Here is a 115,343-nt window from a genome sequence, read left to right as displayed (position 1 = left end):
GGAGATGCTTCAAATACCAGAATGGTAGTAGACGAAACTACAACAACATTTAACCCTGTTTTGGTTGCAGGAAATACTTACGCTTTGTACCGAGTTCAAACTAAAATTAATTTGACTGTAAATAGTCAGAATTTGGCTAAGTCAAAAACGTATAATGGTACTAATCTAGCTTCGGTTTCTAATATTGATTTATTAGGGATTCAATCAGGCGATGACGTCACAGTTACTGGAGAAGCTACCTATGATAATAAAATTGCAGGTACCAGCAAAACAATTACGGTGGTTTACACTATTGGAGGTACTGATGCTTCTAAATATACCGCACCAGAAAGTTTGGTTGTAAATGATGGGATTATCTTGAAAAAAGAATTGAATGTTTCTGGGCTAATTGCAGTCGATAAAGTTTACGATGCAACTAAGATAGCGACAGTGAGTGGTACAGTTAACTTAACAGGTATTGAAAATGGAGATATCGCTTCCTTAAATGGTACACCAACTTATACTTTTGCAGATGCAAACGTAGGTACAGGAATTTCCATCACTACTGCGGGATATATGTTAAGTGGCACTGATGCAGTTAACTATACAATTTTACAACCAACATTCACCGCTAATGTTACTGCCAGAACCTTGACGGTAACAGCAACGGCAACAGATAAAACTTACGACGGCAGTACTATGGCTACAGTAGCATTATCAGATGATAGAGTAAACGGAGACATACTATCAGTATCGAACACAACGGCTACTTTTAATAACAAGAATGTTGGAGTAGATAAAACGGTAAGTATCTTTGGTATCACCATCAGTGGCGCAGATGCAGCAAACTATACAGTCAATACGACCGCAACAACCACAGCAGATATTTTAGCTAAGCCAATTACAGTTACGGCTACTGCTTCTCAGAATAAAGTTTATGGTGTTGTTGATCCTGTTTTTGCTTATTCAGTTTCTCCAAGTTTAGTTGGTAGCGATTCGTTCACTGGAACGCTAACCAGAAATACTGGAGAGAATGTAGGAACTTATGCTATTACAGAAGGAAGTTTGAGTGCTGGATCTAATTATACTATTAGCTATGTAAGTAAAGATTTTACGATTACAGCTCAGCCAATTACCGTTAAGGCTACTGCTTCTCAAACAAAAGTGTATGGAACAACAGATCCAATTTTTACTTATTCAGTTTCACCAAGTTTAGTAGGAAGCGATACTTTTTCAGGAGCTTTAACAAGAGCTACAGGAGAGAATATAGGAACTTATGCTATTACACAAGGAAGTTTGAGTGCCGGATCTAATTATACTATCAGCTATGTAAGTAAAGATTTTACGATTACAGCTCAGCCAATTACCGTTACGGCTACAGCTTCTCAAACAAAAGTGTATGGAACAACAGATCCAATTTTTACTTATTCAGTTTCACCAAGTTTAGTAGGAAGCGATACTTTTTCAGGAGCTTTAACAAGAGCTACAGGAGAGAATATAGGGACTTATGCTATTACACAAGGAAGTTTGAGTGCCGGATCTAATTATACTATTAGCTATGTTAGTAAAGATTTTACTATTATAGCTAAGCCAATTACAGTTATGGCTACTGCTTTTCAAACAAAAGTGTACGGAACAACAGATCCAACTTTTACTTATACAGTTTCGCCAAGTTTAGTAGGAAGTGATACTTTTTCAGGAGCTTTAACAAGAGCTACAGGAGAGAATATAGGGACTTATGCTATTACACAAGGAAGTTTGAGTGCCGGATCTAATTATACTATTAGCTATGTCAGTAAAGATTTTACTATTATAGCTAAGCCAATTACCGTTACGGCTACTGCTTCTCAAACGAAAGTTTATGGTATTGTTAATCCTGTTTATAGTTATTCAGTTTCTCCAAGTTTAGTTGGTAGCGATTCGTTCACTGGAGTGCTAACGAGAAATGCTGGAGAAAATATAGGAACTTATGCTATTACAGAAGGAAGTTTGAGTGCCGGTTCTAATTATACTATTAGCTATGTAAGTAATGATTTTACTATTACAGCTAAGCCAATTACAGTTACGGCTACTGCTTCTCAGAATAAAGTTTATGGTGTTGTTGATCCTGTTTTTGCTTATTCAGTTTCACCAAGTTTAGTAGGAAGCGATACTTTTTCAGGAGCTTTAACAAGAGCTACAGGAGAGAATATAGGGACTTATGCTATTACACAAGGAAGTTTGAGTGCTGGATCTAATTATACTATTAGCTATGTAAGTAAAGATTTTACGATTACAGCTAAGCCAATTACAGTCACGGCTACTGCCTCTCAATCTAAAGTGTATGGTGTTGTTGATCCTGTTTATATTTATTCAGTTTCGCCAAGTTTAGTAGGAAGCGATACTTTTTCAGGAGCTTTAACAAGAGCTACAGGAGAGAATATAGGAACTTATGCTATTACACAAGGAAGTTTGAGTGCTGGATCTAATTATACTATTAGCTATGTTAGTAAAGATTTTACGATTACAGCTCAGCCAATTACCGTTACGGCTACTGCTTCTCAAACAAAAGTGTACGGAACAACAGATCCAATTTTTACTTATTCAGTTTCACCAAGTTTAGTTGGTAGCGATTCATTCACTGGAACTCTAACCAGAAATGCTGGAGAGAATATAGGAACTTATGCTATTACAGAAGGAAGTTTGAGTGCCGGATCTAATTATACTATTAGCTATGTCAGTAAAGATTTTACTATTACAGCTAAGCCAATTACCGTTACGGCTACTGCTTCTCAAACAAAAGTGTATGGAACAACAGATCCAATTTTTGCTTACACCGTTTCACCAAGTTTAGTTGGTGTCGATTTGTTCACTGGAATGCTAAGCAGAAATGCGGGAGAGAATGTAGGGACTTATGCTATTACACTAGGAAGTTTGAGTGCTGGTTCAAATTATACTATTAGCTATGTAAGTAAAGATTTTGGTATTACTGCCAAGCCAATTACTGTTTCGGCTAATTTCTCTCAAACAAAAGTGTATGGAACAATAGATCCAATTTTTAGTTATTCCGTTTCACCAAGTTTAGTAAATGGTGATGTGTTTACAGGATCTTTAATAAGAACTGTTGGGAATGATGTAGGTGTTTATGCTATTAATCAAGGTACTTTGAGTGCAGGCTTGAATTATACTATTACTTATGTAGGAACTGATTTTAGTATTACTAAAGCTGATCAGCTGATTACTTGGAATCAAGCTATAACATTAGGTTGTGATGGTCAGAATTCAGTATTGTTAAATGCTACATCTAATAGTGGTTTAGTTGTCAATTACACTTCTTCTAATAGTGATGTTGTAGCAGTTGTAAATGGTTCAGTAATTTCTAAAGACTACGGTTCAGCTTCTATTACTGCCTCACAAACGGGAAATAATAATTATAATGCAGCTCCATTAGTGGTATTGCCAGTAGTAAATAGTCAGCCAAATTTAATTAGAAAACAGTTTGAAGATATTATATTCTTTGACAATAGTTCTAAGAGTTTTAAATCATATACTTGGTATAAAAATGGTGTTTTAGTTCCAAGCCAAACGAATCAATATTTTAAAGAAAGCGGTGCTCTTAATGGGACTTATTATGCAGTGGCTACAAAATTGGACGGAACATTAATTACTAGCTGTCCATTAATTTTATCTCCAACAGTAGAAGAGGAATACATAAAAATTGTACCTAACCCTGTTAAACCGGATGCAACTTATGAGCTACTTACTAATGTATCGTCTTCTAGATTACAGAATGCACATGTTGAGGTTTTTAATATGATTGGTGTCTTGATGGAGAATAAAATAACTAGTCAAAATTCAGTGACTTTAAAAGCGCCAACTGTTGAGGGGATTTATATAGTTAGAATGACTCTAGCAAATGGTAAAATTTTCACCAAAAATCTTCTAGTTAAAAATTAAATAATCAAGAGTATGAAGTCCTCATTTTTTGTAAATGAGGACGGATTATTCTAATAACAAAAAATATACATATGAAATTTAATATTAAAAACATAATAGGAGTTATAGTCTTCCTAATTTCTCAGGGAATGGCTGCTCAGTTTTATATAGGTGCCCAAGCAGGCATTGGGAATATTCAAAGTGATGTTAAAGGAACTACTGCTGGTTATGCACTTGGAGGTGCCATAAAAGCGGGTTATATTTATTCCCTAACCCACCATATCGGCATTGGGGGTGGTGTAGAATTTTCTCAATACAAGCAAGATGTTTCTTTAAGTAATTCGTCGGTAACCTTAACTAATTATGAGATCGATCCTTCTACTTCTGCTTTTGAATACAGGATTACAGCAAGTAATTACAAAGAAAAGCAAAGCTTACATGCCATTCAAATTCCACTTTTTGTGCAGTACAAAACAAACATTAATAAAGGTGTAGATTTTAATTTTAGAGTAGGAGCTAAGTACTTTTTGCCTGTAAAATATAAAATAGAAGCAACAGCAAATAATGTAAATGGCACAGCTTATTATCCAGATGTTAATTTGACTATTGATAATTTACCGGAGTATGGTTTTGGAGGTCAAAGTAACTATTCGGCAACTGGCGAATACCAAACTAAGGGCATTGTGATGAGCATGCTTGAGTTAGGATTTACATTTGATATGGGTACTAAAAATTCATTGTATGCAGCTATGTTTCTTGAAAGTGGGTATGGATCTATCCTTGATCAAGATAAAAATGAGTCTTATATAGGTTATAATCCAACATCAGTTACAGATAGAAAGGCTAATGGATTGTATGGTACAGATAAAAATGCTGAAATTAAACCTGTTGCTTTTGGGGTAACATTAGGATGGAATTTTAAATAAATATATTTTTGTTGTTCATAAATTCCCTTTTTTTAGCACTAATTGACTATCTAAATTAAAAAATAAGATAGTCTTTGGACATGCTAACTTAGCCATCATGTAAATTCCAATGGCGTTGACCACCCAATTCCAATTTGAAATGACAACTGAATTCTATTAGGTGCTGTTCGTGAAAATAAATGATAATTTGTTGATTTTTAATAAACTGTTTTGTGTTTGAAATCGATTTTTTTAATGTTTTTTATGGGGCAATTAAAATTGGAATTGGGTGGTCAATATCACTGGAATTTGCAGTATTGCATTCATTGTAAAAGTGCAATTTATTTGTTTCTAAAAAAAACAGATAGCTAGCTTCAATTAATAGTCAAGATAAAGCTTGTAGAAAAACAAGGATACAGTTTAGTTTTGGAGGACAAACCAAATGTCCCAAGCTATTCAGCCCGATTGTGTTGTGGATTATAAGTTTAAATACAATTTTGAAAGCAATTCACAACTATTAGATAAATTCACTTTCTTTAACTTAGGTTGTGGATTATTAGCTAAATTACAATTTTTAAACTAATTCTCAACATATGTTGTAAAAATTATAGATTTTTGCAGTTGATGATTATTAGCTAAGGCACAATTTTGAAAGCAAATTACAAGGATTTGCTCCTGCTGTTTCGCACCGTTCTGGTTGGGAACCAGAGAGAGTTCGACATTCCTCAATTTGATGTCTGCTGACCTCGGATTACTGGCAGTTGTACTGAGAAGCTATGAAATGGTTGTACTTAGCTTTAAAATCATTGTATTATAATATTTTTAGAAATATTTTATAGTAACTTAGATTTGCTTCTTTTTTGATGATTTGGGTTGAAAACCTAAGTTTGCTGTGGTATACCAGGGAAGACAAATAAAAAAATGCCCCAAATAGTGTCTAACTTTTTGGGGCATGTTCATAGAGGGCTTCAAAGCGGTCATTTATTCTTTAGTTGACGCTATAGATACTTTTCTAAACTCTTTTAATAGTTTCTCTAGCTCTAGGGTAGATTTACGGGCTCTTGGTCCGGCTGCTTTAATTCCTTTCTCTATTAAAGATCCAGATTCTGTTTTGAATGTTTCAAATTCGGCATTGATTTTTTGGATTAAATCAGTCATGATAATACGATATTAAGTTAGAGCGCAAAACTAATAATTTTCGTTATAGTTTAATTAAGCTAAAGAATAAAATTACAAAGTAATTCTTACATGCTAGTCGGTTGCCGTCTCTTCTTTTAGGAGCTGAGCTATAAAATAGGAAGCAGGCATTTCAGCTCTTGCCTGAAAAGCATGGGCAAAACGCTGGATAGAGCTAAAGCCTATTTCATCGGCCAAGGCTTTCTGCTTATACTGTCGTAACTGCTTATTTTCCTGAAGCGCCTGAATCAGATAATCTATTTTCAGATCGTTGACATAAGTTACAAATTTTTTCTGACGGTAGTGGTACACAATCAGAGAAAGGTATTTGGTATTGGAATTAAAAGCAGCGGCTAGTTTCACTAGGGAAATGTCTTGCTCTAGGAATTTCTTATCCTCTTCCCATTTTTCCAGTTGTTTGATTAGTTCAGCTGCTACTGTTGGATTGATGTCGGCAATACCAATAGGCGGTATTTTGTTGGTTTCTTTTTTAGCTTCACTGCTTTTACCCATAAGCGCTTCAAACTTCTTTTTATACACGCTATTTTTTTTGTAGTGGCGATAGCTTATAAAAACTAATAGTAAGAATAGAAAGCTGATAATAGCTATAGAAAGGATTCTATGGTATTTCTCTGTATCCACCTTACGTTCTAATTTTTCTTTTTCAATCAAATAGCTTTTACTGTCATACTCTTTGTGCACTTTGGAAGCGAGGTAACGGTTGGTTTCATGCAGTAAATGCTCTGCTTTGAAGAACTGGTCTATATAATACAGATGTAGTTTGGGATCATGTTTTGCTTTATAATAATGAATCAATAATACATAGCTTTCCAGTAAATCCCTCCGCGTAAACTGCCTGCTGTTAAGAATCTGGTCCACTTTAGAAAAATAGGGGATGGCAGTTTGCTGGTTTTTAAGGTTCCAATAACTTTTGCCAATGTAAAAGTTAGCGACTGCCTCATTGGCAAAATCGTCGTTATTTTCTAAGACAGCGACTGTATTTTTCAGATAATCAATCGCCTGTTGGTAATTTTTGAGGAAATACTGATTGACTCCCTCCGAATGCCTAAAATAAGTACTCATTTCCGGGACAGCTCGCTTTTCGCTTTCTCTGATTCCTTCGGCATTAGTTTGGGAACACAGCCCATAATTCCCCAGCTTATTATAGGAAAGTCCCAACGAATGCAAGGAATTGAGGTAGGCTCTGTCATGGTTTTTTTTATAGTAGTTGATGCATTCTCGCAATAGAGCGATGGCTTCATCGTAAAAACTCAGGTAGTTTTTGAGCTGTGCCATGTTGTATTTTACTTTATATATGAGGTAGTGATCGTCTGTTTTGGCAATGTATTCGTTGGCAGTCAGATAGTTGTCTAAGGCCTCTTTGTGCTTTTTTTGAGCGAAAAAAACGATTCCTTTAGTTAAGAAAGCAGCCCCTATAGCGGCATCCTCTTTTGTCTTTTTTGCCGCATACAGCATGCTGTCGGCATAAATTAAACGCAGGACTGGGGGAGACTGATGCAATAGGTTTTGGTATCCATTTTGAAGTTCCCGCCAGTTTTTCTCCACTTTTGCTTTTTTGACATAACTAAACAAGTATAGGGCAGCTTTGGTACTGTCATTTCTAAACTGATAAATCCGGTCTTCCAAATAACGAAAATCTTTGTGCTGGATCGAATCCGGAATTTGGAACGAGGCGTTTTGCGACTGTAGCCAAAAGGGAACGAGTAGCACTAATCTAAAAAGCTGTTTCATAGGCGCATCAATTAAATTCGGGGATTGTTCTTTGTCTGGAAACAATCCTGTTGTTGCAAGAGCTACGTACTGAATACTTTCAGCCAAACCAACTTCAAAAATAAGATAATCTGTTGATAAATAACAATTTATTAACAGGAGAATAGTGTTGGATTTCGTGAAAATCCATAGTTGAAATTCAGAAAACCCACCACCATGTTGTTGCAAAGGTGTTTTAGATCCTATAGATTTGTTTCGAATTCAAAAGCAAAAAGTTTGGCATCGTGCTAAATTAAAGTTCTGCTTACCCGGGTAAATGAACGGAGAAATTTTTTCTCAGTCACATTTAAAACCAGTTATTATGAAAAATTTATTTTTAAGTATGCTTGTTATTTTTTTAGTAGTTGGCTGCTCTTCGGACGGAGATGGGGTAGCAGTTGAAGTTGATAAGAATATAGCTGCGGAAGCTACCATATCAAAACAATCGGGACCAGCTAATGCAGCCAATCCTTTTGATGCTATTGGAAAAAGATATGGTATCTGGCTTTCGGAGTACTATCAAAGCAAAGGGTATCCTAAGGGCATAGATGAGCTAAGGGCGCTGGTCAATTATTCTGGAGCAAAGTGGAAAGCACCCAATTTTGCGGGTAAAAGCAGCATCGTTATTACGGCAGAGGATATTAGTGTGATTGTCAGCAATCCTGAGGCTAGCGTTGCATCAGCGTTTGCTATGGGGACATTGGGAGACGAAGCTAAAACCAGTTTGCTAGGCTTATTTTTATGGCTGATTCAGGAGAAAGAAGCCGAGTACAAGCTATTGTATGATTTCATTGTTGCTTATGAAGCTGGAGTAATTGATTCTAGTACTTTAACAAGGCAGGAAGTAGAAACTATTTTAGGAATTACCTCAGTTACCCGATATGCGCTTGATGCAGAAGGAGAGCATAAGGATAGAGATTGGGAAATTTCTGTTGGAAATAAAAAAGTCAAATCAGGAGTATATCCTTTTCGAGCATCGCTTATTTCTGTAATTGCCCATTTGCCTTACTACTTATAATTGATACCTCTTTGTGCCTATAACTTATCTTTTTAGTGATGAAACTACGCTTCTTCTTTTTTTTAGTGTTGGTCATTTTTAATCTTATTAGCCTCTATTTCATTATAGATCTATTAAGTTATGATGAAATAGTTGGCTATTGGATTAGCGGGCGCAGGAAAAACACGAGCCCAAGGACGATGGGCTATGTATTGTTTATTGTGACCCTCTCCAATTTGTATTTTTTATCGTTGATTGCATTAGAAAAATCATATAAGAATGATTAGAAACGATTTAGTCTATGGTCTTCTTTTTTATTAGAAACGATTGAATTATGTTAAGGACTTTACTACATATTGATTTAAATGAACTAGCTGTACGCGGTTTGAGTGTTCAAATAGTAAAGAATTGTATACTAAAGAAAGACGGTCATGAAGCTTTTATGATTCGCAATACGACAGTGCTGCTTATAAAATCAGGCAGTTTAAGAATTCGTTGTCAGGATGTTTTTATAGAACTGTTTGCTCATGACTTGGTAGTGTTTTCTAAGGAGGCAGCTTTAGCTATTGTATCTATAGACCCTCAGCTGCAACTTTTCTCCCTTTCGTTCAGCAATGAGTTTGCGATTGAAAATTGTAATAGGCAGAGTCTTTTAGATGCTTTTTACTTTATCAGTGGTCAAAGCATTGGAAAGCTTAGTTTGGATTTAAAATGTTTTTTAGTGTTATCACTAATTTACAAGTTATTATATCAAGTAAATAAAGATAGCGAAGTTCGACAGCTAGCAACAGATTTGCAACGCATTAGTTTTAATCTGTTTTTATATGAGCTTCGCTGTGTTTATGGGCATTTTGCTAGTGATTACCATTTGAACTTTACAAGAAATGAAGATTTAACCATTCAATTTTTAAACATTGTAGCCATTCATTTTAAAGAGCAGCATAGGGTACAATTTTACGCAGGTGTTTTATATGTATCGGCCGGACATTTAAATAAGGTGGTTAAGCAAACTATCGGAAAATCGGTAAAAAAAATCCTTAACGAAGCTCTTGTTATGGAAGCAAAAACGGCTCTTGAAGATGCCCAAATTACCATCACGTTGTTAGCGGAAGAATTGGGATTTAGCTGTTGTTCCACTTTTTGCACTTTTTTCAAAAAGCATGCTGGGATCTCACCTAGGGTCTACCGTAAGCGTTTGAGCTAGTCCATTTATTCTTCTCCTATTTATTGTTTTTCACAACCAATACAACAATTCTATGATGCATACAAAATATCCCTTAGAATGGTTCGATTGTTTAATAGTGCAGGAACTTAACCCTAAGAACGATGAGCTACAATCCATATCGATTGAAGAAAGCAAGGAACTCGTAGCTCATATTGTAAAGGAATCCCGAAGAATTCAAATTCAAATCAAAGAAGAAATTTTTTCTATCCGAAAAAAGAGGCAGTTTCGCCATTTGGTTCGAAAATACCATTCCAGCTTTATTTATCTGCTGGATTGCATGATAGAGAATCAACAACATAAGTGTTTTAAAGAGCCTCATCTGCGCCATATTAGTACTACTATAGTTACTGTTTTGGAGGATTTACTGACGTTTGTAGAAAATCGTTTTTACAAGTACCTCAGTTTGGATGTTCGGGTTCCAATTACTTATCAGATGGTCTCTAAAAGAGAGTTATTATCAAAGCTAGACGAATTTAAGAATAATGCTTGCCAGTCTATAGATGTTGAAGAAGCTTTGCAACTTGTTATATCAAAGCTTTATCAAAAAGTGTTGTCAGAGCATACTAATAAAAGTACTTACAGAGAGATTGTTTATCGAAAGGAATTATTGAATGCCTTAGCGCATGCTTCCGAATCAATGGCAAAAAGCACTATGTATTCTGCAACAGACGAAGTATTGATTGGTCTTAATTTTAATTGCCAAGAATACAGCACTTATTTGAAGAATAAGATTCTTAGTCGGCTTAATCATTGCGGAACAGCAGGGGTAAGGATGCGAACTATTTTATGTTATTTTAAAGAATTTGGACAACTTTATTGCAAGCCCAAAAGGATGTTTGATGCTCAAGAGCCCCATTTGAAAGCAGTTTTAGAAAGCTGGTTTCAACATGAAATTCGCTATTTGGAAAAGCAAATAACTGCCAATGAAGAAACAGCTGCAGAGCAAGTTTCTAATCAATCCATAGGGTTAATTAAGTCCGATTATAAAATGGAATGTGATCTGTCTTGCGATCAGATCGCACTTATTTTGAGGGCTGCTGATGAGTCCCGCATTGTTAAAGCTCGTTCGATGAGTCAGGTATTTAAAAGTATTGTTCCTTATTTGTCTACCCCTTTCAAAAAAGAGCTCTCCTATCAATCCGTTCGAAGCAAGTCTTATAATGCGGAGGACAGAGATAAGGTTGTTGCCATTCGGACGCTAGAGAAGATGATTACTAAGATAAATGGTTATTAATTTCGGATACCGCTACTTGTTTTTATTGCCTTATAATCAGGGGTACAAAAGGGTACAACATAAAGTTGTACTTGTAGTAATTTATATCATGTTGTTCCTTTGAAAAATAAAATGAATCCTTGGATATGATTAACGATTATAGAAAGCAATAGGAAGAATGTCTAACGAAAACGGAAGCAGTTATGTTTAGAAATATTTTATGGAACGATTACATTATTGTGGTTGTTTTCTTGATGGTATGTTGGTATGTATTTGTGGGGCTACGATACTATCTTGATGAAATAAAAGATGTCGTAGGAGGCAAAAAGAAACTTCAAGGCTGGGAGAAAAACGAAGAATTGAAGGTGGAGCCAGAAGCTGATTTGAGAATTCAGGATTCTCTTGAAGGGAGTTCGTCGGAAATGTATCCTGAGGAATCAAATACGATCTTCCACGAAGTAGAGGCGTTGATCAAACAATTAAAAAGTGTTCTCAATGTGGCCGCTCAAAAAGAACCTAGCAAACAGGAGCTCGAGGAGGAGCTCCGATTAATCTTAATTGAATATCCCTTACTAAGCAATTCTCCTTATCATAGTGCAGTTACTGAATTGATTGTTTCGGAATGCGAAAAGTACGGATTGCCAGTTTTGATCCAGCAGGAGGTTGCAGCCTTGTGGAATAAAAGAAACTAAAATAATAATACGGAGGAATTGCTCCTGTCTGTCCCAGTGCGGTAGGGCTTAATGTGACAAGAGAAAGAGGGTATTACGACAGCGGTGAATCCTCCGTTTTTCTAAAATGTTTTCACACTTTAAAATATTGTATTATGAAAAAGTCGAATGGGAATTTTGGCACGCTAATTTCAAAAAAAACATGCTCGTTTGTGGTTGTTTTGACGCTAATGTTGTTTCATTATCAAAGCTATGCTCAGGATGGAATAGCGGGAATCAATGAGGCCAATCAGCAAGTTCGCAGCTACTTTGATGCAGGTACCGAACTTATGTATGCCGTTGGTGCCATATTGGGTTTGATTGGTGCCGTGAAGGTATATCAAAAGTGGAATGCAGGTGACCCCGATACGGGGAAGGTTGCGGCAGCTTGGTTTGGCAGTTGTGTTTTTCTTGTTGTTGTGGCTACAGTGATCAAATCGTTCTTCGGTGTTTAGTTAAAGTCATGAGCAATAGTGTTTATAAAATAAATAAAGGGATTAATCAAAGCATTGAATTCAAGGGACTCAAGGCACAGTATATATGGTATTTAGGTGGAGGGGTTGTTATGCTTATGATTGTTTTTGCTGCTTTGTATATTATTGGGATTCCATCATTGATCTGCGTTGGAGTTATAGGAATCTCAGGAGCCATTTTGGTAATGAAAATATATCAGATGAGCCATAAGTATGGCGAGCACGGTATGATGAAAGCCTTATCTAAAAGACAGCTCCCTAAGGCCATAAAGATTTATAGTAGGAAAGTTTTCATGATGATACCCTAGTAAGGATTGAGGTTGAACAGTAGCTAAATACAGATGAAGATGGAAAAGAGGATGGATGCTATTTTGCCGATTATGGATGTGCAACACGATTGTATTTTATCCAAGCAAGGAGATATAACAGCAGTATTTAAAGTAGAATTACCGGAGCTATTTACTTTATCAGATCAGGAATACGAAACTTTTCACCAGACCTGGTTGAAAGCTATAAAGGTGCTTCCGAAATTTTGTATATTTCATAAGCAGGATTGGTTTATTGAAAGCAAGTACGAGCCGGATTTTAATAATTTGGACGATAGTTTTCTAAGTCGTAGCAGTGAGCACTTTTTTAACGAACGTCCATTTTTGGATCATTGTAGTTACATTTTGCTGACAAAGAAGCCTATGGGTAGGAAAGCGTCCAGTTCTTTGTTTTCCACTTTAGTTCGAAGTTCTGTTGTTCCCCAAGAAACGCTGAAAGGGCAAGTATTGGAGGATTTTATTGAAAGCTCGGAACAATTCAAGCGCATACTTGAAGATAGCGGTTTTGTTACACTAAGGCGTCTTCTTAATGACGAACTAAGGAGTCATAACCGAAAAGTGGGATTGATTGAGCGCTACTGCTTTTTGACAGAAAAGGAGAATTCTTTTGTTTTTAATGATATTTCCTTCGATGAGGGACTGAAGGTAGGAGATAAGCATTGCCAAACCTATACTTTAGCAGATGCTGCTGATCTTCCCGCGCTTTGTGGTTCGCGTATTAATTATGATCGATACTCTACCGATAGAACGAAATTCAGTATTGGTTTTGCCTCCAGCTTGGGACAGCTTTTGTCCTGTAATCATATCTATAACCAATACTTATTTGTTGAAGATGCACAGAAGACGCTGCAAAAACTGGAAAGCAAAAGATTGCGATTGCAATCGCTTTCAGCTTATAGCCGTGAAAACAGTATTGCTCGTGATGCGACCAATGATTTCCTCAATGAGGCGATTAGCGATCAGCGACTGCCAGTCAAGGCTCATTTTAATGTACTGGCATGGACAGCAGAGAAGGATGAAGTAAAAGACATTAAAAACAAGGTTTCCTCGGCATTGGCACAAATGGACGCTATGGCTAAACAAGAGACTGTTGGGGCAGCCCAGATATTTTGGGCAGGAATCCCCGGAAACGAAGCGGATTTTCCGATGAATGATACTTTTGACACCTTTGCGGAACAGGCAGTTTGCTTTCTGAATATGGAAACGGGCTACCGTTCTTCGCTAAGTCCGTTTGGAATCCGTTTGGGTGACCGTCTTACGGGTAAGCCTGTACATGTGGATATCAGTGATGAACCTGTGAAAAGAGGCATCTGTACCAATCGAAACAAATTTATATTGGGGCCTTCAGGAAGCGGAAAATCTTTTTTTACCAATCATATGGTTCGAAGTTATTATGAGCAGGGCACTCATATCGTCTTAGTAGATGTTGGGCACAGTTACAAAGGGCTTTGCGATATGGTGGGCGGCTATTATTTTACCTATGATGAAAAGAATCCCATTCGATTTAACCCTTTTTATATTGGAGCGGGTGACAGCTTGGATACGGAGAAAAAGGAAAGTATTAAAACACTTCTTTTGGCCTTATGGAAAAAGGACGATGAAACCTTTAATCGAAGCGAGTATGTCGCTTTATCCAATGCACTACAGCTGTACTATGAAAAGCTGGAGTCAAACCAAGAATTATTTCCCTGCTTTGACAGTTTTTACGATTTTTTGAAAGATGATTTTGTTAAGGTATTGGAAGGAGAGCAGGTGAAGGAAAAGGATTTTGACATCAATAATTTCATGTATGTATTGCGACCCTATTATAAGGGAGGAGAGTTTGACTATTTGCTCAATGCCACCGAAAATTTGGACCTATTAAAAGAACGTTTTATTGTATTCGAATTGGATAATATCAAAGATCATCCTATCCTTTTTCCAGTGGTCACCATCATCATTATGGAGGTTTTTATCAGTAAGATGCGCAAGCTCAAAGGCGTGCGCAAGATGATATTAATTGAGGAAGCTTGGAAAGCTATTGCTAAGGAAGGTATGGCGGAATACATAAAGTATTTATTTAAGACGGTTAGGAAGTTTTTTGGGGAAGCAATAGTAGTTACGCAGGAAGTAGAAGACATCATCTCATCCCCCGTGGTAAAACAGGCGATTATTAATAACAGTGATTGTAAAATATTACTGGACCAGAGTAAATACCAGAATAAGTTTGAGCAAATTCAGGAACTGTTGGGGCTGACCGAGAAAGAAAAAGCATTGGTACTTTCTGTTAACAAAGCCAATGACCCAGACAAGAAGTACAAAGAAGTATTTATTTCATTAGGCGGAGTGTTATCTAAAGTCTACCGAACTGAAGTATCCCTGGAGGAGTACCTGGCTTATACTACGGAGGAAACAGAAAAAATGAAAGTGCAGGAGTACTCTAAGAAATATGGAGGAGACATAAAAAAAGGGATTGCTGCCCTTGCAATAGCCCTTCGTAACGGAAATTAAATGATAGGATTATGAAAACAAGAAAGAAAGTCATGGTGGGCTTGATGTGCCTATTGCTTTTTACTACCCCAGTCAAGGGAGCGGAAAACGTTGCCGCTGTACCAATTGTCGGAATAATTTCTGTAGCTGTAAAAAAAGTAATTAAGGCAATTGACCTAAGAATTCAGCGACTCCAAAACAAAACGATATGGTTGCAGAACGCGCAGAAAAAAATAGAGAATGTGCTTTCAAAATTAAAATTGAATGAAATTTCAGATTGGACAGAGCGACAACGTGATCTTTATCGGGACTATTATGAAGAATTAGCAAAAGTTAAATCAATTATTAGTTATTACCAACGCATCAAGGAGATTAGTCAAAAGCAAGTGCGACTGGTAAATGAGTATGAAAGGGCATGGCGGTTGTTCCAACAAGACAGTCACTTTAACCGGGATGAATTGGGATATATGCAGCAAGTGTATTCCGGTATTTTGGAAGAGAGCATGAAAAATATAGATCAGATATTTTTAATACTGGATTCCTTTAGTACCCAGATGAGTGATGCTAAGAGACTTGATATTATTAATGCCGCTACTGATCAAATCGATTTCAACTACAATGATTTGATTCTTTTTAACAAGCAGAATATCCTCCTGAGTCTGCAACGAGCAAAAACAAAACAAGATGTGAGTGCAGTCAAGAAGTTTTATGGGCTTCCAAATTAATAGATGGAGAGCTATAAAAAGAGCAGAATCGCAGATTGTTAGGAAACAGTAATGAAGATATGCGAAACGCAGTGCTGTAAGACAAGTAAAAGAAGGTATGATATTTATCAATTAAGGACGGCTTATCAAACCATTATCGACTTATGAAAAAGTTATATTTATCGGTATTCTTTATGGCATGGGCAGTTACGACTCCCTATGCTCAAGAAAAGCAAAGAAAAGTGTTGCTCGAACAAATAGCAGGACTGAAAGTATATATCAATTATGCACAAGAAGGCTATTCAATAGCCAAGAAAGGACTGGGTATAGCAGCTGATTTGAAAAAGGGCGAGTTGCGGCTTCATACTGATTATCTCAGCTCATTAAAGAGCATAAACCCCGAAATAAAAAAGTATAGCAGGCTGGTTGAAATTATAGTATTACAATGGAAGCTTGTAGAGAATCATAAACGGGTATTAGGACAATTAGAACAAGCTGATTTATTTCATGGGAGTGAGTTAGCCTATATCAAAAGAGTGTTTGAACGTTTATTAGATGGTTGCAGTAAAACTATGGAAGAACTGATTGCAGTTACAACGGATGGTCAGTTTGTAATGAAGGATGATGAGCGGATAAAGCGAATTGACGCCCTTTATTTTACTATGAAGGAGAATTATATGTTTTCCCAAAGTTTCAATAAACAAGCTAAAATACTGCGTTTATCGCGGGCAAAGGATAATAAAGATGTACAAACGTCTCGTGGCCTACACGAGCTAATAAAGGAGTAATTATGAAGAAGCTATTCATTATCTGTGTGGTTCTTTTGAGTATGATTTTACCATGGAAGACAGCTGCCCAATCTCAAGAAATGCAACAATTGCTGTTGAATATAGAGAAATTGGCCCAGTTTAAGCAGATTTTGCAGGATATGAAAAAAGGCTATCAAATTCTCAATGGAGGTTACAACACTGTGAAGGATTTAACACAGGGTAATTTTAGTCTTCACAAGACTTTTATCGATGCATTAATGCAGGTCAGTCCGGCGGTAAGAAAATACCATCGTATTGGGGATATCATTCACTATCAGATGCTTTTGGTAAAAGAATACAAGAGTGCATTTCAGCGGTTTGGAAGCAATAGCCTTTTTGATGAAAAGGAAATAAAGTACATAGAAAAGGTTTATGGTAAGCTCTTTAAACAAAGCCTTCTCCATCTGGATGAACTCATGACAGTTATAACGGCGAATAAACTGCAGATGTCTGATGATGAGCGGCTGCAATCCATTGATGAAATCTATGCTGCTATGCAGGATAAACTGCTGTTTCTTCGAAGTTTTAATTCTAATACTGCTTTACTGGCAGTGCAACGTGCCAAAGAGCAGCAAGATGTAAAATCCCTTCGGGCCATTTATAAACTAGAGAAATAAAAAGTTAGCACTATGAAAAAAATATACAAGGTCATTTTAGTTACAAGTCTTAGTATTGCTTGTCCCTTTGCAACAAAAGCACAAAGTCTGGCAGCAGAAATGAATAGTCTTCATGGGGTACTTGATCAGCTGTATGATGAAATGATGCCTTTGTGTAGTAACTTATTGGGAGTGGGGCAAGGTATTGCCGGTTTTGCCGCTATTTGGTATATCGGTTCGCGTGTATGGAGGCATATTGCTAATGCGGAATCGATCGATTTCTATCCTCTTTTCCGACCGTTTGTGATTGGATTCTGTATTATGATTTTTCCTTCGGTGCTCTATTTGATAAATGGTATTATGAAGCCCACGGTTACAGCAACAGCTTCGATGGTGGATGGTTCGAATAAGGCAATTGAAGTTCTTTTGAAGAGAAAAGAGCAAGCTATAAAATCGACAGATGCCTGGCAGATGTATGTTGGCGAGTCGGGTAGTGGTGATCAGGACAGATGGTATAAATACACCCATGATGCTGCTGATCAGAATGGTTCGGGTTTATTTGAGGGAATTGGTAACGATATCAAGTTTGCGATGTCGAAAGCCTCCTTTAATTTTCGCAATTCGGTAAAAGAGTGGTTGAGTGAAGTATTGCGGATACTCTTTGAAGCCGCCTCCCTTTGTATTGATACGCTAAGAACCTTTCAGCTGGTCGTACTCTCCGTTTTAGGTCCTTTAGTTTTCGGTATTTCGGTGTTCGATGGCTTTCAACATACACTTACGGTCTGGCTGGCACGTTACATCAATATTTTTCTATGGCTTCCTGTGGCTAATATTTTTGGAAGCATTATCGGAAAGATACAAGAGAAGATGCTGGAACTAGATATATCACAGCTTAATGATTATGGAGACACTTTTTTTAGTCGCACAGATATGGCATATCTGGTATTTATGATTATCGGTATTGTGGGGTATTTCACGGTGCCATCAGTAGCTAATTACATTGTTCATGCAGGAGGTGGTGGGGCTTTGAGTCAAAAAGTGACCACTATTTTAAGTAGCTCGACAAATACAGTGGCTAACACGGCCTCGACAGGAGCTGGAATGGCTATGGATGCGATGGGCAACGCGGCAGGTCGCATGTCTCAAAGTATGTCAGGACATCAAACTTCTTCTCCTTATTTTGGAGAGAAGGCCAATTATATGGGAGATAAATTAAAAGGTAATTCCTGATAACCATTAAAAACAAGAATCATGTTTAGTAAAATGAAAAATATCGATACAGCTTTTAGACATATAAGAGGCTTTTCAATGTTAGTCATTGTCGGATGCATTATTATATGTTGTTTCACACTTTACAAAAGTTTTAAGCTTGTAGCACAAATGCAGTCCAAGGTGTATATTCTTGCAAATGGAAAAGCGCTGGAAGCCTTTGCTTCAGATCGAAAAGACAATATAGCGGTGGAAGCTAGAGATCATGTAAAAACATTTCATCAATTTTTCTTTACTCTTGATCCAGACGATAAGGTAATCAAAAGTAATGTTACCAAGGCATTGTATCTCTGCGATGACAGTGCCAAGCGGATCTACGATGATTTAAGAGAGAATGGATACTATGCAGGAATTATATCCGGTAATATCAGCCAAAGTATTGAAATAGACAGCATATCGGTAGATATTAATCAATACCCTTATCTTTTTCGATGTTATGCGGTACAACGTATTATCAGGGCTACCAGTATTGCTCACCGCAGCTTGATTACCGAAGGGAGTTTACGCAATGTATCTCGGAGTGATAATAATCCGCACGGTTTTTTAGTCGAACGATGGAAAACGATCGAGAATAAAGATCTCAAAATTGAAAATAGAAAATGATTCAATTGAAGAGCTATGGAATTCCTATACAAAAGAAGAAAAAAGCCTAGATCCGATGGTAGGCTAATAAGTGATACACTAATGAAACAGGTCAATAAAGTCTACTTGGTAGCCCAAACAAAATGGGCACAATGGATGGCAAAGAAAATGGCAAAGCTATCCCATAGCGCTTTGGTGGTTATTTGGAGTCTCTTTATCGGTATTTCGGGGGGCTATAGTATTTATATGATTGTTCAAGGTTTTTCAGGAGCTACAGTCAATAACATCAAAATAACACCGATTAATAAACCGCTACAGTTACTGCAACAGGATGATGAAATAAGCAAAGAGAATAGTTCCGCTGACAAGGACAAATTTGAAAAAATAATTCGTTTTCGTGCCTATATCGATAGTTTGGGTCGCTGTCCAACAGGGAAGTAAAGCTACGAAAGTATTGTAAACCACCTTGCCGGCTTACTAGATAGCCTTGCTATCCTAGAAAATTATTATCAATACAATTTTAAAGACAACGACTATGGAAAAACAAACTAAATCTATTCATTCACTCCGACAACGCAAGATGTTTTTGGTGTTACCCCTGCTAACACTACCATTTATTAGTCTATTATTTTGGTTACTTGGAGGAGGAGAAGTTGAAACCGCAGATGTAAATGCAGACGAAAAAGAAGGCTTTAATATTACGCTTCCTATTCCCAATTTTAAAAATGAGCCCTTGTTGGATAAAATGAGTTATTATGATAAGGCCATTTTGGATTCGACAAAAATAAGAGAACTGATTAAGAAAGACCCCAATTATTTGCAGCATTCTATTTTTGGTGATTCAGCTATAGTAGGAGCGAATGGTAATCAGGAGGATAATAGTTTTAGAAGGAGAGGCGGAGGCCTTACTAGCAACATCTACCGTGATCCCAATGAAGAAAAAATGCATAAGAAGCTGGAAGAGCTTCAAAAGCTTATAGACAAACCAGTACCAACACCTAAACAGCCCGTTTATAAAGTATATGAAGACCAGAGTAGCAGTAGTCTCCATTCGAAAGATGTTGACCGACTGGAACAGATGATGCAGTCGATGAGTCAATCGGAAAGCGAAGATCCGGAATTGCAAAAGCTAAGTGGAATGTTGGAAAATATACTTGATATCCAGCATCCAGACCGGGTACAGGAAAAAATGAGAAAAACTTCGGAAGCGAATAAAGGGCAGGTGTTTACCATCTCTACTATAGGGAATGATGATAGGATTACTTCTTTGGAGAATAGTAAAAAGTCAAACAATGCCGACATAGGAATACAGACAGCATATAATGCATTCTATTCTTTTGAAGAACCTATAAATGCTTCCGTTGTACACAATGCAGTTGAAGCGGTTATTCATGAAACGCAAACTTTGGTGAATGGTTCGACAGTCAAGCTAAGACTCAGTAATGCAATCTTTGTCAATGGGGTTATGATTCCAAAGGATCATTTCCTTTTTGGGATTGCTTCATTGAAAGGAGAGAGGTTGACTGTTAAGATCAATAGTCTCCGTTTTGGGAATTCTATTTTTCCGGTGGAGCTCTCTGTTTATGATATGGATGGTCTCGAAGGCATTTATATACCAGGTGCGATTAACCGGGATGTAGCAAAGACTACCGCAGATCGTTCAATGCAAAGCTTGGGGCTAAACACATTTGACGAGTCTTGGGGTGCCCAAGCGGCGGGAGCTGGTATTGAGGCGGCCAAAAATCTTTTAAGTAAAAAAGTGAAGCTAGTAAAAGTGATGGTAAAGGCTGGGTATCAGGTGCTGATCCGTGATGAAAACAGAAAAGAGTAAAAAACAAGAATTTAAAATTGCCATTAACAACAAGTTTATTTAGGTAATAGAAAAACCATCGAACCCCACTAGAAATAAAATACTGTGCGATAAAAAACCTTACATAAAAAAGACGAATCTAATGCCGATAGAATCAGGATGAGCTGTCTAAGCATTCTATGTATAACTGTTAACAAACAAATAAATAAAACACATATGAAAAACATGAGTCTATTGGTACTGCTCTATATAGGATGTAGTACCGGAAACGTATTTGGTCAACAACAATTGCCTAGAAGTGAGCGCTATCAGATTGAATCAGATTCCTTAGTTATAGGGCATTCGAAAACAACAACGATTGTGTTTCCGTATTCCGTTAAAAGTGTTGATAGGGGGAGTAATGCTGTATTAGTACAAAAAGGAAAAGATGTTGAAAACATACTTCAATTAAAGGCAGCCCATCCTAATTTTATTGAAACAAATCTTACGGTTGTTACTTCCGATGGGCAGCTCTATTCTTTTGTTTTGAATTACAATGAAGAAACACCAATATTAAATTGGATCATCAGTAAAGCAAAGGGGGAAAGACAAGAGCATTTAGTATCGCCTGACAATGAGAATGAAGTAGACTTACATGATTATTCAGCCTTAGCCTCTTATGAAAGAAAGAAACTGCGAGGTGTAAGGGATAAAAGGTTTGGTATCAAGTTTCAATTAAATGGCTTATTTATTTATGAGAATGTGATGTATTATAGGATAAGAATAGAAAATAATTCGAATATAAATTACGATATCAGCCAGTTGCGCTTTTTTATTCGAGACCAGAAGAAATCCAAGCGTACCGCATCACAGGAAATAGAGATCAAGCCCATCTATATTTACAATAATCCTTTAGTTATCGAGCAGCTGTCAGAAGCTTTTGCAGTATTTGCTTTGGAAAAATTCACTATACCTGATAAAAAATATCTTGCGATACAACTTATGGAAAACAGGGGAGGGAGGCATTTGGAGCTCCGCGTGAAAAATGGAAAGATGATGCAGCTGGCTGTGTTGCCTGCGCTATAAGTTATTTAATCATTTAAAATAGATAGTCATGAACGAGAAAAATTTTGAATACCTGCGTGATCAGGTAAAGTATACCGGTTTCGGTGAGGGATTAGAAGGGGAGTTAAAAGAAAAAATGCAAGAGCAAAAGCCCAGTTTCACCATGAATCATGAAGCTTATTATGGGAAGGATGTCGCTCGAGTGTCTTTGAATTTTAAGAAGTCAGAGCAAAGTGATATGTATTTCTTTAATTCGTACAAAGTCGATTTGTTAAAAGAGCATACGAAAGATTCCTTACAGCAGACTTTCTACATTAACAAAGGGAATAATATCACAATGAAAGAAGCTTATAATTTGATGGAAGGTAGGGCGGTCAATAAAGATCTCACTAACAAAGAAGGGCAACTTTACAATGCTTGGGTTCAAATGGATTTTAAAGAAATCGATACCAAAGGGAATTTTAAACTAAACCATTACCATGAAAATTACGGTTACGACCTTGAGAATACGCTTTCTAAGCATTCAATCAAGGAGTTGGCAAATCCTAAGTATAAAGAAGAGCTAATGGATTCTCTCAAGAAAGGAAATCTACAATCAGTTACTTTTTTAAGAGAAGGAAATGAGATTAAGCAGTTTGTTGAGGCGAATCCCCAATTTAAAACCATTACTATTTACGATGGGAATAGACAGCGTATTGATAACCGCCAATCAAAAGAGGAAAAGCAGTCTGAGGGAAGCAGTAAAGCGGTAAAACAGGATGCTAAAAAGCAAAGCCAGAATGCTGCTGATGATGGTTCAGAAGTGCCACAAGAAAAAAAAAGAAGAAAAAAACAGTCTAACTCAATGTAGATTATGATGGAGTCCTTAACACCCTTATCCAATTTTTTTTCAGCTATTGAAAAAGATTATCGTATCAGTATTACCCATATTGGTATCTATGCTGCTTTGTTGCAGTTTAGAATGGATAAGGGTTTAATTAATCCCATACAGGTTTTTAGTTTTGAAATTATGTATTTAGCCAAGATATCAGCCCCCACGACTTATCTGAAGTGTGTAAAAGAATTAAGCGAATATGGCTATATCAAGTACGAACCTTCTTTTAAAAGAAATAAAGGAAGCAAAGTCTATTTTATTGATCCGGAAAATTAAAGGAGTGTTCTTGTTTTTTCAAATAGTATTATTATGAAAAAGCCCACATTAGAAGAACTTCCCGAAGCTGTAGTAGCATTATACGGGAAGATCGAAGCTCTAGAGACAGTCTTGAAACAGAACAGCTATAGCAGTGGCTATAATGTGAAGTTTAAAAACGATTTGACTGGAGGTAAATGCAGTTCAAGTTTTAACAAAAGTGATTTAGCTCAGTTTTTCTACATTCTTATGGATGAAAATATTTTATTTTTTGATCGTGAAAGTGAACAGAATAATAGAAGCAAAATGCAGCAATTTATTCAAGACAATTTTACTTATGCAGGGGATTCAGGATCGCAGGTTGGCATACATACCATTAGCAAGCAATTTTCTGAGTCGAAAGGCTTTACTTATGGTGCAAAGCAACTAAAATTTCTCAATAAATTGATTAAAATACTCAAAAGGAGGAAAGGAATAGTCGCTTGCCGCTAGTACTTTAAGAAGTGCTCTTCTAGAATGAATTATTTTGAAACTTTATTTAAATTAAATTTTTTGATCATGTCTAAACAAAGTAAAGAAAATAAGTTCTCTTATATCGCTGCAATTAAGCAATTGCTGGATCCCTTACACAGTCGATTAGAAAAAATAGATTTTAAGATGAGGGAGGAGAGTAGAAAAAAGGCGGCACAGTATTACAGAAATGAGGATTTAAAGAAGCTATTTGGACTGTCAAATAATACCATTATTAAATACCGCCAGATTGGTATATTGCCTTATACGAAACTTGGGGACATCTATTTGTATGAGGCTGCTAAAATAGAAAAAATACTCCATGAGAATAAACAATAAATCACAGCTGTAGTGTACAAGCTGTAAAAACAGCTTAATTTTTGAGGAGTGATGCACTAACTTTTGGATTAAAACAATCAACTACAAATCTCCGTTGATTATTTTCTGGTGTTTTTCCGAAAATTCATCAAGTTCTACTATTTTTAAAACTACATTTTTAATGCTCAAACCGTCTTTGATAAATTCAAAACGGATCTCAGGACGGAAAATTAAATGCAAAATTCAGACAATTAAAATTAATAATTGTACAGAAACCCGTATTGGTAAATACAGTATTGCTTTTTACTTAAATGCTTTGTATCCCGTCCTGAAATAACGATACAAGTTATTAAAAATTAATCCTGTTTTTAATTGAACAGGGCAGTTGATTGAATAAAACTAATAAGAAAAAGGACATGATTATTTAGAGTGAAATAAAGTATGATACCTTTCTTCCAGGAGTGTTTTGTATTTGTCTTTGAATTCATCTGATAGGAATGAATTATTGATCCATTGGATGGCAATGGGCTTGTTTTTCTGGAAACGCTTTGCAATACCCTTTATTTGTTTTGTGTTTAAGTCAAGGTTGATGCCTAGTCTTTCAAAGTGTTCCCATTTTAGTTTTTTCTTCTTTCCTTCTAAGGTCAGCGCCAGTTCTTCGGTGTCGTCTGGATTTACTATGGCTACGTTTAACAGATCATAGGCTGGGGCCAGAGTCCAGATTTTACCGGAATAGATCATCGAAAAGTTTTTGAGATGCATGTCGTTGTTCCCCGTGAGGAAACTGAAAATAGCTAATTCGAGAAAATACAGTTTGTCGAGCAAGGTGTTATCTGAAAATTCGTCCAGTGCTTTACCTATTTTTTCCATGGAACTTTTGTATTTGTCAAAGGCTTCGGTGATTTGGAACATATCGAGCATGTGGATTTTTTCTCCTGTAGCAGTTCGGTCGATGCGTTTGGTGATATAGGAGAGCTCTCCTGACTGTAACCTTATCAAGCTTGACTTTACGGTAGTGATTCCGAAAGCTTCAGCTATGCGCATGGTTAAGTGTTCGTTTTCAGGCATTTCAGGAAACTGGTTGGAGGGTGGTTTGAATATATAATTACCGCCCAAGGCCCCGACTACCGTAAGGCGGCCTTTATTTCCGTCTTGAATGGCATCGCTTACAATTGATAAAGATAATTTGGGTTGTACACCGGGAACAGCCACACTTCTTTCGACTACATTTTTGGCCAATTCCGCCATTTGTTTTAGCGAATGTTCGAATAGCGGTTGTTGTTTTGTACCGAAAAATTCGAGGCTGCATTGTTCGTGAAAATCACCAACAATTGTATCTTCTAATGGTTTGTAACAATATAGACAGTTCTTACTCATTTTCGTTTGGTATTGGTTGGACACTTACTGCTCCGATACAATTTTGGCAACAGGCCAAAAGCAAGCCCATGCGGTCATTCTGGTTTATCTTCCAGTTTTTAGAAGCAATATCCAGTAACCATCCTTCGGGTATTAGACCTTCAAAAAACGGAAATAATCGTTTGTCTGTATAGATTTTTGTGCTGACCGGCATTGTGAGGGTGATGCTTTCTCGAGGATGTTCTTTGATGTAATTTTGCTCGTACTGAAAGGTATATTCTCCTTCATCCGTTTCTGTAAGTATTCCGGCCAGGAATTCTTTATAATATATGGCAGCTTTTCTCATGGTTCTTAGTCATTATTTTTGGATAATTCCCTTGCGTTAACCGGTGCCAAAGTATGCCCGAACATTTTGAGAACCTGATTTACTTTTTCAAGATTTAGATTTTCCTTGCCTTGTTCGATTTTACGGATAACGGTTAGTGCCACTCCCGCACGTTCAGCAAAGGCTTCCTGTGTGAGTTTTACTTCATTTCTTTTCTCTTTTACAAAATCTGCTAATGTTTTCATATTCCGAAACTTATTATTTTTCATCGGTTATCTGTTGCCACTACTTATGTTTTTTTTTTATGATGGCGACTATAGGATTATATGCTTTTACAACGATTCTAAACAAATATAGTTATTTATATGTAAAAGCATATAAAATATTAATATTAAATTAATTTATATGTAAAAGCATATAGCTTTAGTAGTTTACCCTAAAACCAGGTGGTCAGTTTGAACTGGAAAGTGGTGGTCAATTTGACCGGTTTTTCTAATAGTGTATTTACACCAGCTTTTTGTTTTGTCTAAGACAACACGATGGGCTTCTGTTTGGGAGATGATATTCCGAATGACAGTTATAAAAGACCAGGTCATTTATTTACTGATGAAAAACGTTCCATTTATATAGAAGATGAAAGCAATGTAAAAGGTGCTTATGATATATGGTGGGACGGTAGCGATAAAAAAATAGTTTAAGATTTTTTACGAGTTGTAGAACTAACTGGGCCAAGATTTATAAGTCAAGCTGAATTAATTCATAAAATTGAGCATATTTTACACAGTGCAACAGTGTAGTATTGCAATAAAAAATAATAATATGGCTACACCCAGTGAAAAAACTTGCAGAATCGCTGGAAGTTCTTAGTATTTTGGAAAAACAGTTTATTTTTATAAAATGATTGTTATTCTATATAAAATTGGTTGTTTTGATTGAAATAACAATCAATTTAAATTCAATTAAGTAATTACTGAATCCTTTGCTTAGTCGATTTTAAAAAATACTCAATCAGAATAAACAATAAACCACATACTTATTTTATTTTCAAGATGTAAGAATAGCTTATTTTTGAGGAGAGACGTACAAGAAATAAACATAAAAGGATTCCAGATAGGGATTCTTTTATGTTTATTTGATTTTGCACTAGATAAAACAGGAAAAAGATTAGGTGATTATGAACTAAATTTTTGCCTTAGTTTAGACATATCTTCCATTACATTTACATCAAGCACTTTAGCATAATGTTGTGTTTGCTTAATGTTGGTGTGACCCATCATTGATGAAACATTTTCAATCCTAATTCCGTTGCCTAAGGTTACTGTCGTTGCAAAAGTATGCCTGGCCACATACCAGGTAAGGTTTTTTTCTATTCCACAAAGATCAGCTATTTCCTTAAGATAGGCATTCATCTTTTGATTAGATATCTGCGGGAGTAGTCCAACTTGTAGGTTTTTGTATTTATTAATTATCTTCATAGTGGGAGGTAAGATGGGAACATTTGCTCGAATAGCTGTTTTTGCTCTATTAGTCATGATCCAAAAATCGTTATTGGAATCCTGAAAGATGTTCGTTGAGGTAAGATTTAAGGCATCTACAGGTGCGTATCCTGTATAACAACTAAAAAGAAAAATATCTTTTACTCTTTCCAGGCGTTCAACAGAAAATTTTTTGTTTTCTATACTGTCTAGTTCGCTTTGGGTAAGAAACACAGCATCTTTAATATTTAGTTTGCCATCATAAAGATTAAAGGGATTCTTTTCAATTAGTCCCATTTTTATGCTGTAATTAAAGGCTGTTTTATACATTCTCATATATTTTACCATCGAGTTGTTTTTAATGCCAACTCGTCCTTTAAAATCACTTTCATATTTAAGGAAGGATTCGAGATTGTATATAAATGCGCTGGAAATTTCGTTTGACGGAAGGTCGTTCACTTGATACTGCTTTTTCATAAAGTTTAGAAGCAATTCCTTAGAGCGCTCGTATTTTTGGAATGAAGCCTTGGAACGCTCGTCTGCTTTTACTTTTCTTTCAAAGAACTGATTGTGCTTTTCTAAGATTTCTATAACACTAATTTCCTTAGACGGTATTTTTGCCCTGCCAGTTACTTCATTCTTAAGCGATAGAAGTGAAATATCGGAACTTACTTTAGTCATTTCATTGTATTTCTTTTCAATATTCAGTTGAAATAAGTCAAGGCTATGTTTTAATACTTTTTCTTTTTCAAGTTTAAGTACATTTCTAAGGTTTTTGGTAAACTGCCATCTCTCTTTTGAAATTGATTTAGCGGTTGCCATAGTGATGGATTGTTGTTTGTAGGTGATGCGTGCAAAAATAGGAGATTCTCCACTTTTGTTGGCTTTTCCAGCTTTGAGATAAAAAATTACTTTTAACATAGCTTCTTGTTTTTAAATTAATAATCAAATTGATTTAAAAACTTTGAAAGTAGCTAGTATTGGCGGGGAATTCCCGGGGAATTCTCCCAATTTAGTGACCCTATTTTGCCTAAAAAGGCTGAAAAAAAAATAGGGTCACTAATAGGGTCACTGTTCTTTGATACTATATGTGTTTTTTGACAAGTGAGAAAAAACAAAAAAGCCTTTAAATACTAGTATTTAAAGGCTTTTGATTTTTAAAGTTTCTTTTGAAACTTCATCTGGCGGAGAAAGAGGGAGTTGTTTGTTTTTCTAAAGCGCCGTAAAATAAGGCTTCGCAAAGCTTTTATTTTAAGTGACTCCTCAACTGACACCTCTCAATATGTTAGCAAATTGTTCTAAATTTCAATTATCAAATATAAGTGTTTTTTTGCTGGAATTAATGATTAATTATCATAATTTGAACTGGTTAACCGTTTTTTTTTGAACAGGCATTGGTTCAAAATTTAGTTGCCTAAAGTATAATTTCTACCCAATTATCAAAGGTTCAACTTGTTCAATTTTTAAGCTGGTATATTGGCAAAACTCCTCGACAGATACAAACTCATTTTGGAGCTTGTTGAGCTCCTTTCTTATTTTTTGAAGTAGTCTAATACTTTGGCGATAACTCTTTCCGGTTATGCGTTGTATATCCTTAGGGTAGATACATAATCTCTTGTTATTCGTTCTCATACTCTATCTATGACTTTGATTGGGCTTTGCCTAATCTGGAACCTTTATGGTTCAAGTTCTGGCATTCCATAAAAATAGTAAATAATTCCTTTGGTTCAGAAGCGGAAATCTGCTCCCGTCAATGTTGGTTGTAAATGGGTATTTAGGTCATTTTATGCCATTTGTGTCACAAAGTGACATATGGTATAGGGGAGTCTTTTTTATGTGATTTAATTGACTAAAATTTGTTTCATAATCAATCCAAAAGTGTTGCAACAGGATGATGATTGAGAGTGTATTTAGCAAAATTATTCATTTAAAAATTTAGGAAGTATGGCAAGACAGAAAGGCATAATTAAATTGAAGGGTACTATCGGAGATATTACCTTTTACAAAACCAAGGACGGGCATTTAGCTCGTGAAAAGGGCGGTGTTGATGCCAGCCGAATCAAAAGTGATCCCGCATTCCAAAGAACTCGTGAGAACAATTCTGAGTTTGGTAGAGCAGGTAAAGCGGGAAAAACGCTAAGAACAGCGTTGAGAACTTTGCTTATCAATTCTGCTGATAGTAGAATGGTGAGCCGACTGACTCAATCTATGGTCAAAGTGATTCAAGCGGATTTAGTGAACGACAGAGGGTTACGCAATGTAATTGATGGCGAAGCGGAATTGCTTGTAGGTTTTGATTTCAATATCACTGGAAAATTAGGGACCACTTTGTTTGTTCCTTTTGTAGGAACAATAGATAGAGTGGCAGGCGAAATTTCGGTTGCGGTGGATCCTTTTGTACCTGCCAATATGATTGCTGCTCCAGGTGGAACAACTCACTATAAAATTATTTCAGCGGGAGCCGAAATTAATTTTGAGGCGGAAACTTTTGTGGTTTCTAGTTCTGAAACAGCGATCCAACCATGGGATTCCACTCCAGTAGTGGCTATCAATCAATTGAATGCAGTGACTCCAAACAGTGTAAGTCCGTTGTTTTTGGCTTTAGGGATTGAGTTTTTTCAGGAGGTAAATGGAAAAATGTATCCATTGAAAAATGGTGCATACAATCCATTGTCATTGGTACAGGTAAGCGGTCTGTAAGATGGTTTTAGTGTTAATTAGGACCTATTTTCCCGAGGGAACACAAGGATTTTTGGAATGGAACGGCACTCTAGTTTGTTATACCATCGAGTTGCCCTGGTTGGAAAACCAAAGGCGCATTTCTTGTATTCCTGAAGGAGAATACGTATTACAGAAGCGTTTTAGCCCAAAATTCAAATGGCATTTGTATTTACAAAATGTTCCAGGACGAGATTTTATATTAATCCATCCTGCCAATGACGCCAAAAAAGAACTGTTGGGCTGTATCGCACCCGTAACCAAACATACCGGAATAGGGAAGGGTAGTGCCTCTCGTATAGCATTACAAAAGCTTACGACATTGATCTATGCTGCTATGGGATGCAATGAAGAAGTGAAAATAAAGATCCAATCTAATCCTTCGACTCCGATCAGGATGACAAGGTAAAAAAGTAAAGTAATTATGAATATAGTTGAACGTGCGAAAGCACCAACCCCAAAGTTTTTTAAGGTTTTGAGAAGTATTGGAATGGCCCTATTGGCTATCAGCGGGAGTATAATTGCGGCTCCGGTAGTTTTACCTGTAGCCGTTGTCAGTATTGCCGGATATGCAGCCCTTGCGGGAGGTGTCATTTCGGTAATCAGTCAAATTACGGTTGATGATGAGGCAAACCGAGAGCGGTCCATAGTGAACCGGTTGAAAAAAGGCAATCAAAATTTACCGCGAGATGGAATCAAATAACAGCTTGCAAATCGGAACCGCATCCGGAACTTTATTAAGTGTGATGCCAAATATTGTTTCTGAAGATATTCTAAAAACGATTATCTTAGCGGTAATTGGAGCTATTATTAGTTTCATTATTTCGCTCCTTTTAAAAGGATTGACAAAATTTAAAAAGAAATAATTCGGGTTTCGCTTGGTAACCTTTTCCCGAATTTATAGGAGGGCCTGATCGAGAGATCAGGCTTTTTTTTGTGATTTACAATACCTCAACAATATCACTCTTCTCATTTCACTGATAAGGACAATATTCTTCTTTAATTGGTCCTCTTTTTGTGCCAATAACCTCAACGCCTGGATTTGTTTTTTATGCAGCTCGTGTTCTTGTAGCATTTCGTTAACTTTTGACATAAAATCCTTTTTAAAATCAGCAATTCTTAAAAATGGAATTACGGATCCAAATAATGAGTGGTGCCAGAATTTTGCTTTCCATAAACTATAAGCTAACCAATACACTGTTTCAGCATCTTCATCGTTTTGAAATAGGATTACAAAGCTATTAGTGAACGGTTCGTTTTGTGGTTTACCGGAATTCATTCCTTTGTTGAGGATGTAGATTTGGTTTCCTTTATAAATAGCATTTTTTTGGTGTGTTTTGATGATAAAATTCGGCATATCGCTTTGGTGTTAAAGATTCGACCTTAATTTTTCGGAAAAGAAAAAAGAGAAAAAAAGAAAGCCGTTATAACAGCAGAAATGACGAACGAAAATGGAGGGAAGAATGACCGACTGGAAGTGAGGAATGAATGCTATTCTTGCTGGATTTTTTTCTTTTTCTTTTCAGAAAAATGCACTATCGTACTTGTTGTAGTTTCTCAGGGGAGTCCTTGTGGAAACGGCAATTAACACCCCCAAGCACCGCAAGGAGCAAAAAAAGTGGTGCCCCCTTTTAAGGGCAAGGAACTTTTTTTTTGCGGATGAGGAGCGCCGTGGCGGGGTTGCGGCAATCGAACGGCCACCATAGACGCGAGAGTTGAGCGAAGGTACGAAGCGAAACGTAGCGGCTATGAGCGTGAAACGGCGGGTAAAAAATAGAAGGCAACCGCCTTTTCGGCGGTGTACCTTGATTTAGGGCAAAGCGACCGAACCAACTGATAATTAATAGGGAAATTGATAATTGAAAATGGATGCTTCTAAGATAACGTAAGTGAGGTGAGTGGAGCCAAACCCGATGGCTGTGCGAAGGAGCAACCGCTGAAAAAACGGAGGGCTGCAGACGCAATATGGCTGGAATGCAGTGAAGCGTAGCCTGCGAAGTGAAACGAAATGAAGCGGTATTGTGGATGCATAAGCCCGACCGAACGTAGGAAGAGAGCGTGTGAAGATGAGGAACGAAACAGTGCGAAAAAACAGTTGCTTATTTTTAAGCTGCTGTTTTTTTAGTGCTGTGAAGTGCCTGTGGAACGGAGGGAAATCTGAATATTAAATTGAAATAATAAATAGACTATTTACCGAAAATGTTCTTATTAAAATATAAGGTTGACCGACTGGAACAGCCGAACGGAACAAAGGGAACGACCGAAGAGAGACCGCTTGATTGCCCGTGATGTTAAATGGAAATGTTATCATAAACCATCTGTAAGCTTGAATAAGGCTGGGTAATTATATATCTCTTGGGGATATCATTTAGCCACTCTAAGTAATATCTCCCTCTAGAGAAAAACAAACTTATTTAAACGATTCAGGCTTTAGTAATTTGTTTTTATTGATAACAGCTAAAGCTTCAGGTGAATATCTTTTTAGTTTATCTGAAATATTCAATTCATTTTTGAAGCCAAAACCTACATGATATAAAAGGTCAAAGAACTGATGCACATCCGGACTAGAAACAAATAGGTCTTCGCTGTTGCAATACTTTAAAAAATTATCGCGATCAAAAAGAAAATAGGCACACAGTTCTAATTCGTCAGAACAAAACATTCTTCCATGTAATTTTTCTCTCTCCAATAGGAATACAGGAAATTCAAAGAGATGATTTTTTTTTCGTTTTAAAGTTATAAGAAAAGTTTCAAGGTCATCAATGAATACCGCCCAAGGAAAATTGTCGTTTTCATCTATTTCCAACAGATGATTAAGGTCACATTGAATTTGCCCAAATCGTTCTTGAGTGACCACAATAGTGAATACTTCCATGAACTCTGATGGATGTATTGTTTCAAGGATTTTACCGCGTTCATTTTTGATTTCAAAGGGTTCGTCACCGCTGAATAAATCTTCGATTTCTTTGGCCTGTTGGTATCCTTTACCTATTGATTTCTTAAAGTCATCATTAATTCTATCATAAGCTTTTATAGGGTCACGAAAAGGTATTCTGTATTTATTGGCCTTACATTCAATAATGTAGGCGTGTTTTCCTTTCAGTATAAGCAAATCCTTTTCAGGACCATTGACTTGGTAGTTGCTATAAATCTTTGCTTCCTCACCAAAAAAGTCACGAAATACTTCGTACGTTTTATCTTCGAGATAATCCTCTCTTCTCATTAGAACCTTTCTTCCATTTTTATCTGCTTCCTTGCACAGCTCAAAAAGATAATCATATATGGCGGTAATGAGCTGTTTTGAATATAGAAGAGCAATGTGATCGGGATCTGTCATTAACAATGGTTTAGATAGGTAATCACAGGTATCTGTATAGTAAAGATAATTTTCATTTTCATTTCGAATCATCATAAACATTACTAGTATCTTATCTACTTTTTCTGAAGGCATACTTTCCTTCAGTTTATTGATTGGTATACCTAGTCCGAGAACGCCATTTTCCGCTAAATAACTAACTTGTAACAGCTCATCATTTGTTAATGAAGTAGGATTGTCACGCATTTTAATGATTAACATATGTTCTTCTGGATTGTATTTATGATTGAAATGTTGATTATATATTTCGATTTCCAGATTTGTTATCAGGAAGAAAAAATCAATAAAATCCTGAATTTCCAATCCAGTTTCATCCCTAATGTGTGATTCAAAATGTTTGAATGTTTGTCTGATTCGTTCAACATCCTGCTCAAAATAGCTCAGTGATGCATTTAGGTAATAATTCAGAAAAGTACTGTTGCTTATAAACAGACGTTTTAAACTTTCCTCAGTATAATCAGGAGTTATGAGATTCTCTGGTGTACTGACGTAACAGTCTTCAATTGCGTTCAACAGACGGACTATATTTTCATACTCATCACCGTAGGCCTCAAATCGTTCATTTCCCTTGAAGGCTGTACTGTGATATAAACTTATGAGATACATTAATTGTCTTACAGGAGAATGGAGCTCTACGATATTACTCTGTGTTCGCCAATGAGCATTGCATATATAGCAACATTGTGCAACAAAGGTTTGATGATTGTACTTTCTAATATAATCTTTCAATTCTATGGATAATTTCTCTATATGATCGTTCATATTTTTGGCTAAATCGTAAAGTGGAAAAGCTATCCTTAGATGCTTTTTCTATTGTTATTGGTTTTTTAAAAGTTCCTGAGCTTTTTCTAATCCAACTAAAAAATTATCATTTTGTGAATTTGCCCGAAACAGACTATATAATGTTGATATATATTCTTCCTTTAAATTTTCTGATAGTTTTTTGCAAATAATAAATGCAAGGTTTTGTTCAAAAGAATTCCATAGTTCATTTAATACAATTTCATTTCTAGCTGAATTGAGATCTAAATCATTATTTCCATTTAAATCCAAAACTATTAGCATAGGAAAAGGCCAAAGCAACATAGTCTTTTTAGCATTAAAACTATATTCAGGAAATAGACCTCCAGAGTAGCTGATGCCATGTATTGAGAATGATGCATTTGATTTAGCCAGTGTTTGTGTACGAGGAGTCAATTTAATATCACCTGTATCGTTAATTTCAATTGAATCCCCTTTCTTTTTTATTTCATTGGTTTCCCAATGCATTTGCAAACTTAGACTGTATTTTTGTCCATTTACATTAGTTTCATTTGAATGCACATCAACTTTTTCAACAGGAATTCCATTTTGTTCTATAATTCCAACTATCGCATTTCCAATGTATCCAGATTCATCAAACTCTATTAATTCTTCGCGTATATTGGCATTTTCTGTCCAGTAATAGCTTTTTAATTCTGCTGCTTTTTTATTTTGAAAATCGTTTTTAGAAAAATTATTTTCTTCATTTTCAATTATTATTTTAATGGGGACTTGCGGATTAGGAACTGCAAGTTTTATTGCCTTTATCAATGCTTCATCTGTATAATGTTTCCACGGATGATTCTGCTTTAGTAATAATTTTGTACTTGTTCCTGGTTCATCTTTATCACTTTTTAAAACGGTAAATATACTGTCGTAGCCTTCAATAACTAATTTCAGAGGGTCATCATAACTATATTTACCTTTCAATCTTTTGGTTTGGACTTCAACACTTTCCGAAACCATAAATGTTGAAAGGATACCAATTCCAAATCTAGATATGGGTTTGTAGCTTAAATCAGTCTGTGCTTTTAGGTCAAAGAAATCTTTAGATTTGTAGAACGAAGAACCAACTTTTGAGTAATAGTTATTTATAATGTCCTTATTCATTCCGATACCATTATCTATAACTTCAAGATAATCTTCTGTACCAATGGTATAAAATTTTACTATAATGTTAGGGACATAAGGAGCATTCCATGAGTTATGCATAGCTTCACTAAGCAGGCAAGCATCAATTGAATTTTGAATAAGTTCTCTTAAAGCCACGTCTTTGGTACCATATAGTTGTGTCCCCATAAATAATTCAATGACTTGATTTTTATTCAGTTCAAAAGAGGTGTCCCAATATTCATACAATGGGTCTCCTGATTCTATATCTTTTACGGGACCAATTCGTTCCCTATTAACTTTAATTGGGAGATTCAATTTATATTGAGAAAAATCGAGGAAGCCACTTTGCTCTGAAATTTTTGAAAGGATTGCTGAACAATTTTTAAGCTCTGTATCAATGTAATCACAAAATTTTTTGATTCCGGATTCAATTACAGGATGATTACACTCTGCAAAAAAGGAAATTTCATTCTGATTAATTCTCCAGGCCTTTATAGATCTGTGTTTCTGCCATTCAAATAAAGAAACGGAATTTCTAACAGATAAATGCGAAAATAGTACAGATGGTGTTCTTTTTGCATCAAAATCAAGTAGGTCAGCCAAGCGAAGAATCACTGCAATATAGGGAATACAAATATTTACGTCTTCACCACTTAAGAAATTTGCATCCAAATTCATTAATGAAAGCGCATCCTCATTATGACTCTGGCATATATCGGCAAGGATTTTTGTTAATGGTGTATCATGATAAAAAATTTGATCTTTCCAATCGCGAGCAATGAGTTTTTTTACCCTTTGTGCGTGATTAAGTCTAATATATTCAGAGATTAAATATTGTTCTATCAATTCCGCTTTTGAAAATTCCTGATTTACTCGTAATCTATCTATATCGTCTAGCCGATCAGGATAAGTATTTTTAAACCTTTCGAAATTGGAATACTCTTTTTTCTCAATATCTGTAGGATCTTGTCCTAACCATTGTTGTTTCCAAGCCTTTATTTCATTTTCATCAGGAGACATTCCTAAATCATGAAAAAAGGCTGACAATATTAGAAGCATTAATTCAGGAACAGATAGATTTTCCAAATTTTCTTCCGGAATGAGTTTTTCCATCAAATACAAAACCCTAAATAAGTGTTCACTATCATGTAATGTATATTCAGGCATATATTTAATAATAAGTTTTGCCTTATCATATGCGTATTTTACACATTTGTGTATTGTATCACTTACGTTAGAATCTATAGTCCTACTTTCGTTAAGTGCTTTTCTTCGTAGTATGGTATAAATTTTACTTTTTGCAAGACTATTTTCTATATGTTGTTCTGAATCTGACATCGTTTTATTTTTTATTAAATGCATTAATAAATTACCTTATATCTCATTTTAAACCACCAATAATTGTTAATTAGCTGTTTCTCTAATGTTTATTCTTTTTTGTGACAATCCATACTTTTTAAATTTATATCTCATAAATGTTGAAATTAAATCTTCATGAGTTGACATAAAAATTTGGTGATTGGAAAAATCATTCCTTAATAGCTCTATAAAACCTACAACATTAATTTCATCCATGGTTTGTACAGGATCATCAATAAACAAGATTTTGTTTTTAGAATATTTTTTATTTAAAGCTAGTGTAAATGAAATAATCAAGGCTGATAGCTGACCAGAACTCATTGAAAAAATTGCATCGTAAGTTTTAGAAGGATCAGTCTGAAACTTAATTCCCTTGTCATTTGAAATAAATAAGCCTAAACCACCCTGAAAATCCTGTACAATTCTTCCTGAATAGATGTGAAAGAGTATTTCAATATCATTAATTAGTTTTTGATTGTATTTTTTTAAAGATTCTTTATAGACCGTAATTACTCTCTTAACCGTTTTTTCATTTTCTGCAGCATTATCAAATTGTAGTTTGAGAGTTTTATACTCCAAAGATTTAATCGTAAAGGTTTTATTCTGATAAAGTGAATATTGCCAATTTATATAATTAATCTTCCCCTCAATTTTATCAAGATTAAAGTCCGAAATGTTTAATTTATTGCTAAAAAAATATTGTGTAAAAGTATCATTGAAGTGAGGTTTGATAACTTCAATGTCAATCTCTTTTTTTAGCCTTTTGAGAGTCGCTACTAACTCCTCAGTCTTTGGATTAATTTGCATTGTAGCCGAAGAATTTAGAAACTCAGTTAAATCTATTCCTAAAGATTGTATTTTTTGCACAATTGGATGCAGCACAGAATCTTGTTGTAATACCAAATTATTTACAAATTCTTTATCAATAATATACTCTAACTGATGTGTAACAATAATACGGTTGATTACAATCAAATATTTGTCTTTGAATGCCTGTATTTGTAATGAAATATTATTGGATGAACTATCTACTAAGTTTTTAATTTTTTCAGTTTGTGTAATGATGTTCTTATATAAAATGTCAGATTCTTTCCAGTCAAATCCACATAAGATACATTCTCCAGCGGTATGGGTTAAATGATTGAAATCTCCAAACTTTGATACTAGTGAATCTCGTGTAAGCACTAATTGATTATGGATGAGCGCTAAATCGGACAATTCCTTGGCTGAAATTTGTAGAAAAATTAAATCCGTTGAAAAATTTTCTAAAAGAGTAAGCTCTGTTTTAGGAAATAAATCAATCGGATTAATAGATAAAGAATCCGATTTGACCTTTTCAATATCAATTTCCGTTAGGTCTTTTAAAAAAGCAGCTTGCTTTTCTTGCAATACTTTTTCTTTGCTTAGCTCTTCTTTTTTTATTAAAAAATTTTGGTAACGTATAACTTTTTCTAGGTTAGAGGATTGTTCGAGTATTTTATCAACTTGATTATTAAGTTGATAATCTAGATAAGTTGTTTTTTGTTGTACTAAATCTTTTATTCTAGTGACGATTCCATCTTCACCTACTAAATCGGTATATCTTATCAAAGCAAAAGATATTTCGCTTTTATCCCACTCATATTGTTCGCAATTAAACAGCTCATTATAAGCCACTTTTTCACGGGAGGATAGCTGAACTCCTAAAGTATCCAACTCTTCCTTTTTTTCCTGGAGTCTAGCTTTGGCTGGAGTATCACATAGTTTTAATAGCTTCTTCTTTATTTCTTCATACTTGTTAATTTTATTTTCGAAGTCTTGGGTATTAAATAGATATGCAATACTGTCCTGTTTATCCTTATCTTTATTTTTGAGAAGGTATATACTGTCTTCCTGCTCTATATAATTAAGAAATTCAAAATTTTCTTTGTAATCCTGTCCCAATAAATTCTGTAAATAATTGACTTCATTTTCTATTTGCGTTTCAGTCTGGCTCTCAAAATCTATTTTTGTGTATAGTTTATAAGAATTAAAGAATTGATTATAGGATAGGCTTGCCTTTTCAGCTCTTCTCTCTAATATAATAGTTTGAGAATCGTGTTCAATTTCAGCTTTAATAATTATATCACCATCTTCACCATATTGATTATAAAATGGGTATTCTCCGAATGTTTGGGATCCTTTAATGGTTTGCTCTCCCAGTTTGACATACCTTCTTATTTGTCCAGTCAATAATAACTCGATAGCATCAAATAGTGATGTTTTACCAAATCCATTAGGGCCATCTAATACCAACAAATGAAAATTGTCAAAAGTAAATGTTGCTTTGGTAAAGACTTTAAAGTTTTGAATATAAATTTTTTTAATTTTCATCAAGTGGTGTTTCTGGAGTTAGTCTTTTTAGAATTTCTTCTGAGCTAATATTTTGGAAATCTTCAAGTGTTAATGATAATAGAGAACTATTCATCTTATCATCAAATTCAGCAACCCCCTTTTGGGTTAGTATTTTATAATTAGTATCAAATAAAGATTGCAAATTATTATCTTTTTCTACATTAATTTTTATGAAAGGTATTTTATGGGTTATTCTGTAAATTAATGATTGCCAAGAAAATTGAGTTGGATTAGTTTTGTATGTGCTGAAATTTTCTGATGCTATAATGTTTTGTTCTATAAATGACAACGGTTCCTCCAACACATCATCAATTTCATATTTGAGGGCTTCTAATTCATTTTCAGAATAAAATAAAACGAGTTTTTTAAACTGATAAGGATCCTCTTCAATAATAAGAATTTGCTCTTTTAACTCTTTAAATTTTATAGTTTCTGTTACTTTTGCAAGAATGAGCAATGAAGTGTTTTTATCAATATCATTACTGTCAATAGCGTTTTTGCAAGCTTTAAAATATCCGTTCTGATGATCGAGAATTTCAAGGTCATCTTTTTCAATTACTAGCCAAAAGGATATTTTGCTTGTTTCCATTGGAAATGAAAACAAATTGCCCTCTGGCAATTGTTGAAGTGTATAACCGTGTTTTTGAAAAATATCGTTAACTATTGTTTTCATTTAGTTTAAGTTTTGCATCTGTCAATTTTATTAAAGAAACTTTTCCCCAAGCAGTAATTCTAGTGTAGTTTTTTAGAATTGCAGGATCATTCTCTTCAACATCTATAATATTGTTAATTTCTGAATGTAAGGATTCAATGTTAATACTGGACGTAATAAGGTTATGACTGGCATATGGGATTTCTAAATCTGTATTTTTGATGTTTTTTATAATATCCCGACAGACATCATTCTTGAAATCTTCTCCGTCACATATTACGGTTGGAAACGAACGACTTTTCTCATCACATATCCAAACGAAATCATTTTTCACAGTACCATTGAAGAAACGTAAATGATGCAATATTTTACAAAATCCCCTTTTAAATTCAGTTTTTTGAATATTATTGTCCTTATAATCAGAAATAGAATCAAATTTAAAGGATCGATTTGGCATAATGTTTCGAATAAGCTGTACTAATTCGGAATCGTTTAAATCGTTGATTTCAATAATATAATTTTCTAGTTTTTGTTTTTCATCTTCACTGATATCTGTATCATCTAATTCGATACAATATTCCTGATAATATCGATTTAGATCTCCTTTAGTGAGGTGCAAATAATAATCAGGATTAAATGATTCATTTAAATTATCTTGATCAAGTATGCTTTTAAAATCATTAAAGGCGATAGTTTCTGTATAAGCCGCCTTATTTTCACTTTTCTTGTTTTGGTGAATGATGCTATGAATCTGAATGACCTTAGTAAGTATGATATTCTCTAAAAAGTGTCTTGAAGTTTTAAGATAATGAGGACTTAATTTCCAAATATAGGAGTTGAAATTCTTAGAATAATATATTCCTATTTCTTTTTCTATAAAAGAGTCTATGTTTTCAAGAGAGCAATGTGAATCAGTACCATACATGCAAATTTTCATGGGTGGATGGGCCGCCTCAATAAAAGCTACAGTTTTGTCGTGGATACTTTTTGCTAAATGAAATATAGCTACACTGCAATTATAGCTGACTGTTTTTTTAATTAATTGTTTAAAAGCAGATTCGTAACCACTGTAATAGGTGTTTTTAACTGCTTTAACTTGATGTATTGATTTTATTACTTCTGCATGAAGTATTGCAAAATCTTCCAGGCTATCGAGTTGTAAAGAATAATTTTGAGCCTCATCATTACCATTGAATATTTTAAGCGTTTGATAAAGTGCTACTTTACCCTGATAAACAAAGCCACTCCAAGTAGATATTGCGCTATGGACTTCTTCCTCATTGATATCCCCAAGTTGGCTCATAAATTATTATTTGTATTAAAAGTGGATCGTATAGGACTGATATTACAGATTCATTATTATCTATTTTACTAAAGTATATAAAAAAACTTGCAAGACATCCAACAATTCAAAATTCATTGGATGTTTTGTAAGCTAGTGTTTTTTTTAATTCTTAAATAAACCTTCCTTACCATTTTTATCCGCATAAAACGCTTTAACTTTTTCAATTTCTAATCCATTTATTAATTCATCAATTTCCTGCGCTGAACTAAAAACAAAACGAAATCCATCACTTTTAATAAATTGGTTTGAACTTGATTGCAAGGCATCGCTATCTATAATCAACAAGTATTTATCGTTTATTATTCTAAAACGGGTTGAAAGGTTAACTGAATAATCAAAATTCCATTTGCCATAAAGGAATGCACCTCTGTAATTCAAGTTCTTATATTCAATTTTCTTGTCCAATTCCGTTACTTTATTTTCTATCGCAGTTTGTTTCCATTTTAAAAAAGTATCTTTTATACTTGAAAGAAATTCAATGAATTCCGGAACTTCTTTGTTTTTTAGCATTAGCGATGCTTTTTTACTAGAACTATCCGAAGAGAAGCAATCAATATAATAATCAAAGTCTCCTTTCTCGTTTGGTTTTCCTGCTTGAATTTCAAAGTTTTTTGATAAATAAGCCGAATTGTAGGTGGAAATTTTTTCCTGTCCTAATACATTTGTATTAAACATCAAAGTCAAAATCCCTGCGATAATCATAATTTTCTTATACATACTATTTTCTTTTTAAATTAGATTACAAAACTATTTGCTATTGGTGCAGTCTATTTGCATCGTTTAGTTTTAAATTTACGGTATGAAACTTTTCAACTATGGCCATCAACAAAAATGCTCTTATTCGTTTTCATGCTTTAGACAGATGTTTTAGTAATTTCAGCAGGAAATTTTATTTAGAGGATTTACTGGAAAATTGTAATGAAGCTTTATATGAACTCAATCCTGATGGGGATGGTATAAAAAAACGTCAACTTTTTGAAGATATTAAGTTTATGGAAAGTAGTCAGGGCTGGTCTGTTCCACTAGATCGAATTAAAGAGGGCAGGAAAGTATATTACCGCTACGACACTTCCGACTTTTCGATTAATAAACAGCCCATGAATGAATTGGAAGCAGAAAAATTGAAATCGGCTCTATTGGTTTTGTCCCGCTTTAAGGGGATACCACAGTTTGAATGGGTCAATGAATTGATTTTAAAATTGCAAGAAGCTTTCAAATTGGAATCGCACGAAAGGGAAATTATTAGTTTTGATGCCAATGAATACCTGAAAAACATCCATCTCCTAGGGGATTTGTTCAATGCTATTTTGTACAAAAAAGTGTTGCAAGTGGATTATCAATCTTTTAAAAGCGATGTGATGACTACATTGGAAATTCATCCTCATTATTTGAAACAGTACAACAATCGTTGGTTTTTGATTGGGAATAATCCGGAATTTGAGAATTTGACCAATTTGGCTTTGGATAGAATTGTTTCTTTTAATGAAATTGATAAAAAGTATCAAGTTTCTTCAATTAATTTTAATGAGTATTTTGATGATATTATCGGAGTTTCTATTCCTGCTGAATCTATAGTTTCGAAAATCACTTTGTTTGCTACAGCCGATTTAGCACCTTACATAATGACAAAACCTTTACACGGTTCACAAAAGAAAATCAGTAATGATAATAACGGTTTTTCTTTTTCAATTGAAGTGATTCCCAATCATGAATTGGAAAAACTGATTTTATCCTTTGGTGAGGGATTGAAAGTGATGGAACCTGATTTTTTAAAAAACACAATAAAGCAGCGGTTACTAACCAGTTTAACTAATTATTAGTTTCAGGTTCGCTCAGCTACTTAATCAATGGAAGGTAGCTTAGCGAATTGACCAAACCAAAAAACTAAAGCATTAGAAACAGCCGTAATTTAAATGTTTCACATGAAGATAATATTTCTTTTTTTAAGAAATATGGTATCGCCATTCTTCATTTCAATTTTTGTTTTGGAATCATGGCGATTTCATACTACTTTATTTTCAAGGCTCTGCCACCATCCCCAAAACCTCATCATTTTCAGGGTAGGATTTTACTTTTTTGGTAGCCTTTTTAGTCGTTTTACTTTTAAGAACTTTTCCTGTCGCATACTTTAGCGCTTTAATCTCTTCCAGTAACTCCCTTGCATCTCCATCAGTATCTAACTGCTCACTTAACTCTCCTTTAAACGCCTTATGTAAGATCGCCTGTGGCAATGTATCTATTTTGGCTTTTAGCGTTTTGTATTGATGTTCTATAGCATCTGCTTTGGCAAACAATTTTTCTACTCGACGAACGATTTGTAGCTGTTCTTCGAGAGGTGGAAGCAGAATTCTAAGTTCTTTTAAAGCTGGCATATAAATAGTACCAACAGTAGTTCCTTTTCCTGAAGCAATTAAAAAATCTTTTGCTGACATAAAAACATATAAAAGAAACATATTATTTAATGAATTTCCACAAATCCAGTTAGCGAAGTGCTGAGTTGTGGACATTTCTTTTCCCATAACAGTTGTATATCCAACAGAAATATCTCTACAAAAACAAACTGTACCTTTTGGTAATAATCTAGCACTTGATTTTTTTATACCTAGTTCATTTGGCATATATTTAGTTTCATTTATTATTTTACCATGAGCGGCTCTTATATCTTGAAGCGATATCCATGGTACATTACCATTAATCCAATACTCTTCTTCTGATTTTCTAGGTGTATGTCCAGATTCAAGTTTAGCAATATCAATAAGTTTGACCCATTTCCAATTGAGAGGAGCTTCTTCAAAAAGACTCCCTATAGTAATTGTTGAGGATAATGAAACTGAAATTATATCATTTTTATTTGTCAATTTCCCAGTAACAGCTTGCTTAAGCACTTGCTGCCGGAAATCTTTAAGCAACTCAGGTATTTTTGACATGCTACTTTTTATGGTTTCCAGTTGGGCAAATAAACGATCCAATTTAACTACAATGCGGTTTTGCTCAGCTAGAGGGGGAAGTGGAAAATAAAGGTTTTCAATATATTCTTTTCTAATATTATTTATATTGACACCTCCTGCTAAATTACGAATAGCTTCTCTATAATAATTTGTTTGAAAATAATAACTAAAATACCTTTTATCAATTGTTTCAAATGCCCTTATATTCATTAAAAAAGCACCAAAACTAATTTTATTACTTTCAAATAATGATGTAGCTGCTTTACCAATTAAATTCTTGCTTCCAGTTGAACCAACAATTATTACATCATATTTTTGAATGAATTGTTCATTTTTAATTAGATCTATTGAAACATAAACATTGTCTTTACCATCAACAATTTCTCCATCTTGGATATTTCCTCCTCTTAGAATTAAACAAGAATTATCAAATTCAAATTGAAAAGCATCCGTTTTACCATAAGAAACACCTCTAATTATTTTAGAAATTTCTAATGGTGATGTTTTTACCCAGTTTTTCGGCAATTTACTCTCCATTAGTTTAATTCTTTTATCATCGCATTCAATTGCTCGGTAATGCTTTGCAATTCATTTAAGGCTTCCTTGGCAATATCAATTGGCTCTCCCAAATCATCACTGTTGGTCAAAGAACTGTCGGCTATCAAACCTAAATCTAAACTGTAGCTTTTCTTTTCTATATCAGCACGCGAAATGCGGTTCCAGCGCTCATCTTTTATTTTGGCTCTATTTTTTTCATTCACCAACCCATCATAATCGGCTTCTACTTTATCAAAAGGAATTCCTCCTGTGTAAGCTAAAACAAAATCTTCAAAGGCTTTTTCGGTAAATGGGGTGCGTTTTCCGTAGCTTGGTGCATTGGTACGCATGTCGTAAAACCAAACGTTTTGGGTATTGTTGGTTTCCGTCTTTTCACGGGTAAAAAAGAGTACGTTGGTTTTAACTCCTGCAGCATAAAAAATACCTGTTGGCAAACGCAAAATAGTATGCAAGTTGCATTTGTCCATTAAGTCACGGCGTATTTTTTGTCCGTCTCCATCTTCAAAGAGCACGTTATCGGGCAAGACTACTGCTGCACGGGCTTTGCCGTCTTTCTTTAAACTACGGTAAATGTGCTGTAAAAAGTTCAGTTGTTTGTTGGCTGTTGGGAACGTAAAATCGTCCCGTGTTGGTCGTTCACCACCTTGCTTGGTTCCAAAAGGAGGATTGGCTAAGACGCCATCAAAATCTTTCAGGCTTTTACCAAATTCAGTCAAGGTATCCTGCAAATAGATACGGCTTTCCATTCCGTGCAATCGGGCATTCATTAAGGCTAGTCTGTGCGCATCGCCCACAAGTTCTACCCCTGAGAAGGCTTCTTCTTCCTGAAACTTACGTTCCTTTTCGTCCAGTTTAAAATAGTTATCGTATTTGCTGCGCAAGTAATGATCCGCAGAAATCATAAATCCAAAAGTTCCGGCCGCGGGATCGTTCCAACGTTCACCTACTTTTGGAGCCATTAGATCAATCATGATATTGATAAGAGGGCGTGGGGTAAAATATTGTCCGGCACCACTTTTTTTCTCTCCTGCATTTTTTTCTAGTAAACTCTCGTAAATATCACCCATGACATCACGATCGTTTTCTTCGTACCAATCCAGTTTATCTATGGCCTGAACCAGTGTATTGAAGTTTACGGGTTTGCGTAAACTGGTAGAAGCATCGGTATAAATTTCCTTTATACTGTCACTAGTTGTCATTGCACTTACCTCAGCTAGGAATTTACGGTAACGCAAAAAAGCTTCGGCATTATCGTGTTCTTTTACAAAACGTTGCCAGCGGTATTCTTCCGGAATGTGTTCTTCGAACTTTTTTACTTCAGATAACTTCAGGAATAATATATAGGTTAATTCGTTTAAGTATTGGTGGTAGGTTACTCCATCGTCACGTAATACATTACATAGGTTCCAGAGTTTATTGGCAATTTCTTCTGCGCTCATTCTAATTTTTATTTAATTTTAAGGTTTAAAGTTATTAAACCGTTTAGTTTTTGTTATTAATCAAATTGACCACTAATTTGACCATCATGTCTTTTTCGTCGGATTTGCTTTCGGCAATCATGATCGTTATGGCTACTAAGGCATTATCGCCAATTCTTTTGTTTCCTAAATCATTTAGCAATCTGTTATTTAGGTCTAAAAAATAAACAAACAGTCCTGCGGCAATCCGTTTATTTCCATCAGAAAAAGAATGGTTTTTCACAATGAAATACAGCAAATTAGCTGCTTTTTCCTCGATAGTTGGGTACAAATCTACGCTATCAAAAGTTTGATAAATAGTTTCCAGTGAACTTTTAAAGGATTGATCTTTTTCGTTGCCAAATAAATTACCTGCTTTTTGAAAATCTCTCCAGATTATTATTTCTTTTATTGCCTTTTCATAAGTGAGCTTTTGAATTTTCTCTTCCTCAAAAGGAATATCTATGGTTAGTTTTTGATGATCGTATTTGTCTAAAGTTTCTAACGCATACGCATATTGTTCTAAAACGCCCAGAATTCCTTTTGCTTCAACAGAAGACAAGCTTTCTAAATTTCCTGCTTTGGCAGCTAGCTTTATGGCATTTTGTAAATCATGAAATTTGCCTGAAGCTTCTTGTAAACGTTTTTCGTTCAAGGCATATCCCTGCACCAAATAATCCTTTAATCGTTGGGTTGCCCATTGGCGGAATTGTGTGCCTTGCTTGGATTTCACACGATAGCCAACGGAAATGATTACGTCGAGGTTGTATACCGTTACTGGCTTGTCAGAATTTGCAATATGCATTTTTTGCATATTGCTTTTTTCGTCTAACTCACCTTCTTTGAATACATTACGGATATGCCTTGAAATAACGGATTGATCTCTTTGGAACAAATGCACCAGTTGCTCCTGATTTAACCACACAGTCTCATTCTCAAAAGTCACCTCAATTTGAGTTAGATTTTCAGGTGAATTATATATTTGTATTTCACTCATTAAGAAACGATATTAAAGTATACTAAAAATCTCATTGTTTTTCCTTTTGGTTCATCATGAAGAGTGGTATGTGCAAATGTTGCACATTGCATTTTATAAATTTTATTTTTCAACTTGTGCCGTTTTTTACGCAAGTTGCAGTCTAATTTGCTTTATGCCGTATATAAATTATCATTCAAGACCACTAAAATATTTTCCAACTCATTATCGAAAATCTTATTCAAACGCGTAAAACCGCCATCATCGCTAAAAGGTTTGGCATCCAAATCTTCTTTGGTCAAAACCGTTTCTTTTAGCAATTGCGCCTCAAAACGTTCTATCCATTTTTGTTGGATTTTATTCCAAGGTTTTAGCATTTTCACTTTGTTAATGGCATTTTCTATGCGCTTTTCGTGGCTTATCAAATCAGTATCCAAAGCCATTGTTCTTATATACGAAATAATGTCGGCTGCAATATCTTCGTTTTTGGTCGTTTTCCAAGCCGTGTGCAACGTCATGGCGTTGTATCCTTCTTGGTCTAACATCATTTTTAATTCTTTCAATGATTTCCTGTCCAGTTCAGAAGGTTTGGTACACACTACATTCAGTGCTATAATTTTATTACGGTTCTCTTCGATAAATTTTTTGAAGCCTTCTATATAATCTTCAGGTTTGTTGGCTTTGCCATATCCACGATCTATACCTATGATTTCATCATGATGATCCGATACCAATTGCAGTTTGGGTTGGTATATTTTTTCGTCTAGAAATTGCCATAAACTGGAATATTCGGCCAGTACTGCTTTGGCATTCTCGCCATCAATAGTTTTCAATAATTCTATAAAATCCTCTGGACTATCTCCCTTGGCAATGTAAATGAATTGATCCAGTTGTTCTTCTTTTATCGATTTCTTCTTGCGCTGCAATTTTGCTATAATCTGTTCCAATTGTTTTTTGGCACGTTCAGGTGTATCAATAAAATCTAATTCTTCGATCAATTTAGTAAAAGAAATAGAAGGATTAGAAACGGTTTTCATTTGGGTGTATGGCTCTAAAGCTTCATAAACCCGTACGGCATCGTAAATCCTGAAAAATTGTTTGTCAATTTCCGGACACAAACGTGTGGCACGACCAATCATTTGCTCAAATAAGATGCGGGAACGTACTCTGCGAATAAAAACTAAATTGGTAATTTGAGGTACGTCTATTCCGGTAGTCAATAAATCGACCGTAACCACAATGTTTGGGAACTTTTCGTTTTTGAAACGTTTGACCAAACTATCAACATCATGGGCTTTGCCCGTAATTTTTTCTATAACACCAGGTGCTACATCTAAACCAATAGCAGCGAATTCTTCATATAATAATTGTACAATTAGATCAGCATGACTGTCACGAACAGCAAAAACCAGCGTTTTTTCATCACTTTCTGGATCTAATTCTTGTACCAATTGTTTGATAATGGCTCGGTTAAAAGGCTCGGTAATCACCATTTTATTGAATTGCTCAATCTCAAGGTGCAATTCGTCTTCGAGCTCCGCTAATTCTTCGATCGTATTGGTTTCGGCAATAAAGACTTTTGGTTTTTCCCCTTTTTTCCATAAAATACCTTCTTCACTCAACTTGGTTTTCAAAATAAAAGGCGGTTCGTGATCGGTAAGAAAACCATCAACAACTGCTTCACGATAGGAATAATTATGAACTGCGTTTCCGAAAATTTGAGTGGTATGTAATGCTGGAGTAGCTGTTAATCCAATAATGTAGGCGTTGAAATATTCGATGACTCTTTTGTATTGGCCCACATAATCATTCTCATCTTTGAAATACAGATCGCCTTCGTCCATTTCTTTATCTAAATTATAGCCTCGATGCGCTTCATCAATAATGATGCAATCATAAGTATCGATAGGTAAAATGTCATTTTCTGAATAAAAAAGTCGTTTGACTAAACTTTGAACGGTTGCAAAATGCAAACGGGTTTCTGTATCTGGAACAATCGTTTTCAATTCTTCTATGTTGTAAACGTTTCCAAAAGTATTTAAATCATGGACTTTGTTATCCATAAAGTTGCCTAATGCTTGGGTGGCGAGCAATCGTCTGTCGGTAAGAAACAATATTCTTTTGAAACGATCCGATTTTATAAAACGATATGCCAAACCAATAACCGTTCTGGTCTTTCCGGTTCCGGTAGCCATAACCAATAATGAACGTTTGTCTTGGGGCTGGTTTATAATCTTATCCTCAACCGCTCTTATGGCATCAATTTGATAATAACGTAAACCCAATCCGCTTTGTTTCTGTAAATAGTCATAATCACTTTCTTGTAGACGGGTATTTGCAATCGCAATATCTCTATCATACAAATCAACCAATCCTTCTGGGGAGAACCAACCTCGCAATGCTTCAGCACGATTGTGTTCTTTGCGAATATCAAGAAACCAAATCCCGCTTTTCGTTTTAATTTGCTCTAAATAGTTCCGTCCATTGGTCGAAAATAAAAAAGGGATTTTATAGGAACTCTGATCCCAAAACGTTGGGGTTAAGAACTGAAAAGATTCCTGATGATGTACATGCTCGGCGTACATTTTAGACTGATTTAAATTGGTCGAAATATCGGTAGCAAATTTTTTAGCTTCGACAATTCCATATAGTTTTGTGCCAACAAATAAGGCATAATCAGCCCATTTGCCATTGCAAGCCCATTCTGCAATCGCTTTGTTTTTTCCTTTTTCGGGTAATGATTTTTTTATTTTAAAATTGATGGTTTCCGTATCACATTCCCATCCTGCTTCCCGCAATTGTTCGTCGATAATGGCTCGTGTTTCTGCCTCGGTTTTACCAATATTGTTGGCATTGGTTATGGCGCGGCGTTGGCGTTCTATAACCAATTCTGGAGTAGCATTGAAAGTGGCAATTTTTGCCTGATAATCGATTACTTGATTTGATAATCTTTCTAACTCTGCATTTAGCTTACCTAAACTAACTTTTTGATTATCTTCAGGGAGTTGGTATTCGGTAGTTTCAATATATTCATTTTCGTAGGTTTCATAAAACCATTGAGCCAATTGAAAGCTTTTTTTCAAAATAAACAATGCTTCCGATTGAGAACCACTTCCATCATGACTAGCCTTATTTCCTGACTTTCTAATAGCATGAAAAATATCTTTAATCACATCAGGAATACAGTTTTTGTAGAATAATTGATTGATACGTTCTAGTTGGACTCCATCAAAAAAGCCTAAATCCTCAAATTGCCATATTAAAACAGCCAATTTCTCCGAAAATAATCGAGATTTTGACAATGATGAACTGGGATCAATATGTATTAATTTTTCAGATAACTCACTAATTGTGAATAATTCAGGATAATTTATTTGTAGAAATGAGAATTTTGAAGTCATTTTTTTAATTTAAAAAATCAGAATCTAATTAATGAGTTAATAATTGCTAAGGTATTGAAAATAATTTCGTGCAGAATGCGTAAGACCGTAAAGGGGGTGTTTTTTTTTTTGAAATTAAATAAAATTAGTATTACTTAACACTTTTATTTTTTAATATGTATGAATTAAAAGTATCAATATAGCTTTGAAAATCGTATAAATGAATCAATTCCTCATTGTTATTCGGCATTTGTGCCAGCTGTACAAAATTGATGTTTTGGAAAAGTGAATTTTCTGCTATGCTATTTTGTAGAATGATAAATATAGCTTGTTTTAAAGTTTTGGTATCACAATAGAGATTGTAGTTTTTAAGAAAAACTATTATGTCGTACTTATCTGTTTTCTCATCATAATCTAGAGAAAGAAATTTGGTATCGCTGGCTTTTAAACTAATTTCTTTCAAGATGTATGGTTCGTCCAATCCATTGATAATTTCATTAATTCTTTCGGTTGGTTGAATGAAGGCTGTGAATTTCCATTTTCTTAAGAGGGGTGCCTTATCTACCAAATTAATTACTTGACCGAAATAGTCAGGGTTGCCGTTAGCGGTTATGATGAGTTCGGTTTTATCCGTATTCTTATTTGGGAAGATGATGATAAAATCGATTTCTTTACAATAGTAGCCCAGGTTTTTGTTCATCCAAAAAGTGATATTTTTTTGGTTTTTAGGGGTTTCGTTAATGCCGTTTTTGATGGTTTTATTATTGTCTTGGAACCAGTTCCAGAAAGTGTTGATTTTTCTCATTTGTTGTTTTTTTTCAGGTTTAAATTTTCAGGTTTTTGATTTCTATTTTTTCTTTTTTGCATTGCCCAAAAAAGAAACAAAAAACGCTAGCCCTGGACTGTTCGCCGACCCGCTATTTTCTCAATTCTGAAATCCAACAAACTCCCCCGAAAGTTTTCGGGGTCAAACAGCGTTGGATTTTTTCAGAATTTTCGAAAAACGGGTGCCCGGCTGCCACAGTCAAAGGGCGGGTTGAACTACGATTGTCAGATGTATTTGTTTGCATTAACGTTTATCCTTTGTTTCTTTATCGAATGTGATGAGGTTGAACATGGCTCTCATTCTGGAACGGAGTCTGTTGCCGTAGTTGTTTTCTATTTCGGAAGCGGAGAGGTTGGTGGTAATGTGCGTGACGGATTTGTTTTCGACAAACTGTTCATAACGGCTAATGAGTACCTCAGCCATGACGTTGCAATCGTTACCGAAGTGTTTTATTTGCTGTTCGGCACCTAAATCGTCAAAGCAATAACCAGTTAGTTTTGATTGATTGGCTTGCTTCAAAGTGTAACAGTTGATAGCCTCAAAACCATTTTTTGCAAACTCAAAAGAGACTTCTCGGCATGTTTTGATTTTATAGTCGAAGTTTTGATACGCAAAGGGGCGTACTAAGTTCATAAGGGATGTTTTGCCGCAACCAATTGCTCCAGAGATAAGAATACCTTTTGAAAGATCAATCTTTAAGTTTAAGGCTGCTCTATCGTCTTGAATCATATAAATCAACAATTTGTAAATGGTTGGGTGGTCTGTTTCGTTAATTTGAAATGAATTTCCGTAGTTTATTTTTCCTTGGTTTTCGAGGTAATCTAGACATTTCCGGAAATTATACACTTTGAAACCTTTGTGGACCACGAAGGTTTCACGGACGGATTTACAATGGTTCATCATAATTTTTTTGGGTTGCCGTGTGCAGATGCATCGGTTTTGGTTGGGAGTTGTAATCGGATTTTGAAACGTTTGCTGCAAACTTAGCGGTGTTGAGCATCCAGTTTCTTGCTGCTGCTTTCCAATCTTTCATTTTTGTTTTTCCACCAATGAGCCAACCGATGCTGGAGTAGTAATTGAAAAACTTATTGGCTTCCGTTTCTGTATTCTGCTGGGAAAGGAAATAATCAATCGCTAATTCAAGAGTTGGGATAATGTGATCGAAGATTAATTCCAGTTCAACTGGTTTTTCTTTTTTGGCGCAACTTTTTTCTTTTTTTTCTTCTGGATTTTTTAAAGGATTCAAATTTTGAACTGGTTTATTTCTTGAAATTTTTTCTATATCTATTTTTATATTGTTTAAAATGTTTTTAGATGTTTGTTTTTTATTATATATATATACCTGTTCATTAACCTGTTCAATAACTTGTTCATTTTTTGTTTTGGTCAAATTGTGAACGGGTTCATTATTTGAATGGGTTGGTTGTGGTGTTTGTGAAATTGTTTCTATTTTTTCAGAGAAATTGATCATGATTATGGTAGAGGAGGAGTGGGGATTGAATGTGGGGTTGTATATCATAAACCCTAAAAGTTCTAATTCTTTCATGCACTTATGGTATGTTGCTTTAGAATTGATCTTACTTGCTTTCATGATTTCTTCCCGAGATATGCTTGTTGGGTTATTGAATCGGTTTACGTTCCAACATTGGAAAAGAGCCAAATAGAGCGAAATGTGCGTTGGTTTTAGGTTGGTTTCATAACTGATTTTATTGAAAAATCCGGTGAGGTGTTTGATGTAGTTCATTTTGTTAGTGATTAGTGAGTGGTGAATAGTGAGTGATGTCTCTCGACTGCGCTCGAGATGAAGGTGATTAGTGAGAAGTGAGAAGTGAATAGTGAGAAGTGTTCCTCGACTGTGCTCGGTATGAGATTGCTTCGTTACGTGCGATAACTTTACTTGAAAAGGGTAGGAAGGGCATTTACTTTATTTCCGTTTAAAAGTTTTTCAATATCAGTTTGATCGTAATACATAATTCCACCGATTTTGGTGTAGGTCAATGTTCCGTTAATACGAAGGTTTTGTAAAGTACCTGGTGAAATATTCAGCAGTTTTCGAACTTCATTGGATTTGAGCCATTGTTTCTGCTGTAGTGGTTTGGATTGTATGATTCCTTTTAAATCATTGAGAAGAAGCGTTCGAAATTCGTTTAAGTCTTCCATTGTAATTAATTGCTCGCGGTACATTCTGTTTTTAGTAGTGTTTGTGGAGCTGTTGCTTTCAAGTGCCATAACTTATGTTTTAGTTTGTTATGGTACAAAAGTGTTGGTATTGGTTGATTTTATATCACAAGTGGTTCACAAGTTGTGAAAGAAAAAAGGAGTTTTTCTTTTGAAATGGCTGTGGTTATAGATGTTTTTTATTAAAACAACTATTCTGATTTTAATGAATTTTTTCTTTTGCCTTGATGCAAAAGAAACAAAAAATCAAGCCTGAAAATCAAAAGCTTGAAAACTACCTAGTTATTTACCTGACTGCCACTGGCAGTCCTCCTTTTAATTTCAAATGTTCCGCAGCCCGAGCCGTTCGTCCTTCGTCCTCAACTCCCGGACTGCTGCCACTTTACTTCTTCGTTGTTTTCTTATGCTTTTTATTTAAGGGCGGTGTGAGGAGGTTGTAATTGAACGTGTAATGGTTGAATGCTATTTTTATTTTTAAGCAAATCTTTTCTTTTGCCTTGATGCAAAAGAAACAAAAGATCAAGCCTGAAAATTAAAAGCTTGAAAACTACCTCAAAGTTCCATTCCGCAGCCCGAGCCGTTCGTCCTTCGTCCTCAACTCGCGGACTGCTGCCACTTCACTTCTTCATTGTTTTCTTATGCTTTTTATTTAAGGGCGGGGAGAGAAGGTTGTAATTGAACGTGTAATGGTTGAATGCTATTTTTTATTTTTAAGCAAACTTTTTCTTTTGTCTTGATTACTTATGAGTTAATAATTTATTGGAGTTCGTGAATCTTTGATTTCAAAAGAAACGAAAAATCAAGCCTGAATAATTTTTAACCAAAAATCATCGGACAAATTTATCTCACTGATCCCTATATTGTTATTGGTGTTCGATGAACCTCACTTCGTTTCGGTTTCCCTATCGCGACCCCAGCCGTTCGTGCTACGCACTCGACTCGGGGGTCACTCCCTACGGCCAACGCTTAAATTCTAACCGTGATTTTATGGCGTAAAATTATAAGGGCGGTGTGAGGAGAGTATAGTTGAACGTTTATTGGTTGATTGCTGTTTTTATATTTGAAGAAAGTCTTTACTTTTTTCCTTGATGAAAAAAGTAACAAAAAAATATTCATGGGTTATTATTGTTTTTTGGTATTCATGAATCTTAGATTTCAAGCCTGAAAATCAAAAGCTTGAAAACTACCTAGTTATTTACCTGACTGCCACTGGCAGTCCTCCTTTTAATTTCAAATGTTTCGCAGCCCGAGCCGTTCGTCCTTCGTCCTCAACTCGCGGACTGCTGCCACTTCACTTCTTCATTGTTTTCTTATGCTTTTTATTTAAGGGCGGGGAGAGAAGGTTGTAATTGGACGTTTATTGGTTGATTTCTGTTTTTATATTTTAAGAAAGTCTTTACTTTTTTCCTTGATGAAAAAAGTAACAAAAAAATATTCATGGGTTATTATTGTTTTTTGGTATTCATGAATCTTCGATTTCAAGCCTGAAAATTAAAAGCTTGAAAACTACCTCAAAGTTCCATTCCGCACCCCGAGCCGTTCGTCCTGCGGACTCAACTCGCGGAGTGCTGCCACTTCACTTCTTCGTTGTTTTCTATGCTTTTTATTTAAGGGCGTGCCTAAAAGTGGAAATTTTAATTCTATTGTGTTTCGTTTTAACCGCTCAAAACAGTTTTCAGTGCGCAGTCGGTTCTGGGATTACACCTGTGGACAATGCTAAAATCTTTACCATAATATGATGTTTTAAAAATTTATGAGTGAATATTGCTGGTTTTTTCTAATGTTTTTTGCGCGTATAAAAATCACACAAAAAAAAATATTTTTAAGTGTTTATTTCTATTGACTTATTCAATTCCGTACAGAAGTAGCTAGGAGATATTCCTGTACGGGATTTAAATGCTCTTGTGAAGTTTTGAGTAGAACCAAAGCCAGCTTCGTCTGCTAGAGATTTGTTTTTGTAAATACGGTATTTATTGTCACTTTTAAGCAATTCTATGATATGATCAATCTTAAGATCAGTGATATATTCAATGATTCCTTTGTTACGGTATTTTGCAATTATTTTTGAAGCATATTTGGTATTTGTATTCAATAAAGAAGCCAATTTCAATAAATTCATCTCTTTTTCGAGATACTTTTTACTGATTTCGAATTTTTCCAATTTTTTTAGGATTGCAGCAACTATTTCAGGATTGATATCGAGTTCCTTACTTCCGTTTGCTACGAATAATTTCGATGTTGCCGGTTGGCGTTTCATCAGCTCTTGAAATAATTTTTTAGATCTAAAATGTCTGTAAACAAGGAATGAAATTATTGACATCAAGACTGCTGTGGTACTAATTGCAATAATAGTTATGGAATTATTGGAGGTTTCTAAATTACGTTGCGTTTGCAGTAGTTTTTCAGTATCGTATACTTTAGTTATTTTTCCTGAAAGGTATTTGTAATTGTGTTCTAATAATTGATCGATTTTTAAGAGTTGATCTACGTAAAGTAAATGTGCTTTTTTATCATTTTTAATTAGAGAATAATCAATTAGCAGTTCATAAGCCTCCCTTAATTCCGGACTTATATAGTTTTGCTGTTGGAAAATTGCATCTACTTTTTTGAAATAGACTACGGCTTTTTCTTTTTGATTTTGAGACCAATAATTTTTACCAATATAAAAATAAGCAAGAGTTTCATTGGCAAAATCTTTATTACTCTTAATATCCGGTAATGCCAACGATAATTTTTTTATAGCATCGACATAGTTGTGTTTAAAAGAGTGGTTTATACCTTCAGAAAATAGAAAGTATGATTTCATTCTAAAAATTTCAAATTGAATTGCCGCTTTTATTCCTATTTGATTTATTTGACTGCTTAATTGGTATTTATTAACTCTGCTGTAACATTGACCTAATGAATATAATGAATTGACATAGGCGTGATCATTATGCTCTTTAAAATAAGTAACGCACTCTTTGAATAAACTTATTGCTTCGTGATAAAATCCAAGATAATACTTAGTTAGCGCTTTGCAGTATTTTAATTTGTAAATAAGATATTCGTCATTTGTCTTGGAAATATAGTCCTCGGCAATGAGGTAATTGTCCAGTGCTTTCATCATCTTTTTATCATCATAATATACTATTCCTTTTGTCATATAAGCGGATCCAATCAATTCAGCACTGTTTGTTCTTTTAGCAGCAATAACCAAACTGTCAGCATATAGGTGTCGGAGTTTTTTATCGAATTTATATATTAAGGATTTATAGGCGAGAGCCATTTGCTTATCGTTTCTTTCGGATTTGGCTTTAGCTAACCAAGACTGTGCATATAAGCGTTCTTTTAAACTATCACTTTCTTTATAATTTATTTTTTCATTGAAGTAGTTACAGTCTTTATTTGAGAGACTATCTGGAATAACAAACTTTTTTTGAGCGTTTAAGCTGATAAAAAAACAAAGTAGAAGTAAGATTAAGTAGTTTTTTTTCATGTTCTAAAATGGGGATTATAGCGTTTTAAAAACAAAATAGAGGAGTTAGGTCTCTATTTATCAGGAATAAATGTAGCTAAAAAACTTCAATAATTAAGATAATTAACCTGAGGGACCCTAAATGTATTTTTTGAATGTTAAGTTGTTGGTTATGTACTAATTGTTCCTGAATTGACTGTTGTCAATTCAGGAATTACACCTATTAAATTCCCGAATTGAACAGCAGTTGTGTTGTGTGTTACGGAGTACACATTTAGTTTTGCCCTGAATTCGAATGGTTTTGTTATGAGCAAAATCGCCACTGTTCCCATTACCCCGGGTGAAAAGAACTGATGAAAAAAGTAATCAGTAACATTTAAAACATTTACAAAAATGAAAAAAGTATTTTTATTCCTAGCCATTTTAATGTGCTATTCCATTTCGCTTATTCTGCAGTCTTGTAGTACTGATTCTGAATCAACTATTGACAATGCACCCAATAGTTTTGAAAAGAGAAGGCACTACACTAAATATAGCTCAATAAGTAGTCGTATCATTCCAGATAATAGTGCTAATCCTTATGATGAGGCAGGAAGAAGACTTTTTAAGCAAAAGTCTTATGTCATTCTTCAAAATCTACAAAAAGGTAGTATAATTAGCAGCGTGAAGAGTAATGATACCAATTCTTTATCATCAGGCAAAGTATCGCCTATTCTTTTGGATAGTCTGTCTGAATTAGTTGCTAATGGGGATTTATCAGTAGAAGCCAAATTAAGTTTTAGTCGGTTTATTAATTCCTTGCTGCTTCTTTCAAAAACGGAAGAACGATATGAAGTTCTATATGATTTTATCGTTGCTTATGAAGCGAGTGCTTTGATAAATGAGATATTTACGGAAAATGATAAAGAGGTTGTTTTAACAAATTCATCTGTTGTTCGGTATGAAACTTATGAGGAGTCAATAACACCTCCAAAGAATAAAGATCCTGATTGGACTATTCTTTTTAGAGAAGTTAGTTCATCAAAAAAGTACTAGCTGTTGATTTGTAATAGAAATTTTATTTTTAAATAATTAGTTTGATACGGCTGTCCAGATGGGCAGCCTTTTTTTAGTTTGTCAGATTTTTATTTTAAATGGTGTTCGCAGGATCTTTGATTTGTATTTTTAATAACGAATGGTCTCTGATTATAGATTTTACTTTTTTCCTTGATGAAAAAAGTAACAAAAAATTATTCATGGTTTATTATTGTTTTTTGGTATTCATGAATCTTCGATTTCACTGCCTGAAAATTCAAAACTTAAAAACTACCTCAAAACTCCATTCCGCGCTCCTAGCCGTTCGCCTTTCAGGCTCAGCTTGCGGAACACTGCCATTCCGTTTTTCGTTGTTTATTGACGTTTTTAATTTAAGGGCGGATTCTAAAGCGCAAATTTTAATTTTCATCCGCGTTGTCCATGCGGATGATGAGTTTGTTTTTGAGGGTATTTAGGAATTTAGTTCTTTCCGTTTTTCTGTTTCGGATTTCGAGAAAGACGCGGTGGAATTGCCCTAAATCAATATTAAAAACTGTCTCGAAAAAGGTTGTGACTTCTTTTAGTCCTGTGGTTCCGTTATTAAAAACCCCTTCTGTATGTAGTGCATAAATCAATTCAATGAGTTCTACTTTTGACCCCGTCCATTTTGGGGCTTTAGAAAGTGGGGAAGGTGATTGGATTGTTATTGTTTTACTACCTAATTTTTCGATTTGCTCTTCCAGAAATTTTTTTATCTCATCATTGGCTAGTATGCGAGCCACTTTATAGTCATGCGAGGTAGTGAAGCGATGATCTGCCTGAAAATAAAAACTGTCCACCATTAGTTTAAGATCATATTTTGCCCGTATAAAATATTTATCATCCAGGCAGTTGTTGCCGGTGCGGTAGTAGCGGTAAAACTCCTGGTTCTTCTCAAAAAAGACTTTTAATTTATTGAGTTCTGCTTTATAATATTTACCTATTGTTTTTTGAGACCCGAAAGACTTGTTGGTTTCAATATTATAGATTTCGTTATAGTAAATCAGTTTAGCCGCAAACTTAGGCTTGATGTCCCGGAAGAATTCTATTTCCTCTTTTTTGTTTAGCTGTTTATATTTTATGAAAAAGGTTTTTAGTTTCTCTAAGGCAGCAACGCTATTCTCTATTGCCTGCTCGGCCAACTGTACCTTATTTTCTGTTTCCAGATGGATCAATTTTAACTGATGTTCTAACTCGGACATCAACGATTCAGAAAATAATTTCATTGCAGTTGTTTAAGATTTACAATTGGACTGATTCTAGAATTGAATCATGGGCAAATCTATTTGATGGTTGCTTAGGTTGCAAATGGTGTGGTGTTTGATTCCCGAATTGAATAGTGAAATTCCCGAATTGCATAGAGGTTACAATTTGATTTCTACTATGTTTGGCACTGTCACTTCAAGTTTCTTGTTGATTATTACACATGATTCACTTTTCCAAACTCCATATTCTCACGGTAATTTTCAGCTTCAAAAATACTCTTTAATATTGGTATTAGTTGCGAACTTTCAGTACCATAAATTTGTTTAGAAATGTCAAGTGCTAGATTTAAATTTTGGATAGCCAATTGTAGGTCACCTTTAAAAAGATAACAATTACCAATATTATAATATGCCTGAGCTATACTTGGCATTATACTAATTTCCTGCGCTATTTGAAGTGAAGAAGTAGCATTTTTTAAGCATTCGTCGAATTCCTTAAAATTTAAATTAATATTTGACAAGTTGTGCAATGCTATGCATTCTCCCTGTTTGTCTCCTATCATTCTTGTGGTATTTATACTATTTTGTATAAACTGTTTTGCTTTTTCGTTATCACCTTTTTGTGAATATGCTATTCCAAAGCTGCACAGCATGCTTCCCTCAGATTGTTTATCACCTATTGCAAAGGCAATCTTTATTCCTCTGTTAAGGTATTTAATTGCTTCGTCAGGTCGGTTGGTGTGGTTATAAGCAGACGCTGCATTACCCAATGAATTGCATAAGCTAGTAATATCTCGCTCTCTTTCAGATATCATTATTGCACAATTATATGTAATAATTGCAGCTTCGTATTCGCTGAGGTTCCTGTATATGTTACCTAATACTTGTAGTTGTGCTATTTCCCCCTGTACATTTCCCAAATCACGGCACGCTGTTGATGATTCTTCTAAACAATTTTTTGCTTCTTTATATTTTCCTAATGCATTAAAAGCCATTCCAAGATTACCGAGTTCACTATAAAACATGATTCTATTTCGGTCCTTTTGTGCCATAAACATTCCTTGTTCAAAATGCTTTACAGCAATCTTATACTCGCCGATATTGTAGTATAATCTGGCTGGCAGATGATTAATAACTCCTGCAGAATTTGTCTCAATTGCCAGTCGCATCCATTCTTCAACATTTTCTTCCCAAGGTGTCTGGTGTGATTTGAATTCATAGGGCACGGTTATCAATGTCTCCCATACAATTTTTATAAAAAAATCAGTGTTTATGAATATTCTTTGCCCTGTGAAATTTTTGAATGGATTTTTATAGTCCTTCAAAGCAATATCTTCCTTAGTATAATTTGATTTATTGTTCGAATGTTCAATCAAGAACACATTACTGCTATTATCATTCTTTATTTCTTCAATTTTTGGAGAAATATCAAACATGTCAGAACAGCTATATCCTATTATAAATACATTGGTATTTATATCCTTTGAAAAAAACTTATCAATTGTCAAGTTTTTATTAGTACAAGAAACCCTATTAGCCACGGCGCTTAGCGTAATTGCCATCTCATCTTTATCTGATATACAACCATGTATTTTTATTATTTTGATACCATTGTCTTTCCAATTTATTTTACCGAATTCTATTTCCGATGAAAATACATTGAAGTCCTTATCTTTTTGAAGCCCTTTATTTATCAGTGCGTTTTCAATAAGTGAATCAAAATTGGTAGTCATTACTGTTTTAGTGCATCCTAAGCTGACAAGCTCTGCAATAAGTTCATGTGTTGTATTAGGCATTCCTTTAGCAAAAATTTCCAATATTTCATCTACGCTAACTTCATTTCGGATTGTTTCAACAAAAGCCTCAAATGGCATATCTGAGTTCAGAATTATATCAGCATCTGCTTCGCTAATTTGCATCACTTCAAATATCTTTTTAACTAAGTTGTTCACTAATGGCAAGCCAGAGTGATAGGAAACTCCAGCTCCACAAAAGATTGCAGTATTACATGATGTAGTATTAGCAATGTTGTAAATTAACTCTTCGATCATAGCATCAATGTTATTAATATATCTTCTTACTAAAATCTAAAAAAAATGGTCAGTACCGACCTTACTTGAAAGTTAATCAAAAGACTTCAACACTTTACGTCTTAATAATCAATAACCTCAAGCTATTAAGAAATTCCAAAATGAACCATTAACTTATTCATCTCTTCTCTATGAACTTTGATATTTTTTCTTATTTGTATGAACTTTACTTCATCAAATTCGAAATCCTCTTTCCCCAATTGAGCTAAAAGAACCTCTTTCCCATCTTCTTTTATAAATGATTTTGCATGAGCAAACTTATTTCTTACATCAATAACATCTAAATGATAACTTTTATTTAATTCTAAAAAATCAGTAAAAACACTACCGTTAATATTATTTACCTTTTTTAATAAAAATCTAAATAAATCTATTTTTTTAGTCACTTCAATTTGTGGGAAAAAATCATTAATCCCAATAGTTTCATATCTTTCAAAAATCGCAATACTACTTTTTATCGTCTTTTCAGAATATTCTTTTATGAATTTATCTATATCCTTTTTTTCTAATTTTAATATGTCATTAATAAATAGTAACGAAAGTTTTTCAACGCAAACATCTAACTCAGAGGTCTCACCAACAACTAAACCTCGCATTGAATTAATTTCTTCGATTTTTTTAATTGTCGTTTTAAAAACTAGATTAAATTTATGTTCTATTTCTTTTCTATCAGAATAGTAAACGCCCTCCATAAAATAACGATGCATACTTTCTTTTACACTATTTAAATCACTCGAGTAAAAAATAATATCTGTATAAATTTCATTATTTCTTAATAAATTAATTATAACATCTCCATTATCTGAATTTCTAAGATTAAAATCAATTAGTAAAATGTCAGTTTTTTTTAGACCATTAGATTTTATTTCTGCATCTACTTCTATCAAATTAATTTTTCTGTTAACATTCAAATTAAAACCGTATTCCTCTAAATTTTCTTTAAAAATTTCTGACGTGGTTTCAAACCATGAATTATCATCTTCAATCCACAAAATATTATAATCTATTTTCATTTTTTAAATAGTATTTTTAGTTCAAAACCTTCTTTATAATTCGGATTATATTCGATTTCAGCATTTAAATCTTTTTCCATAATTCGTTTAACATGATTCAAACCTAAACCAGCACCCTTTGTTGATGTAATGCCTTCTTCGAAAATTAATTTACTGTCAATGTTAGAATCTAATGATTTACCAATATCTTTAATAGATAGAAATAAGTTCTCATTTAGTTTTTCAAATTCAAAAATTATCTTTTTAGCATCTTTTCTTCGAGAATTACTTAAAATATTATCAATTGCTACGCACAATTCAATAGGTTGAAAATCTCTAATGAATTCTATTTCATTATCCATAATATCTATTTGAATATCCTTATGCAATAATCCATATATATTTAAAAGATAATTTTTTATATATGAAACAATATCTTCTTTTAAAGATAAAGAAGCTTCAAGAAAATTTGATTTTGTTGTAAACCTAGTTATTGTAGAAATTTTTTCATTCGCTAAACTAATTCCTTGCAGAAAGGATATAATTTCTTCTTTTTTTAAATTTTGGGTTTTATCTAATTTTCTTTTAAAAAGCTGAATTTTTTTTGAAATATCATCTGAATATACACCAATAATATGATTTGAATCTCTCAAATCCTTATATTCAATTGATTCTGATGACCTAAACCTATCAACTTGTTGTTTTCTATTATCAGCAGTAATTTCAGCTAGTTTCCTTCTTTCTTCTTCTTCTTTTGCTTTTTGTTCAGCTTTAATTTTATTTAATTCTGCTTGCAGTCTTTCTTTTTCTTTTCGTTCAGTTGCTAGTTCAGCCTCTTTTCGTTTTCGTTCCTCATCTTGAGCTTTTTGTTCTGCTTCAAGTCTTCTTTTTTCTGCCTCTTTTGCTCTATTTTCAGCTTCAATTCTCCTTTTTTCTTCTTCTAGTGCACGTTTTTCAGCGGTCTCTTTTTCAAGTTCTAGCTTTTTAAAATTTTCTTCTGTTATTTTAACTTGACTCAATAAAGAACTATCGTTTGTTTTTTCTGCAATTTTCTCCAAATCTTTTAAAAATTTAGGTTGAACAACATCTAATTGCTCATTTACAAAATCAACTAACTTTTTATCATAATCAATAATTTTTATGTTATCGTCATCAGACAAGCTCTTAATAAGATTTACAAAATCGAGTTTACTACCTAAATTTGAAACTGCAGTTGAATAGTCTTCCGAATCTTTATCTTTATCAAGTTTTGCTCGTAACTGTTGTCCTTCGTTTTCAGTTTTAAAATACTTTTTTCTTAAAAAAGCTTCTCCCCATAATACTCCAACAACATATCGCTCTAATCTTTTTAACGATTTCTCCCAAAAGGCTTCCATTAACTTATTATAACCAAAGGTTTCAACCAAACCTCCATCTCGACTAGAAACTTCTTTAAATTCATTGAAATTTTCAGTAATAATATCTACCCGGCCGAACAAATCTCTAGTTCCTAAAAATCTATTATATCCCTGTTGTTTCCTATTATCTAGTCCCCAACTATCATCATTTGTATTTCCATAGGGTTGAACTCTAAATCCATTTTTAAATAGAAATACATTACCATAATTTACAGGTTCTATATCCATTAGTTTTCCGAAATGTATTTTTGCACTTCTATTAAGAAAATAAAGGTTTATTCTCAAATCAGTAATTAAAGAAAAATAAATGTTAGGTTCTTCAATATGATAGATTAAAGTTCCTCTATCAATTAATTTTGTCGTGATAAGATTGTTATCTATTACTAAATCTAATTGGGTAGTTTTTAAGTCTAAAATATCTAAAATTGAGTTGTTAACTTGCCCATTAATTTTTTGTCTTTCATTTAATCCTATATCATTTTTTTCGTATTTTTTGCAAATAATTTGAATAGAAAACTCCTCATTTTTAGAAAAAGGATTAATCAATTTTTCTAATGAAAATTTAAGATTTCTTATTTTGTTTGCATCCCAAATTGTAGATAATTTAGTAATCTCCAAAATGGTACCATGCTGCGAATTATTGGGAAAATTAAGTTTATAGGAATTTAATGTCTGAAAAGGAATTTTTATATTTTGAAAATTTTCTTTTGCATTTATTTCAAATTTATGCCAATCTACATTTACTTGACTAATTTCGGTTTCATTTAATTTTGATGTAGTTAAAATTAAATCACCACCTAGACGATCACAAGAAAATCTTCCAATACCTTTTGCTCCAGCATAAAATCTTTTAGATTTTAAATTATTTAAATGAGAATCTTTTCTAACATCATCATCTTCAGTTCCATCATGTTTTGCAGAATACGCGACTGCAAACCACTTATTAACAAGATCATATTCAGACATGCCTTTCCCATTATCAGAAATAACAATTTTATCATCTTCAAATGTGATAATTACATTTTTAGCATGTGCATCATATGAATTTTTCACTAATTCAAAAATGGCAATATTATCATCAATGATTAAATCACGGCCGATAATATTTTTCATTCCAGATTTAACTTCAAAAGAAATTTCAGATTCGTTCATTAACTAATTAAATTTTTTAAAATTATTCCGGCTTGTTCTCCAAATAAAGGAGGAATTGCGTTTCCAATTTGTGAATATCTAGGAACTTCTTGAGTTCTTCTTTTACCGCCAGTCGTATATTTTCCTTTAAATTGGTATGTATCAGGAAAAGACTGAATACGTGCATATTCTCTAACAGTCATTATTCTTGGTTCACAATAATGAATATAATCATCTGGTAACGTCGTAATGGTTGGAGTAGGTTTCCTTGCTTCAAGAATTTTTGTACTACTTTTTTTTAATTGAAAACGCGCTCTAAACATAGAGCTAGTCAAGTTTTCGTCTAAAGCTATTTTAAATCTATTTTTTACGATATCTGTATGTTTAGCAAATCGGTGGCTATCAACTTTACTTTCATTCTTAGTGTATTTTCTAACGTATTTTTGATATTCTGAGGCTATTTCTCCATAAACTCCAGCTTTAAAATTTGGAGTTTCGGAATCTATTTGACCGTTTGATTGAAGTAAATCGGATATAGCATTTTCTAATGTCGGATTTACAACAAGTTTTTTATTTATTAGAAACTTTTCTTTGTTATTTTTAATTTCTTGAAAGAAAGTGTCTTTATTTATTATTGAATTCTCATTTAGAAAGTCGTTTTGAATTCCTACTAAGATAAATCGAGTTCTTTTTTGTGGAATACCAAATTTTGAAAAATCTATCAATTGACCTTTTACAGAATATCCTAAACTCTCTAGTTTTTCTAAAACATAAGTAGAATATGCCGTGCCTTTTGTATCATTGTTTTTAAAACCCAATGTAAACCCTTTTACATTTTCAAAAAATAATAATTTAGGTTTTACTAATTCAATAAACTTAATGTATGAATTAATTAAATCATTTCTTGAATCATTTTCTATTCTCCTTCCGGCCATTGAAAATCCTTGACAAGGAGGACCACCTGCAACTAAATCTATTTTTCCTCTTAATGAAATTAAATTTTCAGAATGATTTTCAAGAATTTCATTGATGTCGTGGTGTTTTTGTTCCAACCAAGTTGGCCAATCGAAATGTTTTTTCTTTTTTATTAAATTATATTCTAGAGTTTTAAAAGCATCTTCACTTTTTTCTATAGCAAAAGCACCTTTCCAACCAGCATTATGTAACCCTAGAGATAAACCTCCACAACCCGAAAATAAATCGATATAGGTTTTTTTATCACTCATTCTTTTTAAAGATTCCATTGAAGTAAATTAGTTTCTTACAAAATTTTATTGACAAATATAGCTTTTAAACTTTACGTTATAATTTGTGCATATAAAAAATATTTTAATTTATTGTTTATTTTGATGAAATTTAAAAATTGTCGAATCTGATCTAGATATAAAAAAAGATACCTCTCAGCATCTTTTTATAGTATCCTTCCGGTTTTCAAAACTGGAGCTTCAAAATAATACTTTTTGAGCTATTTCCGGTGCCGTTCAACATAGCTTTCATCATTCGTGCTGCGCACGCAACGAAAGATCAGATTTTAGCGGCTGCCTTTTTTTATTTAAATACTGATTATAGAATTTGCAACTCTTTTTTCACCACCAATTTGTGTAGTGTAAAATCTTTGTTCAATTCCCCATAAAACAAATTTCAAATCATCATCATTTTCAATTTTGAATTTACCATTTTCATATGTAACTTGTCCGTATGCATTTGTATAATCGTAAATAGCTATTTTTTCGTTATCTGATAACTTATTTAATGTTTCATTTACTAAAGCTATACGTTTTCTGTTTGGTATCGTAACTAGAATTGCACCATAATCTTGTGATACTTCAAGGAAATCATTTTCTAAAAAGGTTTGAGTTTCAGCTTCTGTTGCTTCTTTGTATAATTGATCCATTCCTTTAAAAATTTTTTGAGCTGATGTCAATTTTTTAAAGTACAAAGTGTCATTAAGCTTGTTGTAAATAGCATCTGCGAATGGATTTATTGTAATAATTGGTTTTTCAGTTTCTAATGTTAACTCATCAACTGAAAACCATTTTTTACTAATAAAGAAGCTTGAATTAATAATTTGAAAAAAATATAAATTATCTTGAACAGTACAAATAAAAGATAGTTTCTTTAAATCTACTTTCAATATTTGGTCGTGTTCAACAGTATTTAATTCATTTGTTAAAAAGTCTAAACAATATCCTGATTGTGAAAAATCAGTCAATTGATAAGTTTCTTCATTTTCGATTAAAGTTGAGGGATTATAATCTATACCATTTAGTATAAGTTCATCTGTGTTATATACTTCAGTTTCTGTTACAAGAACTCGAAACATTTTTTGTTTTCTTTTTACTTTTCCTAATATGTAGTTTGCCATAAATAATTTTTATAAGTCTATGAATGTATAATTGTTTATTCTCTTAAGATTTTCAAATCCATCTTCACCAGGAACTTTAAGTTTTTTTCTAGTTATTAAAAATATTTTTACATTAGAAGCTGTTTTTATGAAATAAAAATGATAGCCAAAAAATAAAAAAATCGGATTAAAGTAAAGTGTCTGCGATAAATATGTAAATAGATAAATAATTGCAAAAACAACAATTAGTGTTGGGACATCATCAATACCAAGTGAAACAAAAAAATATCCCAAATAGGTAGGTAAAAAATTGTTATTTGCTAATTCTATTTCATTAACAGAATTGCTTCTTAAAATATCTCTAGGTAATTTTAAAGCAATTAAAAAGCTTAAAGCAGTTAAAATTATTGGAATGAATACAAATATTGTCCAAGAATAATAAATGGAATAATTTTCTAGGATATTTAATATGTACTTTTCCTTTATTAGATAAACAACAACAATTAACCAAGTTGAATTAAAAGCTAGAAAAAGTTGATATAGATATTTCATTTTAATTAATTGATAATCATTTTTTTTTAAGTTTTATTTTCCTTAAGGTTGCCGCTAACTTGTATATAATATCAAGAAGTATCGCTTTTTTAAAGTTTTACTATAACTCAAGTAATATTTCTATGTCTGTAAATAAAATCTTTTTTAACTATTGTTACAATACCCACTTTTAGTGATATACTGAACAATTTGACAAAAATTAAAGTTGAGGACAACTTTCTACATTCTCTAATAGTTCTTCTTGCGATCAGTATAATGCAAAATATTAAAAGCTACATTTTAACTCTTCAGGTAAAGATTCTTGCTTCCTCTTTTCTCTTTCCTTAAAATACTGTCTTCGACTAGATTCCTCATAACTCCAGCAATCTCAGTTGATTTAACTGTGTTAGTAATTTCATTTATTCTGATTAGTTCTTCCCTTATTTCAGCTGTTGTTTTTCCAGCACCTAAAAAAGAAGTATTTACAATGTTCTTACGAATTTTCGCTGTCAATTTGGTAGCTTGTTTCCGCAAGGCAGATAATTCGTTCAAAGGCTCTAATTTAATTTTAAAATCAATTAGAGTCTCAAACGGGTACTCAACAGCTTTTGCGTACTCAACATAATTGTCAATATCTTTTGCTTCTCCTTTTTCAATTTTTATAATACTACTTTTAGATATGCTCGTCATTTCACCTATGTCTGAAATTGAAAAACCTTTCATAAGTCTATTTTTCTTAAGTTTCATCCCAAGGTTTATTCTATATATTGACGCGTTATTTTGCTTTTTTTCAAATTTGTGACTCATTTTAATTACTTTTTAATGTTATTTGGTGTTTATTTTGAAACTAATTTGCATTATTGAAATATTTTCTTATATTTGTATTAGCGAATTGATAATTAGCCTTTTTGGCATAATTAAAACGATGTTTTCTCGAGTCAAAACGACCAATTTTACTATCGAGAGTATCGTGAAGTCGCTCCATGTCATAAAGTTTCCTACTTTTGCAAACGGCATGCGAGCGGTTCTCACGTAAGCTTTAGATAGTAACTTTTTAGTCGAAAGATTATAAAGATGGGTTTGGTCGCCCTTGACTCTAAAGTGTGAGGCCGCTCCTTGCTTTTTTCTGCAAAGAACCTTCATACTACGAATTACATCGTTCCATAACCATAAACCTTTAAATTATGAGAACGATTTTTTTATGTATCAGCACGATCAAACCACCTTAACAACCTGCAACAAGCAAGCTGCTTTACCTTACCAAAACTCGAAACAACCATGGCATCAAGCCAGGAAAAAGCTAAAAAGCACTCTTATAAAAGACGCTTTCCCATCAGGATTGTAATCCAGATACGTTTACCCCTGTCTTGAAACATAAAAAAAGGAACTATATAAAATAATCCCTTTATAGCCAATAAAACCTAAAATGCCTTTGGCATCTAGATTGAAGCCTTTCCTCTTTAAACTCGCACTTTAAAAGTATTGTCTTTATTTCTATTTTCCAAATGATACTCTTAAGTTCGCAATATGTTTCAGTAAGGCCAGTAAAAGCAGCTTCTTAACCCTAAATCCTTAAAGCAGCATTCCCAGTCAGGAAAATACACTTTTCTGAACCGGTCGGGAATACCTATGCCAACTTTAAACCACTAACCCATGACCAATAACTAAGAAATACCTGCACCGATAGGTCCATTGAATAATCGCCTAGTTAATTTAATTTGAATTTGTTAGTAAAAGGTGCAGGTTATTAATTGTATCTAAATTCTAAAAAACCAAAATCCATTGCCTATGATAAAATTATAATATTGAGATTGCTTAGCTACGCGCTTCGCAACTCGTCTCAATAAAAAAAAGATCCTCCAACCGTCTCGACAACTGCATAGAGGACCAACGCTAACAAAACTAATGTTTCATTTAACTAACCAATATTATGAAAAAAAATTCATTAAACAAGGGATTGGGAGCACTTTGGTATCCGCTTATTTTCAGCTTTTACCTCTGTTTCACCCCTGCTCTAGCAAACAACAGACTGAGGCAAAATCAGTCGCTACAACAACAAAACCAAATAAGCGGTACCATTACTGATGGCATCAACCCCTTACCCGGTGTAACAATTTCTATAAAAGGAAAAGCTACAACCGTTACTATCTCTGACGTAGATGGGAAATATACTCTGAAAGCATCGCCCAACGACATTCTTGTTTTTACGTTCATCGGATTTAAAACCGTTACAATACCAATTAATGCTCGCTCCGTTTTAGACATCAAGATGCAAGAGGATGCTACTCAACTGCAAGAAGTGCGTGTTAATGCAGGTTACTATAGCGTTAAAGAAAGCGAACGTACTGGAAGTATAGCGAGAATAACATCAAAGGATATTGAGACGCAACCGGTAACGAATGTTCTTGCTACCATGCAGGGTAGGATGGCAGGGGTTAATATTACGCAACAGACTGGAACTGCTGGAGGTGGGTTTAACATCCAAATTCGCGGACAGAACAGCGTGAGACGAGGAGGCAACTCGCCATTATACATTATTGACGGTGTACCGTATTCAAGTGAGGAAATCGGGAGCGGAATGTCGATGTCAGTCATGTCGATGAATACTAATCCGTTAAACAATATTAATCCAACTGATATTGAAAGTTTGGAAGTTCTTAAGGATGCGGATGCAACGGCCATTTATGGATCGCGTGGGGCGAACGGAGTGGTATTAATCACAACCAAAAAAGGAAAGAAAGGTAAGACCCGTTTTAGCGCATCGGTAGCACAAGGAGCCGGAAGCGTTCCGCATTTTATGAAAATGATGAACACGGAACAATATCTTGCTATGCGTGCCGAAGCATTTGCAAACGACGGAATAACGACATATCCGGTAAGTGCCTATGACATTAATGGAACTTGGGACCAAAGTAGATCCACTAATTGGCAGAAAGAATTATTGGGAGGGACTTCAAAAATCACCAACATTAACGGATCTATTTCCGGAGGTTCTGAGCAAACCCAGTTTATGGTCTCCGGAACTTATGGTAAAGAAACAACTGTGCTACCTGGTGATTTTGGTTACAACCGGGTTAATGTGAGGACAAGCATTAATCACGCATCGACTGACCAACGGTTTAAGATTGCTTTTACCGGAGGTTATGGCATACAGGATAACAACCAGCCCTCTACCGATCTAACCATAGATGCTTGGCGACTTGCCCCAAATGCTCCCACACTGTATGATGCTGACGGCAATCTTAATTGGGAAAACAACACTTTTGAAAATCCGCTGCGTTACTTAAAAGGGTTATCGAAATCTAAAACCTATGACCTTGTTGCCAATACAATGCTTAGCTATGACATATTGGAAAATCTAAAGATAAAAAGCAGTTTTGGCTATACCGATCTCAATCATCACGAGAGTAGTACGTTTCCTTCTACAATGTACAGTCCAGCGGAAGGGGTGGGCAGTGAAGTTTCCAGTATTTATTACACGGACACTGCGCGTAAGTCTTGGATTGTTGAACCGCAGATTAATTGGGCTCCTGTATTAGGTTCATTAAAAACAGACGTTTTGATTGGAAGTACATTCCAAAGTCAGAATAATGAATCGCTATTTATGAATGGTTACGGATTTTCAAGCAATGACATGATCAATAATCCTGCTGCTGCGACCAGCCTTTCTATTTTGGGTTTTGATGAATCAATATATAAATATCAGTCTGTCTTTGGCCGGGCGAATTTTAACTGGAAGGAGCGTTATATTCTTAACTTGACTGGTCGAAGGGATGGGTCAAGCCGGTTTGGGCCAAGTAATCGTTTTGCATGGTTTGGTGCCCTTGGCGCAGCCTGGCTTTTCTCCCGCGAGAAATTATTGCATGGCAATAACGTACTGAGTTTTGGAAAGCTTCGTGCCAGTTATGGGACAACAGGAAATGACCAAATTGGGAACTACAAGTTCCTGAATACGTATACACCTAGTAGCACAACTTACGACGGGCTGATAGCACTGCAGCCTTCGCGCTTATATAATGCCAGCTTTGGATGGGAAACTAACAAAAAGATGGAAGTGGCACTAGAAACAGGATTTTTGAAAGACCGAATTTTCTTTACTGCGGCATGGTATCGGAACCGCTCCTCGGATCAATTGGTTGGTGTGCCGCTTCCCGGAACTGCTGGTTTTACTGAAATACAATCAAATCTGAATGCTGTAGTACAGAACCGCGGTGTTGAACTGACCCTAAACACAGTCAATATAAAAGGGAATGACTTTAACTGGAGTAGCATGATTAATTTTTCGACTTCAAAGAACAAGCTGCTTTCGTTTCCCAACCTGGAAAGTTCTACTTACCGAAATTCTTATGTAATTGGACAACCGCTGAACATTGTAAAGACTTACCACTATACAGGTATTGACCCAGAAACAGGTATCTATACTTTCGAGGACGTAAATGGGGATGGGGTGTTAACGGCAGCGGATGACAAACAAACCGTCAAAAACTTGAATCCTCTTTTTTTTGGAGGAGTGCAGAATCAACTGCGTTATAAGAATTGGCAACTGGATTTTTTGTTCCAGTTCGTGAAGCAAGAGAATTATGATATTCCAAAGACACTAGGGGTTCCTGGAATGATGACCAATCTAAGTACCGAGGTTATTGAACATTGGCAAACGCCAGGTGATATAGAACCTTCACAAGTGTATACTTCTGGAGCGAATGGTGCGGCTGTAAATGCGCGCTATCAATATACTGCAAGTGATGCTGGGATAACCGACACTTCTTTTATAAAGCTTAAAAATGTTTCCATCAATTATAAATTTCCGGAAAGGTGGCTCAAAAATGTAAACTGTACGGCTACACTTGAAGGGCAAAACTTGCTAACAATTACTCCGTTTAAAGGCTCCGATCCTGAATTTGTAGGTGTTGGATTTCTGCCACCACTTAGGATTATCACTGCAGGATTACAATTTAATTTTTAAACTATAAAGCACACAGATATGAATATCAACAACTTTTTTAATCCGTATCGTACCTATAATACAAGGGTTTACAGAATTCTTGTAATCATTGCACTATTGTTTATCACTTTTTGGCTCAAGAGCTGCGATAATTTTACAGAAAGTGATATGCCAGTTTCGGAACTAAACACCGCTGCTGTTTTTGAAGAAAAGAACACCGCTCATGCTGCTATGGTAAATGTTTTTGCAAAGATGCGAGAAAATGGTATGCTAACAGGAAAGACCAATAGCATGAGCAGGGAAATGGGATTATATGCCGATGAACTCACGTGGTATGGAAATAGCGCACAGAGCCCCGCCAACTTTTTCACCAATACATTAATCCCAACCAATGGAACTATAGCAGCATGGTGGAATAACTGCTATAGCCAGATATATTCCGCTAATGCCGTTATTGAGGGCGTGGCAAGCTCAACAAAATTGCTTCAGGCAGATAAAGACCAACTTACTGGTGAAGCCATATTTGCGAGGGCTTTTATACATTTTTACCTTTTGCAGCTTTGGGGTGATGTGCCTTACGTTACCGGCACAGATTATAAGGTTAACAGCACCGTCAGAAGGTTACCTATAAATGAAGTATATGCGAAAATAATTGAGGATTTAGAAGCAGCTAGTTTGCTGTTGGCTGAAGAATATAGGAGTTCTAACAGAGTGCGACCTAATTCGTATGCTGCTAAGGCGATGCTTGCAAGGGTTTATCTTTATGCAGGGAAGTGGGCGGAGGCAGCCAACAGCGCCTCTGATGTGCTAAATAATACGAAAACATACGTATGGCTTGCGGAACTAAATAATGTGTTTTTGAAGGAAAGCACGACCACCATCTGGCAGTATGCCGCAAAGACACCGACAAGGAATACTGATGAAGGGACGACTTTTATTTTCAACACGGCGCCCCCGACGGCCGTTGCGCTCACCAGTTCTCTAATGAACGCTTTTGAAAGCGGTGACCAGCGTAAAGCAAAATGGACGCGGTCAAGAATGGGAGGGGGTAATACTTACTATCATGCCTACAAATACAAAAAAACAGGCAGTGCTACGCCACAGACAGAATTTTCTATTGTGCTTCGCCTTGCTGAAATGTATCTGATACGTGCTGAAGCTCGGGCACAGCAGGGAGAGCTTATTGGTGCTAAGGAAGACCTGAATGTCATAAGGCATACTGCAGGTCTTGTAAGTACGACTGCTACTATAAAGGATGATATACTACAGGCGATATTGCGTGAAAGACGGGTAGAATTCTTTACGGAATTTGGACACCGATTTTTAGATCTAAAACGTTATGGAGCCCTTGATTATGCACTTCAAGACACTAAAGCTGACTGGCAAAGTACTGACTGGTTATTGCCATTACCACAGTCTGAACTTAACCTAAACCCGAATGTTGCACCCCAAAACCAAGGATATTAATGTGTACATCATATTACAATACTAACAAAAGTCTATTAGACAGTAGATGGCTGCCCGATTTTTTGTTACTTTTTTTTGTATTAGTCTCCTGCTCCGTTTTGGGGCAGGTAGTACAAAAGAAAATAGTAACCGAAGTGGATTATAAGCTATGGAGTTATCTGCAAGCTGAGGCAATATCAGATGACGGACAGTGGCTCAGCTACCGCAACTCTTACCATGATACCGATACGCTTTTCACAAGGCACATAAAGAACAAAAAAACATATCATTTTGTGCAGGGGCAGAAAGGTGTTTTTACAAGTGATGGTCGTTACCTATGCATCACTCCAGATGCTATTTTGCATATTGTAGATTTAAAAAGCGGGAGTGAGAAGTTATTGAATAACATTACGAGTTTTGAAATTTCCAAACAATTCATCATTTCCTTAAGTAAAAATGGTACACTGTCGATCTACAATTTGCAAAGCGTACTGCTTTATTCTCAAATGAATGCTATGGACTTTATTGTTAGCCCTGATAAAAAAGTTGTAGCCGCTACAATAAAGGATGATGCAGGCCAAAATGTAGTACTAATAGAACTGACAACTTTAATGCCTAGAAAAATGATTGCCCAGACCGATAAAGATACCTCTTTCAGTAATCTTACGTGGTCGAAGGATTCGAAATCTGTAGCGTGGGTAGGGTCTGGTTTTAAGTATTCAAAGCTTTATTATTACCATCTTACTGATGGTTCTATAAAAACATTTTCCAACACTGAAGCCATTTTTCCAAAAAACATGAATATCTATGCGTCAATGCCAATGAAGTTTTCGGATAACGGTAAGAGGGTGTTTTTTAAGATTAGGCAGTATAAAGAACTTAATGTAGTTCGTAAACCGAGCGATGTACAAGTATGGAATGCGCAGGAGAAATACATTTATCCAAGAATGATAGAAACCGAGCGGTGGACGCAAAGTCCGAAGCAGGCCATGTGGGAACCTGAGACGGGCCGCTTTTTACAGATTACGGATGTTGATAAACCATTTGGCGCATCGGCTGGGGATGAAAGCTTTGCACTCAAATTTAATCCACAAGACTATGAACCACAGAATAAATCGGAACCAGATAAAGACGTATTTATTATGGATCTTGCCATGGGCGAAAGTAAATTGATGCTTAAAAAGCATATTGGGGGACCTCATAACCTCCTAGCTTCTCCAGCGGGGAAGTACGTCAGTTATTTCAGTGAGGGGCAATGGTATGTTTACGATATTTCCAAAGGCAGCCATACAATGGTAAGCAAAAACCTAACTTATCCGCTTAGCGTTGAGAGTGATACAGAAAAGGACGAGGCAGGTTACGGCACCCCCGGTTGGGAAGTTGAAGATAAAAGTATGCTAATTTATGATGAGTTTGATATCTGGAAAGTAATGCCCGACGGCTCGAATCCAATGCGTCTGACCAATGGGAGGGAGCAGGGCATAAGGTTTAGGATTTTGCCACAGTCTAAATTGCAAAGACGGCTAAACGAGAGCAGAGTGATTACCAGTGGGGAATTTAATTTTAAGGACGAGTTGCTTCTCAGTGCAAGGTCGAGCGACAATTATTATACTGGATTTTATCTGTTGAGTGCAAAAAAGGGTCTGACAAAAATTTGCTATGGGAGTAAAAGAATAAGCGGGATTATGAAATCTGAGAATGGCATTTTTGCGTGGGTAGAGGAAGATGTGACCAGTCCGCGTCGGATTGTAGCAGGAATGATTGGCGGTAAGCCAAATGTTGTTGTAAACAGCAATAGCCATCATGAAAAGTTTGCTGAAACAAAAGTGGAGGTAGTACATTACAAAAACGGTAAAGGTGAACCTCTGAAAGGATTGTTGTATTATCCTTCAGGATACAATAAGCGTTTTGAATATCCTATGGTTGTGAATGTTTATGAAAAGCAGTCCAATCAGGTACATTATTACCGCAGTCCAGGGTTGGTGAATAATGATGGCTTCAATGTAACCAACCTTACATCAAAAGGGTATTTTGTACTTCTTCCTGATACTACTTATGAAGTAGGAAATGTGGGGTTTTCGGCATTGGATTGCGTGGAGTCTGCCGTAAAAGCAGTTTTATCAAAATCAATTGTCGACGAAAAAAAAGTCGGACTAATTGGCCATTCCTTTGGAGGATTTCAGACGAACTTTATCATTACACAGAGCAAGATGTTTGCCTGTGCAGTAGCAGGAGCCGCTACGTCAAATTTTTTGAGCTCTCATCTTTCTGTTTCAAAAAATCTGGAAATACCGAATTTCTTTATAATTGAATCCGGACAGGCAAGGATGATGGCGTCGCCATTTGAAAATATGGACATCTATCTTAGGAATTCGCCAGTAATGTACGCAAAAAATGTCAACACGCCTTTGCTATCTTGGACCGGGCAAGAGGACACACAGGTAGCACCTACTCAGAGTATGGAATTTTTTATGGCGTTGCGCCGCCTAGGGAAAACTCATGTGATGCTTGTCTATCCTGGCGAAGGGCATGAAATGCAGACTAAGGCTAATATGGCAGACCTGACACGGAAGATGGGAGATTGGCTGGATTATTACCTGAAGGGATTTCCTAAACCTTCATGGATTGATAGAAATTAAATAACAATGCAGCCTTTGGGCTGCATTGCTTTTTTAATCCTACATTGGTTTGTAGCCTAGTTTAAGACATTCACCGCTGTCATTATTGATCCACAATTGTGTTCCTGTAGGATCCTGTCCAACACGGCAAAGTGTTCCAGTGTTGTTTTCCTCACATTCATCGCTTTCAGAGCAGTTGGTTCCCTCTACATTGTTACGGATAAAACCACTAACAATCGTGCTCGCTGGTGCCGTATGTGTTTTAAAAGCACTTGTAGCTGCGGCTACAATTACCAGCATTGGTACAATTAATTTTTTCATGATAATAAAATTTATAGTTGCGGCTTACTCTATTCGCAGGTTTTCAGCCATCCCCTGATACCGGCCGGGTATTATATTTAATCATTTTTTTGCAGTGTTATATTCATTGGTAAACTTGTTTGGTACTTTGTTGACAGATAGGTACTTTCCGGAAAGCGCATACAGTTTGTCATCAATCACTTTAAAACTCCGCATTTTATTTCCATCTATATGGTAGATATACAAACTGCCGACATAAGTGTTGTCTGAAAGGTCATAAACATCTACAATCGAAGCATCTTCGAGCATGGTCTTGTCCTCGAACCTTCCTATACGGTCCGACTTTATAAAGAGCAGGTTTTTATAAATCGCCGTCGCTTTGTTGACGACAAGCGGTGGCTTTGCTATTTGTTTATCACCCGAGGACATTGTAGATAATGTTATGCTGGCGGTTTCAACAGTATCAATGGTTTTTCCCTGCGCCATCAATTGTAGGTTTTTATTAGTTGAGATGAATTGGTTTCTGTAATAAAAGATATAGTGAAGTTGATTAGAAAGGGTATTGTAATGCAGCATGCCATCTGTATCGAATATGCTGTTCAGTTGCGTTTTTAAAAGTGTTGTATTCTCTTTTAAAAGCCGTTTCTCCATAAGATTATATGTTGCAATCGTATTCTGTTTTTTAGTGAGACTTGTCAGTCTTAAGGCAATATTTAATGAGTCCATTGGCTCAGCTATTGTGAAGTATGGTATCTGTCCGCTTTGCCTTTTGGCTTTCCAATTATTAGTTTTTCCTTTGAAAATAGCTGGTACCGTACCATCAGTGATAAAAAAATATGGAGGTATGACGCTTAGTTTTATATCATGAAATGGCAGGTCGGGTTGGTCGGGCTCTATCCATGAACGGCTTTTATTTTTTAAGGAAGTGTCAATCAAAGTGACATAGGCTGGCGCAGTGACGTTGCCAAGGTATATTGTTTTACCATTGATACCGGCAAAATAATAGGAATTGATTTTGAGGTCAATTTTATTGAATGCAGGTTCAGCATGTGATGGAAAACGCCGTACAAAGTTGTTTCGTTTGTGAATAATATCTTCTGAAGTAAGAAAGAGAATGATAACGGATAGTGAAATAATCAGTCCACCACCCAAGATGGTAAGTGAAAAGGGCATTGGTCGCATAGAGCTAAGCCAATCGTCTGCACTGGTCCGACTTAATATCAGGGCAATAAGGGCAAGGAAAATGAAAACCAAGTTAAATACCAAATGTTCAGTCCAGCCCAAATCTTGGAGAATACCACCGCATGAGCAAGGGACGTAGGAACTATAATTTAGAATAATAAAGATGTATACCGTAAAGGCAATCATTAGACAAAATGCCGCATATAAACCAGTGATTCTCCATCGGGGAAAAATTAGCATTAGAACTATTATCAGCTCTAAAACGGGCACACCAGTAGCAACATACCCTGCAAAGGCGCTCAGTAATGGAGATTGACCAAGTTTAATACTAAAATCATGGTAATCCAGAATTTTACTAATTGCAGCATATGTAAAAAGGAATGCGTGCAAATAGCAAATTGCTATAATGATATTATTCTTTAAATTTGTTGTTGATTTCATTTTATGTTAGTTTGATACTGTAAAATTGTAAATAAAAAACTTGTAACGTTATGCAAATCAGGCATTTCGTTATTCATAAAATAAAATAGTGCAAAAGAATTAGGGCTGAAGACCTTCTTGAGGTCTTGAAATGTCACTTGGTTTGTAGCCAAATCTTTTTTTGAAGGCTTTGTAGAAATTAAGATAGCCTTTAAAGCCATTCAGAAATGCAATTTCTTTTAAAGAAACGGAAGTTTGCTGGATCATGAGATGTGCTCTTTTCAAGCGCTCCTCTTGATAAAAGTTATAAACACTTGTTTTAAAAAAAATTTTAAAACCATTTTTTAATATGTGTTCTTCAATAGCAAATATTTGTGCCAATTGATGTAAAGTGGGTAAAGGTTCATCCAGATGACTTAAAATATAATCATGTAAATTTTGTACCGCAGTCACTTCATGGTGTTTGCGAATTTTTGAACCAGAGAGACGATCGTTAATGTCGCGCATCTCTTCAAGTATAGTTGATACTGAACTTACAATTATTTCATCGCTGTATAGTAATCGTGATACCGTGCAAAATGATTGCATTAGGTGATTATCACCAGTAATGAAAATTAATTGCAAAGTAGTGGTGTTATTGGAGTTTTTATCTAATTCATCAAGAATACCATTCCAAAGATCTTTCGATTGCTGATCAATCAATTTTCCAAAATCGGTATTGACAATTGTATCCGGTTTATATTTAAGAGTGCGTGGCACCTCATTATTAAAATTCAATAAAACAAAATCATTGTCCAATACAAATGTCAATTGAATTAGATTTTGATACGGGTAGTAAGCGGTTATATATCCTGATGCCAGAATTATTTTTTGGAGATCTTCTGCAATTTTATTTAATGCTACAGCAATATTTTTTAATTCATCATTGCTATTATCATGGATGCGGAAGGTCATATTTCCAGTTGCCATTTCGAACAGCATTTGGTAAATACGTTTGATCCGGACCTGATTAAAGTGGTCTGACATAATTATATAATTTGAAGTGATTTGCTGGAGGAAGAAAAGGGAAAACCTTTGCAAACCTATCTAAATAAATTATACGAAGCTAAAAGTATAGTGTGCAATTCGGGAATTGAATAGGTGTTTTTTAGAGAAAAGTGAGAGATGAGCGGTGTCCTTCGACAAGCTCAGGATGATGGGAAATCGTGAGAAGTGAGTGGTGAAATGATTTTAAATTTCATAATCAAAGTGTAATTCTTGATACGTTGTATAATTGAGGTATGGAATAATAGGATTTATTGACTTTTGGCTTATGGGGATTTGCCGGAGATAGAATGTTTTTAAGTTTAGGAGGGATTACTATTATAGTGGTAGTTGGAAGAGTTGGAGGAGGGGGTGAAAAAGATGCTAGAGAGGTGTTTTTTTTGTGTATAATATTTTCTGATAATGTGGAAAACCGTAAAGTATTGTGAAAATGGTTTTGTATGTTTGGTGTAACACGGTTAAAAAGTTACAGTTTGACAGAAAGCCAGCCAAATACAAGTAGAATAACTTTTAAGTGTTGAGAGACAACAACAGAGAAATTATGAATCCGATATATTTAACTCCATATTCAATTATTGAAAACAAGGACTACCCTATTGATACTAAAATTGTCATTAGAGCGGTTGATTTCCAAAATGTACCATTTGAAAACGGAAAAATAACATTCACCTTTATAAACTGTAGATTTAGAAAACTTGAGATTGAAAACATTGAAACAATTGACTTTAAAGACATAAATATACAATTTATAAGTTGTTTCTTAGAAGAAGTAAATATTGAGAATTTCATAGCAACAAATTTTTCGATTTTCTTCGGTAGTTCAATTTTACAAGGAAGGATTAAAAATGAAAATTTACTTAATGTAACAGTTAACAATTGCCTGTTAAACGATTCACTTTTTCTTCTTGATTTAAAGAAAGCTGTTGTTTCCTATACAGAAGAAAATATATTCCCAATAAGATGGAATAAATTATTGAAATCTGTCAATACTAATCTTGAAAAATTTTTGAATGAAAAACACTCATATTATATCTACGACTGTAAAGACATAATTTTTACATTTAATGAAAATTCAACAGAAAAGGTAGGTTGTTACAAAAGGCAATATTCATATGAAATCGAGAATAAGGTTGGCTATTTCTTGACCGAAGAAGAAAAGAAAAAATTTAAAGTCAGTTTAAACATTCAATATTCAGTGGACAAAGAGCATAAGCAAACAAAAGTAATTAATGCTAGACTATTAGCATTATCATTTAGCGGTTACTCAACAGGCGAAATATTAATTGAAAACTCTAAAATTGACAGTTGGTATATTCGAAATTTTACAGCCCAATTGGGAGCCAATTTTTATGATATTAAACCATTTAGAAAAGAAATAGGAGAAACAAAATTAGAAATTCATAAATCAAATCTTGACAAAGTTTGGTTCGATAACGTCTCTTTTGATGAATACTCTATAGTATCTTTCTATCGAAATAAATTTGGACAGACAAATTTCACAGCGTGTGACTTCCCAAGGAAATACAAAGACTTTGATAAGATACAGACCATTGAAAATATTCATTATCCCGAGAAAAAAGACAAAAATTACTTTAAGACACGATATGAGACTTTCTTACAATTAAAAAAACAATTAGAAACCTCAGGAAACTTCTACGAAGCTCAAAAATTTCAAGCTATTTCAAATGAAGCATTGAAAAATATTGAAAGCCTTCCCTTTTGGGACAAAAAAATTCTCCAAATAAATAGTCTCTCAAATAATCACGGTTTATCAATCAAACAACCATTCGTAGCGACCATAATTTTATCAATTGTCTTCTACATTTTATACTTGTGGAGTTTAGGTAAAATGTTTAACTGCAATGACATTAATTGGAACTTAATTGGCTACTATTTTTCATTCCTTGACATCACGCATAGAATTGACTTCTTGGCTAATAAATCAGAGTTAAATGGTTACAGTTTGACAATTGACTATTTTAATAAAATACTTATAGGATTTCTAATTTATCAATTTATTGCCGCTTTTAGAAAGTATGGAAATAAATAGACACCACCTACGAACAATTAGGCTTGCGTGCGTAGGATGAGCAATGAAACTCCTGTTGAACGAAACCCAAGTAGTTAAAACTATTTTTAGCTAAGGGTTTTGAATACCAGAACAATATTATGAAGAAGATGCTGAGAGTTTTTTTATTTTATAGAATATTTTTTCTTAATGAGGGAAGCCGTAAAGAATGGAAGAAATGGTTTTCCTATCTTTCGAATGAAAATATTTTGCAATTTCGGATTATATAAAAACTTCCTATGGTTGTCCTTTTTTAATTCCTGGCGTTACAGAAGCAACTAATGTTACACATAAAAAAAAATTAAAATTATGACTTTAAATATAAAACAACGATTTAGTGTAGTCGGAATTTATCTAATTTTAATTTTCGGCATCGGCTATTATTTTTCTGGCAATTGGCAATTTTTAATCGATACTAATAATAAGCTAAATATTGTTTTAATAGCAACAGGGCTAGCATTAATTTTAAGTACATACATAACTGAACCATATTTTTCAAAACCTGTTGATGTAATTACACGTTGGGTTGCAATATTTCTTTTCCTTATAGGATTAAACGATAAAGAAGGATTAGCATTATACAATTATTGGTTACTTTCTTCTATGTTTTTCACAATTCTAGCTCTTTTACTTATTTTTCTGCACGGGATAAAAATGTTTGAAAAACATCAACGTTCAGCAGTTAATTTAATTTGTCAAATTTCAAGACCTGAAATAGTTTTTACAATTCTTTATTTTGATATTGTAATATCTTTTTTTGAAAATGAATCACATGAATATCCGATTCTAATTGGATTCGGTTTTCTTTTAGCTATAAATAAACCCATAATTTGGCTAATAAAATTTCTTTCAAAATTATTTACAAGTTTAAATTCTGAAACAAACACTGAACAATTTTTGGGACAAATTATTGGACATATTAATGCTGATCTTTATAAGGTAGAATTGCAAAGTGATAATTCTTTAAGGAAAAATGAATTAAAGGGTAGTTTAGTATATCTAGAAAATGGTAAAAAAGGGATTGCAGGAATTGTGCTAAATGAAAGAATACTATTAGGTAAAAAATGGATTGAAGTTTTATCGCTTCGAGATAAAAACCAAAATCTTATTTCATTTAACATTAAAACGCTCCTGCCACTTGCAGGAGAAAAATCAATATTTTCAAAATCCAATGCTGTATATCTTTTGCAACTTGAAGGTTTGAATGACACTTTAAAAAAAGCAATTGAAGAAACAGAATTAAAAAAGAATTTCAAAAATTTGATTGGTTCAGTTTGGGAAGGTTCTACCATCAATAGAATTAGATTCAATAAACTTTTTACTGATGAATTACAAGTAGAAAGACATATTGGAGAAGGAACGATTATTCAAACTACAATTTCAACTGAACAAGTAATTTATCAAATTATCGATGCGAGAACAAATGAAGAAAATTTAGAATATAAAGATACGCATGGCTTTACTATCGGAACTGGTCAAAAGCTAGGAAAATATTTAGTTGACAGACATGAACTTACACCTGTTAAATGGTTGCCTGAAATTTACACTCCTGTGTTTTTGCTTGAGCCTCAAGAATTGCCATACCATTCAAAAGATTTTATTGGTAGACTTCCTAATACAAATTATGGAATTCCTATAAAAAACCCTTCCGAGTTAGTTACACACAATACAGCAATTCTTGGTATTCTTGGTATTGGTAAATCTTGTTTAACTTTTGAATTGTTACAAAAGCTCATTCAAACTACTGAAGTAAAAATCTTTTGCATTGACTTAACAAATCAATATATCAAAGAATTGCCAAGGTACATTGAGGCTGCTTTAATCCAAACTGATATGAATGCTGCAACAATTGCAAGTATTAAAGCCGGAAATAATGATGGAACTTCGGCTAATCCAGCATCTTGGGGAAATGAAGCTCTATATAAATCTAGTTTAATTTCAGAACTAGAGATTTTTCTAGCAAGTAATAAACGAGTACTAATTTTAAATCCTGATTTACACAATGTTTCTAAGCCAGCCAGCAGTTTTAATATTACAAATAAAGTGGATCTAACCCCATCCGAAAAAACTAGAATAATTTCAGAAAGACTGATAGCAAAAGCAAGTGCGTTGGGAGAAACTTCCGAAGCAAGATTTTTAATTGTTTTTGAAGAAGCGCATTCACTTGTTCCAGAATGGAATTCAGTTTCTAGTGACGGAGATAAAAATGCAACTAACGGAACAGCAAAAGTAATTTTGCAAGGGAGAAAGTTTGGCCTTGGGTCATTTATAATTACTCAAAGAACTGCAAATATTAGTAAAAGTATTTTAAATCAATGTAATACAATTTTTGCATTAAGAATTTTTGACGATACTGGAAAACAATTTTTAGAAAATTATATTGGTTCGGACTATTCAAACTTATTGCCAACTCTCGAAGAAAGACATTGCATAGCCATAGGAAAGGCAATGAAATTAAAACAACCTGTAATTCTTGAGTTGAATAATATGAACGATGTTATATTACCGATAAGATAAAACACTATCGAAAAAGTACGTAAGTTAAAATAACGGAATTCAATTATCATCATTTGATTGCATTAAAATCATACTCAAAATATTATTTATATGATAACCAGATTGTAACAGCAATAGCTGTAAAGCCAATGATTGCTGTAATAATTACATTTGATTTTGTCCAATTAGATTCGGTATTTTCGCTTGTGGCTATATTTTGATTTTTGATTTTAGAATCTTGGTTGATGATAATGTTTCCAGAGCTACTTATATGGTTTGTAATTGGTATGACATTTTTTGGAATAGTTGCTCCTTGCTCTTCCATGAAATCAGTAAAATGCTTTTTTTCGGTATTAAACCAAGCTATAAATTGAAGAACATCGGTTTTTTCAAAATCAGGAACTATCTGTATTGCTCCGTCCTCGATAGCAAAACCACCATTTTTTATTTGGATATCATAGCCTTTGTAATCCTTAAACCATTGCTTAAAGTACTTTCTGATTGTCTCTTTATCAAGGTTCAATAGATTCTCTGATACGATTACATCTATAAAGAAGTCAGCTTCTGCAATGCGTTTATCTATTTTACTATCATAATGATTATCCCATACAGTTTTGTCATACATCGGGTTGGTAGAAATTTCTGTAGCCAGCAAATCTTCAATGAAATTATTGTCTTTGAATAAGATAAGTGAAGATCTACCCGCTTGGCAAAACTCCCTGCCTTTTCTGCTGATAAGATACTGGCAATATCCGTTTACTGTCGAATTATCACGACCACTAACGAATTTTACTAAATCCAAATCTTCAAGACAATGTTCCAAATTTCGGATCTCTTCGTCACTTAAATCACTGTCATTTTCTATTCCCTCGATTATAGAAACGGGGATTGTTGTTTTGTTGACTGCTAGTAAGAATTGATCTATATATAATGCTTTCTCTATATTATCCATGTTAATGTTATGAGTTGTTACGAATTTAGTAACTATTTACGACAAAAAAATAATATTCAGGCTGCCTTTTTTGATTCTAATAAATTTGCGAAATGAAGGCAATTAACCCTTCGACTGAACTCAGGATGGTAGTAAGTTTAGGAATACTTGGATTTTATTAGGATTTTGTATAGCAGAATGAGATAAAACTTAATTTTAGGGCATATTATTTGCAAAAAAAATGTCACAAATAGGTGCTATATAGGACAAAATTCTTTTCTTAATTATATTATTAGTCATTTTTGGAGTGGTTTTTCTACCCACTTTTTCACCCAGTAGGCAAAATTGAAAGGTCTCCTGAATGTTACTGTGAATATTCTATCTGTATTGGATTCTTATATTAAATTTAGTCCTATTTAAATGTTAATTTAAGTAGTTTCATCTGTAGTGCCATTTGATTCTATTTTCTCTATTTTAAAATTACTCAGCTTTGATTTTAACAAATCCATATCCTCACTCACTTTTTTATCTAAGATTTTAGCATAGTGTTGCGTGGTTTTTATGCTTTTATGTCCCAACATTTTACTCACGCTTTCTATGGGAACACCATTTGTAAGTGTTACAGTGGTTGCAAAAGTGTGTCGAGCAATGTGGAAGGTTAAATCTTTTTCGATTTCACAAACGCCCGCTATTTCTTTTAAATAGGCATTCATTTTTTGATTGCTCAAAATAGGAAGCAGTTTGTTTTGATTGTTGCATTCCGGATGGTCTTCATATTTATCAATAATCATTTGTGTTATTGGAAGGATTGGAATTTTTGAAGCTGATTCGGTTTTCTGAAGGTGGGTGAATCTCCATTTCTCTCCGTCGATTCCAAGGCTTATATGCGGCTTTGTTAAGTTTTTGACTCAATGTAGGCTAAACCTGTAAAGCAGCTAAAAAGGAAGATACCCCGCACTAGTGATAATCGTTCTGTTTTGAAATCTTTGTTGATAATACTTTGAATTTCTAATATTCCAAAATCAAATTAATTATATAATACAAATGACTTTAAATACCGATATTTACAATGTAAAAATTTAATGTAATGGGTTACGATTTAGTTGGATTTTCGAGAGCAGGAGATGTCTTTCATTATCGATGGGCGGCGAGACGTTCTCTAAAAATGATTTACCCTAATTCATTATTAGATTCCATAACTGTGGAAGGTTCTCCAGATGAGGATAAAGCTGGTGAATATGTTATTGATTTAACTGAGTGTTATGGAAAACCTGACGAAGTACAAAAAATCAGCTATTATCAGCTAAAACACACAACCGTTAAAGCGGATGTTCCATTTGTGTTGAGTGATCTTAAAACTACTTTCGAAGGGTTTGGAAAAAGATACTCACAGCATGTTGCAAAAGGTGAAGTTAAAGAAAAAGATATTTCATTTACAATTGTTTCCAATAGGAAAATCGACAATAATTTTAAAAAAGGAATAGCAAATATTGCTAATGATAGAACGGTTACTAAAATCTTCAAGAAAACTTTAGTAAAATATACTGAATTAGACGAAGTTCAACTGAAAGAATTTTGCTCAATCATAAATTTTGAGGATAGCGAAGGCAATTATAATGTTCAGAAGAATGAACTGAGGGTTGAAATGTCACAGCTTATCTCAGGAACTTTTGACAATGCGTACGTTGATAGTATTATAACCCTTATGCAGGACAAAGTACTCCCTGATTCTAATGGACTAATCGTAAAAGAAGACATTTTAAACAGAATTGGAGTTACGTCAGAGAAAGCGATGTACCCAGCTGATGCAGTCTGGGAAAACGTTGAAAAGACAATTACACGAGTTCAACATGCAATATTAGTAGATAATATATTGTCAGCAGACCTACCAATCATTATTCATGCAGAAGGCGGTGTAGGTAAATCTGTTTTCGCAAGGCAAGTTTTAAACTCATTAGATGAAGGGTCTGTAGGTATTGGATATGATTGTTTTGGCGCTGGTGGTTATCGCAATCGCAGCACTACACGGCACATGCACCGAACTGCTTTAGTTCAAATAGCCAATGAATTAGCTGCCAAAGGATTATGCAATCCATTACTCGTGCAAAATACAACGCTTGATAGCGAAGTCATGCAAGACTTCCTATTGCGTATTGGTTCCGCAACTGCAGCCCTGAAAATGGCAAATGAAACTGCTGTATTGGTACTTATAATTGATGCGGCGGATAATGCAGAAATGGCCGCAAAGGAATTCAATGAAACGTGCTTCGCGCATGAGTTGATACGAGAAAATTTACCCGAAGGCTGTAAAATTGTATTCTTATGCAGGACAGAAAGAATTTATCTTTTGCAGCCCTTGGGTAGCACCATTAATTATGAACTTGAAGGATTTAGTGTTGGAGAATCATTGGAAAATCTCCAAAATTATTTCCCAGATGCAAAAGAACAAGATGGGACAGAATTTCACCGCCTTACCAACGGAAATCCCCGTGTTCAAGCTAATGCCTTGGATTTTAAAACTGATTATTTAGCTGAGGTACTAGCGAATTTGGGGCCAGGGGGAACTAAAGTAGAAGATCAGATAGAGTTACAACTCAATAAAGCGGTTACAAGAATTGAGGATATGTATCCATTGGAATTTAAGAATCATGTAAAATCAATCTGCCTTGGACTCGCGAGTCTTTCGCCACATATTCCCTTAGATGTACTATCGCGCGCAGCTGATGTGGAAAGTGCTGCAGTTAAAAGTTTTGTCGCAGACATCGGCCGACCACTTTGGATTTCAGATTTGTCTGTTCAATTCAGGGATGAGCCAACAGAAACGTGGTTTCGAAAGAAATTTTGTGCATCTATTATAGACTTTCAAAATTACATCACCTTATTAGAACCGCTAGCCAATGATTCAACCTATGTTTCTCAAGTGTTACCACAATTGTATCTACAAGCGGAACAATATGACAAGTTAATCTCTAGCGCATTGTCTGATGAATTTTTACCAAAAGACAATCCGATTGATGCAAGAAACGTACGGGTATATCGTTTACAATTTGCTTTGAAAGCAGCATTAAAACTAAGGCGCTTTAAAGACGCTATACAACTGGCCGTTCGAGCTGGAGAAGAAATGGCGGGTGAAGAAAGGCAGTTATCATTATTACGGCAAAATCTTGATTTGCTTGTATCGTTACAAGATCAAGAAAAGATAAAAGAATTGGCTTTTAAAAGATTGATTATAGGTGCTTGGGCAGGCTCAGAAAATGTATATAGTTCATCACTTTTATCAGCAATAGAAGGATACAGAGGTGAGGCACGTGGATTTTTAAGGGCTGCAATGAATTGGCTAAACGCATACTTTGAACAATCAAAAAAGAAAAAAAAGCGTTCTCATCATCATGAAGAAGAGAAGTTGCAAGACGATGACGTACTGGAGCTTGCAAATGCCCACTTGAACATAAATGGCGTAGAAGGTTTCACAAAATTTATAACAGGTCTGAAACCTCATTCTGCAGTATATAGAACAATAAAAGCACTTTCTTCAAGGCTTATAGACAAAGGAGAATTTGAACTTCTTACTAAAATATTGGAGCAAGTTAGTTCCAATCCTTATTACGTCGTTGCGATTACAGATGAACTGGGCAAAGTTGGACAATTTCCAGATGGAATATTACTAGAAAAATGTTTAAAAGCACTAAGTACTGAAAGAAATCGCATAAAGGTTGACACCAATAGACACAACGATTCGATTACCCCTGGAATTCTTTCATTTTTAGAAGCATGCTTACAAAGGAATTTACCTGAAAAAAAAATTCTGAAATCCCTTAACTACTATTTTCCGGAGCGAGCCAATCAAATGGTCTATAATTCGCATTTTAGTGATGATCGGGAGAAGTATTTAAGGTCTTTGGCTATCAGGTTGCATATTAGTAAAAATGATACGGCTGATATCGACAGTGTTATGCCAACAAATTTAATGGAGGGAGAAAAGAAGCATCGGCAACATGATGATCAAAAGGAATTTGAATTTATAATTACTGGGTTACTACCATTGTATCAAGCGCGCCTTAGCATTTTAATAAATCAACCATCTAACATACTGTTGTTTGTTAAGGAAGTAATACAAAAATCTAACCTGGCCCTTAAAGGACGTTACAGAAACAGTGATAATTTCTCATCAGAAATTGCAAACCTGTATATTTCTATTTTTAAATGGTCTAAGAATTGCTCGAAGGAAGAGTTAAATGAATTTTTTATATTATATATTCAAAATAATACTTCCATAAGAGTTAATCAAAAAATTAACCTAATACGAATTGCTTATCGATTAGCACACCTAAGAACTTTTGCGAAAGAATATGAGGGAGTTGCGTTTAGGCACATTAAATCATTTAGAGAAGATGGTCCAGAAGAAAGTGCAGATCGATATATTGCGCTATCTCGTGCGGTTTTAGTCGTTTCAAGTGATGATGCAAGTGTGTACTTTGAGTATGCTATTGAAATCGTTTCCAAGTTCGGAGATGAAATCTACCAGCGATGGGAAGCGACGCAAGCTATTGCTAAACAGGCTGTAAACAACACCAATCCGGTTCCAGAACTTGCTTACCGTTTTATCCGGGTAGCGGAGCTAGTAGGTGAAAATCTTCGGGAAAAACACTGGGACAGAGGCGAAGCAGTACAAGTTTGCACAAGATTATGTACCTCAAGCGGAATAGCAGCTTTGAGTAGATGGCGCGAGAGGGACATTGGAAGATTTGAATGGGTTGAATCAGCTCTGATACAGGAATTACTTTATAGTGAAAAAATTTCGATCCATACCGCAATCGCTTTAGCTACCTTTCTTAACATCGACCAAATCCGTAATATTGTTGGGAAGTTGATTGAAAGCCCAGTTTCATTGCAAGCCAAAAAAATATTGGTTGACCAGTTATTGCCTCGTGTACAAAAAGAAGGCGCATCCCAAGAATATTGGATTTCCCTTAAGGAGTCATCAGATCGGGCTGGCATCAAAAATAATGCACTGGATGACATCATAAATTCATTTACAAAAGAAATGAGTTTAGAAAAGAAAAGCGAAGTTAGAAGTCTACAAGAAAAAGAGGACAAAGCTTTTGATTGGGAAAAGATCTTTTTGGATTCCGATTTATGTACGGTTGATGAACTTAGTACATCCTTGGCTAAATTCGAGATGAAAATAGAAGACCGCAATCCATGGATACCAAAATCTGAATTCTGGAAAAATGTCCTTAATCGTATTGAAGAAAACGACATATATAATTTTCTTGGCAATTCACTGAACGTTCGAAACATATCACTGCATGATATAGAGGAAATTTTCCAGGAGCTCCCATCAGATTGGAAGTCAAAAGTGAGTTTTAAGAAAAAGCTATTTCCTTTACTATTTTCCATTGGACAAAAATTTGCGCAAGAACTGGTTATAAGTTGGCATTATAAATCGACTATTGAAAAAATTTCCTTGGACGGTGAGCAAATTTTAGCGTTGCAAAGTGGAATTTTTGAAGGCTTGGCTGCTGGAAATGAATTTGTGGATGCCGAGAAGCTATTTGGATTTGCAGTTATTTCGAGTTGCCAACTTACCCAAGGGGAAGCGTTAGATTTACTAGATTACACTCTTTCTAGATTTGAATTGCACATTGATGAGGATTTTGGTGACGGCTTACCGGATCCAACTTATAATGACGTATTAGACATTTCACGAAGTACAGCAGGTTTCATATGGTCCTCACTTGCTTCTCCAAAATCAGAAATTCGATGGAAAGCTGCACATTGCGTTCGGGAATTATTTCACAATGATTGTAATGAAATTATAGACCATCTTTTCTACTGGTTGGAGCAAGACTCTGCAAGAGAGTTTGGGGTCAAAAATTATCCTTTCTACAATTTGCATGCCCGTCTATACTTATTTATAGCATTAAGTAGGGTTTCCTTGGAAAAAGCTTCAAGTATCGAGAAGCATGCTGCGATAGTTAAGTATTACGCCCTAAATGAGAAACATATATTGATTCAAAAATTTGCTGCCGATATTGCGCTGAATATTATAAAGAATACGCCTAGAATTTATACAGCTGAGGAAGTTAATTCACTGAGCAAAGTAACGAAATCTGATTTTCCAATCGAAACGGTTGATTACAACTATCAAACTGACAGTTACCTACACGCGGAAGAAGAAGTTGAGAAAAAAGATAATTTTTATTTTGGATATGATTTCGATAACTATTGGTTTAAACCATTAGGGGACGTTTTCGGCATATCCGAAAAACAAGTGGAAGATCTTGCGGCGATAGTTGTTGAGGAAAAATGGGGAACTATAAGCGGAGGATATAATGAAGATCCGCGCGTTGGCTTGTGGAATAGTTCCAGCGATCATAGCACTCATAATTACAAGAGTAGTTACCCCCAAACTGATCGCCTAGATTTTTATATTTCATATCATTCCTTAATGGTTGTAGCAGCACAATTGCTTGAAAAAATGCCAACCGTTATCAGAAGAGATTGGAGTGATGATGATTGGAACGAATGGCTGTCAAGCCATTTGCTTACAAGTCCAGATGGAAAATGGCTTTCGGATTTTCGAGATCCAGTTCCAATTACCAGTCCATCTTGGGTAAAAAGTAACTATAATGATAATAAGCAGCTTTTGATATCGGACAATGAATTTATGGATTCGCTAATAGAGAAACGAAATGGAGAAACTTGGTTAAATATACAAGGCTCCTGGCAAGAGAATAACAGCACCATTAAAGGAACGTATTACGTATCATCGGCTCTAGTGTCGCCTGGTAGTTCAGAAGCTTTGCTAAATGCTTTATCAACCTGCGTTGACAGCCGAGATTATAAGTTACCGTCTTACAAAGAAAAACGTATGGAAATAAAATCTATACCTTTTATGCTTAAAGGATGGATAAAGGATCCTGATATTTCAAAACGACTTGACGAATTTGATCCTTTTGCGGGAGAAATCAGATTCCCGCCATATGAACTAGGAAAGAAAATTATTAAAAAACTTAACCTATCAGTTTCGGATAATGGCAAAAAAATATATTTTAATACATCTACAGAGCCATCTGTAATCAATCTGCTTTATGCAAGTTACAATAGTTCGCGTGATGACGAGCCACAGCATGTCGGTAACCGTATGATGGCAACTTTGCCGTTTTTAAAACAACTTTGCAATGATTATAAATGTGAAATTATATTCAAAGTGATACTAGGGCGAAATCAGATATACAGGCGGTATATGGATGACCACAAATACAAAGAATCAGTAAGTAAAATTTTTATATTATCACCAGATGGAAAAATCAGAAGTATATCAGAAAGCCATCAACTTGGGTAAGTTGCTAGTTAACGAATTACAATTGGAACCAAGTGTTGACACTCTAGGCAGATGGATGGCACATTATCTTGCCATAAAGATGAGTGAAGCGGAAAAGGCCACTGGCAAAGAGAAAATAGTGCTTGAAAAAGAATGCTTTGATATTATATTAAGGATTTGGAGCCATAGATGGAAAATGCCAGGAAACTCAAAGTCTTTTAAGAATTTCGAGCCCATCTTTGAATTTCTGGTTAAATTAAATCCTAAACGACCGCGCTCTTTTTATTTTGATAATGCTCTTGCTGATAAGCATAAAGATGCAGCTAAAAAAGCATCCAAAAGTGATGTATGGTTTGAAATAGCCAAAGATGTAGATAAATATGCCAGAATTTGCATAGACCAAGCTTTACATAATGCTGCTTTAGAATTAAGCACCAGTGAGCAGGAAGAATGGTTAAAAAATGCACCCCGATTAACAGAAGATATTGATGTTAAGATTATTAAATTTGTTCTTCACAAAGAAAAGGATTTTGACTTGATTGAGAGTACGGAAGAAAGCAAGGAAGATTTAATGAAAAAAATAGAAATTGAAAAACTTAAATCTAATATTGACTTTCTGCAAAATTTTCAAAAAGTTCACAGTAAATTATTAAAAGATCTAAAACAAAAATTAGCCGATGTAGTATAGTGTTTGATACGGTAATTTACTATAATAGTGTTTGCATTTTACTTCAGAATTCTGGAATTCGTAGTGTTTGATTCTGGAATTAAATTAAATTATATCAAGCTTGAATTTGATTTCTGAGAATAATCAATTGTAAATTTGCTTTTCAAAATCATCATATCCTCACTAACTTTTCTATCCAAAACTTTTGCATAATGTTGTGTCGTTCGTAAGTTTTTATGTCCGAGCATTTTGCTCACGCTTTCTATTGGGACACCATTTGTTAATGTTACAGTCGTCGCAAAAGTGTGTCGGGCAATGTGAAATGTTAGTTCTTTTTCGATTTCGCAAACGCCCGCTATTTCTTTCAAATAGGCATTCATTTTCTGATTGCTCAAAATAGGAAGTAGTTTGTTTTGATTGTTGCATTCCGGATGGTCCTGATACTTGTCAATAATCATTTGTGTTATTGGAAGGATTGGAATTTTTGAAGCCGATTCGGTTTTCTGACGGTGGGTGAATATCCATTTCTCTCCGTCAATTCCAAGGCTTATATGCGACTTTGTTAGGTTTTTGACATCAATGTATGCTAAGCCTGTAAAGCAGCTAAAAAGGAAGATATCCCGTACTAGCGATAATCGTTCCGTTTTGAAATCTTTGTTGATTATATTTTGGATTTCGTCTTCGGATAAATAGACTCTTTCTACTTCTTTGACTTTCGACTTGTAGTTGGCAAATGGGTTTCTTTCTATCCAATGGTTAGCTATGCAAATCTTGATTATTTTATTGAAATTCTTTAAGTATTTTACAGCTGTATTGTTGGCACAATTGCGAACGCTTCTTAAATAGAATTCATAATCGGTTACAAAAGCGTGATCTATTTTGTTAATGTCTATATCAGAAACTTTGTATTTCCATTCTAGAAATTCGATAGTATGCTTTAGAGAGGTGCTATAGCGCTCTAGTGTTCCTGGCGCATATTCTTTACCCACTAATTCTTTTATTTTATTGTTGTGATCTTTGAAGATTGGGATAAGCATTCGTTGGTTGTCGTGGAGATCAAAAATTTCATTCTTTAGATTTTCAGAAGATATAATGACATCCTTTTTGTATAATTTTTTTTCAGCTTCTAAAATTTTAGATTTTAAATATTCAAGATGACTGTTTATTGAACGAGTCTCTTCATTGTTTCCCTTAACTTTAGATCCTTCATTTGACCATTTCTCAGGATTTACAAACTTGTTACTGCTAAATTCAAATCGTTTAGATTGTACTGTGACACGCACGTAAATAGGGCAGATGCCATCATTATTGACTTTTGATCTCTTTATATAAAAGAGAACGGATACGGCTGTGTTCATGGTTGGTGACCTTTTAGTTATTATTAAATTTAAACTTTGTAATACTTCCAAACAAGATGTTCAAATAGTGAAAAGGTATTTGAACAAATGTTGAACAGGTAACTTTTGAGATAGGTGTCACTTGAAAAATATAATTTCAATGACACCTCAAAAGACACCTAAGTTTTGAGATTTAATGAATAATTTGATTTACCGCAAATGAAAAAACCCCTCTAAATCATAAGATTTAGAAGGGTTTGCTTCGTTTAGTATTTCTACTGGCGGAGAAAGAGGGATTCGAACCCCCGGACCTGTTACAGTCAACAGTTTTCAAGACTGCCGCATTCGACCGCTCTGCCATTTCTCCAGTCTGTGCGATCATTTGCTGATTGCGAGTGCAAATATAAGCACTCTTTTCGGTTTACAAAAACAATTTTGATAAAAATTTCAGCTGTTTTTTAAACTATTTTTTAATTGTTTCATTTCCTTTGCTTTAGCGAAAAATTATTTTTCAGAAATAAAACGAAATAGCGCTAGTAGCTGACGTATTCTGTTATTTCAAGGCCATAACCTATCATTCCAACACGCTTTCCTTGCTCCGTATTTGAGACCAATCGGATCTTTGAAATGTCGATATCATGAAGTATTTGTGCTCCAATTCCAAAATCTTTATTGTCAATTTTAATTTTAGGTGCTTTCATTTCTCCTGCGGCCTGTAATTCTTTCAATTCAGAGATACGACTCAGTAAATTGACTGATTGCATGTCCTGATTGATGAAAATAACAGCTCCTTTTCCTTCTTCGTTGATTTTTTTAAACATATCGTCCAGTTGCTGGTCGGCATTGTTGGTCAAGGTGCCCAATAGGTCATTATTCACCTGTGAGGAATTGATTCGCGTTAATATAGGCTCACCTAGGTTCCAAGTTCCTTTAGTCAAGGCAATATGGATTTGTTTGTTGGTTGTTTGCTGATAAGCTCTCAAACGAAAAGTTCCAAAACGGGTATTGATGTCAAAATCTTCTTTCTTGATAATCAGACTGTCGTGCTGCATGCGGTAAGCAACAAGTGCTTCGATAGAAACCAATTTTAAATTGAATTTCTTAGCAACTTCAACCAATTGTGGTAAACGGGCCATAGTTCCGTCTTCATTCATGATTTCGACAATCACACCTGCCGATTTAAAACCAGCCAAACGGGCAAAATCAATAGCGGCTTCGGTATGTCCTGTGCGTCTTAGAACACCACCCTGCTTTGCAATCAAGGGAAAAATATGACCGGGTCTGGCTAAATCATGGGGTTTAGTGTCAGAATCTACTAATGACAAAATAGTTTTAGCTCTATCAGCAGCTGAGATTCCAGTGGTAACTCCATTACCTCTTAGATCGACAGAGACGGTAAAAGCAGTTTCCATAGGATCTGTATTATTGGTTACCATAACATGTAAGCCAAGTTCTTTGCAACGGCTTTCTGTTAATGGGGCGCAAATTAATCCGCGTCCGTGAGTGGCCATGAAATTGATCATTTCGGGTGTAACTTTTTCGGCTGCAGCCAAGAAATCACCTTCATTTTCGCGATCTTCATCATCCACAACAATGATTACTTTTCCTTGACGGATATCTTCGATTGCCTCTTCTATTGTGTTGAGTTGTATTGTATTCTGAACCATGATTGGTGTTTATTTTTGAGATGGAAATAGTTTTTGAAATAATTTTTGGAAAGGAGCCAAAATGACATCCATATTGATAAGTCCGATATCGTTAGTCGCTCTGTAAGTCAGTAATATCGCCAGTGGACTAAGAATAAAGGAAGACATCCACGCACCCATAAAAGGAGATAATTCATTTTCTTGGGCGATTCTTTTTCCAAAAGTATTGATGAAATGAAAAGCAATAAAAATAAGTACGGCAAAAACAATGGGAAGGCCAAGACCACCTTTTCTAATGATAGCACCAAGAGGAGCTCCGATGAAGAACATTAAAAAACAAGCAAAGGCAATTACAAATTTATCATAAAAAGCCAATAAGTGATTGTTGATGTTTTTTTGTTTGTTTAATAAACTGGCTTTAGTACTCTCAATGGAATAACCGGTACTGACCACGTTACTGTTGGCCATTTTCAGGATTTCTGACTTTTGCTCATTAGAGTACAAGGACAACAGATTATTAGGAAGTGTTTTCTTTTTTTGTTTGACCTCTTGTACGGGAGCAACTGTATTGGGAATTCCTGTTCTTAGATTGATGTTTTCTGAATAGGAGATAATCTCCGTTTTTAAATTTTTGCTTAATGAATCTAAGGTGTAATTTAGTTCATTGGCAGTCAGCATGGTATTAGTGTTGCTAATGTCAGTATCATCAACAGTATTGGCGTTTAATTGCGATAAGTCAATATTGATGGTATATTTTTTGAAAGAACTCTTGGCAAAAGGCAATTTTTCCCTGTCGGTATATTTTTTTGGAACAATATCTTCGTAGTAATTACCGTCATTAAGGACTAATTGCAGGATACTTGATTTTTCGCTACTGATTAATACACCGTCTTTGGCTTTAATGACTGTTTTACTGCCATCACCTACACTGGATTTTTTATGAATGGTTATTCCTGTAAGGATGTTTCCATTGTCTCCTGATTTTTTATTGACTTTGATATTATATGGGCCTACATCACTAAACTGTCCTTCAGCTATAGCTAAGGCTGGTTTTACTTGGGCAATGTTTTTTCTAAAATTGATGAACTTATATTCGGCATAAGGAATCACATTATTGGCAAATAAAAAGGCAACAAAACTTAACAAGAAGATGAATATCGTAAGGCTTCTCATGGCTCTTTGCAATGATATCCCAGAAGATTTCATAGCAGCAAATTCGTAGTTTTCGGCCAAATTACCAAAAGTCATAATGGAAGCCAGCAGTATCGATAGGGGTAAGACCAAGGGTATAATTCGAGGCATCGAAAACAGCAGGAACTTAATAATCATAAAGATATCCAGATCCTTACCTGCCAGTTCAGCTATGAATAACCAAATGGTTTGAAGTATGAATATAAAAAACAAGATTACAAATACCGTAGTAAATGTAATCAGGAATGTTTTTAATAAGTATTTGTCAAGAATTTTCACCTACGGATTAATCTAATTTATTGATGTAATAATTTGGATATTTACTTTCGGCAAAGGTAAATTGATTTTTTGATAAAGGTTGGTTGGTTTTAAAAGAATTAACGGTTAAAGTTGTTTTTGTTCCTTTTTTACCTACTTCAATCAAATTGTAGATGTGCTTGGTTTGTACATCGATTCCCAATAGGATCTCTTTTCTTTGATCTCTGGCGTTGGTTGGAAGCAGTTTAATATACTGAATCTTTCTTCCTTTGATGTTTTGTAAATCAGCCATAGTATAACGGTAACCACTATTGAAAAAAGTCAACATCTTTGATGGGGTAATGGCATTGTCGTCTTTTTCATTAAAACTAGAGATGGTGATTTCTTCATCTTCAGGGACAATGGTATAGGTTTTCTTTCCGTCAAAAATTTTAGTAATTCCCATGAAATTCAAAACATATTGATTGTTTTTCAAGGTTACATTTCCTTTACTGTCCTGATTGATGTTTTCTTTGGAATTGTTCAAGGAATATTTGAAATCGATTACAATATTGTCATAGCTTTTCACTTTTGATGTTACTTGATCTAAAAGGTCTTTTGCCTTTTTGTCTTGTGCTTGTATTGAAAAGCTAAAAAGTAAAATAAATGCAATCTGGATAATTTTGTTCATGATATTAATTGTTTTGTTCATTGTTGAAAAATTGATCAAGAGAACTCATGTCTGGGATATTAACGCTTCTGGCCTTGCTTCCTTCAAACGGTCCTACGATTCCGGCTGCCTCAAGTTGGTCAATCAATCGACCGGCTCTGTTGTAGCCTAACTTCAGTTTCCTTTGCAACAATGATGCCGAACCTTGTTGGGCATTTACAATAATTTCTGCAGCTTCTCTAAATAGGGTGTCTCTTTCGGAGATATCCATATCAAGATTGATGCCACTATCTTCTCCTACAAATTCTGGAAGTAGGTAAGCCGTCGCGTATGCTTTTTGGGAACCAATAAAATCAGTGATTTTCTCCACTTCGGGTGTGTCAATGAAAGCACATTGTACGCGCACAACATCATTTCCGTTAGTATAAAGTAAATCTCCGCGTCCAATCAGTTGATCCGCTCCTTGTGTATCCAAAATGGTTCTGGAATCAATTTTGGAGGTAACTCTAAAAGCGATTCTCGCTGGGAAGTTGGCTTTTATCAAACCGGTAATTACGTTTACCGAAGGTCGTTGTGTAGCAATAATCAAGTGAATTCCAATAGCACGCGCTAATTGAGCTAATCGGGCGATAGGAATTTCAACTTCTTTACCTGCAGTCATAATCAAATCGGCAAACTCATCGACAACTAATATGATGTAAGGAAGAAAACGGTGTCCATTTTCAGGATTCAGTTTTCGGGCTTTGAACTTATCATTGTATTCTTTTATGTTTCGCACCATCGCATCTTTCAATAACGAATAACGATTGTCCATTTCCACACAAAGCGAATTCAAGGTGTTCACAACCTTAGCATTATCAGTAATAATAGCGTCTTCGGTATCAGGAAGTTTGGCTAAATAATGTCTTTCAATTTTATTAAAAAGAGTCAATTCTACTTTTTTAGGATCGACCAAGACAAACTTCACTTCGGCAGGATGTTTTTTGTAAAGAAGCGAAGTCAAAACCGCATTCAAACCAACTGATTTTCCTTGTCCGGTAGCACCAGCCATCAATAAGTGAGGCATTTTGGCCAAATCTACCACAAAAGTCTCGTTGGAAATGGTTTTTCCAAGGGCGATAGGAAGTTCCATTTCGGCTTCTTGGAATTTGGCTGAGCCAATAACACTTTTCATCGAAACCATCGTAGGATTCTTATTAGGAACCTCGATTCCTATGGTTCCTTTTCCAGGAATAGGAGCAATAATACGGATACCCAATGCCGAAAGTGACAAAGCAATATCGTCTTCTAAACTCTTGATCTTAGAAATACGGATTCCTGCTTCGGGAACAATTTCATATAAAGTGACCGATGGTCCAACGGTTGCTTTTATTTGTGCAATCTCAATTTTATAATTGCGAAGAGTATCTACAATTTTGTTTTTGTTTTCTTCTAATTCTTCTTGGTTAATGGTAATTCCGCCAGTTGAATATTCTTTTAATAAATCAATTGTAGGATATTTATAATTGGATAAATCCAAAGTAGGATCGAATAATCCAAAATCAGAAACCAATCTGGAAGCTAGATTTTCTTCGATAATATCTTCTTCCTGAGCTGTTTCAATCACAAAAGAATCCAAAGGATTTATGTTGTCATTGGTAAAAGGAGGAGGGACAGTAATAGGTTTTGTAATAGGGTCTAAATTGATTTCGGAAGAATGTGAAATGGTAGGTTTCAATGATTCTTTGTTAATCTCAAATTGGGAAACTTTTGGTTTCAAAACAATATCCTCAAGTTCGTTTTGTTCGGCAACAGCAAATTCTTCCAAATTATAGGCGCCTTCGTTTTTGCTCATCGCGAGGGAACTCAAGTCTGTTTTAATGTCTTTTTTGGTGTTTTCAAAGAAAGATTGGACTCTTTCAGGAGATAATTGGAGTTTGAAAATAAGATACACAATCAAACCAAAAACCAGCGTCAAAAGCGTACCTGTTTTTCCGATATAATCCTGTAAAAACAAATTGAGTTCATAGCCTACAACTCCTCCTAATTCGGGTAAAGAGGTAGCGAAAAAACCAAATAAAACCGATAGAATAATGATGGCAAATAAGTCCCAGAACCAAATTCCTTTTAGTTTTTTCGAAGAAAGATTCAGTATTAAAAAGATTCCTGTTAAGAAAAACAAACGGACAAATAGGAAAGAGGCCAAGCCAAAACCGTTATAAACGATTAGATCTGCCAAAAAAGCACCAAATTTCCCGAGCCAGTTTTGAACCGTTTCTGTTCTGTCGGTCAATTCAGCTACAGCACTCTGGTCTTCTTGCCCATGAATGTAAAATGAAATAAAAGCAAGCGATAAGGCGATAGAAAACAACACCAAAAGACAGCCCAAGACAATCTTGTGCTGTTTTGTTATTTCCCAAGGTTTACCGGCTTCAGATTTAGATCCGTCTTTTTTTTGTAAGGGTTCTTTTTTTGTTGTTTTAGCCATTCTTTATTGTAGTTATACCTAGAATAATATAGGTATGTATATGATTAAACCGATTGCTATGGCTGTCATAGCAGCAAAAAAAACGGCTCCGGCTGCAATGTCTTTGATAAACCCAATTCTTTCATGATAATTGGGGTGAATAAAGTCAGCAATTTTTTCTACAGCGGTATTTAAACCTTCGATACTGACTACTAGTCCTATAGCTAAAGTTTGAAAAAGCCATTCTGTCTTGGAAATACCAAAATAGAAACCGGCAATTGTCATCAATATTCCTATAGAAAATTGAACCATTATGCTATGTTCAGTAGTAATCAATTTTATGGCTCCTTGAAGCGCATAGGTCATGCTTTTCATTCTTCCGGTAACGAAGCTGTTGTCTTTTTGAAATTCCATTAATGAGGTATTATAGTGCAGCTAATGCAGCTTTGTAATTAGGTTCATCAGCAATTTCAGCAACTTGTTCGGTGTGGGTAATTACTCCGTTTTCGTCTACAATTATGATTGCTCTGGAGTGTAATCCTGCCAATGGTCCGTCAGTGATTTCTAATCCATTTGCTTTACCAAAACTACCTTCTTGGAAGTCAGATAAGTTGATTACATTTTCTATTCCTTCGGCACCACAAAAACGTTTTTGAGCAAAAGGCAAATCTCTTGAAATGCACAATACGGCAGTGTTTGCCAAGTTAGCGGCAGTCTCATTAAATTTTCTAACAGAGGTAGCACAAGTTCCGGTATCGATACTTGGGAAAATATTTAGAATTAGTTTTTTACCGGCAAAGTCGCTCATTGTAGCAACAGAAAGATCGCTGTTTACTAATTTGAAATCAGATAGTTTAGTTCCTACTTTTGGTAACTCTCCTGAAGTGTTTATTGGATTTCCTCCTAATGTTATCGAAGCCATAATTTATTTTTTTAATGAGGTTCAAAAGTATGAAAATTATTTAAGAATTATAGGGATGGTTTTGAGATTTTAGAACAATAGGAAAAGGGTAGTCTAATGAAAGGGCAAAAAAAAACGCCCTCATTTCTAAGCACGTTTCTCTAGTAGTATAATGGGGTAAAGAATTCTATTTGTCAATAGAGCCTAAAACCCTTTTCATAAAAGTATTCAAAGCCTCTTTTTTATCGGTGCCGTTTTTTACTAATTTATGCACTTCTAGCGCACCGTACATATTAGAAATAAGTTCCCCAATAACATCCAATTCTTCATCTTTCAAAGACGGGATTTCTGTCATTGCTTCCAGAACTTCAATGGTTTCTATGATATAATCTTGATCGTTTTCTTCGATAAACTGCGTTAGATGCTTTATTACGGGTAGTTTCATTGCTTGTTGTTTATTTGTTTAATCGTTTGTACGTAAATTGGGTCATCGTCTCCTGATTTATTGAATAAATCAACGATTGACCGATTTTACAATTAAACAATTTCGTTAACTAATTCTATAAGTACTTCTTGCTTATTTGTTTGAGTTTCGTTTACTAATTTTCCATTTACAAAAGTGGCAAAAGTTGGTAAATTACTCACATTAGCTAATTTTCTTGATTCTGGAGAATTTTCTGCATCAACAAGTACAAAAGTAATCGCATCGTTTTCTGAAGCCAATTTTTTGAATTTTGGTTTCATAATGCGACAATTTCCACACCATGAAGCTGAGTATTGTACGACAACTTTATCATTTTTAGTGATTAAGTCAGCTAATGTATCTTCGTTTAAATCGATTAACATAATTTATAATTTTTAAAGTTTAAGGAAAAAATAATGGCAATTAAATACACCCAAAGTGCTTTAATTGCCATTAGGAGGATGTTTTTTTATTAATTTAAGCTTAAATATTCAGCAGTGCTTTTTCTGTCAGCGTTCATCGCTTCTTTACCGGCTTCCCAGTTTGCTGGACATACTTCTCCTTTTTCTTGAATGTGCGTGTAAGCGTCAACCATACGTAAGTACTCGTTTACGTTACGACCAAGAGGCATATCATTTACACTTTCGTGGAAAATTTTACCTGTCTCATCAATTAAATAAGTTGCTCTGAAAGTAACATTAGAACCTTCAACAATTACTGAATCTGTTTCTTCACTGTATTCAGTTGAATCGATATCAAGAATACCTAAGATATTAGATAAGTTTCTGTTAGTATCGGCAAGAATTGGGTAAGTTACTCCTTCAATTCCACCATTGTTTTTTGGTGTGTTTAACCATGCAAAATGCACTTCGTTGGTATCACAAGAAGCACCAATTACGATTGTGTTTCTTTTTTCAAATTCCGGCAAAGCTGCTTGAAAAGCGTGTAGTTCAGTTGGACAAACAAAAGTAAAGTCTTTTGGGTACCAAAACAAAAGCACTTTTTTGTTGTTTTTTGTTGCTTCTTCAAAGATGTTGATTTTCAAATTATCACCCATTTCTGAAATGGCGTCTACTGCAATGCTTGGGAATTTTTTTCCTACTAATGACATATTATTTATTTTAGATTAATTTTTTATTCTGCTGCAAAAATAAGACAAACAACGAGTATGTAGCAATAAGGTTTGATGATTAAAATTTATACATCGATAGTATTTGGCTATTTCGTTAATGATTGGTTTAAATTATAATTACAAACCATTGATAATTACCGGTAATGTTCCTTTGCATTCAGAATTATCCAATAATTGTTGCGCGGCTGTTTCTTGAAATTCTACGAAATCTTGGTATACCTGTACGATACCTACCGCTGATTTTAGATTTGGAATTACTTGCAAAGCATAAGGATTGCCAAAAACATATAAAACACATTTTTTAGTAGCCAACAGTTTCTCTAAAAAGAGTAAAACCGCTTCTTCAATATCAAAATGATTCATTGGTTTTGCCTTTGGAACAAATAGAGCAATAAGTAGAGTGTCATATTCATCGAGGCTATTTAAAAGAGAATCAATTGAATGTGTTTCGCCCATTTCGATTGCAAAATCAGGAGAAGGAAGTTTTTGGTTTAGCGCTTTAAAAAATTCGTTCTCGGTGTTTTTATAAAGGCTTATTTTGGCTAGTTTCCCTTTTTGGAAAGCATCTAAAACCGTAGCGCTATTGTTGTTATTGGTTAGTTTTGTAAGGCAATTTTGGGCAATTTTTCGGTTTAAAACAGCCGCCGCTTCAAAATGAAATGTTGCTGAAATAGGATTGATTTGATCAAGAATTCCTGCTTTCTGTTTGCATTTCATCAAACGATTGTAACTGGCTTCAATACGCTCCGGACTTGCATTTTTTAGAATTTCTTGAATGCCTTCGGGAACATTTTCGGCAAAACACAATACATCATTTCCGGCATTAAAAGCTTCCCATTCGAGCTGACCTTTTTGGTCGTACAATTTGGAAACGCTATGCATATTTAAAGCATCCGAAATCACTAATCCATCATAATGTAATTGCTCTCGCAAAAGAGTTTCAATAATAGATTTAGATAAGGTTGCCGAAGTATTTTTGCCCTCATTCAAGGCAGGAACTGCGAGATGTCCTATCATAATGGAGTCCACATTATTCTCAATTCCTTTGATGAAAGGATACAATTCGTTGTCCAATAATTGTTCTATAGTGGCGTCTATGATTGGCAGTCCTAAGTGTGAGTCTACATTGGTGTTTCCGTGTCCGGGAAAATGTTTGAGACAGCCTAAAACTCCCACATCATTCATTCCTCTGAGGTATTCAAGAGCAAAATGAGCCACTTTTTCCTTATTTTCACCAAAAGAACGATAACCGATAACCGGATTATTCGGGTTGTTGTTAATGTCTGCTAATGGTGCTAAATTGTAATGAATTCCCGCAGATTTTAGGTCAAGTCCAATTTGTTTCCCCACTTCATAAACTAAATGAGATTCGCTCACCGGCAAAGCGCCAAGAGTAATAGCGTAAGGATATTGCGGAGTTTTTTCGACACGCATCGCTAATCCCCATTCGGCATCGATACTCATTAAAAGCGGAGTAGTGGCACATTTTTGATAACGAGCTATAAGGTCTTTCAAACGCTGGTAGCTGTCGTCGTTGAATACAATTTTTTTCTTGGTTTCATAATTAGTCGCAGCGCTCGCCCTACTGTGAAAAAAGGTAAGTCCGCCAATGTTATGTTCCTTAATCAAGCGTTCTGTTGCTTGAATATTTTCTTCGGTATCGTTTATAAAAACAGCAGGAAAAAAGAATTGTCCTATTTTTTGTTCTAATGTCATTTTTTGTAAATAGTTAGCATGAGTAGATTTACCTTAATAATTCCTTCGAATTACTTTTCCTCTGTTTTTTTTCCAAATTCTTTTGGAAATACCAGAAAACGAGATAGTATCAGTCCCGGTATCGTTGCCAGAAACACCCAAATAAAGAAATTAGTATAACCCAAATATTCCTGAATGTAACCGCTAACCATTCCGGGAAGCATCATCCCTAAAGCCATAAATCCTGTAGCAATGGAGTAGTGGGAGGTTTTTGACTCGCCATCGGCAACGTAAATTAGATACATCATAAATGCGGCAAAGCCAAAACCATAACCAAACTGTTCAGCAATAACGACAGCGTAAATATAATAAACAGAGGCAGGATGAAAAGAAGCGAGAAGGATGAATCCAATGATAGGCAAATGCATCGCTAAAATCATGGGTAACATCCATTTGCCGAGTCCGTCTCTTGAAATAACGATTCCGCCAATGATTCCGCCCACAGTCAACGCAACGACTCCAAAGGTTCCGTAGATTACTCCTACGTCTTGAGTGGTCAGGCCTAATCCGCCAACTCCTTTATCGTCAATTAAAAAAGGAGTCAGCATTTTTAACAATTGAGATTCCCCTAATCGGAATAATAGGATAAAGGCTAAAATCAAACCGATTTGTTTTTTTTGAAAAAAACTGGTAAAAACGGCTCCAAAACTAGCGTTTGAGGTTTTATTAGATTCTTTTAGAGGAGTCGATATTTCTGTTTTTGGTGTGGCAAAATAATTATAAATAGTAAGTAGAGTCATTATTAAACCAACGATGATCATCGTATAGGACCATGCCTTTTGTTTATCGCCATATTCCTGTTCGAGATAGCCACCTATAATTACCACGAGTCCATTTCCGGTAAGCATCGAAAGGCGGTAAAAAGTACTTCGTATTCCCAGGAAAAAAGATTGCTGGTCTTTTTCTAAAGCTAACATGTAGAAGCCGTCGCTGGCCACATCATTCGAAGCCGAGGCAAAAGCTGCTACCCAAAAAACAGCCAGACTTATTACAAAGAAATGATTCATCGGAATCGTTAATCCTACAATTAAAAAGGCGATTGAAATAAGTAATTGCATGGCTATAAACCATTTTCTTTTGGTCGCATATAGATCGATAAACGGACTCCATAAAGGTTTTACAACCCAAGGCAAGTATAAAAGGCTGGTATATATCCCAATGTCTTCATTGCTGATTCCCAGATTCTTGTACATGATTACCGAAACCGAAATAATAATAGCATAAGGCAAGCCCGAGGCAAAGTTTAAAACAGGTATCCAATACCAAGGTCTATTGTCTATTTTCATTATTTTGAATGGTGTTGAATGGTTTTTGTCTCTGTTGGCGTATGCAATAAAGTGGCTTCACTTTCATTGCCATAATAATCAATAAAAGAAAGGGCATAAGCATAAGTTGGATCTAAATCATTTTTTTTGATAACGATGTCAATGCTGTCTTTTTTCTCTTTGAATGCTATCTTATCGATAATCTGACTAGGATCATTCACATCAATTTCAGTATTGTTTTTAGCTCCATAAACCATTACATATCGCTGCATTCCGTTTAGCGGATAATTGAGTGTATACGTAGTAGTGCTATCGGTCTTTGTGGTGTTGCAAACAGTTGGTTTATCCATAACTATTTTTCGAGAGTTAGGAACCACATAAGGAAGAGCAGGATATTTATATTGATTCTCGGTCAATAGTTTTGTTACGGCTTTGTTTTTATTAACAAATGATTTGGCACTAAAAAAAGCATTTCCATTAATGTTCTGATACGATCGGGTCACATCGATTTGGTTAGGTATTTCACTAGGATTGTTCCATCGTTTATCAGAATCGGCATTTACTTTATAGCTTCCGTTTCCAATATATACCGCGGTGTTTTTAGAATTTTCGGACCACCATTTTATTAGTTTCGAATAAGAAGCTGTACGGTGATCTAAACTCCAATACAATTGCGGCAAAAGATAATCAATCCAGCTGTGTTCCATCCATTCCATTGGATCGGCAAATAAATCATCATAATTGGTTTGTCCTGCTTGCGTATCAGAACCTTTTGGATCCACGGATTTATTACGCCAAACCCCAAACGGACTGATGCCAAACTGTACCCAAGGTTTGATGCTTTTTATTGAATAAGAGGTATATTTTACAAAATTATTGACATTCAAACGTCTCCAATCATCTAATTTCATTCCGTTGCCGTATTTTTTGAAAGACTCCGTATCGTTAAAGTTTTCTCCTGCAATTTTATATGGATAAAAATAATCGTCAAAATGAATGGCGTCAATATCATAGTTTCTAACCACCTCATCAACAACGGCAATCAAGTGAGTTTGAACTTCCGGCAGAGCAGGATTATAGTAGTATTTTCCGCCGTATTTGATCATCCATTCCGGATGTTTAAAATAATCATGGTCAGGACTTAAAACCTCTGTTTTTAAATCCATCGTGGCGCGATAAGGGTTCAACCAGGCATGAAACTCAAAACCTCTATTGTGTGCTTCGGTAATCATCCATTCCAGTGGATCAAAATAGGGATTGGGTGCCTGTCCTTCTTTTCCAGTCAAATATTTAGACCAAGGGGCTAGTTTTGAAGGGTAAAAAGCATCACCTACACTGCGTATTTGTACAATAACGGCATTGTAATTTAACTTTTTATAAGTATTCAGAATTTCAAGGTAATCTGCTTTTTGTTTCTCTACGGGATCAGTGCCAGCTTTTGGCCAATCAATATTTACAACAGTAGCAATCCAAACGGCTCTAAATTCGTTTTTGGGATGCATCAATTTTTCCTGCGCATTTCCATTTGAAAAAGACAATAGAAGCAAGGGAAGTAACAGTAGAATAAAGTTTTTTGGATTCATTGATTGGAATGTTTTATGGAAATCAAAAATAGTTTTTTTAATGAGATTTATAAGATATCGAACTCCTAAAAATTCAATTCTTTATTTATCACAATTTCTTTGCCAAAATACTATCAGTGGATGTAAAATAGAAATCTATATTTACTTTTTTGGAATTAAACTTTAAAAATTATTTTTTTGGTGTAAAGCCACCATAGGATTAGAGACCAAAATACAGCATATATTAAAGCAAACATTAATGAAGCATTCATTGGGTTGCTAAAAAGGGGGACGATATAAAATTGATATAAGAAGCTTTGAAGATTGATTTGTTCGCCGGATATTTCTGGGTTTTGAATGTTGATTGCCGATAAAACTCTTGGAATTATACCTGAAAAGAAAAACACAATCATGGGATTTACACCCCAAAATAAAAATAATGGAGTCCATTTTTTATAGTTTGCAATATCTATAATATAGTATAATAAGGTTAAGCATAAAGTTGCTATACCGGCAGTGTACAACGCATAAGAACTTGTCCAAAGCGATTTATTGATAGGGAAGATGGTGTTCCAAAGCAAACCTAAAACTAGCAATGTGATTCCTATGAAGGTTATTTTCTTGATTATTTCCATTTTGCTAGTTTGTAAGTTTAGCATTTGTCCTACAAACATTCCGAAAATCCCTGTAGCAATGGCTGGTATTGTACTCAGGATTCCTTCAGGGTCCCAAGTTTTAGAAGAACTCCATAGATGTCCGTTTAAAACTAAATTGTCTAGCCAAGCAGCTAAATTAGTTCCTTTTTCAAAATTGGCTACGCCAAATCCAGGGACTGGGATAAATGCCATTAGAATCCAATATCCTAATAAAAGGAAAGCCGCAACTAGGAGTTGTGTTTTTAGATTTGATTTTAAATACAAAAGAGCGGTAAAAAAATAGACAATTCCTATTCGCTGTAAAACGCCAGGCAATCTTACGTTCTGAAATTCTTCCATTGGGCTGTATGCCAATAATAGTAGGATTGCGAAAATTCCAAAAACAAGATAGGTCTTAATTTTTAAACTAAAGTTTCCTAAAAGAGCGTAAGCAACGGCAAAAGTGATCATTAATCGGGCAGCTAATAGAGCGATTCCTTCTAAACCTAATAATTGGATTTTGCTAAAATAATTTAAGAATAGCCCTAAACAGAAAATACGTAAGGAGCGTACGATTATTTTATTAAAGACAGCAAAGTCCAAATGTTTCGTCGGCATTGCAAAAGGGATTGCAGTCCCCATGATAAAAATAAAAAAAGGAAAAACTAAATCAGTAGGAGTACAGCCATGCCATTCTGCATGAGCTAAAGGAGGATAAATGGCAGCCCAACTTCCCGGATTGTTGACAATAGTCATTAATAAAATAGTAAATCCTCTAAATACATCTAGTGAAATTAAACGTTCTCTTGTCATGGGTTGCTTTTTGGTTTTAGTAATTATTAAAAGGATACAGTTTTTAATAATTCGTTAGTTTTTAATTGGGGAACGAAATTTTCCCCATAGATACAGAAGGAACTCCTTTGCGTATTCCAAAATCAGAATGGCCACCAGAAACCGTTTCATTGGCTAAAACGGCAAACAATATCGCTTCTTTGGCATCTCCTGAAATGCCTAAAGCATCTGTTGTGGAAAAAGGACAAGGCAATAATTCTTTTAATCCTTCAACTAATAACGGATTGTGAGCGCCTCCACCAGACATATAGATCGTAAAGCTTTCAGCAGGATCTGTTGAGTTGTCAATAGTGGAACGTATCGCTGCTGCAATGGTTTCGGCAGAAAACCTTGTTAATGTTGCCAATAAATCCGGAACGGAAATAGTGGTTGTATTGCTTTGGCTTTGTGCTTTTCGTACATATTCTACATTAAAAAGTTCGGGACCGGTAGTTTTTGGAAAAGGCTTTTGGAAGAATTCGTCCGATTTTAAAGCGGTCAGAAGAGAATAATTTACAGTCCCTTTTTTAGCAATTTCAGCATCTTTATCATAGGATTTATCAGGAAAATATATTCTGGTAAAAGCATCAATTAAGGTGTTTCCAGTTCCGGTATCGGTAACAAAAACTTCTTCGGGCTTTCTATTGGAGGGCAAATAGGTAAAATTAGCGATACCACCCATGTTGAGCATGATACGATTTTCGCCTTTTTTTCCAAAAAGGAAATAGTCACCGTAAACTGCCAGTGGAGCGCCTTCACCACCTGCAGCCAGATGTTTTTGTCTGAAGTCTGAAATGGTGATAATTCCTGTTTTGACGGCAATGTGATCTCCATCTCCAATTTGTAAAGTGGCATTTGGAAATTTTTGCTGTTGGTGCAAAATCTTTGGGGCATGAAAAACGGTTTGTCCATGAGAAGCTACCAAATCAACTTTGTTAGTTGGGATCGCCCAACGGTTTAGGCAATCCAGAATGATATTGGCGTGAAGCAGTCCAATCCATTCATTCAATAAAACTAGTTTCTGAAAATCAATGGTTTGTTTGGCAAAGACCTTTCTTATTTCTGACTTGGTTTCTTCCGAATAATCTACAGTATCAAATTGAACTAATTGAACCTCTGTATGCTCACCAGAACCTGAAATTGTACATAAAGCCACGTCGAGACCGTCCAAAGAAGTGCCGGACATTAATCCAATAATAGTTCGGGAAGGTTTTTGGGCAATTTTATACAGTGATTCCAGATTTGCGTTCATGATTCAATTTTTAAGCTGTTATTTACAATTTGGATTGTTTTGTCAATTTCTAAATATATAGAAGTGTTTTTATTTAATGATTGCTTCCTGAATTATTTTCTGAATATCTTCTCTGATTTTCTCTTTCGCTAATTTATTTCCCTCAGCAGTCACTTCTGGATAGGTTCTATTTGATAAAAATATGTAGACAATCTCTGTTTCCGGGTCAACCCAAGCAATGTTTCCGGTGAATCCGGTATGACCAAAACTGGATGAAGAAACGCAGGAACAGGTAGGGCCGTCTTTGTTTATTCTTTTATCAAAACCTAAACCTCTTTGAACACCTTCATTACTGTAATAGCAGGTATTGAAGGCATCGAATGTCTTTTCGGAAAAATATTGTTTATTACCATAATTGCCTTTTTGTAAAAACAGTTGCATCATTTTAGCAACATCCATGGCATTTGAAAAAATTCCGGCATGACCCGCTATTCCGCCCTCCATTGCTGCAGCCATGTCATGAACATAGCCCTGAACAACTTGATGTCTAAAATAAGTATCAATTTCAGTAGGCGCAATATTATTTTTATCAAATTTTTCTAAGGGATTGTAAAGGGTATTGTTCATCCCTAAAGTGTTGTAGAAATTTTGTTGACTCAGAACATCTAATCTCTTTTTAGTCTTCTTTTCCAAATATTCTTTCAGGATGATGAAGGTAAAATCACTGTATTTGTATTCTTTTTTGAGCGATAAAGGGCTATCAGCAATGATTTTCATAATAGTGTCGTGATAGTCATTTCTAATAAAAAGACTGTCGGCCACTTTTGTTGAAAATTGACTATCGGCCACTTTACGGTAATATTTTACCAAAGGCTTATTCTGAGCGTCTAAGGTTGCTTTGTAAAATGGAATCCAGGCTTGAAGTCCGGCATAATGGCTTAGTAAATCTTTGAAGCTGATGTTTTTTTTGTTTGTTTTCTTAAAAATGGGAACCATTTTTTTTAATTTGGTATCGAGATTTACTTTATTTTGATCGTACAATTGCATGACATTAGGCAGTGTTGAGATCATTTTTGAAATTGAAGCGACATCATATAAATCTGAATTTGACACTTTAACAGTATTGTCATAGCTGTGGTGCCCATAGGATTTCTGGAAGATCACATTTCCTTTTCGAGCCACAAGTACTTGCATTCCAGGTGCCATTCTGCCATCGATTGCTTTTTGAGCTATGGCATCAATTTTTGATAAAATATGCGGATTCATATCTTCATTTTCAGGAGCCGTAAATCCTAAGCGGTTTAATTTTTCGGTTGCTAGACCATCATTGACCTTAAAAGAGGTATTGATGGAAACCGGTAATTTTCCTTTGGCATCGATAGCCCCAAAAAGTAATTCGGCTGAAACTATTTGGCTAATATCGGAGTTTTGATAGGAAACTACTAGTCCTTCAATGTCATCAAAATTAGTTATTGGCAACAAAGAATAGGGTTTTGTAAAAATATCCAAAATCACTTTGTTGTGTTTTGCAATTTCTTGCAGCCATAGTAATTCGGTTGCTGTAAATTCTTGTTTATCCCAAGTTTTGTTCACTTTATGAAAACCAACTATAACTGTATTGTATTTCTTTAACTCTTGGTTTAAGCTGTCAATATTAGAATTGGCTACTTCTGTTACTTCGGTATATTTTTTTAGCGTACTGACAAAAGTGCTGTTGGTATCATCTCCCAGTTTTACATAAGCAATTTTTTGATCTAAGTTTTTAATAGGAAGTATTTCGGTATCATTTTTTAAAACTGTAATAGCGTTTTCATACAATTTATAATGTAAAGCATCATTTTCTGAAGGATTGATGTCATCATGTAAATTGTTTAGGTCTATGGGTTTGTAATTGTTTAATCCTGCTTTAAATTTATAGCGCAATATTTTTTTTACCGAATGTGCTAAACGAGCTTCGGTAATTATTCCGTCAGCATAGGCCGATTCCAGTTTTTTAAAACTAGCCGGTACGTTAATTGGGCCAAGTAAAATGTCATTTCCAGCAAGAATTACAGCCACTTCCAGATCACCAGGACTTAGAAAATCAGTAGCGCCTTTCATGGCTAATCCATCGGTAAAAATCAATCCTTCGAAACCCAATTGTTTTTGTAGTAGATTGGTCACTATATTGTAAGATGCAGAGGAAGGATGATTTTCTTGTGTTTCTAAACTTGGAATATTCAGATGAGCCACCATCACAGATACTAAGCCTTCATCAAACATTCGTTTGTAGGGATACAATTCAACCTTGTCAATTCGCTCTTTGGAAAAATCGACTAAAGGCAAAGTATGGTGCGAATCAGCAGAAGTGTCTCCATGACCTGGAAAATGTTTACCGGTGCTAAAAACACCTTGACTTTGTACCCCTTTCATTAAAGCAATGGCCTTTTCACTAACATTGGTTTTGTTTTCACCAAAAGAGCGGTTACCAATAATTGGGTTTTTAGGATTGGTGTTGATGTCCAATACAGGGGCAAAATTGAAGTGAATTCCCATTCTCTTACTTTCCTTGGCCATATTTCTTCCTACATTCTCGATTAAACTCAAATTTTCAATAGCGCCCAAAGTCATATTCCAAGGATAACGATAAGTCGAATCTAAACGCATGTTTAAACCCCACTCAGCATCTATTGCTACGAATAACGGGACATCAGATTTTGACTGATAAGCATTAGTTAATTGAGCCTGACGCATTGGACCTCCTTGAAAGAAAAGTAAACCACCTACTTTGTACTCTTCTATTAGGGCTTTGACTTCTTTTTCATGAACTGAATCTCTGTTAGAATAGGCCGATATCATAAACAATTGACCTATTTTTTCTTTAACTGACATTTTGTTGTAAATACTGTCTACCCATTTAGCTTCAATTTCAGAATCTTTAAAAAAGTTTTTTCTTTCAGATTTCTTCTTAGCTATATAATTGTCGTTGTTTTCTAACAAAGAAGTTTTTTTCAAAGTCGCTATCGTATCGTTTTTTTTGGAAATAGCACAATTGGTAATCAAAAATAAAAATGCGGTGTAAAGGCTAATTTTTATAAGGTAATCTTTCATCTAATTATTTTTTTAGCAACTGGGTTTCATTGCTGGTTTGTAATTGATTAGTAAGTTTTTTTTTCGAAAGTCTAAAAACTTATTCTTGTATTTGAATGGGAACTTGTAACATACAATCCCAAATAAGTCAATAATCCATTGAGTACAATCAGCTCATTGTCAAATACGTAACCTGAAAACAATACTTTAGAGTTTTCATTGATTAAATAAGTAAGGAAAGGCGCCAGAAGACATATAAATGGAACTAATTTATCATTGACATTTCTTGTTTTTTGGAACAATCCAAAGGCGTATAATCCTAATAAAGGTCCATAAGTATAGGAAGCGACCTTAAATATCATTCCTACAACTGAACTGTCATTGATAGAATTAAAAACGAGAATGACAAAAAACACCAAAGCCGAAAAACCAAGGTGAACAAAATGTCTTTTGCGCACCGAATTCTTTTTAGTACTATTCTCTGTCTTGTCCATACCTAAAAAATCGACGCAAAAAGACGTAGTTAGTGCTGTCAGGGCCGAATCAGTAGTAGCAAAAGTGGCCGCAATAATCCCTAATAAAAAGATAATTGCCGGAATTATGGATAAATGATTCAATGCAATTTCAGGAAAAAGTAAGTCGGTTCTTGGTTTGCCTGTAATTAAATCAACCGGAACTGCAATTCCGTTTTTATTGGCATAAATGTATAGCAAGGCGCCAACACTCAAAAAGAAAATATTGATAAGTACGAAGATTCCGGTAAAGGTAAACATGTTTTTTTGTGCTTCGCCAATGTTCTTACAGCTCAGGTTTTTTTGCATTAAATCCTGATCGAGCCCAGTCATGGCTATAGTTACAAACATTCCTCCTAATATTTGTTTTACAAAATGGAATTTGCTTCCCAGAAAATCATCAAAGAAAAATATTTTTGAATAGTTACTGTTTTTCACTTCTTCGAAAGCGCCAATGGCACTTAAATCCATCTTGTCGCAAATAAAATAAATGGTCAGGAAAACCGAAGTAACTAAGAAAAATGTCTGTAAAGTATCCGTTATAATAATTGTTTTGAGTCCGCCTCTGTAAGTGTAGGAAAAAATGAGAAGCAAAGAGATCAATACGGTCAATGCAAAGGGTATGTTGTAATAATCAAATACGAAACGTTGCAATACAATTACCACTAAATACAGTCGAAAAGCCGAGCTTACGGTTCTGCTGATTAGGAAAATAGAGGCTGCTGTTTTATAGCTGTAAAGCCCCATTCGCTGTTCTATGTATCCATAAATAGAGGTCAGATTCATTCGATAATACAACGGGAGCAATAACTTTGTGATTATTATAAACCCGATAGCATTACCCAATACGAACTGAAAATATTTGAATTGTTCGCCACTCGCGGCACCCACTTCTCCCGGAACAGATATAAAAGTTACTCCGGAAAGCGCGGTTCCTATCATCCCAAAAGCAACTAAATACCATTTGGAGTTTTTATTGGCTGTAAAAAAAGCAGCATTACCATCATCTTTTCTACTGACTCTATGCGAGATGTAGAATAATGTACCGAAATAGATGATGATCAGGATTAGAATTGCACTTGGAGTCATTTTATATCTTTAGTTTTTTGGAAATGATTGACAGATTTTATAATTCGGGCTGTTATATTTCTAGATTTTTATTTTCGGCCAATAAAACAGCTCTAACACTTTTGTGCTTTTTTAGTAGTTCTAATGCCATTTTTTCATCAATATGAAGTTCTTCTACGATCATTTCTACTCCCCTTTGAACCAGTTTTTTATTAGATAATTGCATGTCGATCATTTTGTTGCCATAAATACGTCCTAGTTTAATCATAACCGATGTTGAAATCATATTTAAGACTAATTTTTGAGATGTTCCGGCTTTCATTCTCGTGCTTCCAGTTAGGAATTCAGGGCCTACAATCAATTCTATGGGATAATCAGCTTCTTTTGAAATCAGGCTTTCACTATTACAGGAAATACTTCCAGTAATGATATTATTTTCTCTTGCTTTTTTTAATCCGCCAATAACATAAGGAGTATTTCCCGAAGCTGCAATTCCTATTACCACATCTAAACTACCATTGACGTTTTTATTTATATTGTTAAATATCAATTAGTTGCATATTTAATTCAATCGCCTTTTTGGTTAGAAATTTAATTTGTTGTTCT

General features: G+C 34.8%; 89 protein-coding genes, 1 tRNA gene and 1 pseudogene (1 of these 91 running past the window's edge). 35 read left to right on the top strand and 56 right to left on the bottom strand.

The window, feature by feature from the left end; genetic code table 11:
- A protein-coding gene (locus BUB25_RS12870; RefSeq protein WP_072945016.1) for an MBG domain-containing protein crosses the window boundary here: on the top strand, positions 1-3,915 show its final stretch. The gene continues 4,086 nt to the left of window position 1, outside the view; 3,915 of the gene's 8,001 nt are visible here — the last part of the coding sequence; its start codon lies off the left edge, out of view; the stop codon is at positions 3,913-3,915.
- 71 nt (positions 3,916-3,986) lie between these two features.
- The gene (locus BUB25_RS12865; protein ID WP_072945014.1) at positions 3,987-4,820 is read left to right on the top strand and encodes an outer membrane beta-barrel protein; all 834 of its coding nucleotides are present in this window, start codon (positions 3,987-3,989) and stop codon (positions 4,818-4,820) included.
- Positions 4,821-5,780: 960 nt separating this feature from the next.
- Here BUB25_RS12865 and BUB25_RS12860 read toward each other — a convergent pair.
- Positions 5,781-5,957, bottom strand: coding sequence for a histone H1 (locus tag BUB25_RS12860; protein ID WP_072945012.1), 177 nt, complete (start codon positions 5,955-5,957; stop codon positions 5,781-5,783).
- Positions 5,958-6,050: 93 nt separating this feature from the next.
- Positions 6,051-7,814 (bottom strand): helix-turn-helix domain-containing protein, encoded by a 1,764-nt coding sequence (locus BUB25_RS12855; protein ID WP_244533824.1) that lies wholly within the window; start codon positions 7,812-7,814, stop codon positions 6,051-6,053.
- A gap of 253 nt (positions 7,815-8,067) precedes the next feature.
- Between BUB25_RS12855 and BUB25_RS12850 the strand changes: the two genes are divergently transcribed.
- The 19 genes from BUB25_RS12850 to BUB25_RS12760 all read left to right on the top strand — a co-directional run bounded on the left by BUB25_RS12850 (position 8,068) and on the right by BUB25_RS12760 (position 23,950).
- The gene (locus tag BUB25_RS12850) at positions 8,068-8,763 is read left to right on the top strand and encodes a hypothetical protein (RefSeq protein WP_072945060.1); all 696 of its coding nucleotides are present in this window, start codon (positions 8,068-8,070) and stop codon (positions 8,761-8,763) included.
- 313 nt (positions 8,764-9,076) lie between these two features.
- On the top strand, positions 9,077-9,946 hold the full coding sequence (locus tag BUB25_RS12845; RefSeq protein ID WP_072945010.1) for a helix-turn-helix domain-containing protein: 870 nt from the start codon (positions 9,077-9,079) through the stop codon (positions 9,944-9,946).
- Positions 9,947-9,998: 52 nt separating this feature from the next.
- A complete protein-coding gene (locus tag BUB25_RS12840) occupies positions 9,999-11,201 on the top strand; it encodes a hypothetical protein (RefSeq protein WP_072945008.1) in 1,203 nt (400 codons plus the stop codon).
- A gap of 182 nt (positions 11,202-11,383) precedes the next feature.
- A complete protein-coding gene (locus tag BUB25_RS12835) occupies positions 11,384-11,872 on the top strand; it encodes a hypothetical protein (protein ID WP_072945006.1) in 489 nt (162 codons plus the stop codon).
- A gap of 134 nt (positions 11,873-12,006) precedes the next feature.
- Positions 12,007-12,345: a DUF4134 domain-containing protein gene (locus tag BUB25_RS12830; protein WP_072945004.1), complete on the top strand. Its 339-nt coding sequence runs from the start codon at positions 12,007-12,009 to the stop codon at positions 12,343-12,345.
- 8 nt (positions 12,346-12,353) lie between these two features.
- A complete protein-coding gene (locus BUB25_RS12825; RefSeq protein WP_072945002.1) occupies positions 12,354-12,671 on the top strand; it encodes a DUF4133 domain-containing protein in 318 nt (105 codons plus the stop codon).
- 39 nt (positions 12,672-12,710) lie between these two features.
- On the top strand, positions 12,711-15,179 hold the full coding sequence (locus tag BUB25_RS12820; protein ID WP_072945000.1) for a TraG family conjugative transposon ATPase: 2,469 nt from the start codon (positions 12,711-12,713) through the stop codon (positions 15,177-15,179).
- Between the two features lie 11 nt (positions 15,180-15,190).
- On the top strand, positions 15,191-15,883 hold the full coding sequence (locus BUB25_RS12815; RefSeq protein WP_072944998.1) for a conjugal transfer protein TraI: 693 nt from the start codon (positions 15,191-15,193) through the stop codon (positions 15,881-15,883).
- A 143-nt stretch (positions 15,884-16,026) separates the two neighbouring features.
- Positions 16,027-16,650, top strand: a complete 624-nt coding sequence (locus BUB25_RS12810; RefSeq protein ID WP_072944996.1) for a hypothetical protein — start codon at positions 16,027-16,029, stop codon at positions 16,648-16,650.
- 2 nt (positions 16,651-16,652) lie between these two features.
- Positions 16,653-17,288, top strand: coding sequence for a hypothetical protein (locus tag BUB25_RS12805; protein ID WP_072944993.1), 636 nt, complete (start codon positions 16,653-16,655; stop codon positions 17,286-17,288).
- A 99-nt stretch (positions 17,289-17,387) separates the two neighbouring features.
- Positions 17,388-18,497: a conjugative transposon protein TraJ gene (traJ, locus tag BUB25_RS12800; RefSeq protein WP_244533823.1), complete on the top strand. Its 1,110-nt coding sequence runs from the start codon at positions 17,388-17,390 to the stop codon at positions 18,495-18,497.
- A gap of 21 nt (positions 18,498-18,518) precedes the next feature.
- On the top strand, positions 18,519-19,139 hold the full coding sequence (gene traK, locus BUB25_RS12795) for a conjugative transposon protein TraK (RefSeq protein ID WP_072944988.1): 621 nt from the start codon (positions 18,519-18,521) through the stop codon (positions 19,137-19,139).
- A gap of 15 nt (positions 19,140-19,154) precedes the next feature.
- Positions 19,155-19,559 (top strand): hypothetical protein, encoded by a 405-nt coding sequence (locus BUB25_RS12790; protein ID WP_072944986.1) that lies wholly within the window; start codon positions 19,155-19,157, stop codon positions 19,557-19,559.
- Positions 19,560-19,653: 94 nt separating this feature from the next.
- Complete coding sequence (gene traM / locus BUB25_RS12785) at positions 19,654-20,949, top strand: conjugative transposon protein TraM (RefSeq protein WP_072944984.1); 1,296 nt, start codon at positions 19,654-19,656, stop codon at positions 20,947-20,949.
- A gap of 195 nt (positions 20,950-21,144) precedes the next feature.
- Positions 21,145-21,993, top strand: a complete 849-nt coding sequence (gene traN / locus BUB25_RS12780; protein WP_072944982.1) for a conjugative transposon protein TraN — start codon at positions 21,145-21,147, stop codon at positions 21,991-21,993.
- 28 nt (positions 21,994-22,021) lie between these two features.
- Positions 22,022-22,822, top strand: coding sequence for a hypothetical protein (locus BUB25_RS12775; protein WP_072944980.1), 801 nt, complete (start codon positions 22,022-22,024; stop codon positions 22,820-22,822).
- Positions 22,823-22,828: 6 nt separating this feature from the next.
- The gene (locus tag BUB25_RS12770; protein ID WP_072944978.1) at positions 22,829-23,122 is read left to right on the top strand and encodes a hypothetical protein; all 294 of its coding nucleotides are present in this window, start codon (positions 22,829-22,831) and stop codon (positions 23,120-23,122) included.
- A gap of 33 nt (positions 23,123-23,155) precedes the next feature.
- Positions 23,156-23,593: a hypothetical protein gene (locus tag BUB25_RS12765; protein ID WP_072944976.1), complete on the top strand. Its 438-nt coding sequence runs from the start codon at positions 23,156-23,158 to the stop codon at positions 23,591-23,593.
- 66 nt (positions 23,594-23,659) lie between these two features.
- Positions 23,660-23,950, top strand: a complete 291-nt coding sequence (locus BUB25_RS12760) for a MerR family transcriptional regulator (protein ID WP_072944974.1) — start codon at positions 23,660-23,662, stop codon at positions 23,948-23,950.
- Positions 23,951-24,031: 81 nt separating this feature from the next.
- Here the strand turns inward: BUB25_RS12760 and BUB25_RS16660 are convergent, their stop codons facing one another.
- From BUB25_RS16660 to BUB25_RS12745, 4 genes are all read right to left on the bottom strand, one after another.
- Positions 24,032-24,169 (bottom strand): hypothetical protein, encoded by a 138-nt coding sequence (locus BUB25_RS16660; protein WP_170066896.1) that lies wholly within the window; start codon positions 24,167-24,169, stop codon positions 24,032-24,034.
- A gap of 180 nt (positions 24,170-24,349) precedes the next feature.
- A complete protein-coding gene (locus BUB25_RS12755) occupies positions 24,350-25,306 on the bottom strand; it encodes a HipA domain-containing protein (protein ID WP_072944972.1) in 957 nt (318 codons plus the stop codon).
- The gene (locus tag BUB25_RS12750) at positions 25,299-25,631 is read right to left on the bottom strand and encodes a HipA N-terminal domain-containing protein (RefSeq protein WP_072944970.1); all 333 of its coding nucleotides are present in this window, start codon (positions 25,629-25,631) and stop codon (positions 25,299-25,301) included. The genes BUB25_RS12755 and BUB25_RS12750 overlap by 8 nt, the downstream gene beginning before the upstream one ends.
- Before the next feature lie 5 nt (positions 25,632-25,636).
- On the bottom strand, positions 25,637-25,855 hold the full coding sequence (locus tag BUB25_RS12745; RefSeq protein ID WP_072944968.1) for a helix-turn-helix domain-containing protein: 219 nt from the start codon (positions 25,853-25,855) through the stop codon (positions 25,637-25,639).
- Between the two features lie 294 nt (positions 25,856-26,149).
- Between BUB25_RS12745 and BUB25_RS16655 the strand changes: the two genes are divergently transcribed.
- The gene (locus BUB25_RS16655) at positions 26,150-26,308 is read left to right on the top strand and encodes a hypothetical protein (protein WP_170066897.1); all 159 of its coding nucleotides are present in this window, start codon (positions 26,150-26,152) and stop codon (positions 26,306-26,308) included.
- 474 nt (positions 26,309-26,782) lie between these two features.
- Here the strand turns inward: BUB25_RS16655 and BUB25_RS12740 are convergent, their stop codons facing one another.
- Positions 26,783-28,006: a site-specific integrase gene (locus BUB25_RS12740; protein ID WP_072944966.1), complete on the bottom strand. Its 1,224-nt coding sequence runs from the start codon at positions 28,004-28,006 to the stop codon at positions 26,783-26,785.
- A 1,023-nt stretch (positions 28,007-29,029) separates the two neighbouring features.
- Here BUB25_RS12740 and BUB25_RS12730 point away from each other — a divergent pair.
- Genes BUB25_RS12730 through BUB25_RS16650 form a run of 4 tightly spaced genes read left to right on the top strand, consistent with a single transcriptional unit; the run spans position 29,030 to position 30,669 of the window.
- Positions 29,030-29,785, top strand: a complete 756-nt coding sequence (locus tag BUB25_RS12730; RefSeq protein ID WP_072944961.1) for a hypothetical protein — start codon at positions 29,030-29,032, stop codon at positions 29,783-29,785.
- A 1-nt stretch (position 29,786) separates the two neighbouring features.
- On the top strand, positions 29,787-30,212 hold the full coding sequence (locus tag BUB25_RS12725) for a DUF5675 family protein (RefSeq protein WP_072944959.1): 426 nt from the start codon (positions 29,787-29,789) through the stop codon (positions 30,210-30,212).
- A 15-nt stretch (positions 30,213-30,227) separates the two neighbouring features.
- Complete coding sequence (locus BUB25_RS12720; protein ID WP_072944957.1) at positions 30,228-30,506, top strand: hypothetical protein; 279 nt, start codon at positions 30,228-30,230, stop codon at positions 30,504-30,506.
- Entirely contained in the window at positions 30,493-30,669 is a 177-nt protein-coding gene (locus tag BUB25_RS16650) for a hypothetical protein (RefSeq protein ID WP_170066898.1), read from the top strand. Before BUB25_RS12720 ends, BUB25_RS16650 begins: the two co-directional genes overlap by 14 nt.
- 56 nt (positions 30,670-30,725) lie before the next feature.
- Here the strand turns inward: BUB25_RS16650 and BUB25_RS12715 are convergent, their stop codons facing one another.
- From BUB25_RS12715 to BUB25_RS12685, 7 genes are all read right to left on the bottom strand, one after another.
- Complete coding sequence (locus BUB25_RS12715; protein WP_072944955.1) at positions 30,726-31,160, bottom strand: DUF6943 family protein; 435 nt, start codon at positions 31,158-31,160, stop codon at positions 30,726-30,728.
- Positions 31,161-32,213: 1,053 nt separating this feature from the next.
- Positions 32,214-33,785, bottom strand: a complete 1,572-nt coding sequence (locus BUB25_RS12710) for a hypothetical protein (RefSeq protein WP_139256912.1) — start codon at positions 33,783-33,785, stop codon at positions 32,214-32,216.
- A gap of 210 nt (positions 33,786-33,995) precedes the next feature.
- A complete protein-coding gene (locus BUB25_RS12705) occupies positions 33,996-36,431 on the bottom strand; it encodes an HD domain-containing protein (RefSeq protein ID WP_072945058.1) in 2,436 nt (811 codons plus the stop codon).
- Positions 36,432-36,497: 66 nt separating this feature from the next.
- Entirely contained in the window at positions 36,498-38,804 is a 2,307-nt protein-coding gene (locus BUB25_RS12700; protein ID WP_072944951.1) for an AAA family ATPase, read from the bottom strand.
- Positions 38,794-39,498: an ABC-three component system middle component 1 gene (locus BUB25_RS12695; protein WP_072944949.1), complete on the bottom strand. Its 705-nt coding sequence runs from the start codon at positions 39,496-39,498 to the stop codon at positions 38,794-38,796. The genes BUB25_RS12700 and BUB25_RS12695 overlap by 11 nt, the downstream gene beginning before the upstream one ends.
- Complete coding sequence (locus tag BUB25_RS12690; RefSeq protein ID WP_072944947.1) at positions 39,482-40,780, bottom strand: ABC-three component system protein; 1,299 nt, start codon at positions 40,778-40,780, stop codon at positions 39,482-39,484. Before BUB25_RS12690 ends, BUB25_RS12695 begins: the two co-directional genes overlap by 17 nt.
- Before the next feature lie 144 nt (positions 40,781-40,924).
- Positions 40,925-41,539, bottom strand: a complete 615-nt coding sequence (locus BUB25_RS12685) for a hypothetical protein (protein ID WP_072944945.1) — start codon at positions 41,537-41,539, stop codon at positions 40,925-40,927.
- 98 nt (positions 41,540-41,637) lie between these two features.
- Between BUB25_RS12685 and BUB25_RS12680 the strand changes: the two genes are divergently transcribed.
- Positions 41,638-42,642, top strand: a complete 1,005-nt coding sequence (locus BUB25_RS12680; protein ID WP_072944943.1) for a helix-turn-helix transcriptional regulator — start codon at positions 41,638-41,640, stop codon at positions 42,640-42,642.
- A 198-nt stretch (positions 42,643-42,840) separates the two neighbouring features.
- Here the strand turns inward: BUB25_RS12680 and BUB25_RS12675 are convergent, their stop codons facing one another.
- The 10 genes from BUB25_RS12675 to BUB25_RS12630 all read right to left on the bottom strand — a co-directional run bounded on the left by BUB25_RS12675 (position 42,841) and on the right by BUB25_RS12630 (position 57,024).
- Positions 42,841-44,307 carry a restriction endonuclease subunit S gene (locus tag BUB25_RS12675; protein WP_072944941.1) on the bottom strand — a complete coding sequence of 489 codons (1,467 nt, stop codon included), beginning with the start codon at positions 44,305-44,307 and terminating at the stop codon, positions 42,841-42,843.
- On the bottom strand, positions 44,307-45,767 hold the full coding sequence (locus BUB25_RS12670) for a class I SAM-dependent DNA methyltransferase (protein ID WP_072944939.1): 1,461 nt from the start codon (positions 45,765-45,767) through the stop codon (positions 44,307-44,309). Before BUB25_RS12670 ends, BUB25_RS12675 begins: the two co-directional genes overlap by 1 nt.
- 43 nt (positions 45,768-45,810) lie before the next feature.
- Entirely contained in the window at positions 45,811-46,782 is a 972-nt protein-coding gene (rhuM, locus tag BUB25_RS12665; protein ID WP_072944937.1) for a virulence RhuM family protein/type II toxin-antitoxin system death-on-curing family toxin, read from the bottom strand.
- Between the two features lie 152 nt (positions 46,783-46,934).
- Positions 46,935-50,162 (bottom strand): type I restriction-modification system endonuclease, encoded by a 3,228-nt coding sequence (gene hsdR / locus BUB25_RS12660; RefSeq protein ID WP_072944935.1) that lies wholly within the window; start codon positions 50,160-50,162, stop codon positions 46,935-46,937.
- Between the two features lie 130 nt (positions 50,163-50,292).
- Positions 50,293-50,946 (bottom strand): hypothetical protein, encoded by a 654-nt coding sequence (locus tag BUB25_RS12655; protein WP_072944933.1) that lies wholly within the window; start codon positions 50,944-50,946, stop codon positions 50,293-50,295.
- A 264-nt stretch (positions 50,947-51,210) separates the two neighbouring features.
- Positions 51,211-51,696 (bottom strand): ATPase, encoded by a 486-nt coding sequence (locus tag BUB25_RS12650; protein WP_317047068.1) that lies wholly within the window; start codon positions 51,694-51,696, stop codon positions 51,211-51,213.
- Between the two features lie 157 nt (positions 51,697-51,853).
- Positions 51,854-52,711 (bottom strand): hypothetical protein, encoded by an 858-nt coding sequence (locus tag BUB25_RS12645; RefSeq protein WP_072944928.1) that lies wholly within the window; start codon positions 52,709-52,711, stop codon positions 51,854-51,856.
- A gap of 149 nt (positions 52,712-52,860) precedes the next feature.
- Positions 52,861-53,196 (bottom strand): helix-turn-helix domain-containing protein, encoded by a 336-nt coding sequence (locus tag BUB25_RS12640; protein WP_072944926.1) that lies wholly within the window; start codon positions 53,194-53,196, stop codon positions 52,861-52,863.
- A gap of 1,771 nt (positions 53,197-54,967) precedes the next feature.
- On the bottom strand, positions 54,968-56,623 hold the full coding sequence (locus tag BUB25_RS12635; protein ID WP_072944924.1) for an AraC family transcriptional regulator: 1,656 nt from the start codon (positions 56,621-56,623) through the stop codon (positions 54,968-54,970).
- Positions 56,624-56,772: 149 nt separating this feature from the next.
- A complete protein-coding gene (locus BUB25_RS12630; protein ID WP_072944922.1) occupies positions 56,773-57,024 on the bottom strand; it encodes a hypothetical protein in 252 nt (83 codons plus the stop codon).
- On the opposite strand from BUB25_RS12630, the gene BUB25_RS12625 reads away from it, so the two are divergent.
- The gene (locus tag BUB25_RS12625) at positions 56,996-57,637 is read left to right on the top strand and encodes a hypothetical protein (RefSeq protein WP_072944920.1); all 642 of its coding nucleotides are present in this window, start codon (positions 56,996-56,998) and stop codon (positions 57,635-57,637) included. The two genes, BUB25_RS12630 and BUB25_RS12625, sit on opposite strands and share 29 nt — an antisense overlap.
- Before the next feature lie 398 nt (positions 57,638-58,035).
- Here the strand turns inward: BUB25_RS12625 and BUB25_RS12620 are convergent, their stop codons facing one another.
- The 8 genes from BUB25_RS12620 to BUB25_RS12585 all read right to left on the bottom strand — a co-directional run bounded on the left by BUB25_RS12620 (position 58,036) and on the right by BUB25_RS12585 (position 68,152).
- Complete coding sequence (locus tag BUB25_RS12620) at positions 58,036-58,881, bottom strand: RteC domain-containing protein (protein WP_072944917.1); 846 nt, start codon at positions 58,879-58,881, stop codon at positions 58,036-58,038.
- Between the two features lie 194 nt (positions 58,882-59,075).
- Positions 59,076-60,911: a tetratricopeptide repeat protein gene (locus BUB25_RS12615; RefSeq protein WP_072944915.1), complete on the bottom strand. Its 1,836-nt coding sequence runs from the start codon at positions 60,909-60,911 to the stop codon at positions 59,076-59,078.
- Between the two features lie 125 nt (positions 60,912-61,036).
- Complete coding sequence (locus BUB25_RS12610; protein WP_072944913.1) at positions 61,037-61,963, bottom strand: hypothetical protein; 927 nt, start codon at positions 61,961-61,963, stop codon at positions 61,037-61,039.
- Positions 61,960-64,491 carry an ATP-binding protein gene (locus BUB25_RS12605; RefSeq protein ID WP_072944912.1) on the bottom strand — a complete coding sequence of 844 codons (2,532 nt, stop codon included), beginning with the start codon at positions 64,489-64,491 and terminating at the stop codon, positions 61,960-61,962. The genes BUB25_RS12610 and BUB25_RS12605 overlap by 4 nt, the downstream gene beginning before the upstream one ends.
- Positions 64,491-65,696, bottom strand: a complete 1,206-nt coding sequence (locus BUB25_RS12600; RefSeq protein ID WP_072945056.1) for a DNA cytosine methyltransferase — start codon at positions 65,694-65,696, stop codon at positions 64,491-64,493. The genes BUB25_RS12605 and BUB25_RS12600 overlap by 1 nt, the downstream gene beginning before the upstream one ends.
- A 326-nt stretch (positions 65,697-66,022) precedes the next feature.
- Positions 66,023-66,835: a hypothetical protein gene (locus BUB25_RS12595; protein WP_072944910.1), complete on the bottom strand. Its 813-nt coding sequence runs from the start codon at positions 66,833-66,835 to the stop codon at positions 66,023-66,025.
- Positions 66,836-66,844: 9 nt separating this feature from the next.
- Positions 66,845-67,366, bottom strand: a complete 522-nt coding sequence (locus tag BUB25_RS12590; RefSeq protein WP_072944908.1) for a hypothetical protein — start codon at positions 67,364-67,366, stop codon at positions 66,845-66,847.
- A 279-nt stretch (positions 67,367-67,645) separates the two neighbouring features.
- Positions 67,646-68,152, bottom strand: coding sequence for a helix-turn-helix domain-containing protein (locus tag BUB25_RS12585; protein ID WP_072944906.1), 507 nt, complete (start codon positions 68,150-68,152; stop codon positions 67,646-67,648).
- A 1,123-nt stretch (positions 68,153-69,275) separates the two neighbouring features.
- On the opposite strand from BUB25_RS12585, the gene BUB25_RS12575 reads away from it, so the two are divergent.
- The 3 genes from BUB25_RS12575 to BUB25_RS12565 are packed head-to-tail and all read left to right on the top strand — an operon-like array spanning position 69,276 to position 76,372.
- Positions 69,276-72,308 carry a SusC/RagA family TonB-linked outer membrane protein gene (locus BUB25_RS12575; RefSeq protein WP_072944901.1) on the top strand — a complete coding sequence of 1,011 codons (3,033 nt, stop codon included), beginning with the start codon at positions 69,276-69,278 and terminating at the stop codon, positions 72,306-72,308.
- Positions 72,309-72,326: 18 nt separating this feature from the next.
- Positions 72,327-73,754, top strand: coding sequence for a RagB/SusD family nutrient uptake outer membrane protein (locus BUB25_RS12570; protein ID WP_072944899.1), 1,428 nt, complete (start codon positions 72,327-72,329; stop codon positions 73,752-73,754).
- Entirely contained in the window at positions 73,754-76,372 is a 2,619-nt protein-coding gene (locus BUB25_RS12565; RefSeq protein WP_084089584.1) for a S9 family peptidase, read from the top strand. The genes BUB25_RS12570 and BUB25_RS12565 overlap by 1 nt, the downstream gene beginning before the upstream one ends.
- 39 nt (positions 76,373-76,411) lie before the next feature.
- Here BUB25_RS12565 and BUB25_RS12560 read toward each other — a convergent pair whose 3' ends face one another.
- The 3 genes from BUB25_RS12560 to BUB25_RS12550 form a co-directional block, all read right to left on the bottom strand.
- Positions 76,412-76,672, bottom strand: coding sequence for a DUF6520 family protein (locus BUB25_RS12560; protein WP_072944895.1), 261 nt, complete (start codon positions 76,670-76,672; stop codon positions 76,412-76,414).
- A gap of 81 nt (positions 76,673-76,753) precedes the next feature.
- The gene (locus tag BUB25_RS12555; RefSeq protein ID WP_072944893.1) at positions 76,754-78,274 is read right to left on the bottom strand and encodes a MauE/DoxX family redox-associated membrane protein; all 1,521 of its coding nucleotides are present in this window, start codon (positions 78,272-78,274) and stop codon (positions 76,754-76,756) included.
- Positions 78,275-78,373: 99 nt separating this feature from the next.
- A complete protein-coding gene (locus BUB25_RS12550) occupies positions 78,374-79,279 on the bottom strand; it encodes a helix-turn-helix transcriptional regulator (RefSeq protein ID WP_072944890.1) in 906 nt (301 codons plus the stop codon).
- 559 nt (positions 79,280-79,838) lie between these two features.
- Between BUB25_RS12550 and BUB25_RS12545 the strand changes: the two genes are divergently transcribed.
- Positions 79,839-81,347 carry a hypothetical protein gene (locus BUB25_RS12545; RefSeq protein ID WP_072944888.1) on the top strand — a complete coding sequence of 503 codons (1,509 nt, stop codon included), beginning with the start codon at positions 79,839-79,841 and terminating at the stop codon, positions 81,345-81,347.
- A 327-nt stretch (positions 81,348-81,674) separates the two neighbouring features.
- Complete coding sequence (locus tag BUB25_RS12540) at positions 81,675-83,882, top strand: ATP-binding protein (protein ID WP_072944886.1); 2,208 nt, start codon at positions 81,675-81,677, stop codon at positions 83,880-83,882.
- A gap of 82 nt (positions 83,883-83,964) precedes the next feature.
- Here the strand turns inward: BUB25_RS12540 and BUB25_RS12535 are convergent, their stop codons facing one another.
- The gene (locus BUB25_RS12535) at positions 83,965-84,813 is read right to left on the bottom strand and encodes a hypothetical protein (RefSeq protein ID WP_072944884.1); all 849 of its coding nucleotides are present in this window, start codon (positions 84,811-84,813) and stop codon (positions 83,965-83,967) included.
- A gap of 407 nt (positions 84,814-85,220) precedes the next feature.
- Entirely contained in the window at positions 85,221-85,583 is a 363-nt protein-coding gene (locus BUB25_RS16870; RefSeq protein WP_394336303.1) for a site-specific integrase, read from the bottom strand.
- A gap of 296 nt (positions 85,584-85,879) precedes the next feature.
- Here BUB25_RS16870 and BUB25_RS12525 point away from each other — a divergent pair, with 296 nt between their 5' ends.
- Both BUB25_RS12525 and BUB25_RS12520 read left to right on the top strand, forming a co-directional pair.
- Positions 85,880-92,140, top strand: coding sequence for a P-loop domain-containing protein (locus BUB25_RS12525; protein WP_072944882.1), 6,261 nt, complete (start codon positions 85,880-85,882; stop codon positions 92,138-92,140).
- The gene (locus BUB25_RS12520; RefSeq protein ID WP_072944879.1) at positions 92,097-92,807 is read left to right on the top strand and encodes a hypothetical protein; all 711 of its coding nucleotides are present in this window, start codon (positions 92,097-92,099) and stop codon (positions 92,805-92,807) included. The genes BUB25_RS12525 and BUB25_RS12520 overlap by 44 nt, the downstream gene beginning before the upstream one ends.
- 89 nt (positions 92,808-92,896) lie before the next feature.
- Here the strand turns inward: BUB25_RS12520 and BUB25_RS12515 are convergent, their stop codons facing one another.
- The 19 genes and pseudogenes from BUB25_RS12515 to BUB25_RS12425 form a co-directional block, all read right to left on the bottom strand.
- On the bottom strand, positions 92,897-94,144 hold the full coding sequence (locus BUB25_RS12515) for a site-specific integrase (RefSeq protein WP_072944877.1): 1,248 nt from the start codon (positions 94,142-94,144) through the stop codon (positions 92,897-92,899).
- A gap of 258 nt (positions 94,145-94,402) precedes the next feature.
- Positions 94,403-94,490: transfer RNA gene (locus BUB25_RS12510), tRNA-Ser, on the bottom strand.
- Between the two features lie 166 nt (positions 94,491-94,656).
- Positions 94,657-95,790: a 3,4-dihydroxy-2-butanone-4-phosphate synthase gene (ribB, locus tag BUB25_RS12505; protein WP_072944875.1), complete on the bottom strand. Its 1,134-nt coding sequence runs from the start codon at positions 95,788-95,790 to the stop codon at positions 94,657-94,659.
- 9 nt (positions 95,791-95,799) lie between these two features.
- Positions 95,800-97,239 carry an LptF/LptG family permease gene (locus tag BUB25_RS12500; RefSeq protein WP_072944873.1) on the bottom strand — a complete coding sequence of 480 codons (1,440 nt, stop codon included), beginning with the start codon at positions 97,237-97,239 and terminating at the stop codon, positions 95,800-95,802.
- Positions 97,240-97,246: 7 nt separating this feature from the next.
- Positions 97,247-97,888: an outer membrane lipoprotein periplasmic chaperone LolA1 gene (locus BUB25_RS12495; RefSeq protein ID WP_106357530.1), complete on the bottom strand. Its 642-nt coding sequence runs from the start codon at positions 97,886-97,888 to the stop codon at positions 97,247-97,249.
- Positions 97,889-97,892: 4 nt separating this feature from the next.
- Positions 97,893-100,334: a DNA translocase FtsK gene (locus tag BUB25_RS12490; RefSeq protein WP_072944869.1), complete on the bottom strand. Its 2,442-nt coding sequence runs from the start codon at positions 100,332-100,334 to the stop codon at positions 97,893-97,895.
- Between the two features lie 18 nt (positions 100,335-100,352).
- Positions 100,353-100,727: a diacylglycerol kinase family protein gene (locus BUB25_RS12485; protein ID WP_072944867.1), complete on the bottom strand. Its 375-nt coding sequence runs from the start codon at positions 100,725-100,727 to the stop codon at positions 100,353-100,355.
- 10 nt (positions 100,728-100,737) lie between these two features.
- Positions 100,738-101,235: a thiol peroxidase gene (tpx, locus tag BUB25_RS12480; RefSeq protein WP_072944865.1), complete on the bottom strand. Its 498-nt coding sequence runs from the start codon at positions 101,233-101,235 to the stop codon at positions 100,738-100,740.
- 166 nt (positions 101,236-101,401) lie between these two features.
- On the bottom strand, positions 101,402-101,659 hold the full coding sequence (locus BUB25_RS12475) for a DUF6952 family protein (protein WP_072944863.1): 258 nt from the start codon (positions 101,657-101,659) through the stop codon (positions 101,402-101,404).
- A gap of 92 nt (positions 101,660-101,751) precedes the next feature.
- Positions 101,752-102,060 carry a thioredoxin family protein gene (locus tag BUB25_RS12470; protein ID WP_072944861.1) on the bottom strand — a complete coding sequence of 103 codons (309 nt, stop codon included), beginning with the start codon at positions 102,058-102,060 and terminating at the stop codon, positions 101,752-101,754.
- Positions 102,061-102,149: 89 nt separating this feature from the next.
- On the bottom strand, positions 102,150-102,788 hold the full coding sequence (locus BUB25_RS12465) for a peroxiredoxin (RefSeq protein WP_072944859.1): 639 nt from the start codon (positions 102,786-102,788) through the stop codon (positions 102,150-102,152).
- A 138-nt stretch (positions 102,789-102,926) separates the two neighbouring features.
- Positions 102,927-104,525 (bottom strand): glycoside hydrolase family 3 protein, encoded by a 1,599-nt coding sequence (locus tag BUB25_RS12460; RefSeq protein WP_072944857.1) that lies wholly within the window; start codon positions 104,523-104,525, stop codon positions 102,927-102,929.
- Between the two features lie 50 nt (positions 104,526-104,575).
- Positions 104,576-105,850: an MFS transporter gene (locus tag BUB25_RS12455; RefSeq protein ID WP_072944855.1), complete on the bottom strand. Its 1,275-nt coding sequence runs from the start codon at positions 105,848-105,850 to the stop codon at positions 104,576-104,578.
- On the bottom strand, positions 105,850-107,412 hold the full coding sequence (locus BUB25_RS12450) for a glycoside hydrolase family 10-like protein (RefSeq protein WP_072944853.1): 1,563 nt from the start codon (positions 107,410-107,412) through the stop codon (positions 105,850-105,852). The genes BUB25_RS12455 and BUB25_RS12450 overlap by 1 nt, the downstream gene beginning before the upstream one ends.
- Positions 107,413-107,567: 155 nt before the next feature.
- A complete protein-coding gene (locus BUB25_RS12445) occupies positions 107,568-108,839 on the bottom strand; it encodes an acyltransferase family protein (RefSeq protein ID WP_072944851.1) in 1,272 nt (423 codons plus the stop codon).
- 61 nt (positions 108,840-108,900) lie between these two features.
- Entirely contained in the window at positions 108,901-110,109 is a 1,209-nt protein-coding gene (locus BUB25_RS12440) for an anhydro-N-acetylmuramic acid kinase (RefSeq protein WP_072944849.1), read from the bottom strand.
- A 69-nt stretch (positions 110,110-110,178) separates the two neighbouring features.
- On the bottom strand, positions 110,179-113,178 hold the full coding sequence (locus BUB25_RS12435; RefSeq protein ID WP_072944847.1) for a serine hydrolase domain-containing protein: 3,000 nt from the start codon (positions 113,176-113,178) through the stop codon (positions 110,179-110,181).
- 71 nt (positions 113,179-113,249) lie between these two features.
- Positions 113,250-114,758, bottom strand: a complete 1,509-nt coding sequence (locus BUB25_RS12430; RefSeq protein WP_072944845.1) for a sodium:solute symporter — start codon at positions 114,756-114,758, stop codon at positions 113,250-113,252.
- 52 nt (positions 114,759-114,810) lie between these two features.
- Positions 114,811-115,251 (bottom strand): annotated as a pseudogene (locus tag BUB25_RS12425) (N-acetylmuramic acid 6-phosphate etherase); the annotation flags it as partial.
- Positions 115,252-115,343: the final 92 nt, after the last annotated feature.

It is taken from the genome of Flavobacterium granuli (assembly GCF_900129705.1).
Taxonomy (GTDB): domain Bacteria; phylum Bacteroidota; class Bacteroidia; order Flavobacteriales; family Flavobacteriaceae; genus Flavobacterium; species Flavobacterium granuli.
Note: the sequence above shows the minus strand (reverse complement) of the source record. Positions and strands in the feature narration are given on the sequence as shown.

What these genes read in the sequence shown, in the direction of transcription:
- BUB25_RS12865 (WP_072945014.1), top strand. Translation starts at nt 3,987, where the DNA reads ATGAAATTTAATATTAAAAACATAATAGGAGTTATAGTCTTCCTAATT.
- BUB25_RS12860 (WP_072945012.1), bottom strand. Translation starts at nt 5,957, where the DNA reads ATGACTGATTTAATCCAAAAAATCAATGCCGAATTTGAAACATTCAAA.
- BUB25_RS12850 (WP_072945060.1), top strand. Translation starts at nt 8,068, where the DNA reads ATGAAAAATTTATTTTTAAGTATGCTTGTTATTTTTTTAGTAGTTGGC.
- BUB25_RS12845 (WP_072945010.1), top strand. Translation starts at nt 9,077, where the DNA reads ATGTTAAGGACTTTACTACATATTGATTTAAATGAACTAGCTGTACGC.
- BUB25_RS12840 (WP_072945008.1), top strand. Translation starts at nt 9,999, where the DNA reads ATGATGCATACAAAATATCCCTTAGAATGGTTCGATTGTTTAATAGTG.
- BUB25_RS12835 (WP_072945006.1), top strand. Translation starts at nt 11,384, where the DNA reads ATGTTTAGAAATATTTTATGGAACGATTACATTATTGTGGTTGTTTTC.
- BUB25_RS12830 (WP_072945004.1), top strand. Translation starts at nt 12,007, where the DNA reads ATGAAAAAGTCGAATGGGAATTTTGGCACGCTAATTTCAAAAAAAACA.
- BUB25_RS12825 (WP_072945002.1), top strand. Translation starts at nt 12,354, where the DNA reads ATGAGCAATAGTGTTTATAAAATAAATAAAGGGATTAATCAAAGCATT.
- BUB25_RS12820 (WP_072945000.1), top strand. Translation starts at nt 12,711, where the DNA reads ATGGAAAAGAGGATGGATGCTATTTTGCCGATTATGGATGTGCAACAC.
- BUB25_RS12815 (WP_072944998.1), top strand. Translation starts at nt 15,191, where the DNA reads ATGAAAACAAGAAAGAAAGTCATGGTGGGCTTGATGTGCCTATTGCTT.
- BUB25_RS12810 (WP_072944996.1), top strand. Translation starts at nt 16,027, where the DNA reads ATGAAAAAGTTATATTTATCGGTATTCTTTATGGCATGGGCAGTTACG.
- BUB25_RS12805 (WP_072944993.1), top strand. Translation starts at nt 16,653, where the DNA reads ATGAAGAAGCTATTCATTATCTGTGTGGTTCTTTTGAGTATGATTTTA.
- traJ (WP_244533823.1), top strand. Translation starts at nt 17,388, where the DNA reads ATGAATAGTCTTCATGGGGTACTTGATCAGCTGTATGATGAAATGATG.
- traK (WP_072944988.1), top strand. Translation starts at nt 18,519, where the DNA reads ATGTTTAGTAAAATGAAAAATATCGATACAGCTTTTAGACATATAAGA.
- BUB25_RS12790 (WP_072944986.1), top strand. Translation starts at nt 19,155, where the DNA reads ATGGAATTCCTATACAAAAGAAGAAAAAAGCCTAGATCCGATGGTAGG.
- traM (WP_072944984.1), top strand. Translation starts at nt 19,654, where the DNA reads ATGGAAAAACAAACTAAATCTATTCATTCACTCCGACAACGCAAGATG.
- traN (WP_072944982.1), top strand. Translation starts at nt 21,145, where the DNA reads ATGAAAAACATGAGTCTATTGGTACTGCTCTATATAGGATGTAGTACC.
- BUB25_RS12775 (WP_072944980.1), top strand. Translation starts at nt 22,022, where the DNA reads ATGAACGAGAAAAATTTTGAATACCTGCGTGATCAGGTAAAGTATACC.
- BUB25_RS12770 (WP_072944978.1), top strand. Translation starts at nt 22,829, where the DNA reads ATGGAGTCCTTAACACCCTTATCCAATTTTTTTTCAGCTATTGAAAAA.
- BUB25_RS12765 (WP_072944976.1), top strand. Translation starts at nt 23,156, where the DNA reads ATGAAAAAGCCCACATTAGAAGAACTTCCCGAAGCTGTAGTAGCATTA.
- BUB25_RS12760 (WP_072944974.1), top strand. Translation starts at nt 23,660, where the DNA reads ATGTCTAAACAAAGTAAAGAAAATAAGTTCTCTTATATCGCTGCAATT.
- BUB25_RS12755 (WP_072944972.1), bottom strand. Translation starts at nt 25,306, where the DNA reads ATGAGTAAGAACTGTCTATATTGTTACAAACCATTAGAAGATACAATT.
- BUB25_RS12750 (WP_072944970.1), bottom strand. Translation starts at nt 25,631, where the DNA reads ATGAGAAAAGCTGCCATATATTATAAAGAATTCCTGGCCGGAATACTT.
- BUB25_RS12745 (WP_072944968.1), bottom strand. Translation starts at nt 25,855, where the DNA reads ATGAAAACATTAGCAGATTTTGTAAAAGAGAAAAGAAATGAAGTAAAA.
- BUB25_RS16655 (WP_170066897.1), top strand. Translation starts at nt 26,150, where the DNA reads ATGGGCTTCTGTTTGGGAGATGATATTCCGAATGACAGTTATAAAAGA.
- BUB25_RS12740 (WP_072944966.1), bottom strand. Translation starts at nt 28,006, where the DNA reads ATGTTAAAAGTAATTTTTTATCTCAAAGCTGGAAAAGCCAACAAAAGT.
- BUB25_RS12730 (WP_072944961.1), top strand. Translation starts at nt 29,030, where the DNA reads ATGGCAAGACAGAAAGGCATAATTAAATTGAAGGGTACTATCGGAGAT.
- BUB25_RS12725 (WP_072944959.1), top strand. Translation starts at nt 29,787, where the DNA reads ATGGTTTTAGTGTTAATTAGGACCTATTTTCCCGAGGGAACACAAGGA.
- BUB25_RS12720 (WP_072944957.1), top strand. Translation starts at nt 30,228, where the DNA reads ATGAATATAGTTGAACGTGCGAAAGCACCAACCCCAAAGTTTTTTAAG.
- BUB25_RS16650 (WP_170066898.1), top strand. Translation starts at nt 30,493, where the DNA reads ATGGAATCAAATAACAGCTTGCAAATCGGAACCGCATCCGGAACTTTA.
- BUB25_RS12715 (WP_072944955.1), bottom strand. Translation starts at nt 31,160, where the DNA reads ATGCCGAATTTTATCATCAAAACACACCAAAAAAATGCTATTTATAAA.
- BUB25_RS12710 (WP_139256912.1), bottom strand. Translation starts at nt 33,785, where the DNA reads ATGTATCTCATAAGTTTATATCACAGTACAGCCTTCAAGGGAAATGAA.
- BUB25_RS12705 (WP_072945058.1), bottom strand. Translation starts at nt 36,431, where the DNA reads ATGTCAGATTCAGAACAACATATAGAAAATAGTCTTGCAAAAAGTAAA.
- BUB25_RS12700 (WP_072944951.1), bottom strand. Translation starts at nt 38,804, where the DNA reads ATGAAAATTAAAAAAATTTATATTCAAAACTTTAAAGTCTTTACCAAA.
- BUB25_RS12695 (WP_072944949.1), bottom strand. Translation starts at nt 39,498, where the DNA reads ATGAAAACAATAGTTAACGATATTTTTCAAAAACACGGTTATACACTT.
- BUB25_RS12690 (WP_072944947.1), bottom strand. Translation starts at nt 40,780, where the DNA reads ATGAGCCAACTTGGGGATATCAATGAGGAAGAAGTCCATAGCGCAATA.
- BUB25_RS12685 (WP_072944945.1), bottom strand. Translation starts at nt 41,539, where the DNA reads ATGTATAAGAAAATTATGATTATCGCAGGGATTTTGACTTTGATGTTT.
- BUB25_RS12680 (WP_072944943.1), top strand. Translation starts at nt 41,638, where the DNA reads ATGGCCATCAACAAAAATGCTCTTATTCGTTTTCATGCTTTAGACAGA.
- BUB25_RS12675 (WP_072944941.1), bottom strand. Translation starts at nt 44,307, where the DNA reads ATGGAGAGTAAATTGCCGAAAAACTGGGTAAAAACATCACCATTAGAA.
- BUB25_RS12670 (WP_072944939.1), bottom strand. Translation starts at nt 45,767, where the DNA reads ATGAGCGCAGAAGAAATTGCCAATAAACTCTGGAACCTATGTAATGTA.
- rhuM (WP_072944937.1), bottom strand. Translation starts at nt 46,782, where the DNA reads ATGAGTGAAATACAAATATATAATTCACCTGAAAATCTAACTCAAATT.
- hsdR (WP_072944935.1), bottom strand. Translation starts at nt 50,162, where the DNA reads ATGACTTCAAAATTCTCATTTCTACAAATAAATTATCCTGAATTATTC.
- BUB25_RS12655 (WP_072944933.1), bottom strand. Translation starts at nt 50,946, where the DNA reads ATGAGAAAAATCAACACTTTCTGGAACTGGTTCCAAGACAATAATAAA.
- BUB25_RS12650 (WP_317047068.1), bottom strand. Translation starts at nt 51,696, where the DNA reads ATGATTCAAGACGATAGAGCAGCCTTAAACTTAAAGATTGATCTTTCA.
- BUB25_RS12645 (WP_072944928.1), bottom strand. Translation starts at nt 52,711, where the DNA reads ATGAACTACATCAAACACCTCACCGGATTTTTCAATAAAATCAGTTAT.
- BUB25_RS12640 (WP_072944926.1), bottom strand. Translation starts at nt 53,196, where the DNA reads ATGGCACTTGAAAGCAACAGCTCCACAAACACTACTAAAAACAGAATG.
- BUB25_RS12635 (WP_072944924.1), bottom strand. Translation starts at nt 56,623, where the DNA reads ATGAAAAAAAACTACTTAATCTTACTTCTACTTTGTTTTTTTATCAGC.
- BUB25_RS12625 (WP_072944920.1), top strand. Translation starts at nt 56,996, where the DNA reads ATGAAAAAAGTATTTTTATTCCTAGCCATTTTAATGTGCTATTCCATT.
- BUB25_RS12630 (WP_072944922.1), bottom strand. Translation starts at nt 57,024, where the DNA reads ATGGCTAGGAATAAAAATACTTTTTTCATTTTTGTAAATGTTTTAAAT.
- BUB25_RS12620 (WP_072944917.1), bottom strand. Translation starts at nt 58,881, where the DNA reads ATGAAATTATTTTCTGAATCGTTGATGTCCGAGTTAGAACATCAGTTA.
- BUB25_RS12615 (WP_072944915.1), bottom strand. Translation starts at nt 60,911, where the DNA reads ATGATCGAAGAGTTAATTTACAACATTGCTAATACTACATCATGTAAT.
- BUB25_RS12610 (WP_072944913.1), bottom strand. Translation starts at nt 61,963, where the DNA reads ATGAAAATAGATTATAATATTTTGTGGATTGAAGATGATAATTCATGG.
- BUB25_RS12605 (WP_072944912.1), bottom strand. Translation starts at nt 64,491, where the DNA reads ATGAACGAATCTGAAATTTCTTTTGAAGTTAAATCTGGAATGAAAAAT.
- BUB25_RS12600 (WP_072945056.1), bottom strand. Translation starts at nt 65,696, where the DNA reads ATGAGTGATAAAAAAACCTATATCGATTTATTTTCGGGTTGTGGAGGT.
- BUB25_RS12595 (WP_072944910.1), bottom strand. Translation starts at nt 66,835, where the DNA reads ATGGCAAACTACATATTAGGAAAAGTAAAAAGAAAACAAAAAATGTTT.
- BUB25_RS12590 (WP_072944908.1), bottom strand. Translation starts at nt 67,366, where the DNA reads ATGAAATATCTATATCAACTTTTTCTAGCTTTTAATTCAACTTGGTTA.
- BUB25_RS12585 (WP_072944906.1), bottom strand. Translation starts at nt 68,152, where the DNA reads ATGAGTCACAAATTTGAAAAAAAGCAAAATAACGCGTCAATATATAGA.
- BUB25_RS12575 (WP_072944901.1), top strand. Translation starts at nt 69,276, where the DNA reads ATGAAAAAAAATTCATTAAACAAGGGATTGGGAGCACTTTGGTATCCG.
- BUB25_RS12570 (WP_072944899.1), top strand. Translation starts at nt 72,327, where the DNA reads ATGAATATCAACAACTTTTTTAATCCGTATCGTACCTATAATACAAGG.
- BUB25_RS12565 (WP_084089584.1), top strand. Translation starts at nt 73,754, where the DNA reads ATGTGTACATCATATTACAATACTAACAAAAGTCTATTAGACAGTAGA.
- BUB25_RS12560 (WP_072944895.1), bottom strand. Translation starts at nt 76,672, where the DNA reads ATGAAAAAATTAATTGTACCAATGCTGGTAATTGTAGCCGCAGCTACA.
- BUB25_RS12555 (WP_072944893.1), bottom strand. Translation starts at nt 78,274, where the DNA reads ATGAAATCAACAACAAATTTAAAGAATAATATCATTATAGCAATTTGC.
- BUB25_RS12550 (WP_072944890.1), bottom strand. Translation starts at nt 79,279, where the DNA reads ATGTCAGACCACTTTAATCAGGTCCGGATCAAACGTATTTACCAAATG.
- BUB25_RS12545 (WP_072944888.1), top strand. Translation starts at nt 79,839, where the DNA reads ATGAATCCGATATATTTAACTCCATATTCAATTATTGAAAACAAGGAC.
- BUB25_RS12540 (WP_072944886.1), top strand. Translation starts at nt 81,675, where the DNA reads ATGACTTTAAATATAAAACAACGATTTAGTGTAGTCGGAATTTATCTA.
- BUB25_RS12535 (WP_072944884.1), bottom strand. Translation starts at nt 84,813, where the DNA reads ATGGATAATATAGAGAAAGCATTATATATAGATCAATTCTTACTAGCA.
- BUB25_RS16870 (WP_394336303.1), bottom strand. Translation starts at nt 85,583, where the DNA reads ATGATTATTGATAAATATGAAGACCATCCGGAATGCAACAATCAAAAC.
- BUB25_RS12525 (WP_072944882.1), top strand. Translation starts at nt 85,880, where the DNA reads ATGGGTTACGATTTAGTTGGATTTTCGAGAGCAGGAGATGTCTTTCAT.
- BUB25_RS12520 (WP_072944879.1), top strand. Translation starts at nt 92,097, where the DNA reads ATGGAAAAATCAGAAGTATATCAGAAAGCCATCAACTTGGGTAAGTTG.
- BUB25_RS12515 (WP_072944877.1), bottom strand. Translation starts at nt 94,144, where the DNA reads ATGAACACAGCCGTATCCGTTCTCTTTTATATAAAGAGATCAAAAGTC.
- ribB (WP_072944875.1), bottom strand. Translation starts at nt 95,790, where the DNA reads ATGGTTCAGAATACAATACAACTCAACACAATAGAAGAGGCAATCGAA.
- BUB25_RS12495 (WP_106357530.1), bottom strand. Translation starts at nt 97,888, where the DNA reads ATGAACAAAATTATCCAGATTGCATTTATTTTACTTTTTAGCTTTTCA.
- BUB25_RS12490 (WP_072944869.1), bottom strand. Translation starts at nt 100,334, where the DNA reads ATGGCTAAAACAACAAAAAAAGAACCCTTACAAAAAAAAGACGGATCT.
- BUB25_RS12485 (WP_072944867.1), bottom strand. Translation starts at nt 100,727, where the DNA reads ATGGAATTTCAAAAAGACAACAGCTTCGTTACCGGAAGAATGAAAAGC.
- tpx (WP_072944865.1), bottom strand. Translation starts at nt 101,235, where the DNA reads ATGGCTTCGATAACATTAGGAGGAAATCCAATAAACACTTCAGGAGAG.
- BUB25_RS12475 (WP_072944863.1), bottom strand. Translation starts at nt 101,659, where the DNA reads ATGAAACTACCCGTAATAAAGCATCTAACGCAGTTTATCGAAGAAAAC.
- BUB25_RS12470 (WP_072944861.1), bottom strand. Translation starts at nt 102,060, where the DNA reads ATGTTAATCGATTTAAACGAAGATACATTAGCTGACTTAATCACTAAA.
- BUB25_RS12465 (WP_072944859.1), bottom strand. Translation starts at nt 102,788, where the DNA reads ATGTCATTAGTAGGAAAAAAATTCCCAAGCATTGCAGTAGACGCCATT.
- BUB25_RS12460 (WP_072944857.1), bottom strand. Translation starts at nt 104,525, where the DNA reads ATGACATTAGAACAAAAAATAGGACAATTCTTTTTTCCTGCTGTTTTT.
- BUB25_RS12455 (WP_072944855.1), bottom strand. Translation starts at nt 105,850, where the DNA reads ATGAAAATAGACAATAGACCTTGGTATTGGATACCTGTTTTAAACTTT.
- BUB25_RS12450 (WP_072944853.1), bottom strand. Translation starts at nt 107,412, where the DNA reads ATGAATCCAAAAAACTTTATTCTACTGTTACTTCCCTTGCTTCTATTG.
- BUB25_RS12445 (WP_072944851.1), bottom strand. Translation starts at nt 108,839, where the DNA reads ATGACAAGAGAACGTTTAATTTCACTAGATGTATTTAGAGGATTTACT.
- BUB25_RS12440 (WP_072944849.1), bottom strand. Translation starts at nt 110,109, where the DNA reads ATGAACGCAAATCTGGAATCACTGTATAAAATTGCCCAAAAACCTTCC.
- BUB25_RS12435 (WP_072944847.1), bottom strand. Translation starts at nt 113,178, where the DNA reads ATGAAAGATTACCTTATAAAAATTAGCCTTTACACCGCATTTTTATTT.
- BUB25_RS12430 (WP_072944845.1), bottom strand. Translation starts at nt 114,758, where the DNA reads ATGACTCCAAGTGCAATTCTAATCCTGATCATCATCTATTTCGGTACA.